This is a genomic window from Rhodococcus sp. LB1 (assembly GCF_001583455.1).
GTDB classification, from domain to species: Bacteria; Actinomycetota; Actinomycetes; order Mycobacteriales; family Mycobacteriaceae; genus Rhodococcus_F; species Rhodococcus_F opacus.
The window spans coordinates 1-115,343 of record NZ_LTCZ01000035.1 but is presented as its reverse complement, the minus strand read 5'-3'; the positions used below and the strand labels follow the sequence as shown (position 1 = coordinate 115,343).

At 65.5% G+C, this 115,343-nt stretch carries 106 protein-coding genes (1 of these 106 running past the window's edge); 54 read left to right on the top strand and 52 right to left on the bottom strand.

Annotated features, from left to right (window positions below):
- Positions 1-160, bottom strand: the 5' portion of a protein-coding gene (locus tag AZG88_RS07215; protein ID WP_061697331.1) for an SDR family oxidoreductase. Its footprint begins 734 nt before the window's first position; only the first 160 of its 894 coding nucleotides appear in the window; it begins with the start codon at positions 158-160; its stop codon lies beyond the left edge, outside the window.
- A 76-nt stretch (positions 161-236) separates the two neighbouring features.
- Here AZG88_RS07215 and AZG88_RS07210 point away from each other — a divergent pair, with 76 nt between their 5' ends.
- From AZG88_RS07210 to AZG88_RS07180, 7 genes are all read left to right on the top strand, one after another.
- Entirely contained in the window at positions 237-890 is a 654-nt protein-coding gene (locus AZG88_RS07210; RefSeq protein ID WP_061697330.1) for a TetR/AcrR family transcriptional regulator, read from the top strand.
- Positions 891-1,010: 120 nt separating this feature from the next.
- Positions 1,011-2,288: a hypothetical protein gene (locus AZG88_RS07205; RefSeq protein WP_061697329.1), complete on the top strand. Its 1,278-nt coding sequence runs from the start codon at positions 1,011-1,013 to the stop codon at positions 2,286-2,288.
- A 142-nt stretch (positions 2,289-2,430) separates the two neighbouring features.
- Positions 2,431-3,783 carry an MFS transporter gene (locus tag AZG88_RS07200; RefSeq protein WP_061697328.1) on the top strand — a complete coding sequence of 451 codons (1,353 nt, stop codon included), beginning with the start codon at positions 2,431-2,433 and terminating at the stop codon, positions 3,781-3,783.
- 18 nt (positions 3,784-3,801) lie between these two features.
- Complete coding sequence (locus AZG88_RS07195; protein ID WP_061697327.1) at positions 3,802-4,563, top strand: IclR family transcriptional regulator; 762 nt, start codon at positions 3,802-3,804, stop codon at positions 4,561-4,563.
- 172 nt (positions 4,564-4,735) lie between these two features.
- Entirely contained in the window at positions 4,736-6,469 is a 1,734-nt protein-coding gene (locus tag AZG88_RS07190) for an FAD-dependent oxidoreductase (RefSeq protein ID WP_061697326.1), read from the top strand.
- Between the two features lies 1 nt (position 6,470).
- Positions 6,471-6,779, top strand: coding sequence for a YciI family protein (locus tag AZG88_RS07185; RefSeq protein WP_061697325.1), 309 nt, complete (start codon positions 6,471-6,473; stop codon positions 6,777-6,779).
- A complete protein-coding gene (locus tag AZG88_RS07180) occupies positions 6,776-7,528 on the top strand; it encodes an SDR family NAD(P)-dependent oxidoreductase (RefSeq protein ID WP_061697324.1) in 753 nt (250 codons plus the stop codon). The genes AZG88_RS07185 and AZG88_RS07180 overlap by 4 nt, the downstream gene beginning before the upstream one ends.
- A gap of 67 nt (positions 7,529-7,595) precedes the next feature.
- On the opposite strand, the gene AZG88_RS07175 is transcribed toward AZG88_RS07180, so the two are convergent.
- Positions 7,596-8,054, bottom strand: coding sequence for a hypothetical protein (locus AZG88_RS07175; protein WP_025433389.1), 459 nt, complete (start codon positions 8,052-8,054; stop codon positions 7,596-7,598).
- A 291-nt stretch (positions 8,055-8,345) separates the two neighbouring features.
- Here AZG88_RS07175 and AZG88_RS07170 point away from each other — a divergent pair, with 291 nt between their 5' ends.
- Both AZG88_RS07170 and AZG88_RS07165 read left to right on the top strand, forming a co-directional pair.
- Positions 8,346-9,722 (top strand): MFS transporter, encoded by a 1,377-nt coding sequence (locus AZG88_RS07170; protein WP_061697323.1) that lies wholly within the window; start codon positions 8,346-8,348, stop codon positions 9,720-9,722.
- Between the two features lies 1 nt (position 9,723).
- On the top strand, positions 9,724-10,416 hold the full coding sequence (locus AZG88_RS07165; protein ID WP_179443217.1) for a GntR family transcriptional regulator: 693 nt from the start codon (positions 9,724-9,726) through the stop codon (positions 10,414-10,416).
- 93 nt (positions 10,417-10,509) lie between these two features.
- Here the strand turns inward: AZG88_RS07165 and AZG88_RS07160 are convergent, their stop codons facing one another.
- Both AZG88_RS07160 and AZG88_RS07155 read right to left on the bottom strand, forming a co-directional pair.
- Positions 10,510-11,439 (bottom strand): sugar phosphate isomerase/epimerase family protein, encoded by a 930-nt coding sequence (locus AZG88_RS07160; RefSeq protein WP_061697322.1) that lies wholly within the window; start codon positions 11,437-11,439, stop codon positions 10,510-10,512.
- Between the two features lie 42 nt (positions 11,440-11,481).
- Positions 11,482-12,855: an MFS transporter gene (locus AZG88_RS07155; protein WP_061697321.1), complete on the bottom strand. Its 1,374-nt coding sequence runs from the start codon at positions 12,853-12,855 to the stop codon at positions 11,482-11,484.
- A 754-nt stretch (positions 12,856-13,609) separates the two neighbouring features.
- Here AZG88_RS07155 and arr point away from each other — a divergent pair.
- A complete protein-coding gene (arr, locus tag AZG88_RS07150; RefSeq protein ID WP_061697320.1) occupies positions 13,610-14,044 on the top strand; it encodes an NAD(+)--rifampin ADP-ribosyltransferase in 435 nt (144 codons plus the stop codon).
- 194 nt (positions 14,045-14,238) lie between these two features.
- Positions 14,239-14,796: an Lsr2 family DNA-binding protein gene (locus tag AZG88_RS07145; RefSeq protein WP_061697351.1), complete on the top strand. Its 558-nt coding sequence runs from the start codon at positions 14,239-14,241 to the stop codon at positions 14,794-14,796.
- 501 nt (positions 14,797-15,297) lie between these two features.
- Here the strand turns inward: AZG88_RS07145 and AZG88_RS53395 are convergent.
- Both AZG88_RS53395 and AZG88_RS55485 read right to left on the bottom strand, forming a co-directional pair.
- Positions 15,298-15,594 (bottom strand): hypothetical protein, encoded by a 297-nt coding sequence (locus AZG88_RS53395; RefSeq protein WP_050983324.1) that lies wholly within the window; start codon positions 15,592-15,594, stop codon positions 15,298-15,300.
- Positions 15,595-15,788: 194 nt separating this feature from the next.
- Positions 15,789-15,902 carry a WhiB family transcriptional regulator gene (locus AZG88_RS55485; RefSeq protein WP_442971706.1) on the bottom strand — a complete coding sequence of 38 codons (114 nt, stop codon included), beginning with the start codon at positions 15,900-15,902 and terminating at the stop codon, positions 15,789-15,791.
- Here AZG88_RS55485 and AZG88_RS55480 point away from each other — a divergent pair.
- The 4 genes from AZG88_RS55480 (at position 15,879) to AZG88_RS07120 (ending at position 20,042) form a co-directional block, all read left to right on the top strand.
- Positions 15,879-16,277: a hypothetical protein gene (locus tag AZG88_RS55480; protein WP_442971707.1), complete on the top strand. Its 399-nt coding sequence runs from the start codon at positions 15,879-15,881 to the stop codon at positions 16,275-16,277. The two genes, AZG88_RS55485 and AZG88_RS55480, sit on opposite strands and share 24 nt — an antisense overlap.
- A 746-nt stretch (positions 16,278-17,023) precedes the next feature.
- Complete coding sequence (locus tag AZG88_RS07130; RefSeq protein ID WP_231913854.1) at positions 17,024-18,133, top strand: DUF3500 domain-containing protein; 1,110 nt, start codon at positions 17,024-17,026, stop codon at positions 18,131-18,133.
- Between the two features lie 68 nt (positions 18,134-18,201).
- Positions 18,202-19,539, top strand: coding sequence for a DUF3500 domain-containing protein (locus tag AZG88_RS07125; RefSeq protein WP_061697319.1), 1,338 nt, complete (start codon positions 18,202-18,204; stop codon positions 19,537-19,539).
- Positions 19,540-19,574: 35 nt separating this feature from the next.
- Positions 19,575-20,042, top strand: coding sequence for a sugar ABC transporter substrate-binding protein (locus tag AZG88_RS07120; RefSeq protein ID WP_025433382.1), 468 nt, complete (start codon positions 19,575-19,577; stop codon positions 20,040-20,042).
- 405 nt (positions 20,043-20,447) lie between these two features.
- On the opposite strand, the gene AZG88_RS07115 is transcribed toward AZG88_RS07120, so the two are convergent.
- From AZG88_RS07115 to AZG88_RS07100, 4 genes are all read right to left on the bottom strand, one after another.
- The gene (locus tag AZG88_RS07115) at positions 20,448-21,959 is read right to left on the bottom strand and encodes an aminobutyraldehyde dehydrogenase (protein WP_082833251.1); all 1,512 of its coding nucleotides are present in this window, start codon (positions 21,957-21,959) and stop codon (positions 20,448-20,450) included.
- Between the two features lie 118 nt (positions 21,960-22,077).
- A complete protein-coding gene (locus tag AZG88_RS07110; RefSeq protein ID WP_061697318.1) occupies positions 22,078-23,565 on the bottom strand; it encodes an alanine/glycine:cation symporter family protein in 1,488 nt (495 codons plus the stop codon).
- A gap of 3 nt (positions 23,566-23,568) precedes the next feature.
- On the bottom strand, positions 23,569-24,462 hold the full coding sequence (dapA, locus tag AZG88_RS07105; protein WP_061697317.1) for a 4-hydroxy-tetrahydrodipicolinate synthase: 894 nt from the start codon (positions 24,460-24,462) through the stop codon (positions 23,569-23,571).
- 48 nt (positions 24,463-24,510) lie between these two features.
- The gene (locus tag AZG88_RS07100; protein WP_061697316.1) at positions 24,511-25,905 is read right to left on the bottom strand and encodes a protoporphyrinogen/coproporphyrinogen oxidase; all 1,395 of its coding nucleotides are present in this window, start codon (positions 25,903-25,905) and stop codon (positions 24,511-24,513) included.
- 388 nt (positions 25,906-26,293) lie between these two features.
- Between AZG88_RS07100 and AZG88_RS07095 the strand changes: the two genes are divergently transcribed.
- On the top strand, positions 26,294-26,980 hold the full coding sequence (locus tag AZG88_RS07095; protein ID WP_025433379.1) for a GntR family transcriptional regulator: 687 nt from the start codon (positions 26,294-26,296) through the stop codon (positions 26,978-26,980).
- A gap of 3 nt (positions 26,981-26,983) precedes the next feature.
- On the opposite strand, the gene AZG88_RS07090 is transcribed toward AZG88_RS07095, so the two are convergent.
- Positions 26,984-28,345: an MFS transporter gene (locus tag AZG88_RS07090; protein WP_061697315.1), complete on the bottom strand. Its 1,362-nt coding sequence runs from the start codon at positions 28,343-28,345 to the stop codon at positions 26,984-26,986.
- A gap of 1,168 nt (positions 28,346-29,513) precedes the next feature.
- On the opposite strand from AZG88_RS07090, the gene yddG reads away from it, so the two are divergent.
- The 5 genes from yddG (at position 29,514) to AZG88_RS07070 (ending at position 34,829) form a co-directional block, all read left to right on the top strand.
- Positions 29,514-30,161 (top strand): aromatic amino acid DMT transporter YddG, encoded by a 648-nt coding sequence (gene yddG / locus AZG88_RS07085; protein ID WP_269455030.1) that lies wholly within the window; start codon positions 29,514-29,516, stop codon positions 30,159-30,161.
- Complete coding sequence (locus AZG88_RS54945; protein ID WP_269455029.1) at positions 30,152-30,622, top strand: hypothetical protein; 471 nt, start codon at positions 30,152-30,154, stop codon at positions 30,620-30,622. The genes yddG and AZG88_RS54945 overlap by 10 nt, the downstream gene beginning before the upstream one ends.
- 169 nt (positions 30,623-30,791) lie before the next feature.
- Positions 30,792-32,030 carry an acyl-CoA dehydrogenase family protein gene (locus AZG88_RS07080; RefSeq protein ID WP_082833250.1) on the top strand — a complete coding sequence of 413 codons (1,239 nt, stop codon included), beginning with the start codon at positions 30,792-30,794 and terminating at the stop codon, positions 32,028-32,030.
- Positions 32,027-33,442, top strand: a complete 1,416-nt coding sequence (locus AZG88_RS07075; protein WP_061697313.1) for an LLM class flavin-dependent oxidoreductase — start codon at positions 32,027-32,029, stop codon at positions 33,440-33,442. Before AZG88_RS07080 ends, AZG88_RS07075 begins: the two co-directional genes overlap by 4 nt.
- A 28-nt stretch (positions 33,443-33,470) precedes the next feature.
- Entirely contained in the window at positions 33,471-34,829 is a 1,359-nt protein-coding gene (locus tag AZG88_RS07070) for a styrene monooxygenase/indole monooxygenase family protein (protein ID WP_061697312.1), read from the top strand.
- Positions 34,830-34,896: 67 nt separating this feature from the next.
- Here AZG88_RS07070 and AZG88_RS07065 read toward each other — a convergent pair whose 3' ends face one another.
- Positions 34,897-35,499: a CGNR zinc finger domain-containing protein gene (locus tag AZG88_RS07065; RefSeq protein WP_025433378.1), complete on the bottom strand. Its 603-nt coding sequence runs from the start codon at positions 35,497-35,499 to the stop codon at positions 34,897-34,899.
- Between the two features lie 69 nt (positions 35,500-35,568).
- Here AZG88_RS07065 and AZG88_RS07060 point away from each other — a divergent pair, with 69 nt between their 5' ends.
- Positions 35,569-36,423 carry an alpha/beta fold hydrolase gene (locus AZG88_RS07060; RefSeq protein ID WP_061697349.1) on the top strand — a complete coding sequence of 285 codons (855 nt, stop codon included), beginning with the start codon at positions 35,569-35,571 and terminating at the stop codon, positions 36,421-36,423.
- 9 nt (positions 36,424-36,432) lie between these two features.
- On the opposite strand, the gene AZG88_RS07055 is transcribed toward AZG88_RS07060, so the two are convergent.
- Positions 36,433-37,362, bottom strand: coding sequence for a LysR family transcriptional regulator (locus tag AZG88_RS07055; RefSeq protein WP_226955571.1), 930 nt, complete (start codon positions 37,360-37,362; stop codon positions 36,433-36,435).
- A 123-nt stretch (positions 37,363-37,485) separates the two neighbouring features.
- Here AZG88_RS07055 and AZG88_RS07050 point away from each other — a divergent pair, with 123 nt between their 5' ends.
- From AZG88_RS07050 to AZG88_RS07025, 6 genes are all read left to right on the top strand, one after another.
- Positions 37,486-38,856 carry an MFS transporter gene (locus AZG88_RS07050; RefSeq protein WP_061697311.1) on the top strand — a complete coding sequence of 457 codons (1,371 nt, stop codon included), beginning with the start codon at positions 37,486-37,488 and terminating at the stop codon, positions 38,854-38,856.
- Positions 38,857-38,892: 36 nt separating this feature from the next.
- Positions 38,893-40,509, top strand: coding sequence for an amidohydrolase (locus AZG88_RS07045; RefSeq protein ID WP_061697310.1), 1,617 nt, complete (start codon positions 38,893-38,895; stop codon positions 40,507-40,509).
- 300 nt (positions 40,510-40,809) lie between these two features.
- Positions 40,810-41,112, top strand: a complete 303-nt coding sequence (locus tag AZG88_RS07040) for a hypothetical protein (RefSeq protein ID WP_005250623.1) — start codon at positions 40,810-40,812, stop codon at positions 41,110-41,112.
- A gap of 355 nt (positions 41,113-41,467) precedes the next feature.
- A complete protein-coding gene (locus AZG88_RS07035) occupies positions 41,468-42,994 on the top strand; it encodes a class I adenylate-forming enzyme family protein (RefSeq protein ID WP_005250624.1) in 1,527 nt (508 codons plus the stop codon).
- Between the two features lie 109 nt (positions 42,995-43,103).
- Positions 43,104-43,715, top strand: coding sequence for a TetR/AcrR family transcriptional regulator (locus AZG88_RS07030; RefSeq protein ID WP_005250626.1), 612 nt, complete (start codon positions 43,104-43,106; stop codon positions 43,713-43,715).
- 395 nt (positions 43,716-44,110) lie between these two features.
- Positions 44,111-44,953 carry a mycofactocin-coupled SDR family oxidoreductase gene (locus tag AZG88_RS07025; protein ID WP_005250628.1) on the top strand — a complete coding sequence of 281 codons (843 nt, stop codon included), beginning with the start codon at positions 44,111-44,113 and terminating at the stop codon, positions 44,951-44,953.
- Positions 44,954-45,285: 332 nt separating this feature from the next.
- On the opposite strand, the gene AZG88_RS07020 is transcribed toward AZG88_RS07025, so the two are convergent.
- From AZG88_RS07020 to AZG88_RS07000, 5 genes are all read right to left on the bottom strand, one after another.
- Positions 45,286-45,621, bottom strand: a complete 336-nt coding sequence (locus AZG88_RS07020) for a WhiB family transcriptional regulator (RefSeq protein ID WP_061697309.1) — start codon at positions 45,619-45,621, stop codon at positions 45,286-45,288.
- A gap of 124 nt (positions 45,622-45,745) precedes the next feature.
- Positions 45,746-46,504: an SDR family NAD(P)-dependent oxidoreductase gene (locus tag AZG88_RS07015; RefSeq protein ID WP_061697308.1), complete on the bottom strand. Its 759-nt coding sequence runs from the start codon at positions 46,502-46,504 to the stop codon at positions 45,746-45,748.
- Entirely contained in the window at positions 46,501-48,066 is a 1,566-nt protein-coding gene (locus AZG88_RS07010; RefSeq protein ID WP_005563089.1) for an acyl-CoA carboxylase subunit beta, read from the bottom strand. Before AZG88_RS07010 ends, AZG88_RS07015 begins: the two co-directional genes overlap by 4 nt.
- Before the next feature lie 53 nt (positions 48,067-48,119).
- Positions 48,120-48,869: an SDR family NAD(P)-dependent oxidoreductase gene (locus AZG88_RS07005; protein WP_061045932.1), complete on the bottom strand. Its 750-nt coding sequence runs from the start codon at positions 48,867-48,869 to the stop codon at positions 48,120-48,122.
- Position 48,870: 1 nt separating this feature from the next.
- Positions 48,871-50,661, bottom strand: coding sequence for an acetyl/propionyl/methylcrotonyl-CoA carboxylase subunit alpha (locus tag AZG88_RS07000; protein ID WP_061697307.1), 1,791 nt, complete (start codon positions 50,659-50,661; stop codon positions 48,871-48,873).
- A 188-nt stretch (positions 50,662-50,849) separates the two neighbouring features.
- Between AZG88_RS07000 and AZG88_RS06995 the strand changes: the two genes are divergently transcribed.
- Positions 50,850-51,713, top strand: a complete 864-nt coding sequence (locus AZG88_RS06995) for an acyl-CoA thioesterase (protein ID WP_005250641.1) — start codon at positions 50,850-50,852, stop codon at positions 51,711-51,713.
- Between the two features lie 15 nt (positions 51,714-51,728).
- Here the strand turns inward: AZG88_RS06995 and AZG88_RS06990 are convergent, their stop codons facing one another.
- From AZG88_RS06990 to AZG88_RS06980, 3 genes are all read right to left on the bottom strand, one after another.
- Positions 51,729-52,046, bottom strand: coding sequence for an EthD family reductase (locus AZG88_RS06990; protein WP_005250642.1), 318 nt, complete (start codon positions 52,044-52,046; stop codon positions 51,729-51,731).
- Positions 52,047-52,161: 115 nt separating this feature from the next.
- Positions 52,162-53,748: a solute symporter family protein gene (locus AZG88_RS06985; protein ID WP_025433374.1), complete on the bottom strand. Its 1,587-nt coding sequence runs from the start codon at positions 53,746-53,748 to the stop codon at positions 52,162-52,164.
- The gene (locus AZG88_RS06980) at positions 53,741-54,082 is read right to left on the bottom strand and encodes a DUF485 domain-containing protein (RefSeq protein ID WP_061697348.1); all 342 of its coding nucleotides are present in this window, start codon (positions 54,080-54,082) and stop codon (positions 53,741-53,743) included. Before AZG88_RS06980 ends, AZG88_RS06985 begins: the two co-directional genes overlap by 8 nt.
- 294 nt (positions 54,083-54,376) lie before the next feature.
- On the opposite strand from AZG88_RS06980, the gene AZG88_RS06975 reads away from it, so the two are divergent.
- The 5 genes from AZG88_RS06975 to AZG88_RS06955 all read left to right on the top strand — a co-directional run bounded on the left by AZG88_RS06975 (position 54,377) and on the right by AZG88_RS06955 (position 60,380).
- Positions 54,377-55,549 carry an acyl-CoA dehydrogenase family protein gene (locus AZG88_RS06975; RefSeq protein ID WP_061697306.1) on the top strand — a complete coding sequence of 391 codons (1,173 nt, stop codon included), beginning with the start codon at positions 54,377-54,379 and terminating at the stop codon, positions 55,547-55,549.
- 41 nt (positions 55,550-55,590) lie between these two features.
- Positions 55,591-55,992 carry a cupin domain-containing protein gene (locus tag AZG88_RS06970; RefSeq protein ID WP_005250650.1) on the top strand — a complete coding sequence of 134 codons (402 nt, stop codon included), beginning with the start codon at positions 55,591-55,593 and terminating at the stop codon, positions 55,990-55,992.
- Positions 55,993-56,023: 31 nt separating this feature from the next.
- Positions 56,024-57,127 (top strand): NADH:flavin oxidoreductase/NADH oxidase, encoded by a 1,104-nt coding sequence (locus AZG88_RS06965; protein ID WP_061697347.1) that lies wholly within the window; start codon positions 56,024-56,026, stop codon positions 57,125-57,127.
- Positions 57,128-57,312: 185 nt separating this feature from the next.
- The gene (locus AZG88_RS06960) at positions 57,313-58,776 is read left to right on the top strand and encodes an aldehyde dehydrogenase family protein (RefSeq protein ID WP_061697305.1); all 1,464 of its coding nucleotides are present in this window, start codon (positions 57,313-57,315) and stop codon (positions 58,774-58,776) included.
- A 320-nt stretch (positions 58,777-59,096) separates the two neighbouring features.
- Complete coding sequence (locus AZG88_RS06955) at positions 59,097-60,380, top strand: MFS transporter (RefSeq protein WP_061697304.1); 1,284 nt, start codon at positions 59,097-59,099, stop codon at positions 60,378-60,380.
- Between the two features lie 263 nt (positions 60,381-60,643).
- Here AZG88_RS06955 and AZG88_RS06950 read toward each other — a convergent pair whose 3' ends face one another.
- The 11 genes from AZG88_RS06950 to AZG88_RS06900 form a co-directional block, all read right to left on the bottom strand.
- Positions 60,644-61,426, bottom strand: a complete 783-nt coding sequence (locus tag AZG88_RS06950) for an SDR family NAD(P)-dependent oxidoreductase (protein ID WP_082833249.1) — start codon at positions 61,424-61,426, stop codon at positions 60,644-60,646.
- 660 nt (positions 61,427-62,086) lie between these two features.
- The gene (locus tag AZG88_RS06945; RefSeq protein WP_197487790.1) at positions 62,087-62,599 is read right to left on the bottom strand and encodes a nuclear transport factor 2 family protein; all 513 of its coding nucleotides are present in this window, start codon (positions 62,597-62,599) and stop codon (positions 62,087-62,089) included.
- 44 nt (positions 62,600-62,643) lie between these two features.
- Positions 62,644-63,504, bottom strand: a complete 861-nt coding sequence (locus tag AZG88_RS06940; protein WP_061697303.1) for an LLM class F420-dependent oxidoreductase — start codon at positions 63,502-63,504, stop codon at positions 62,644-62,646.
- 48 nt (positions 63,505-63,552) lie between these two features.
- Positions 63,553-63,906, bottom strand: coding sequence for an EthD family reductase (locus AZG88_RS06935; protein ID WP_005565844.1), 354 nt, complete (start codon positions 63,904-63,906; stop codon positions 63,553-63,555).
- A gap of 46 nt (positions 63,907-63,952) precedes the next feature.
- On the bottom strand, positions 63,953-64,804 hold the full coding sequence (locus AZG88_RS06930) for a mycofactocin-coupled SDR family oxidoreductase (protein WP_061697302.1): 852 nt from the start codon (positions 64,802-64,804) through the stop codon (positions 63,953-63,955).
- Positions 64,801-65,826: an ABC transporter permease gene (locus AZG88_RS06925; RefSeq protein ID WP_061697301.1), complete on the bottom strand. Its 1,026-nt coding sequence runs from the start codon at positions 65,824-65,826 to the stop codon at positions 64,801-64,803. The genes AZG88_RS06930 and AZG88_RS06925 overlap by 4 nt, the downstream gene beginning before the upstream one ends.
- A 3-nt stretch (positions 65,827-65,829) precedes the next feature.
- Positions 65,830-68,370 (bottom strand): ATP-binding cassette domain-containing protein, encoded by a 2,541-nt coding sequence (locus AZG88_RS06920; RefSeq protein ID WP_061697344.1) that lies wholly within the window; start codon positions 68,368-68,370, stop codon positions 65,830-65,832.
- A gap of 63 nt (positions 68,371-68,433) precedes the next feature.
- Positions 68,434-69,558 carry a substrate-binding domain-containing protein gene (locus AZG88_RS06915; RefSeq protein WP_061697300.1) on the bottom strand — a complete coding sequence of 375 codons (1,125 nt, stop codon included), beginning with the start codon at positions 69,556-69,558 and terminating at the stop codon, positions 68,434-68,436.
- A gap of 392 nt (positions 69,559-69,950) precedes the next feature.
- Complete coding sequence (locus AZG88_RS06910; protein ID WP_061697299.1) at positions 69,951-70,787, bottom strand: fumarylacetoacetate hydrolase family protein; 837 nt, start codon at positions 70,785-70,787, stop codon at positions 69,951-69,953.
- A complete protein-coding gene (locus AZG88_RS06905; protein WP_005565830.1) occupies positions 70,784-71,251 on the bottom strand; it encodes a MaoC family dehydratase in 468 nt (155 codons plus the stop codon). Before AZG88_RS06905 ends, AZG88_RS06910 begins: the two co-directional genes overlap by 4 nt.
- Positions 71,252-71,290: 39 nt before the next feature.
- The gene (locus AZG88_RS06900; protein WP_061697298.1) at positions 71,291-72,181 is read right to left on the bottom strand and encodes an HpcH/HpaI aldolase/citrate lyase family protein; all 891 of its coding nucleotides are present in this window, start codon (positions 72,179-72,181) and stop codon (positions 71,291-71,293) included.
- Positions 72,182-72,464: 283 nt separating this feature from the next.
- On the opposite strand from AZG88_RS06900, the gene AZG88_RS06895 reads away from it, so the two are divergent.
- Both AZG88_RS06895 and AZG88_RS06890 read left to right on the top strand, forming a co-directional pair.
- Positions 72,465-72,962, top strand: coding sequence for a MaoC/PaaZ C-terminal domain-containing protein (locus AZG88_RS06895; RefSeq protein WP_052033453.1), 498 nt, complete (start codon positions 72,465-72,467; stop codon positions 72,960-72,962).
- Between the two features lie 104 nt (positions 72,963-73,066).
- Entirely contained in the window at positions 73,067-73,513 is a 447-nt protein-coding gene (locus AZG88_RS06890) for a cupin domain-containing protein (protein ID WP_061697297.1), read from the top strand.
- A 16-nt stretch (positions 73,514-73,529) separates the two neighbouring features.
- Here AZG88_RS06890 and AZG88_RS54940 read toward each other — a convergent pair whose 3' ends face one another.
- The 6 genes from AZG88_RS54940 to AZG88_RS06860 form a co-directional block, all read right to left on the bottom strand.
- Positions 73,530-74,066: a helix-turn-helix domain-containing protein gene (locus AZG88_RS54940; RefSeq protein WP_269455028.1), complete on the bottom strand. Its 537-nt coding sequence runs from the start codon at positions 74,064-74,066 to the stop codon at positions 73,530-73,532.
- Positions 74,067-74,396: 330 nt separating this feature from the next.
- Complete coding sequence (locus tag AZG88_RS06880) at positions 74,397-75,470, bottom strand: alkene reductase (protein ID WP_061697296.1); 1,074 nt, start codon at positions 75,468-75,470, stop codon at positions 74,397-74,399.
- Between the two features lie 1,018 nt (positions 75,471-76,488).
- Positions 76,489-79,989, bottom strand: coding sequence for a serine/threonine-protein kinase (locus tag AZG88_RS06875; RefSeq protein ID WP_061697295.1), 3,501 nt, complete (start codon positions 79,987-79,989; stop codon positions 76,489-76,491).
- 591 nt (positions 79,990-80,580) lie between these two features.
- Complete coding sequence (locus AZG88_RS06870) at positions 80,581-81,597, bottom strand: LLM class flavin-dependent oxidoreductase (RefSeq protein ID WP_061697294.1); 1,017 nt, start codon at positions 81,595-81,597, stop codon at positions 80,581-80,583.
- A 106-nt stretch (positions 81,598-81,703) separates the two neighbouring features.
- Positions 81,704-82,627 carry a nuclear transport factor 2 family protein gene (locus AZG88_RS06865; protein ID WP_061697293.1) on the bottom strand — a complete coding sequence of 308 codons (924 nt, stop codon included), beginning with the start codon at positions 82,625-82,627 and terminating at the stop codon, positions 81,704-81,706.
- A 232-nt stretch (positions 82,628-82,859) separates the two neighbouring features.
- Positions 82,860-83,237 (bottom strand): MerR family transcriptional regulator, encoded by a 378-nt coding sequence (locus AZG88_RS06860; RefSeq protein WP_442971705.1) that lies wholly within the window; start codon positions 83,235-83,237, stop codon positions 82,860-82,862.
- Between the two features lie 50 nt (positions 83,238-83,287).
- Between AZG88_RS06860 and AZG88_RS06855 the strand changes: the two genes are divergently transcribed.
- The 3 genes from AZG88_RS06855 to AZG88_RS06845 all read left to right on the top strand — a co-directional run bounded on the left by AZG88_RS06855 (position 83,288) and on the right by AZG88_RS06845 (position 86,765).
- The gene (locus AZG88_RS06855; protein WP_231913852.1) at positions 83,288-84,544 is read left to right on the top strand and encodes an MFS transporter; all 1,257 of its coding nucleotides are present in this window, start codon (positions 83,288-83,290) and stop codon (positions 84,542-84,544) included.
- Between the two features lie 101 nt (positions 84,545-84,645).
- Positions 84,646-85,641, top strand: a complete 996-nt coding sequence (locus tag AZG88_RS06850) for an LLM class flavin-dependent oxidoreductase (RefSeq protein WP_061697291.1) — start codon at positions 84,646-84,648, stop codon at positions 85,639-85,641.
- The gene (locus AZG88_RS06845; RefSeq protein WP_037182464.1) at positions 85,638-86,765 is read left to right on the top strand and encodes an alkene reductase; all 1,128 of its coding nucleotides are present in this window, start codon (positions 85,638-85,640) and stop codon (positions 86,763-86,765) included. Before AZG88_RS06850 ends, AZG88_RS06845 begins: the two co-directional genes overlap by 4 nt.
- Before the next feature lie 309 nt (positions 86,766-87,074).
- On the opposite strand, the gene AZG88_RS06840 is transcribed toward AZG88_RS06845, so the two are convergent.
- Positions 87,075-88,001 (bottom strand): LysR family transcriptional regulator, encoded by a 927-nt coding sequence (locus tag AZG88_RS06840; protein ID WP_050983325.1) that lies wholly within the window; start codon positions 87,999-88,001, stop codon positions 87,075-87,077.
- Positions 88,002-88,167: 166 nt separating this feature from the next.
- Between AZG88_RS06840 and AZG88_RS06835 the strand changes: the two genes are divergently transcribed.
- From AZG88_RS06835 to AZG88_RS06775, 13 genes are all read left to right on the top strand, one after another.
- Entirely contained in the window at positions 88,168-88,959 is a 792-nt protein-coding gene (locus tag AZG88_RS06835; RefSeq protein WP_005250714.1) for an RraA family protein, read from the top strand.
- 35 nt (positions 88,960-88,994) lie between these two features.
- Positions 88,995-90,020: a tripartite tricarboxylate transporter substrate binding protein gene (locus tag AZG88_RS06830; RefSeq protein WP_061697290.1), complete on the top strand. Its 1,026-nt coding sequence runs from the start codon at positions 88,995-88,997 to the stop codon at positions 90,018-90,020.
- A complete protein-coding gene (locus tag AZG88_RS06825) occupies positions 90,001-90,552 on the top strand; it encodes a tripartite tricarboxylate transporter TctB family protein (protein ID WP_025433351.1) in 552 nt (183 codons plus the stop codon). Before AZG88_RS06830 ends, AZG88_RS06825 begins: the two co-directional genes overlap by 20 nt.
- 16 nt (positions 90,553-90,568) lie before the next feature.
- Positions 90,569-92,164 (top strand): tripartite tricarboxylate transporter permease, encoded by a 1,596-nt coding sequence (locus tag AZG88_RS06820; RefSeq protein WP_061045916.1) that lies wholly within the window; start codon positions 90,569-90,571, stop codon positions 92,162-92,164.
- Positions 92,165-92,280: 116 nt separating this feature from the next.
- Complete coding sequence (locus AZG88_RS06815) at positions 92,281-93,183, top strand: LysR family transcriptional regulator (protein WP_025433350.1); 903 nt, start codon at positions 92,281-92,283, stop codon at positions 93,181-93,183.
- Positions 93,184-93,305: 122 nt separating this feature from the next.
- Positions 93,306-94,154 carry an SMP-30/gluconolactonase/LRE family protein gene (locus AZG88_RS06810; protein ID WP_061697289.1) on the top strand — a complete coding sequence of 283 codons (849 nt, stop codon included), beginning with the start codon at positions 93,306-93,308 and terminating at the stop codon, positions 94,152-94,154.
- 5 nt (positions 94,155-94,159) lie between these two features.
- Positions 94,160-94,948 carry an HpcH/HpaI aldolase family protein gene (locus AZG88_RS06805; RefSeq protein WP_061697288.1) on the top strand — a complete coding sequence of 263 codons (789 nt, stop codon included), beginning with the start codon at positions 94,160-94,162 and terminating at the stop codon, positions 94,946-94,948.
- Positions 94,945-96,372: an MmgE/PrpD family protein gene (locus tag AZG88_RS06800; RefSeq protein WP_082833248.1), complete on the top strand. Its 1,428-nt coding sequence runs from the start codon at positions 94,945-94,947 to the stop codon at positions 96,370-96,372. Before AZG88_RS06805 ends, AZG88_RS06800 begins: the two co-directional genes overlap by 4 nt.
- Positions 96,373-96,385: 13 nt before the next feature.
- The gene (locus AZG88_RS06795; RefSeq protein WP_061697287.1) at positions 96,386-96,634 is read left to right on the top strand and encodes a tautomerase family protein; all 249 of its coding nucleotides are present in this window, start codon (positions 96,386-96,388) and stop codon (positions 96,632-96,634) included.
- Positions 96,631-97,608, top strand: a complete 978-nt coding sequence (locus AZG88_RS06790; protein ID WP_061697286.1) for an ABC transporter substrate-binding protein — start codon at positions 96,631-96,633, stop codon at positions 97,606-97,608. The genes AZG88_RS06795 and AZG88_RS06790 overlap by 4 nt, the downstream gene beginning before the upstream one ends.
- A 176-nt stretch (positions 97,609-97,784) precedes the next feature.
- On the top strand, positions 97,785-98,594 hold the full coding sequence (locus AZG88_RS06785) for an ABC transporter ATP-binding protein (protein WP_231913850.1): 810 nt from the start codon (positions 97,785-97,787) through the stop codon (positions 98,592-98,594).
- Positions 98,591-99,424, top strand: coding sequence for an ABC transporter permease (locus AZG88_RS06780; protein ID WP_005250729.1), 834 nt, complete (start codon positions 98,591-98,593; stop codon positions 99,422-99,424). Before AZG88_RS06785 ends, AZG88_RS06780 begins: the two co-directional genes overlap by 4 nt.
- A gap of 268 nt (positions 99,425-99,692) precedes the next feature.
- Positions 99,693-100,667 (top strand): ABC transporter substrate-binding protein, encoded by a 975-nt coding sequence (locus AZG88_RS06775; protein WP_061697284.1) that lies wholly within the window; start codon positions 99,693-99,695, stop codon positions 100,665-100,667.
- A gap of 29 nt (positions 100,668-100,696) precedes the next feature.
- On the opposite strand, the gene AZG88_RS06770 is transcribed toward AZG88_RS06775, so the two are convergent.
- From AZG88_RS06770 to AZG88_RS06760, 3 genes are all read right to left on the bottom strand, one after another.
- The gene (locus tag AZG88_RS06770) at positions 100,697-100,975 is read right to left on the bottom strand and encodes a YciI family protein (RefSeq protein WP_061045910.1); all 279 of its coding nucleotides are present in this window, start codon (positions 100,973-100,975) and stop codon (positions 100,697-100,699) included.
- A gap of 89 nt (positions 100,976-101,064) precedes the next feature.
- Complete coding sequence (locus tag AZG88_RS06765) at positions 101,065-102,240, bottom strand: Nramp family divalent metal transporter (RefSeq protein ID WP_061697283.1); 1,176 nt, start codon at positions 102,238-102,240, stop codon at positions 101,065-101,067.
- 352 nt (positions 102,241-102,592) lie between these two features.
- Complete coding sequence (locus AZG88_RS06760) at positions 102,593-103,531, bottom strand: dihydrodipicolinate synthase family protein (RefSeq protein ID WP_005250735.1); 939 nt, start codon at positions 103,529-103,531, stop codon at positions 102,593-102,595.
- Positions 103,532-103,705: 174 nt separating this feature from the next.
- On the opposite strand from AZG88_RS06760, the gene AZG88_RS06755 reads away from it, so the two are divergent.
- Positions 103,706-104,812, top strand: a complete 1,107-nt coding sequence (locus AZG88_RS06755) for a LacI family DNA-binding transcriptional regulator (RefSeq protein WP_061697282.1) — start codon at positions 103,706-103,708, stop codon at positions 104,810-104,812.
- Positions 104,813-105,132: 320 nt separating this feature from the next.
- On the opposite strand, the gene AZG88_RS06750 is transcribed toward AZG88_RS06755, so the two are convergent.
- The 10 genes from AZG88_RS06750 to AZG88_RS06705 form a co-directional block, all read right to left on the bottom strand.
- On the bottom strand, positions 105,133-105,897 hold the full coding sequence (locus tag AZG88_RS06750) for an IclR family transcriptional regulator (RefSeq protein ID WP_061697281.1): 765 nt from the start codon (positions 105,895-105,897) through the stop codon (positions 105,133-105,135).
- Positions 105,898-105,953: 56 nt separating this feature from the next.
- Positions 105,954-106,937, bottom strand: coding sequence for a cyclase family protein (locus tag AZG88_RS06745; protein WP_231913848.1), 984 nt, complete (start codon positions 106,935-106,937; stop codon positions 105,954-105,956).
- A gap of 8 nt (positions 106,938-106,945) precedes the next feature.
- A complete protein-coding gene (locus AZG88_RS06740; protein ID WP_005250742.1) occupies positions 106,946-107,221 on the bottom strand; it encodes a hypothetical protein in 276 nt (91 codons plus the stop codon).
- 19 nt (positions 107,222-107,240) lie between these two features.
- Complete coding sequence (locus AZG88_RS06735; protein ID WP_005250744.1) at positions 107,241-108,578, bottom strand: TRAP transporter large permease subunit; 1,338 nt, start codon at positions 108,576-108,578, stop codon at positions 107,241-107,243.
- Entirely contained in the window at positions 108,575-109,936 is a 1,362-nt protein-coding gene (locus tag AZG88_RS06730; protein ID WP_061045905.1) for an NAD(P)-binding domain-containing protein, read from the bottom strand. Before AZG88_RS06730 ends, AZG88_RS06735 begins: the two co-directional genes overlap by 4 nt.
- Before the next feature lie 403 nt (positions 109,937-110,339).
- Positions 110,340-111,176: an alpha/beta fold hydrolase gene (locus tag AZG88_RS06725; RefSeq protein WP_061045989.1), complete on the bottom strand. Its 837-nt coding sequence runs from the start codon at positions 111,174-111,176 to the stop codon at positions 110,340-110,342.
- A 315-nt stretch (positions 111,177-111,491) separates the two neighbouring features.
- The gene (locus AZG88_RS53385) at positions 111,492-111,686 is read right to left on the bottom strand and encodes a hypothetical protein (RefSeq protein WP_061697279.1); all 195 of its coding nucleotides are present in this window, start codon (positions 111,684-111,686) and stop codon (positions 111,492-111,494) included.
- An 80-nt stretch (positions 111,687-111,766) separates the two neighbouring features.
- Positions 111,767-112,978 (bottom strand): CoA transferase, encoded by a 1,212-nt coding sequence (locus AZG88_RS06715; RefSeq protein ID WP_005250752.1) that lies wholly within the window; start codon positions 112,976-112,978, stop codon positions 111,767-111,769.
- 25 nt (positions 112,979-113,003) lie between these two features.
- A complete protein-coding gene (locus tag AZG88_RS06710) occupies positions 113,004-114,011 on the bottom strand; it encodes a MaoC family dehydratase (RefSeq protein WP_005250755.1) in 1,008 nt (335 codons plus the stop codon).
- Positions 114,008-114,856, bottom strand: a complete 849-nt coding sequence (locus AZG88_RS06705; protein ID WP_005250757.1) for an HpcH/HpaI aldolase/citrate lyase family protein — start codon at positions 114,854-114,856, stop codon at positions 114,008-114,010. The genes AZG88_RS06710 and AZG88_RS06705 overlap by 4 nt, the downstream gene beginning before the upstream one ends.
- Positions 114,857-115,059: 203 nt before the next feature.
- Here AZG88_RS06705 and AZG88_RS06700 point away from each other — a divergent pair.
- Positions 115,060-115,343: acyl-CoA dehydrogenase family protein (locus AZG88_RS06700; RefSeq protein ID WP_197487789.1), on the top strand; the 284-nt coding region annotated here is incomplete at its 3' end.

Here is a 115,343-nt window from a genome sequence, read left to right as displayed (position 1 = left end):
CGTCGTCGCCGAGTTCGGCGGCGAGGGCATTCAATGGCTCGGCGTCCAGATCGATCAGAACCAGTTTCACGCCCTTGCGGGCGAGGGCGCGGGACGTTTCCGCGCCGATGCCACGCGCGGCTCCGGTGACGAGTGCGACTTTATTCCTGAGCGTGGGCATGGGATCTCCTGGCGTGTGATCTGGCACCGTTCGGTGTCAGTTTGTATCTGGAACTGTGCGGTGTCAATATGGGGGCGTGAGTTCGCCCAAGCTCGACGGAACGGGCCGCACCTACCGCGGTGCGGGTCCGCGTCAGCGTCAGGAAGAGCGCCGCGTGCGCCTCGTCGACGCGGCCGTCGAAGTGTTCGGGACCAGCGGATACCGGTCCGCGACAGTGGAGAAGATCTGTTCGACCGCCGGGCTCACCAAGCGCTACTTCTACGAGTCCTTCGACGACAGCGAGGCCCTGCTCCTGGCCGCGTACGCGAGCGTGACCGACCGCCTGCGGGACAGCGTCCTGCGCGGTGCGGGGGAGGGCGGCACCGATCTCGACGCACGGGTTCGCGGTGCGCTGACCGCGTTCTTCCGATCCGTCGCCGACGACCCGCGGATCCCGCGGATCGCATTCCAGGAGGTCCTCGGCGTCGGGCCGGAGGTCGACCACGCCTACCGCCGCGTCACCCTGTCGTTCGTGGACGCCGTTCTCGTCGTCATCGGCCCGGCCGTCGACCGGACCGCGTTTCCCGACTTCCACCTGCGCACCCTCGCGACCGGCCTGGTGGGAGCCGTCCTGATGATCGCCCAGCAATGGGTGCTGTCGGAGAACCCGCAGCCGATCGAGTCCGTCATCGGCAGCGCGCACACCATCCTTTCGGCCGTCCTGGGGCAGCTCGGTCCCCAGCCCATGTGAGTGGCGCGGCGTCCGGGCGCACGCTTTGCCACTCACATGCGCTGACCTGGGATTGCGTGCGCCGGCGGCAATCCGGGCAAACCCCTGACGCCAACACATATATGTTGTTAAATACCTGACATGCCCAGTGCTGTGCACTGCCGATCACCGTGGGTCCGCAACACGACCATCCGCGCGGTGCTCGTCGCGCTGTTCGGGGTGGCCGCCCTCGCGACGCCGGCATCGCTCCTCGCGCACGCCGCCGGCTACGAGGGCCTGCTCGACATCACGCCGGCGAACGCGGCAGCGGAGTCGATCGGCGGACTCGACCCCCGGCTGCCCACCGAGTCCGCTGTCCTCGGCGCCGCGCTGGCGGCCGCCCGCTCCGACGGTGTCGCTCCGAAGCGGTATTCCGCCCTTCTGCAACAGTATTGGCTCGCTCGTGGATCCGAGGCGTCCGGCATCGACCTGGCCGCGTGGGATCCGAACGCGGGGCTGATCGCCAACGCCGCGGTGGTCGACCGGGTCTACGAGAACTACGGCCGGTACCAACTCCAACGCGCCGAGCTCTACTGGTCCGGGATGGCCGGGCTGGCGGGAGGTTCGTTCGCCGCCGGCTTCTGGGACCTCGACCTCGGCCGGACTGTGCTCGGAGTCGATGCCGTCCACACGCTCGGCAACGCTGTCGCGTCCACGGTCCGTGGGTTGCCCGGCGAGGCGATGGCGCTCCTGCCCGCGGACCCGAGAACGCTCGCGACCGTCGGCCCGGCGATGACCGCCGAGGACGTGGACTGGTATCAGAAGCGCCTGCTGATGATGCAGAAGCACATCTACTTCGACATGGTGCCCATGCACGAGGCGTACCTGAACGAGGGCAGGGCCGCTGTGGAGGAGATGGCCGCCGCCGGACTGCTCGACGAGAACGCCGAGATCGCATGGAACGGCATCTTCTCCGGCACTCAGGCCGGGTACGCGGACGCGCTGTTCCGGATGGCGTCGCGCGAGCAGAATCAGATCATCGCCGATCAGTGGGACGTCACCGCGGCAGCCCGTGACGGCGTCGGCCGCGCGCTCACGTACGCCACCACACTCGCGGCGCAACCCTCGGTTCCCGGTTCGCGGGCACCGGGACAGGTTGTGCCGATGGCGGTCGACTGCGACGTGAACGGCTCGGCCTACCGTCTCCGCACGCCCCTGCCCGGTTTCAACTGGGCCGATCGCGAACCGCGCTGGCAGTACATCGTCAGTGACATCGCGTCGTCCTACCAGCGGCTGGCCGAGGTTCGTCCGGGCGAGTTGCGGGCCCTGCTGGCCATCCCGTTCCGCGACTTCGTCGAGAGCCAGCGGGTGCTGCGGCGGGTGCCCGACCTCGCCCGCGACATGAGCACCGGCTGGGAGTTGTCCCCGGCGCATCCGTAGCGGTAGTGGTTGCCGTTCCCGGACGAACGGGACGTCCGGGGCACGAGGCCGGGTTTCCAATGGATGGATGTGACGTTGCGCACGCGTAGGCGCGGTTGGCACGTTGTGTCACACCACGCCAGGCCCGATCGCAGGAGAGTCGATGAACGTATCCGCCGTCACGCACGACAGCCCGACGACCGCGACACCCACCGAGGTCGCGAAGACGCCGAAGAAGGCGGCGCTCGCGTCGTTCCTCGGCAGTGCGCTCGAGTACTACGACTTCTTCATCTACGGATCCGCCGCCGCCCTCGTCTTCGGGCACACGTTCTTCCCGGCCGGCAACGACGCGATCGGCACGGTCGCCGCGCTCGCGACGTTCGGCGTGGGCTACGTGGCCCGGCCCGTCGGCGGAATAGTGCTGGGACATTTCGGAGACAAGCTGGGCCGCAAGAAGATTCTGCTGCTGACCCTGCTCATCATGGGTCTGTCCAGTCTCGCGATCGGATTCCTGCCCACGTACGAGCAGATCGGCATCGCCGCCCCGATACTCCTCGTGCTGTGCCGCCTCGCGCAGGGGTTCTCCGCGGGCGGTGAGGCCGCCGGAGCCAGCACCCTCACGCTCGAGCACTCACCCGAGGGGCGGCGGGCGTTCTTCACCAGCTTCACGATGACCGGATATGCCGCCGGGATGGTCCTCGCGACCCTCGTCTTCATTCCCGTGGCCGCGCTGCCGAAAGATCAACTCGACAGCTGGGGTTGGCGAATTCCGTTCTGGTGCAGCGCGGTGATGCTCGTGGTGGCCTACTTCGTGCGCACCAAGCTCGACGAGACCCCGGTGTTCGAGGAGTCACGCGAGCACGCGGAAGTGCAGAAGCTGCCGGTCGTCACCGTCGTGACCACCCAGTGGCGGGACGTCTTGCGGATCGCGCTCTGCTCGCTGTTCGCGGTCGGGCAGACCGTGTTCACGGTCTTCGGGCTCGCCTACGCCACCGGACCCGACGTCGGCATCGACCGCACCACGATGCTGTGGGCGTCGTCCGTGTCGATCGCGGGCTCCATCGTCGCGATCCCGCTGCTCGCCAAGCTGTCGGACCGCGTCGGACGCCGCCCCGTCTGGATCACCGGCGCCCTCGGGTGCGCCGTGACGATCTTCGGGTACTTCTGGGCCATCTCCGTCGGCTCCATTCCACTGATCTTCCTCGCCGCGCTGCTCACGATGACGCTGTTCTACTCGATGGTGAACGGCCTGTGGCCGAGCTTCTTCACCGAGATGTTCGCGGCGCCCGTGCGCTACTCCGGTTTCGCGGTCGGTACGCAGATCGGCTTCCTCATCGCCGGTTTCGCCCCGGCGATCGGCTGGGCGCTGCTCGGTACCGGGGTGAACGCGTGGGTCCCCGTGGCGGTGTTCACTGCCCTCTGCATGCTGGTCTCGTCCGTCGCCGCCTTCACCGCCCGTGAGACGTACCGGGTGCCGCTGGCCGAACTCGGGCGTCCGTCGACCCCTCGGGAGTAGCCGGAGGACAATAGGGCGATGTCACGGACACCGACAGGAGAATCGGTCACTGCCCGAGTCGTGAGGGTCTTGTCCTCATTCGACGCGGACACACCGTCCCTGTCGGTGTCCGACATCGCGCGTCGGTCCGACCTCCCCGCCGCGACGGCGCACCGCATTGTCGGGGAACTCGTGAAGTACCGACTCCTCGAACGCAACGACACCCGCATCAGCATCGGCGTGCGGATGTGGGAACTGGGGTCCCGCGGCTCGCACACCCTGAGCCTGCGCGAAGCCGCGATGCCGTTCATGGAAGACGTGAACGCCGCGATCAAACAACACACCCAGCTGGGCATCCTCGACGGCAACGAGGTGCTGTTCGTCGAACGGCTCTCCACGCGCGGGTCCGTCGTCAACGTCACCAAGATCGCCGGGCGTCTGCCGGTGCATGCCTGCTCGTCCGGTCTGGTCCTGATGGCGAACGCCTCCCGCGACGTGCAGGACGAACTGCTGTCGCAGCCGCTCGAGCGCTACACCGACGCCACGGTCACCGATCCCGAGCAGATGCGACGTCTTCTCGCCGAGGTCCGGCACCAGCACTTCGCGGTAGCCGCAGGTCTGATCACACCCGGAGCGACGGGAGTCGCTGTGCCCGTGCGGGACACCGACGGCGGCAGGGTGATCGCCGCCCTGTCCGTCGTCATACCGCACGATCAGGCCAACTCGCAGTCGGTGGTCGCGGCGCTGACGACGGCGTCGCGCGGCATCACCCGGGCGATGACGCGCGGATCGCGGCACTGACAGAAACCCTTTCCATCCATTGGAGTCGCGCTGTGACTCGGGTCTCGGGTCGGTCAGAGTGGTTGTCACGAACACACCGTCACCGATCACGCATCGCGATCCGAAAGTCACTGCACACCAGAATGTTCGCCGATGCCTGATCGAGTGCCGACTCTCCAGGGAAGGTCCAAGCATGAGCTCGAAAACTGTCAAATGCGACCTGTTGGTCATCGGATCCGGGGCCGCAGGCATGGCCGCCGCACTCAAGGCGGCGAGCGAGGGGCACAGCGTCATCGTCGCCGAGAAGTCGCAGTGGCTCGGCGGCACCACCGCGATCTCAGGAGGCTGGGCGTGGGTGCCCGGCAACAAGCAGGGCGTCGCGCAGGGTGACACCCGTCAGGACATCGAAACCTACATCCGCGCACTTGCCAAGGACTGCTACAAGGCCGAGATGGTCGACACGTTCCTCGACGAGGTGCCCGAGGCCATCGACTGGCTCGAGCGCGACACCGACGTCGAATTCGTCTATCCGGAAATGGCTCCCGACTATCAGATGGACGCGCCGGGCGCGAAGCCGTCGGGACGCGCGATTTCGGGCAAGGTCGTCGACGCGCGCACCCTCGGCGAGAACCGGTTGCGGTTGCGCCCCTACCTCGACACCTACACCGTGTTCGGCTACATGCCGGAGGTCGGGCCCGACATCGCCCAGTTCCTCCACGCCAACCAGTCGTGGAAATCGTTCGCCTACGTGTCGAAGAAGCTTCTCAAGACCTGGGTCGAGACGGTCCTCTGCCGCCGATCGTTCGACCGGACCAACGGCAATTCGCTCATGGTGCGGATGGTGTCGTCCGCCGCGAAGCTCGGCATCCGGATGTGGACCGAGACGCCGGTGACGAAGATTGTGCAGTCGGAGAACGGGGTCGTCACCGGGGCGGTGCTCGGGGGAGTGCACGCGGGAACGGTCGAGGCGCGGCTCGGCGTTGTCATCGCAGCCGGCGGCTACTCCTCGGATCCGGCGCTGCGAGCCGAGTACTGGGGTCATGATCCGCACGGGGACAACCACTTCACTCCCACGGTCGGGCACGACGGCGACAATGTGCGCCTGGCCGCGCCGCTCGGCGGGCACGTCGACACCGACGTCCACGAGCCGGCCGCGTGGGCCCCGGTGACGGTGTTCACCGGTCTGCGCGGACAGCAGCGGATCTTCCCGCACCTGCGGGCGTTCGGGCTCCCCGGACTGATCGCGGTGAACCGCAAGGGTGAACGTTTCGCCAACGAGTCGAGTTCCTACCACGACTTCGGCATGGCGATGATTCAGGACAACGCCGGTCAGGACGAGACATTCGGTTACATCATCGCCGACTCGAAAGCCATGAACAAGTACGGCATCGGCTACGCCAAGCCGTGGCCGATCCCACAGGGCTATTTCAAGAAGACCGGATTTCTCCACAAGGCAGGCACGGTCGAGGAACTCGCCCTCGAGATCGGCGTCGACGCCGCCGGGCTGAAGAAGACCCTCGCCGAGTTCAACGCGGGAGCCGCCAAGGGCGAGGACCCGAAGTTCAATCGCGGATCCAACTGGTTCCACCACTTCAAGGGCGACATGGAGCACCAGCCCAACCCGAACCTCGAGCCGCTCGACAAGGGGCCGTACTACGCCGCGAAGATCGAGATGGGAGACCTCGGCGCCTATTCCGGCCTGGCCGTCGACCGGCACAGCCAGGTCCTCGACGACGACAACCAGCCGATCCCCGGCCTGTTCGCCGCCGGTTCCGCGGCCGTGAGCATCTTCGGCGGCGGCTACCCTGGCTACGGCGCCAACATCGGGCCCGCCCTCGTCTTCGGATACACCATCGGCCGGGACGCCGAGGTCCTCGCATCGCTGCGCAGCGAATCCGCCGCGGCGACCGTCCTGGAAGAGGTCTGACGTGCCGTTCTTCCTCGTCCGTTACGCATACACCGGCGACACGGCCGGCCGGGACGAGCACCGTCCCGAACACAAAAGCCACCTGCAGGCCGCCGCCGACCGCGGACTGATCCTCGGGTCCGGACCGTTCGCGGCAGGAGAAGACCCCGGCGCGGCCATGATCTACGAGGCCGCCGGCAAGCAGGACGTCGTCGACGTCGTCGAGGGCGACCCGTTCCGGACGCACGGGTTCGTCGCGTCGTACGACATCACCGAGTGGATTCCGATGATCGGCCCGTGGGCCGTCGCAGCAGTGGGAGGTAGGTCATGACGGGTCGAGTGGCAGGGAAGGTCGCCGTCGTCACGGGGGCGAACGGTGATCTGGGCGGCGCGACCGCGCGGATGCTCGCACGAGAGGGGGCGTTTGTTGCGGCCCTCGACCTCAAAGTGCCGGATGCGCCGTGGGATTCGGCGACGATCACGTCGTTCGCGGTCGACGTCACCGACGAGACCGGCGTCGCCGAGGCCGTCGCTGCAGTGGTGGATACCGTGGGTGTTCCCGACGTCCTGGTCAACTGCGCCGGCATCATCGGCAGGCCCGCGCCGTCGCACGAGGCGTCGGTCGCCGAGTTCGACCAGATCTTCGACGTCAACGTCAAGGGTGTCTGGTTGGCCACCAAGTACGTCGTGCCCCACATGATCGGTCGGAAGAAGGGCAGCATCGTGAACTTCTCGTCGATCCACGGGTTGACGGGAGGCTCCAACGTCCCGCTGTATCACGCGTCGAAAGGTGCTGTGCGACTGCTCAGCAAGGCGGACGCCGTCACCTACGGGCCGCACGGAATTCGCGTCAACTCGATCCACCCCGGGTCGATGCGGACGTCGATGAGTCAGCGGTCGGCCGAGGGCAGCGCGATCGGCCCGGAGGAGTACTACCGCCAGCTCGTCTCGGGCAACCCCCTCCCGCGGCAGGGGGAACCCGACGAGATCGCGTACGGGGTGCTCTACCTCGCCTCGGACGAGTCCGGCTTCACCACCGGCACCGAACTCGTCGTCGACGGTGGGTACACGGCGCACTGACCTTTCGTGTCGCCCAATGTCACACGCGTTCGGTCCGACTGCACCGGTGTGACATTGGGCGCGGACGTCAATCGAAGTGCCGCACCAGACGGCGATGCCGGTGCGCGAAGAACGCGCCCAGGACGCGGGCGAGCACCGGCGTCAGCGGCACCAGCGGCAGCCTCGGCTCGAACGTGATCCGGTCGTGGACGCCGGTGCTCCCGTCGTCGAATGGCCGCAGCGTGCGTTCGTGCTCCCACCGGCGCATGCTGAGCATTGTCGACTTCTCGTGGAACCGCCGACACGGTTCGAGTTCGGCGATGGTCAGATCGTCGTAGTCGAACGGGACGAGCCCGAACAGCCGCAGCCACGCTCGCCCGAGCGGTTCGCCGATCGGGACCGAGTCGATGGTGATCGATTCCCGACCCCGCGGGATGCTCATCGTCATCCACGGACGCATTTCATCGTTGATCCCCTCCGGGTCGACGACCCTCGCCCACACCTGCCCGATCGGTGCGCCGACGACCGAGCTGCGTTCGATGATCACCGTTCCATCTTCGTTCGACCTCGCATGGGTGTGCAATGGCTTCGCGTCTGCGCACCGAAGTCCCGTAGCGAGATCTGCTCTCGCGCGTACGTCACTGATGATCGCCCGAGTCTCCCCCGCGTTCGGCGACCTCGCGGATCTATGCCCTGTGATCGACGAGTCCAACCATTGCGCCAATGGGGCGTGGCACACCTCCAGTGTGATCTGTGATCTAATCTGGATGCCCTCGGAAATCGAAAGTTCACCGGGGTTCGACGACTGCGAAGGCCTACTTCGACAAGGACACACTCGATGACGACGACAAACGCTCTCGACGATGCCCCGCTGTCCGCATTCCACAAGCGGCTTGCGTTCTCCGCTTCGGGCGGTCCATTCCTCGACGGTTACGTGTTGTCGATCATCGGGGTCGCAATGGTGCATTTGTCCACCGAGTGGGGGTTGACCACCGCGGAGCAAGGCGTTGTCGGGATCTCGTCGATGTTGGGCATCTTCGTCGGGGGCATCCTAGGTGGCCGTATCTCCGACCTATTCGGTCGAAGAATCCCGTATACGGTGACCGTCGGCTCGATCGCTGCCCTTTCAGTACTCCAGGTCTTCGTGGACGAGTTCGTATTGCTGCTCGTACTTCGGGTTCTCATAGGTGTAGCCATCGGGGCCGACTATCCAATCGCAACGTCACTGTTGACCGAGTTCTCACCGAACAAGCATCGGGGGCCCATTCTCGGCTACTTCGTCGTCATGTGGTTCGTCGGTGCCGCCGCCGCGTACGTGTGCGGACAATTACTGACACAGCTCGGCGAAAACAGCTGGCGCTGGATGCTCGTGAGCGCCGCTGCTCCTGCCGTGCTCTTCTTGCTTGCACGAGCTGGGACACCGGAATCTCCTCGGTGGCTCACCAGCAACGGCCGGATCGACCGTGCGAACGACGCCTTGCGAAAAGCATTCGGGCCTGATGTCACTGTCGAGGACATTCCCGACGAGCGGGCAACAAACGTCGATCTTCGTGCCCTCCTACGGTCCGGCTACGGAGGCCGGTTGCTGTTCGTCACGGCATACTGGACCGCCTCGATCGTTCCTCTCTTCGCTGTCTATGCATTCGCTCCAGCCATCCTCGACGATCTTGGTTTCGGGAACGGCATGGAGCAGATAGGCTCCGCCGTCATCACTGTGACGTTCATGGTGGGATGCATCGTTGCTGCCTCCTTGGTCAACAAGATCGGACGTCGTCCACTCATGATCCACAGCTTCCTGTGGTCGGCGATCGCGCTGGTGATTCTCGGTCTGTTCCCGAACTCGTCGACAGTGACGGTCATGGCCCTGTTCCTTGCATACGCCATCTTCATCGGTGGGACTCAGATCATGCAGCAGGTCTATCCGAACGAGCTGTTTCCCACTGAAATTCGAAGCTCGGCCAACGGCCTCGCTACCTCGCTCAGCCGAATCGGAGCTGCGATCGGCACCTATTTGGTGCCAGTTTCGCTTACGTCGCTGGGAGTCGGTACGACCATGCTCCTCGGTGCCGCGATCACAGCTTTCGGTGCAGTGATCTCGGTCGTGTGGGCCCCCGAAACTCGGGGATTGTCGTTGTCCGAGAGTTCGGGACTGTCCGCCCCGGAACAGTCACACTCTGAACCCGTACCCGTCTGTGGCAGGGGTGAGCAGGGCTAATATGTGTTCCGTGGTCATATCCAAGCGCGCCGAGTCGACACTGCTGACCGATCAGGTCTACGCGACGATTCACGAGGCAATCATGAACGGCGAGTTGCCGACCGGCTCCCGTCTGCGCATACGCGATCTCGCCGACCAGGTCGGAACCAGCGTCATGCCGGTGCGCGAGGCAATCAGACGGCTGGAGGAAGCCGGACTGGCCGAACGCGTCCCGCACAGGGGCGCGGTCGTGAAGGGCCTGACACTCGCGGAGTTGGTGCATGTCTACGACGTACGCCTCCTCCTCGAGGTCGAGGCCGCGCGACTAGGCGCCGAGCGGATTTCCACCGCGGACTGCGACAGGATGCAGCACGAATACGACTCGATGCGGGCCGCGATCAGCGAAGGACGTGTCGTCGCCTACCTTGACCACGACGAGGCGTTGTTGTCGATTCTCTACACCGCTGCGGCGAATCCTGTGCTTCTGCAGACGATTCGAAACCTATGGAACCATTGCCGTGCCTACAAGATCGTGGGTGCGCAAGGAACCTTGAACTCCATTGTCGACGAGTCGTTGTGGCGGTATCAGCGGGACCTGATCGCTGCCGCCCGGAAGAATGACGGTAAGGCTGCTGCTGCGGTCAACGACTCCTCGCTGGTCGACGCGACGGACCGTATCAAAGCACTTCTGGCATCGGAAACCGTCGCCGAATAGCGGTGTACAGCAACAATTTTTCCTTGCGTTCATACGACCACGTGGGGTACGTGATGCGGCCGCACCACGTACCCCACGTCTCAGCCCGCGACTCTATTGCTTCACGCCGACGTTCAGGACGCTCCGCATGTAGTCGATGCTCTCCTTGGCAGCCTGCAATTCGAGTTCGCGTCCTTCTTCGATGGGCCGACCGTTCATCGGAAGCTCGATCTCGAAGATGATCGTGTCGAGAGCCTGGGGTGCATTCGCACGTAATTCTTGGATCAGCTTCACGCAATCGATGTCGCCCTGCCCGATCGCTGTGCCAATGGAATGAGTGCCATCGGCATCGACGACGATCTCGATGTCACAGAAATGACAGCAATAGGCATACGGCGCCATCTTCTTCACGCATTCTTCGATACCTTCCATCAGCACCAGCGAGTTCATGGTGTCGAGGCATGCGCCGATCAGAGGGTGGTGCAACTGCTCGACGACCCAAATGACCTCGTCGGCGAACAGATCGCAGTGATTCTCGAGCGCGATCTTCATTCCGCACTTCTCGATGAGTGGAATATTCTTCTGGAACTCACGTACGCGCTCCGCGAGCTGAACGACCACATCGGGATGCATGCAGGAACCGTAAATCGGTTTAGGACGCTCTATGTCCAAACTGAACTTCACCAGTTGCGCACCGATGGCATGCCCGATGTTCAATGCCGCTTCGACTGAAGCGTTCACACGTGGATCGCAGGGTGCGTTGATCGACACATTCAACTCGAGCTCGAGGTCGCGATTGCGTGCGGCCGCACTGACCTGGGCTAGGTGTTCGGCGCTGACGTCGTTGTCGAGATCGACCAATGTGATGTGCAGGACGTCCAATCCCCACTCCACCGCAAGGTCCATCATCTGATACAAGTCGATCTTCTTCTCGAATTCGTAATCCTGCTTGAACCCCCAACTCTCACCACAGCCGTTCAGGTGGAGCGTGTACGAGTGCATACCGAGCTTGAACTTCCGATCGTCGTTCTTGACGATGCCCATGGGAAATCTCCTTGTACGACCTGTTGAGGACCGGTTCGGCTTCTAGCTTCGCGACAGTGCGGTCTTCGAGGACGCGGCTGCTTTCGCATCGGCCTCAAAGGTCAGACCGGCGCTCTGAGCGAGAGTGAGCCCGCGGGTCTCAGGTGCCATGAAATGCGAGAGAGCTGCGCCGATGATGGTGATAGCTGCGGCGATCAGCATGGTGGGACCGATCCCCAGACCGGTGAGTGACAGTGGCACCAGGAACGTTCCGATTGCTGCTCCGATACGGCTGAGCGACGACGCCATACCGACAGCCGAACCACGAATCTCTGTGGGGAACAGCTCGTTCGGGTACACCCACTGCAGGATCTGACTGCCACCGATGACTACTGCATACACCGCGAACAGCGCCATGATGATCGTCGACGGTGCCTCGGGGAAGAATCCGAGGATCAGCAGCGCGAGTCCGGACCAGAGGAAGCTGTGAATGAGAAGTGGCCGCCTGCCCATCCGGTTCACTAGCAGCAGTGCAACGACGCAACCGACAAGGAACAAGATTGTGATGAACGCCGATCCGAAGTGCGCTGCGTCGCCCTCGAGCTTGAGTGCACCGAGAATGGCGGGGGCAAAGGCATAGACGGCAAACAGGGGGACGATCGAACATGTCCAGAACAAGGTGATGAAGGCCATCCGCTTGCCGTAACCCGATCGCAGCAGATCCTTGACGCTGACGTTCGATCCCTCTTCTTCGGGCAAGTCTGCGATGCTGACGTGTGGTCCGAAGACTTTTCGCAGGACCTCGTTCGCTTCGTCGATTCTTCCTTTGCTGATGAGCCAGCGGGGGGATTCCGGTGTGCCGACTCGGGCGACGACAATCAAAATCGCCGGTATCGCTGCACTGGCGAGCATCCAGCGCCATGCATCGTCGTTTCCGATTCGCGCCAGGATTTCACCAGCGACGTAAGCAGCTGCCGCGCCGACGAACCACATCGCAACGAATGCGCCGAGGAACGGGCCGCGATATTTACGTGGCGTGAACTCGGTGAGTAGCGAAGTCGCGATTGGATAATCCGCGCCCACAGCCATACCGATCAACAGTCGCAGGATGATCAACCAGACGACGTCCTGAACGAAGAACTGGGCCACCGAGAACACGATGATGGCGATCAGGTCGATCGTGAACAAAATCTCTCGACCGAACTTGTCTGTCAACCATCCGCCGGCATAGGCACCGAGCAAGATCCCGACCAGCGATGATGCGCCCACCAGGCCCTGTTCGATCGATGACAGACTCAGTTGATCGGCGAACTGCACCATCGCAACGCCGATGATGGACAGCACGTAACCATCAAGGAACGGCCCTCCCGAGGAGAACACCGCGAGCTTCTTGTGGAAGCTGGACAACGGTGCGTCGTCCAACGGATTGGTTGTCATATCGATCTCCTAGGTGACAGAGGTATAGACGTCGGTGGGATGCGAGGAATCCCGGGGCTCACGAAGTGGTGAATGTGGCCTCGGGAGGCGTCAGACCAAGTGGTACCGGCGATGCGGAGGGAGGCGAGACTTCGGGTGTCGAACGGGAGCTGCTCCCTCCGAAGCCGCTGCCGTGCGGGTGTGCTGAGTCTTGATGTGATGTGCGTCTCGTAGATCAGACTAGGATGTGATCACAGATCGCACAACCCCTGGTTGGAATATTTACATCAGAGATACATTCGATGGGCCGCGCAGAACCTGCACCTTGACTACCACCTCGGATTCGTGCCGACAGGCACCGCAGCGAGGATCCGTGCTGAAGTTCGATGCCGGGTTGAACATCGCAGGTCACCCTGTCCGAGATTCGAGAGTGCTGCGCCGACAATTACATTCATATCCCGATGGAGTAGCGACGCTGCCGTCTTCACTCCGGCGCCGTTCCATGCGATGTGAGCGCGTCATGTCCGGGATGCGTCGGATTTGAGGTCCTTTGGTGGCGACGGTGTACGCCACCCCGAGAGTTCTGGATCGAAGGCACCACAGAGCGATTCCGCGGATACAACTACTTCGGTGAGCACCCCGAACTCATGCTCGAGTTTGTACCTGTGCCGACGGCAGAAACTCCGATTACGTGTTCTCCCACGCTCACTATATGGCGGTGAGTGGGGCTTGCGGCAAGGCCCCTGACGTGCTGCACAATCGTCTGACAAGAACAATGGATGGGGTTGTTGTGACGAAACCTTTCGAAGTGCACGAGTCGGGTGCGCTCCTTCACGGCACCAAGGCGGACCTTTCAGTGGGTGATGTGCTGGTGCCCGGGTACCTGTCGAATTACGGGGTAGGGCGCCTCGCGAACCACGTTTATGTGACGCAGACATTGGATGCCGCAGTGTGGGGAGCTGAGTTGGCTACAGGCGAGGGCAGAGGTCGCATCTACGTAGTGGAGCCGGAAGGCGTATTGGAGGACGACCCCAACGTCACGGACAAGAAATTTCCCGGAAATCCGACCCGCTCCTACCGCACACGGGAGCCCGTGAGAATTGTCGGCGAGATCACGGATTGGGTGGGGCATTCGCCCGAACAGCTTCAAGCCATGCGGGACGGTCTGGCGGACCTCGAGCGCCGGGGACTTGCCGTTATCTACGACTAGATCCCGGACGCGCCGATCGAGTGGGCGGGCGTTTGGCGTTGGTCTCCTGTGAGCGCCAGGTGATGATGATTAAGCGTCCCTGTCTGGGGTAAACACGGCTTACGCACCGCCGCCGGGAACGGTTCCATGATGTATTTCGCCGCCCACCGACGCCGAGGTGCGGGGTGACAACTCGGCAACTGCGGGTGAGGGCGATGAAAACCAGAGGTCATGTGGTGGTGGCGGTCGGGGCCGGCTTTCTACTGAGGGGCTGGACCGCGAAGCTCGCGAGTTCCCCGGAGGTCGCCAAGCTGACCGAGTCTATTCGGGGAGAGCTGATGACCGCCGCGAAAGCCGCGGCGGTCACCGCGACCAGTTCGCGCATCGATTCGCTGAACAACCGGCTCCAGTCGAGCGCCGGACACCTCGTGGGTGGCGTGGCCGAGGAGGCCGGCACCAGGCGGAGGTCGGGCGAGAACCACGACCTCCACGTTGTCGAGGCGGAAAAGAGCGAGGAAGAACCTGCGGGTGACGAGTCCACAGAGGACGAAGGAGACGAGCAGCCCGAGGCGACGGGCGAGAACGACGAAGGCGAAGAGACCGAGCAGCCCGAGGAGGAGGAACGGCCGAGGCGCCGTCCCCGCACTCCACGACCCCGGGGCGGCGGCACGGCCAAGGAAGTCCGGGAATGGGCAGTCCAGCAGGGCTACGAGATCTCCTCGCGCGGCCGGATACCCGCGGACATCGAGCAGGCTTTCCGCGACGCCCACTGACGACCGAGCGGCGGCCGACGATCGGCGCACGGGCGTGGTGACGTCGGCAGAGCGAAGAACGCCCTGCCGGCAAGCTCTCCGAAGCCTCGAGACCGTGAAGCGTGCGTGTGCAGCGGGCTGTGACGGACGCCGGCATGTGTTCGAGTCCGAGATGAAGGACCGCCCGCTTCGGAATACCACTGGATCGCCCGCTGTTGAACTGGCTGACGGTGGCGCGCATACCCCGGGTACCACACCAGAAAAGTCGCTGCGAGCGACCACTTGCCGAGAGGCGATATGGCGTCACTGTCACTGTCACCCCTTGACCGGGTAAGACCTACATTGCGTAGCGTTCCCGCAAGGGATGAGGAGCCGCTGACGCCGGGGAAGGCGTCGGCGGCTTTCCTCTGACTTCTCCCGGTGCCGAAGCAACGCAGGACAGGTGCCGGAGCAACGCCCGGAAGCGGTGACCCGCGGCGTCTGTTCGCCGGGGGTCACCGCCCGCTCGCGGAACGAGGATTGTCAGCTGGGAACTTCTTCGTTCAGCGCCGTGTGGCGTGCCCTGGCGTCGGGAGCGATCGGCTGTGCACTAGGCCCGTTCGGGGTGCGCGTCGTGCTGTCATCCGACCACCATCTGCGTGACCGGTAGGCGAGCAAGGTCACGCCGAGAGCGCCGAGGCTCAGGATGATCTGCGATCGTGTGGAGTCGACGAAGAACATCGACACGAGTACCGCGATGATGCCGGCCGCGGCCACGACTGACAGGTAGGGGAACAGCCACATCGTGAAGCGGAGTTTCCCGGCGTGCTCCCGTCCCATTCCCGATCGGTCTGGTGCTCGGCAGATTCCTCGGACTGTTCCCCACCTTCTGACGCCGCCTCGCGGAGGAGTCATCGGACCGTCGACGATGACGACGTCTGCCGGTGGCGTCTTCCCGGCCCGGGGTGCCGGAGATCGTCAGGCGTCCCTCCGGCAGGATGGGTTTGTGCGCCCACCAGCGGCGGCGTCCGCCTTCACCGACCCGGGCCTGACGTCGTCACCGTACCGACCTCGGACTCCGTGGTACCACCCCAGATCCCGAACGGCTCGCGCACCGTCTGCGCGTGCGTACGGCATTGCTCGAGCACCGGACAGGTCTGGCAGATCCGGGTGGCGAAGCTTTCCCGGTACCGCCAGGCCTCCTGCGTTTCACCTTCGGGGGAGAGAACAGATCCGTTCCCATGCTTGAGGCCCTCGCGTTGCTTGACGCTCAGGTCGGACTTCTAGTCCACGCGAGTACGGACGGCTCTCAACAACTGACTGAAAATGATCTGCAGTACAAGCAGAATCGTCGCAAGTTTCTCCGCCTCATGGCCACGCTGAAGCTGAAAGACCCGATTCCATACGAGAACCTCGGCGTGTGGAACGGGCTGTGGAAGAGGCTGCCGACCTGGGCAACGCCGACGTCAGTTAATGATCTAGTCGCGGACTGGGCTGTACCCGCGGCCGTTGCCCAACAGTAGAACTGCTCTCGAGAGCATCAAGAACTCCGTCGCGCTCGTGGTACCGGAAACGGAAGCCGTTGCCACGTGGCGGGACGTCGACACTCGCGTGGCCGAGCTTGGTCGCGCACTCGCGCGAGCCGAGAGCACCGACGACCTTCAAGATGTGGGCCGCAGCAGGAGTCGAGAGATACTGCGAGAGATACTGATCGCGTGTCCCTCGTCGGATGAACAGCTCATTCGCCTCGTCATAACCCACGTGGAATGGGCGTGTGAGCTGCGAGCAGGCCTGAGCCTGACCGAGTTCAGCGCACTGACACTACCGACCGATTCAGGGGTGTGGTCGGTGCATTCGTCGATGGGCCGGGGTGCACGCTCTTGCCATCGTCGCGAGACTGATTCTTGCCACCGCGTAGTGACCAGTTCGACTGATCAGCAGAAGAGAACGGCATCACGACTACCCCGAGGTTGAATCCGCCGAGATCCTCTGCATCATCTAGGTTATGCCTTGACAATCACTTGCAGGAACCACCCAGCTTTCTCGCAGGGAGTGAGCAGTTTGCGCCTATAACATTCGTGCCATGCGACCCACAGTTCATTCGTGCCATGCGGCCCACAGTTCATTCATATACCGAGCAACCGTTGGCAACCGTGGCCGTACTGCTCTGGCGTCCTTGGTGTTGGTTGGGGGTCTCGTGCTCGGCGGATGCGCGAACGACACAGCGAAATCGAGTGACACGAGATCGAATACGACTGCATCGTCCGAAATGACGAACGCGTCTGACGCGATCGATTCCACGACAAGCGCGGATTCGACGACAACAGTCGAGACCATTGCTGCTACCGCTGATGCCGCCGAGGCATTCCTGCAGACACTGTCGGAGGAGCAACGCGAGCAGGTCACCTACTCCTACGATGACGAAACGAAATCGACGTCGTGGTCTAACTTCCCGGTGACCATCGTGGACCGCGCCGGGCTGAACCTCACCGACCTGAGCGAGGAGCAACACACTGCCGCGCTCACGGTCCTGGAAGGACTGCTGAGTGACGAAGCCTATGCGACGGTGACCGGCATCATGGGCGGTGACGAATTTCTACGAGAAAACGCGAGCGACACAGAACAAATCGCGCTCGGCCAGTACTACATTGCTTTCTTCGGAGACCCGTCGCACACGAGCGCGTGGGAGGTGCAATTCGGTGGGCACCACCTCGGTATCAACGCCACTCTGAGCGGTGCCGAGGACACCATCACCTTCGCGCCGACGCACTTGGGCGCCCAGCCCGCGGTGTACGCCGATGCCGGCGGAAACGAGGTGCAACCGTTCGACGGCATCTACACGGCCGCATTTGCCTTCTACGACAGCCTGACCGAGGAACAGCGAAGCCAGCTGTATCAGGGTGAGGCCGTCGAAGACCTCGTGTGTGCTCCCGGTAGCACCTGCGATTTCCCCACAGGAACAGGCATAGCCGGCTCCGATCTGAATGACGAGCAGAAACAGTGCCTACTGGCCTTGATTTCGAAGTGGGCCGGCATGTCGGACGCGGAGACGACGGCCGAGACTCTCGACAAGATCGAATCGTCGTTGGACGAGACATACGTGAACTGGTCCGGTGCGACGGCATACGACATGACGCAGGGAAGTGGCATCTACTTCCAGATCTCAGGTCCGGACGTGTATATCGAGTTCGCCAACCAGCAGTCATCGACCGGAACCGACGTCGCAGGCTATGTCACGGCGGGCTGGGGACACATCCACACGATCTACCGTGACCCGACGAACGACTACGCGGGCAGCGTCGAACAGCAGGCAGCTGCGCAGATGGGTGGAGGCACCGGCGGGCCTGCCGGGCGAGGTGGCATGGCGCCGCCGAGCTGAGCCGCTCAACGAGCGCAAAGGCAGCCTCGCCATCGTGAGGCTGGACAACACTGGAAAAGGAACTCTCTATGACCGGATCACGCAGCGACCGCGAAGGTTCGCATGTCCACGGACACCGTCACCACGAGCCCGGTTCGCCTGGATTCGTTTCGCGTCGCCGGTTCATGACTCAGGCGTTCGCATTGGCGGGGGGCGCCGCGTTCTCCACGATGCTCGCCGCGTGCGGATCGGACGCGTCGTCGGATCTATCGATGGCCAGTGCGTCTGCCGCGTCCCCGGGTGCGCCGGGCGGTGGGCCCGGAGGTGGCGGCGGCCAGGGCATCAAGGACTCATTCGTGGGCGTGACCACGGACGGCACCGTGATCACGGACCTCTACAGCATCCACCAGACTGGCGTGTCCACGGGGGAAGTCGTGGCCGCGGCCGAGGCATGGCTTGCCTCCCTCACGGACGCGCAGCGTACGTCAATCACCTTCCCCGTGGGGGTGTCCGACTACACCCAGGACCAGTGGCGCCTGTGGACCAACGTGGACGGGAGCCGGGACGCAGGCATAAGCCTGCAGGACATGACGGAGGACCAGCGCACCAAGGCGCTGTCGGTCCTGGCGGCGGGCATGAGTGCGCGCGGGCTCGAGAATGCCGACAAGGTACGGCATCTCAACCTGTACGGAGGGCAGCTGGCCAACATGACCGACAAGTTCAACGACGAACTGTACTGGCTCACCATTATGGGAACCCCGTCAGGCACGGAGCCGTGGGGCTGGCAGTTCGAAGGTCATCACCTGGTGATCAACTACTTCGTCCTCGGCGACCAGGTTGTCATGACCCCGACCTTCATGGGGTCCGAGCCCACCGTCGCCAACTTCGAGATCGGCAGCAAGTACGAAGGCACGGAGAGCTTCCAGGACGAGCTCGCGGCCGGATACGACCTCGTGCGCTCGCTGAGCCCGGACCAGCAGTCGGTGGCGATCACCACGAGCGCCACCAGCGACAGGGACCTGACGGCCGGTGCGTACTCGGACAACGCGGTCATGGCCTACGAGGGCATCAAGGCCAGCGAACTCGATTCCGCACAACTGGCGAAGCTGTGGACGATCGTCGAGCTGTTTGTCGGAAACGTCAACGAGGGTCACGCCGAGGTCAAGATGGTCGAGGCCAGGGCGCACGTCGACGAGACCCACTTCTCCTGGCACGGCAGCACCGCCGACGACGTACCGATGTACTACCGCGTCCACAGCCCAGTTCTCCTCATCGAGCTCGACTCCCAGGACCTCGGGCCCATCGGAAAAGCGATGGGGTGGCCTGCCGGGATGACTCAGCGTCACATCCACGCCATCATCCGTACCCCCAACGGCAATGACTACGGGAAGGACCTCCTCGCATTGCACCTGGCCTTCGACCACTGACGAGGAGTGGGCCACCGTCGTATGGTCGTAGCTCTTTGCCCATCGACGATGCGGACCGCGGCGGGGGCCGAATCCGACGCGGCGACGGCTTCACCGAGGGCATCGGGCAGTCGCCCGGTATCTCAGTGATCGGCCGGGACTCGGAGTGGACAGCCACCCAAGCCCTGTCACTGACGGTGGACAACCTCACCGCCAACCCCTCGATCAACGGATTGTTCAGTCACAACGACGAGATGGTCCGCGGCATCGTCTCCGGGCAGCCAGGCCACATTCCGCTCATCGGCATCGACGGCACACCGCTCGCGCTACAGCGCATCCGCGACGGGTCACAGGACGCAGCGATGGATCAGGACCCCTACATCATGGGAGCGCTGGCGTTGCGCACGCTCATCGAGATTCTCGACGGCAAGCAGGTGCCGAAGCAGCAGCTCGCAGAGCCGAAGCTCATCACACGGGCGAACGTCGACGACCCTAACCTCTGGGGCAACAAGTTCCAGCCGTGAACGGAGGAATCATCACCGGAAACGCACGCACCACCGCCCGCCGTCGGCATCGGCTTCGGAGGCCTGTTCTCCACACAAGCACTGCGCCGCAGAGACGTCGAAGTCACACCCTCACCTGCGGGGGAGAAGATCAGATCGGTTCCCATGCTCCGGCACGTGGCGTTCATCTGCCAATCCCACAGATCGGTCGAGGGCGCGTAGAGGTGTGTGGTCAGAGCGGTGGACTTCATGACTACTCCGATCTTGTCCAGATGGTGTGAGCGGCAGCGATATCGACGGCGGGGCCCCGCCCCCTCAGGTGGACGATGCCGGGTACGACTGTGGCGCCCGCCCCACTCGGAGAACAGGGCGGGCGCCACGTTTCGCACGACGGTCGAGGCCGGGCAGGACGAACCTCAGGATGAACTATCGACCGTGGTTGTGCATGACGTGCTTGGTGCGCGAGTAGTCGTCGAGTGCATAGATCGACAGGTCGCGTCCGTAGCCGGATCCCTTGAAGCCACCCCACGGAACTTCGTTGGCCAGCACGAGGTGGGAGTTGACCCACACCGTTCCGGCGTCGATCCGCGCGGCAACTTCGTGGCTGCGGCGGGCGTTCTCGGTCCAGATCGATGCCGAGAGGCCGAACGGAACGTCGTTCGCGCGGCGGATCGCCTCGTCCTCGTCGGTGAACGTCTCGACGGTGACCACCGGCCCGAAGATTTCTTCGCGAGCGCATTCGGCGCCGTCGGGTACTCCGACGAGCACGGTCGGTGCGACGAAGTACCCGGGCCCGTCCAGTGCAGCTCCACCGATTGCCGCTGTAATTCCCTGCTGCGCAGCACGTTCCAGATATGCGGTGACCCGCTCGAAGTGCGCCTTCGAGACCAGGGGCCCGATTTCCACGGTGTCGCCTGCTCCTGGCTCGCCGACCACGAACGTGCTCACCTGTTCGACCAGCTTCCGGGTGAACTCCTCGGCGACCGACTCGTGCACGAGAATCCGGCATGCTGCGCCACATTCCTGGCCCGAGTTCCAGTAGCTCGCCGCACGCAATGACACCGCGGCGTCGTCGAGATCGGCATCGGCGAAGATCACCACGGGTGCTTTGCCGCCCAGTTCGAGATGGACGCGCTTGAGCGTGTCTGCGGCCCCGCGCGCGACGGCTTTGCCGCTGCCGACGGATCCGGTCAGGGCGATCATGTCGATGTCGGGATGCTCGGCCAGCCGCGCTCCCACGGTCGGTCCGAGTCCGGACACCACATTGAACACGCCCGCCGGAAGCAGGTCGCCGACGAGTTCGGCGAATTTCAGTGTCGTCAGGGGGGTCTGTTCGGACGGCTTGATGACCACCGTGTTTCCGGCTGCGAGGATCGGGGCGATCTTCCACGCCGCCATCAGCAGTGGATAGTTCCACGGGGTAACGACGCCGACGACACCGAGCGGTTCACGCAGGATGACCGACAGGTGGTTCTCGGCGTAGTCTCCGGCGGCCATCGAAGTGGTCGCACGCAGCGCGCCCGCCATGAACCGGAAGGTGTCCACGGTACCGGCGACGTCGTCGTTCGAGACTTCGAAAGGTTTTCCGGTGTTGGCAGATTCGAGGCGCGCCAGCACCTCGGCGTTCTGCTCGATTCGGTCCGCGATGCGGTGAAGCAGTAGCGAGCGGTCCTTGGGAACAATTCTGGCCCAGTCGTTCTTGGCTGCGACCGCGGCTGCGACCGCTCGGTCGACATCGGCCGCGGTCCCCTGGGGTACCGCGGCGATGACCTGTTCGGTACTCGGGTCGACGACGTCAGTGCGGGGACCGGAGTTGTCGACGGCGTCGAACGCTCCTGCGATGTAGTGCTGCGTCGGCGGCAGGTAGTCCCGGACGTTCAAGGAACCTCCAGGTGCTCGGCTGACGGCGACATGTCCGGTGAGGGTCGTGTTGGGCATCTGGATGAACCTCCAAAATCGACTTGAGATGTTGCGAGCCGGCGCGAGAAGCACCGGCCCGCAACGGGGTTGCGCTGGGTGATCAGCTATCGCGTGACGGACGGGTGCGGCAAACGACTCAGCGAGAGACGCTGTGTCCGGTGACGGTGTTCGATTCCCAGAACTCGGCTCCTTCGATGCCGAGCGATGTGGGATCGAACGTGGGGTCGAGTCCACGCTTCTTCTGTTGTTCGTAATCGCGGTAGACCCGGTAGACGAGCGGAAAGAGCAGTACCAGGCACATCAGGTTGACCCAGGCGATGAGCCCGAGCCCGATATCGCCGATCGCCCAGACCAGTCCTGCGTTCACGACGGAGCCTACGAACACGATCGCGAGCGTGCCGACTTTGAGGACCAGCTTGGATACCGGCCCCTTCCGCCCGTTCAACAGGAACAACAGGTTCGAGTTGGCTACGTAGTAGTACACGATGAGGCAGGTGAAGCCGAACAGGAACACGGCTACTGCGATGAACGCTGCGCCCCACCCGGGCACCAACGTGTCGATGGCCTTCTGGACCCAGTTCGGACCGGCCTCCACGCCCGGAATGTTCTGGACGAGGTAGCCGCCCGAACCATCGGAGACGTTGTACTGCCCGGACACCACCATCATCAGCCCTGTTGCCATGCAGATCAGCAGCACGTCGATGTAGATGCTGAACGTCTGGACGAGACCCTGCTTGCCGGGATGAGACGTCCGCGCCGCCGCCGCGGCGAACGTCGCCTCACCGATTCCGTTCGCCGATGCGAAGACTGCCCGGCGCACGCCCCATGCAACTGCGGCGCCTGCGATGCCGCCCAGCACAGGGTCGATACCGAACGCCGAGTTCACGATGAGCGTGATCGCTTCCGGCACGTTCTCGATGTTCGCGGCGATCACCGCCAGCGCCAATGTGAGGTACCCGATTGCGAGAATCGGTACAAGAGTCTGTGTGACCTTGACGATTCGAGTGGTGCCTCCGAAGATCACCAGAGCGATCAGCACGGTGATGAGCACTGCCCGAATCCAGGTCGGTGTTCCGAATGCCAGCTCCGCGCTCGAGGCAATGGTGCTGACCTGGAATCCGGGGAACATGAAGCCGTAGCCGACCAGCCCGAGGAACGCGACGAGGCCTGCGACCTTGGGAAGCTTCAGTCCGTACTTGATGTAGTACGGCATGCCGCCGATGTCCTCGTTGGCCTTCTTCCGGTCCTCGTCCTCGACCTGACGTTTGAACACCTGCGCGAGGGTTGCCTCGGCATACCCGACGGTGCAACCGACCAGTCCCGTCACGGCCATCCACAGCAGGGCACCCGGTCCGCCACCGCCGACTGCTGTTGCGACACCGGCGATGCTCCCGACACCCACACGGCTGGCGAGCGCGAGTACAAGCGCCTGGAAGGAGGACAGTCCTCCCTCGCCTTCGCTGGATTCCTTCAGCTGTCGGATCATGTCCGGGATGCGTCGGAACTGAATGCCTCTGGTTGCGACGGTGTACGCCACTCCGAGGCCGAGGACCACGTAGGCCATCGGTCCCCAGATGGCGTCCGCCACGGTCGTGAGCATCTCGGCCCAGTCCAGGCTTGCCATGATTTACCCTGTCCGCCCTGCGAGGGTCTTCAGTGCCTGTCCGATCTTCTCGACCTGAGCTGCGGGAAGTTCTGCAGTGGGCCGGCGGGGCGCTCCTACCGGTTCTCCCCGCAGCGCGAGACCTGCCTTGACGGCGGAGATGAAGGGAACGGAGATCATCGCGTCGATCACCGGGTACAGGTTCTTCCATGTGGCGAGGGCGCCGTGCAGGTCGCCCTCGGCGATGAGCCGGTTCACTGCGACGATCTCGTCCGGAACGACATTGGCGGCACCGGCCATGACTCCGGCGGCGCCCTCGACGAGAGCACTGTAGATGTACGAGTCCCAGCCGATGAAGGTGCCGATCACGTCGCTGTGGTGGTGGATCAGCTGCAGTGCCTGTTCCCAGTTCGCGCTCGAGTCCTTGATGTACCGAATGTTGTCGACCTCTTCGGCCAGCGAGCGAACAGTGCCGGGGTCGAGGTTCACACCCGTGACCGCGGGGATGTTGTACAGCATGACCGGCAACTCCACGGCGGAAGCGACATCCTTGATGTACGCCACCGTCTCGTCGGTCGAGAGCGGCTCGTAGAACGGTGTGATCAGCATGAGCACGTCGGCGCCCGACTTTTCGGCGGCGCGGGAGAGCCGGATGGCCTCGGCGGTCGTCGTGGCACCGGTCTGGGCGATGACGGGGACCCGGCCGTCGGCGTGTTCGATGACCGTGTCGACGAGCCGGAGGCGTTCGTCCGACGACAGTGCCCCGACCTCACCGGTCGATCCTGCGGCGACGACTCCGTCGACGCCGGCCTTGATCGAGCGGTCCACCACAGTCTCGAGCTTGGAGATGTCGATGAGCTCGTCGGCGTCGAACGGGGTGGTCAAGGCGGTGAGGACACCGCTGAGTTGCGTGGACATCGAAATTAACTCCTAGATCGTTGACGAGTGTTCTGGTGTGGGACGGTGTCAGGCGCTGACGGGGTGCACGGTGAGCTCGCCGGGTTGACGGGTCTGCCGGTGGGTGGCGAGCACACTGGCCGCTTCTTGGGCGGCGGAGAACCCGGAGGTGATCGACGTTTCGGTGTAGAGGGTGCCGAGGTAGTCGCCGGCCAGGAAGACTCGGCCGGCACCGCGCGTCAATGTGGGCTGAAGCTTGGCGCGACCGGGGAAGCTGTAGGGCGACGCGTTCTTCCACCGTGCGGCCTTGGCTTCGACGACGGTGTCGGAGAACCCGGGCCCGAGGATCTGCTCGAGGTCGGCGAGGTGAGTGTTCACCACTTCGTCGTCGCTCTTGTCGAGCAGTGCGCTACCCAGTGCTGCAGGCGAGAACGTCATGAAGCTGCCGCCGGGCTGCCGGACGGACTCGGTGCCGCGGACGATACTTGCCTGGTTGAGCGCGATGGCGAACGAACGCTTGGGGGCGGCGATGGCGTAGATGTCGTCCCACGGTTGCGCCGTCGTTTCGTCGGTGAGAAACGCCGAGCTGACGTGGGGGCCGTACTTGATCTGCGAGAGCGCGTCGCGCAGCTCCTGCGGCAGGTCGACTCCGACCCGGTGGGACACGTCCGCGGTCGTGGCCAGAACGACCGTTCGCGCCTCGACTTCGTGGTCGCGTCCGTCCTGGCGGTAGCGAACGATCACCGAATCCTTCTTGTGCACGACCTCCTGAACCGCGGCACCCAGCTGAACGCGGTCGCCCAGCGAGGCGGCGAGGGCTTCGGTGAGTGTGGACGGCCCGCCGACGATGCCGCGGCTGAGGCCCTGCCCGAAGCCGAGCACCAGGCTGAAGTATCCGATGCCCGCGCCCGCCGAGATCTGGTCCATGTTTCCAGCGGACCGGGTGACGGTGGTCCTGAACAGCGCAGCCGCGTCCTCCGGCAAGTCCCCGACGAAGTCGAGGAAGGATTCGTCGTTCGCGAAGTCGTAGATCCGCTGCTGGCGCATCGCTCCGGACTCACCGGCGCGCTTGCGCACCACTCCGGTGTACTTTCCGACGCCTGCAACGACCTTCATACCGGCGCGCATGGTTGCCACGCGAGCCGAGAGCGACATCGGGATCCGGAACGGATATGTGGCGATGTGCCCCTTGCGGAGGAATTTCCCGTTCATCGCGAGGGCCTGCAGCGACCCTGGGATGTCGACCGACATCACTCCGGCCTCGTTGAGCAGGGCTTCTGTGGACGATCCGGGACCGGCGAACACGTGGCCGCCCCAGTTCAGCCAATACGACCCGCGACGTTCGGAACGGATACGTCCGCCGACGCGCTCCTCGGACTCCAGGACAAGTGTGTCCCAGTGACGCAACCGCCAGCCTGCTGACAGACCGGCGAGGCCGGCACCGACTACAACTACATCTCGCACTTCGATATCTCCTTCACTGGGGGCCATGTCTCTCGCCGGGGGTTGGTGGCGTGTTCGTGGCAAGTTGTGAATCGGGACGCGCGCACCTGCAGTGCAGTGGTTGCGTGCGATACACGCAGTCCGGACGCGTCGTTCTCCGGGATAAAACAGTGATGCCGGTCATACCCGCTCCATTGAGGATAAAGTGTGATCACAGATCACACAAGCCGATGATGTGATCGGCGGCGCATCGTGCGCGAAGGCCCGACAGGGCTACGTCGAGATCAGGGCGAAGGGCGAGGGCCATATGACTGCGATGGAACCGGTTACTCGTGAGGGCGAACGAGCTGCGATCCGTGCGATTCAGCGTCAGGGAGAGTCCTGCTCAGGCCCCGCTAGGATCGCCCAGGTGACCGTTCCGCAGAAAGTCGAGCCGACTCTCCTGACGGATCAGGTGTACTCGATGATCCATCAATCGATCATGAACGGCGATATGCCTGCCGGGACGAGACTGCGCATCCGCGACCTCGCGGCCCAGGTCGGGACGAGTGTCATGCCGGTTCGAGAAGCCATCCGCCGGCTCGAGGAGGCAGGTCTCGCGGAGCGGGTCCCGCACCGGGGTGCCGTCGTGAAGGGACTGAGCTTCGCAGAGTTGGTCCATGTCTACGACGTCCGACTGTTGTTGGAGGTCGAGGCTGCCCGGCTCGGTGCCACTCGAATCACCCGTGCCGACGCCGAGCACATGAAGACCGAATTAGAGGCGATGAGGGTCGCGATCGTCGAGGGCCGTGTCGTCGAATTGTTGGATCACGACGAGGAGCTCCTGTCGATTCTCTATCGTGCGAGCGATAACCCGGTGCTCGTCACCATGATTCGCAATCTGTGGCACCACTGCAGGGCATACAAGATCGTCGGTGCCCGGGGCACGCTGGACTCGGGGGACGTCGAGTCGTTGTTGGTCTTTCAGGAGCGTCTCGTCGAGGCTGCGCTTCGAGGCGACGACGTCGCAGCTGCGAGCGTCAATCACGATTCGCTCGTCAACGCGACGGGTCGAATCCGGGCTCTCCTCGAAGCGCAACACCGGGAGCAGGCGTAGATGTTACGACCGGGACGCTCGTGCGGGCGATACCGGTGAGCCGGCGATCCCGAGAGAGGCGCTCTCGGTCAACGAGAGTCCTCGGGTTTCCGGTGCCCAGAAGTGGGACAGGACCGCTCCGAGCAACGTGATCACCGCTGCGATGAGCATCGTCGCGCCGATGCCGAGGCCGCTGAGGGACAGTGGTACGAGGAAAGTTCCGACAGCTGCACCGATGCGGCTGAGAGATGAGGCCATGCCTACTGCGGTGCCACGGATCTCGGTGGGGAAGAGCTCGTTCGGGTACACCCACTGCAGGATCTGCGTCCCGCCGATCAGTACGGCGTAGGCAGCGAAGAAGACCATGATGATCGAGGTGGGGGCCTCGGGGAACACTCCCATCAGCAGCAGTGCCAGACCGGCCCACAGGAAGCTGTGAATGAGGAGGGGGCGGCGTCCCATGCGGTTGACGAGGAACAGGGCGATGATGCATCCGACCAGGAACAGGATCGTGATGACGGCGGAACCGATATGTGCCGCATCTTCTTCCAGCTCGAGGGCGCTGAGAATGGCCGGCGCAAACGCGTAGACGGCAAACAAGGGGACGATCGAGCAGGTCCAGAACAGGGTGATGAACGCCATCCGCTTTCCGTATCCGGACCGGACGAGTTCCTTGACGCTGACGCTGTTCTCGTCCTCCGCGGGGAGGTCGGCGACGGAGACGTCGGGTCCGAACACCTTACGCAGCACCTTGTTGGCTTCGTCGATCCTGCCCTTGCCTACCAACCAACGCGGTGACTCGGGAGTGCCGACGCGGGCTACGACGATCAGAACTGCAGGCACCGTGGCGCCGGCGAGCATCCAGCGCCAGGCGTTGTCGTTTCCTGTTTCGGCAAGAATCTGACCCACTACGTACGCCGCGGCAGCGCCGACGAACCACATGGCGACGAACGCGCCGAGGAACGGACCGCGGTACTTGCGAGGGGTGAACTCGGTCAGCAGCGACGTGGCGATCGGGTAGTCCGCGCCGACGGCAATGCCGATGAGAAGGCGAAGGACGATCAGCCAGATCACGTCCTGGACGAAGAACTGTGCGACGGAAAACGCGGCGATCGCGATCAAGTCGACCGTGAACAAGACTTCTCGCCCGAAACGATCGGTCAACCAACCGCCGGCGAACGCACCGAGGAGAATGCCGATCAGCGACGATGCGCCGACCAGTCCCTGCTCCACGGATGACAGGCCCCACTGATCCGCGATCTGGATCATCGCGACACCGATGATGGACAGGACGAATCCGTCCAGGAACGGCCCTCCCGACGAGAACACGGCGAGCTTCTTGTGAAACCTGGACAGTGGCGCGTCGTCCAGCGGATTGGTGACCATATCGAGCTCCTCGTTGACGTCTTCAGTCGGTCTTGGCTTGACGTGGGACCCCTGTACGACGTGGGTTCGGGGTGCCTGTCGCGGTCGATGTGAAAAGAGATGGGTCGAGCTTCGAGCGCGACGGTCCTGCACTGGCGCTCTGGTGAATCGCGGTGCACGGAATGGCAGCGGACTCTGCACCACGAGACGCGGTGAAGATCGAACTCCGTCCACGCCGGCGATCGTGGGTCAGACCATCACGCCGATGTGATGTGCGCCTCGTCACAGGGAATAGGATGAGATCACAGATCACACAACCCTCGATGTGATTTCATGCGACCTGGACGCGCGTGGCCGCGGGGTGACGCGGCGGCTCCGGTATCGCATCTCCCGACCCCTCTACCTTGCGCGATGCTGATAACCCTGTAGCCTTGCACTGATATATCAACATCGAGGAGTCCGAAATGAGCCAGACCTGCACGCTCACGCTCAGTTGTCCGGAGCGTTCGGGAATCGTGCATGCCGTCGGCTCGTCCTCTCCCGACGGCAGCGGTCTCCCCGTGCTGTAGACGCTTCTCGGGAAAGTTGCGACGCTCACCGTCGCAGGGGACCGTGAGCCGCGGGCAGTCGCCATGGTGTCGCGGATGGGCCATCGTATGAACAACCCCATCGCTGGATGGCGTGTGTAGACCTCGGGGCCGACTTCCTCGCCGTCGTCTCCAACTACGAGAACGGGGCGCGACTCTTCGACGGTGTCGCGAGTGCGACGCCGATCTGGCGGTTCTCATCCGCTTTACGCGTGTCTTGTCCGATGACGCCTGACACCGGCTACGCGGACGTCCCAACAGCATTCATGTCTCGTTCCTGCCCGGATTCTGAGTTCCTCCGGTGCTCGAGAGCCGAAATCTGTGCGAGTGCAATCGGTCTGAACGTTCCGCATCCCGACAGTGGTGTGTCTCACGCATCGTCGACCTTGTCACATATGTGATCACAGATTACATTCGTATTACCGCAATGTAAGCGGCGGTGTCATCGACCGCCGGTGTGCAACCACGAACCTTGGGTTGCGGTGACAGTTCATTTCCCGGCGACTAGCGCGAGCGCCCGAAACTCGTTGCATTCCGGTCGAATCGGTACGAGTGACGGTGTCACCGAGAGTTCACGAGCAGGGAAGAGGAGGAGTGTTGTTGTGAGAGCGACCAAGTCGAGCCGAAGTGCCACCGCGGCGGGGCTGTTGGCGATTGTGTTGTGGAGTTCGATGGTCGGAATGATTCGTCTGGTCACCGATAGCCTGGGGGCGATCGGCGGCGCTGCGATGATCTACTCGTGCTGCGCGATTCTGTTGTCGCTGACCGTCGGATGGCCCAAGTTCAAAGACTTCAGCCGGACGTATCTCGTCACCGGTGCCGTGATGTTTGCCGCGTACGAGGTGTGCTTTGCCCTCGCAATCGGACTGGCGGACACTCCGAGGCAGGCAATCGAAGTCGGAATCGTGAACTATCTGTGGCCGAGCCTGACGGTGGTGTTCGCGATCGTGTTCGCCGGACAGAAGGCTTCGCGCCTGATCCTGCCCGGCATCGTACTGTCGGTCGTCGGCATTGCAGTCGTTCTCGGCGGTGACGCCGGACTGGACGTCGCAGGCACCGTCGACAACGTGCGCTCGAATCCTCTGAGCTATGGGCTCGCGTTCGCCGGCGCAGTGATCTGGTCGGGCTACTGCACCGTCACCAAGATGTTCGCCAACGGGAACAACGGCATCACTCCGTTCTTCGTGCTGACGGCCGTGTCGTTCTGGTGTGCATGTACCTCCTTTCGGATCACGAGCCGATGCATCTGAGCTTCACCGCAATCGCGGCGACGTTGGTGGCGGCGTGCGCGATCGGCTTCGGCTACGCCCTGTGGAATGTCGGAATTCTTCGCGGAAACATGACACTGCTCGCCGCTGCCTCCTACTTCACGCCCGTACTGTCCGCCGCGTTCTCATCGTTGATGTTGGCCACGGCACTCGGTCTCACGTTCTGGGTCGGAACTGCTGTGGTGTGCCTCGGGGCAATCCTGTGCTGGCTGGCGACGCGCGAACCGAAGGCAACCGTCGAAGGTCCAATAGTGAGCGGGGCACTCGACGAGCAGAGCATCGACGAGCAGAGTATCGACGAGCAGCCTCTCGACGAGAAGGGCATCGAGGAGCCCACCGTCGTTCGTTCACTTCTCGGTACGCGAGTGGAATGCGTGGTAACCATCGCCAGTGATCACCGTTCGGCGCCTCGTGTGCCGATCGACGTCGGGTCGGGAAGCTAGCGTAGCTGCGCGGGAGCCGTGCCGCGGCGGGACGGCCTACGACCCCATCCTCGTCTACGTGTAGCGCCCCCAGGCGCGTTCGACTCTCTGCGATCGTAAGTAGTGCCCCCACGCGCTTGGTTCGCCCATGGTGGTGTCGACATCGTCGACGCACCGAGGAGCAGGGCACGTGAGCAGTTCAACGATCGAGGCCGAGGCAGTGACCGACCGCGAACTGGAAGGTCGGTTCCATCCGATCTTCGACCGAATCGCCGAGGGCGCGCTGGGCCGGGAACGGGATCGCCGGTTGCCTTTCGACGAGGTGGGTCTGCTTCGCGACGCGCGGTTCGGTGCCCTGCGCGTCCCCGTCGAGTTCGGTGGGTACGGCGCGTCCGTCCGACAGCTGTTCGGTCTGCTTGTCGATCTGGCCGCCGCGGAATCCAATCTGCCCCAGGCGCTTCGGGTGCACTGGAGCTTCGTCGAGGACCAGCGCCTCGCCGACCCGACCGTCAGCCGCGAGCGTTGGCTGCGCGCGGCAGCTGAGGGAACACTTGTCGGCAACGCGATCACCGAACCTGGGGTAGGAGCCGCCGACCGGTACCAGACGACGCTGCGCCGCCGCGACGACGGCACCTGGGTCCTGGACGGCGTGAAGTACTACAGCACGGGCAGTCTCTACGCCGATCACATCCTCGTCGCGGCCGATCGCGACGGCGAGCGGGTGTCGGTTCTGGTGGACGCCGACGCTCCGGGCGTGACCCAGACCGACGACTGGGACGGTTTCGGACAGCGGCTCACCGCAAGCGGTACGACCACGTTCTCAGGTGTCGTGGTGCCCGAGGATCGGATCCTCGGGCCCGGATACGGCGCGCCCGGCCGCACCTACGCGACGTCCTACCTGCAACTCGTGCAATTGGCCGTCCTCGCCGGGATCGCCCGCCGCGCGGAGACGGACACGGCGGAATGGGTTCGTGCCCGCACCCGCACGTTCACCCACGCGGCTGCCGACCTGCCCCGGCACGACCCGCTCGTGCAGCAGGTGATCGGCAAGCTGTCCGCCGCCGCGTACGGTGCCCGCGCGACCGTGCTCGCCGTCGCCGACGACCTCGACCGCCTGCTCGACGCCGGCGGTGAGGACCCTGAGCTCCTGGACCGCGCCGAGGCCGCCGCAGCCCGCGCACAGTCCGTGGTGATCGGCCTCGTCCTCGACGCGACCGCGCAGTTGTTCGAGGTGGGTGGCGCGTCGATCACCTCCTCGGAACTCGGTCTCGACCGGCACTGGCGCAACGCACGCACCATTTCGGCCCACAACCCTCTGATCTACAAGCAGCAGTCGGTGGGGGCGTACGTCCTGAACGGTGATCCGCTGCCGTACGCCTGGAGCGCCGGGCAGCGACAGAGCGTGCGCGACACGGACGCGCCGGCATGACCCGGCAGATCCGCTTCAACGCGTTCGACATGAACTGCGTCGCCCACCAGTCGCCGGGCCTGTGGCGGCACCCGGACGACCAGTCGCACCGCTACACCGACCTCGGCTACTGGACCGACCTCGCCCGACTCCTCGAACGCGGGCTGTTCGACGGCCTGTTCATCGCCGACGTGCTCGGCACCTACGACGTCTACGGCGGAACCGACGAGGCTGCGCTACGGCAGGGCGCCCAGATCCCGGTCGCGGACCCGTTGCTGCTCGTCTCGGCGATGGCAGCGGTCACCGAACACCTCGGTTTCGGCATCACCACGGGTACGGGATTCGAGCACCCGTATCCGTTCGCGCGGCGACTGTCCACCCTCGACCACCTCACCCGGGGGCGAACCGGGTGGAACGTTGTGACGGGCTACCTGCCGTCCGCGGCCCGGAACTTCGGTGACGCCGACCAACTCGACCACGACACCCGGTACGACCACGCCGACGAGTACCTCGAGGTGCTCTACAAGCTGTGGGAAGGCTCGTGGGAAGACGACGCCGTCGTCCGCGACACCGACCGCGGCGTGTACGTCGACCCGGAGAAGGTGCACCACATCGGCCACCGCGGAACACATTTCACGGTCCCGGGCATCCACCTGTCGGAACCGTCACCACAGCGGTCGCCGGTGATCTACCAGGCGGGGGCGTCGCCGCGCGGTGTCCGGTTCGCCGCCGAGAACGCCGAGGCGATCTTCGTGGGGCCACCGTCGAAGCGGGTGCTGAAGGACACCGTCGCACGGATCCGGCAGGCCCTCGTGGACGCCGGCCGCGACCCCTATTCGGCGCGTATCTACGCGCTGTCCACCGTCATCACCGGCAGCACCGACGAGGCCGCGGCCGCGAAGCAGGAGGAGTATCGGCGATACGCGGACCTCGAAGGCGCGCTGGTCTTCACGTCCGGCTGGATGGGGATCGATCTGTCGCGGTACGACCTCGACGACCCGATCGGAAACGTCGAGAGCAATGCCATCCAGTCGGCGGTCGCCGCCTTCCAGGAGGCCGCCGACGACGGCCGTGAGTGGACCGTGCGCGACATCGCGGAGTGGGCGAGCATCGGCGGTCTCGGGCCGCGGTTCGTCGGCTCCGGTGAGACCGTCGCGAACCAGTTGCAGGAGTGGGTGGCCGACACCGACGTCGACGGGTTCAACCTGGCGTATGCGATCACGCCGGGATCGTTCGAGGATGTCGTCACCCACGTCGTGCCGGCGCTGCAGGCGCGTGGTGCCTACCCGACGGGCTACACCGACGGAACCCTGCGCCACAAGCTGTTCGGGAAGGGTGACCGGCTTCCCAGCGACCACCGGGGCGCGCGGTACCGCCTCGGCGGCGACCTCTCGACGCGGACCGACCGCTACCGCGCGTACACGAACACCTGAACGACCACCACAACCACCGGGAGGACCCATGAGTACACCCCGCACCGCCGCCGTCGTCGGAGCCGGACTGGCCGGCACCACCGCCGCGCTCGGCCTCGTCGACGCCGGTTTCGCCGTCACCCTCTACAGTGACCGCGACCGCGACGCCTTGCGCAACGACGTCCCGGCCACCGGCACTGCCGTCTACTTCGGCAAGTCCCGCGAGGCCGACGCCCGCATCATCGAGGACCTCTACGCCGACGGTCCGCACTCGACCGGGATGAGCACCCGTCTGCACACGGGGGAGGGCGACACCCGCGCCGACGTCCTCGAATTCGACCCCGACTTCCGGTACGTCGCGCAGGGCGTCGACGTGCGACTGCGGGCCGACGACCGGCTCGGCCGGTTCCTCGATCGCGGCGGCCGCTTCGAGGTCCAAGCGGTGAACCCCGGCGACCTCGACGCGATCGCCGCCGACCACGACCTGACGCTCGTGGCGACCGGAAAGGGCGGGCTGTCCACGCTGTTCCCGGTGGACGCCGAACGGACCGTGTACAGCGAACCGCAGCGCCGACTGCTGCTGGTGACGTTGCAGGGCCTGGGGCACGGCCCGGACACCTTCGGCTACCGGTCCGCGGCGGGCGGCGCGCACAATCTCTTCAACCTGCACACCGATTTCGGTGAGGCCTGGCTCGGCCCGTACCTGCACAAGGACGCCGGCGCCACATGGAGTTTCCTCGGCTTCGCGAAACCGGGCAGCCCGTGGGAGGAGCGGTTCGCGGCGGTCACCGACGTGCACTCCGCGCGGCAGACGGTCGTCGACTTCTACCGCGACTACTTCCCGCACGACGCCCCCGAGATCGAGCGGTTGCAGGTGATCGAGTCCGACCCGCACTCGTGGCTGAGTGGGGCGGTCACCCCGACGGTGCGGCGCGCGGTCGGGACGACCAGGAGCGGCCACGTGGTCGCGGCGATCGGTGACACCGCGATCGCGTTCGATCCCCTCGCCGGACAGGGCGCCCAGAACACCGCCGTGCAGGTGGCCGCGCTCGTCGAGGCGGCACGCGGGCACGACGGCGAGTTCACCGCCGACTGGTTGTCCGAGCAGTTCGAGAAGCACTGGAACACACGGGGCCACGCGGCCGCCGAGGTCACCCGGCTGTTCCTCGGCGACCCGAAGTACGCGGTTCACGCCGAATTGCTGTTCCCGGCGGCGACCGTGAGCGAACCGGTTGCCGCGGCCCTGTTCGGGTTCCTCTCCGAACCCGACACGCTGATCGGTCTCGACACCCGGGAGGACGTTCTCGCGTTCATCGCCGCCGCGGCCGGAGAACCTGCCGACGACGTGCTGGCACGGTTCACGCCGAGCGCCGGGTTCACCGCGTCTCCCGCGGCGGCCCGAGCCTAGGCAACTCCTCGCTGTTCCCACACGATGACCCGGCGCCGGTGGTGGTGGTCGTATCGACATCGACTCCTCACCCGGCGCCTGTGGGGCCCGTTCCGGGGCGATCCTGCTGTTCGCGACGGCGTCGGGCGCGAAAGTTCGCCACGTTGACGCGGTTTCCGCATACCTGGGGCATGCAGAACCGGCGCCGGCCCGCCCGGCTGGTGTCGACGAAAATTCCGTTGCACGAGGGGGATTCGCACGACCGGAACCGGTTCGGTCCCAGCGAAGCCACGGTTCCGAGCAGGCCCGTTCCGATGACGACGGCCAGGTCGTCGGCGAGGGTCGACTCGGGTGCGGTCTCGAGGTGCCACGTCCATGCGCCGTCGTGGCGCCCGAGGAAGGGGACGGTGCGCGCGACGCGCAGGAGTTGGTTGGCCCCGTCGACGATCGCCTCTTCGTTCGGCGCGGCCACGATGTCGCGTACGCGTGTCCGCAACGCACGAACCTCGTCGAGATCGGCGCCGGTCGCCGGCCGGTCGCCGGGGACGATGCCGTGCTCGGTGAGGAAAGCGTGCAGCGACTCGCCGTCGGTGAGGGCGTCACCGGTCGCGACGAGCACCTCCGGGGCGGTGAGGACGAGCGCAGTCGCCACCGATGCCCCGAAGGTGTAATCGGTGAAAGTCAGTTGTATCACTTACATCCTCCGTCTAGCGTAATGGTTGCCAAGCCAGTTTAACCATTACGTCTCGGGAGAATGATCATGACTCGACAGCAGATCTCCAACACGGCCGACACCGACCGGTGGCGCCTGCCCGACCGGCTGACGGTGGACGGGGCCACCGTCGCGGCCGGAGTCTCCGGCGACGGCCCGCCCGTCGTTCTCGTGCACGGCACGCCCTCGTCGTCGTATCTGTGGCGCGCGGTGATTCCCCGCCTCGCCGAGCGGAACACGGTGTACGTCTGGGACCTTCCGGGCTACGGTGACTCGCCGCCGGTTCCCGGCGAGCCGGTGGCGATCCGCACGCACGCGCGCGTGCTCGCCCGGCTGGTCGAGCATTGGGGGCTCGACCAGCCTGTGCTGGTCGGCCACGACATCGGTGCGGCGACGGTGCTCCGGGCACACCTCGTCGAGGGAGTCCCGGTCCGTCGCATCGCCCTCCTCGACGCGGCGGTGCTCTCACCGTGGGTGACGCCGGTGGCGCAGCACATGCAACGCCACCTCGACGTGTACCGCACGATGCCGACGCACATCTTCCAGCGGATCACCGAGGCGCACCTCGACACCGCGACCCGTCGTCGGCTGCCGTCGTCCGTCGCGGAGGCGTACCTCGGTCCCTTCGCAGGTCCCAGCGGGCAGCAGCGTTACCTCGACCAGGTCCAATACTTCGACGAACGCGACACCCTCGAGGTCGTCGACAAACTCGGCAGCGTGAAGGTGCCGGTGCAGATCCTGTGGGGTGCGGACGACGAATGGCTGGACCGTTCGTTCGCCGACGATCTCGCGGGCCGCATCCCCGGGGCGCGAGCGACGCTCGTCCCCGGAGCCGGGCACTTCCTCACCGAGGACGAACCCGACCTCGTGGCGCAGGCTCTCGCCGACTTCCTCGCGCAGTGAGTGCCGGTGTCACGGTCGGTCGGGAGTGTGCAGTAGGTCGGCGATCGTGATTTCCGCCGTCGGCGTCAGGACGTTTCGGTGGTAGTCGGTGATCGAATCGACGAGTGCCGACACTGCGGGCGCGGCGAAGTGTTCGGGATCCCAGCCCGCATAGAGGGTGACGGCAAGGAAGCCCTCGGGGATCCGGATCGGCACTCGAACCAGGTCGAAGAGCGGTTGGTCGGTCAGTACGGCAACCCCCTGGCCCGATGCGGCGAGTGCTCTGGCCACAGATGTCACCGACACAATTCGGGGGTCGACGTAGGCGAGCCCTTGGCCTGCGGTGGCGGTATCGAATGCGAGTCGGGCGGCGTTGGTGCGGTGCATCAGGATGAGCGATTCTCGAGCGAGGTCGGCTAAGGGGACTTGGGTCCGTCCGGCCAGGGGATGTTCCGGTGATGCCAGCGCGCACACCGGGGCGCGGCCGATGACTCGGGTCTCCATCGACCCGGGTGGAGGGAACGTCGAGATGCCGATGTCGGCATCTCCGCGCTGGACCACGTCGTACACGGTGCGGGTATCCCGTTCGATGATGTCGTTCAGTCCTGACCTCAGGTATCGACCAGCGAGATACGGTGCGAGGACGTCGGCGATGGTGGTCGCCGGCGCCGCGATCGTCAGCGGGATGTCGCCGCCTCGGGCGAGGTGCCTGAGTACTGAGCTCGCTTGGTCGGCCCGCGCCACGAGGTCGCGCGCGAGCGGCAGGAAACGTTCGCCTGCGACACTCAGCCGTAAGGCGCCCGGTCCGCGGCGAAACAACTCGACACCCAGCTTCTGCTGCAAATTGTGAAGTTGCCGCGAGAGCGAGGGTTGCGCCACTCTCACCGCGCGGGCGGCCGCCGTAACCGACCCGTGGTCGACGACCGCGAGGAAGTATCGAAGTACACGAATCTCCACCATGCCTCCTAGGCATTGGCCTGCTGCGAAATGGATATTGGACGGTTATAGCAGCACTCTTCACACTTATCTCCACGCACGTGACTGTGAGCCGGCTCATGGCTCCGTTTCTTTCGAGGAGAAGGCATGAACGCTATATCCGGCCCGGATTCCGAGGCCGTCCCGAACCTTCGCGGGGCTCGGAGAGCAGGCTTCGGCGCCCTGATCGGCACCACGGTGGAGTGGTACGACTTCTTCATCTTCGGTACCGCGGCCGCACTCGCCTTCGGGCCTGTGTTCTTCCCGTCGGCATCGCCGACCGTGGGACTGCTCGCCTCGTTCGCGACGTTCTGGTCAGGTTTCCTGGCCCGTCCTCTCGGGGGTGTGGTCTTCGGCCATCTCGGCGATCGGATCGGCCGGAAGAAAACGCTGATCACCACCCTCGTCCTGATGGGTCTGTCCAGTACCGCCATCGGACTTTTGCCCGGATATGCGTCGATCGGCATCGCCGCCCCAGTTCTGCTCATCCTGCTCCGGATGGTTCAAGGACTCGCGTTGGGCGGCGAGTGGGGTGGTGCGGTGTTGATCGCCGCCGAGCACGCGCCGCCCGGCCGACGGATGCTGTTCGGCGCTTTCGCGCAACAGGGATCGCCCGTCGGCAACATCTTGGCGACCCTGGCCTTTCTGGGCGTCAGCACACTCCCGGCCGACGATTTCGCCTCCTGGGGCTGGCGGATCCCATTCCTCTTCTCGGCGGTACTGCTTCTGGTCGGGTTGATCATTCGAATCGGTGTGGAGGAATCACCGGAATTCCTTGCAGCGAAGGAGCATGGGGAAATTTCCGAGGCGCCGGCACTCGAAACCGTCCGAACCGCTCCCGTCCCGCTCCTTCTCGGAATCGGAGCCGCGGCGATCGGTGTCGGTGGGGCATATTTCATGGGCACATTCATGGTTGCGTGGACGACCACGGACCTGGGTGTCAGCCGATCGACGATCTTGTCGGCTTTGCTGCTGGCAACGGTCGTGCAGTTCTTCGTCCAACCCATCGGCGCACTCCTGGCGGATCGCTTCGGGGGGACGCGAGTCATGGTGACGGCGCTGGTCGCCACGGTGATCTTGACTCCGCTTGTTTATGCGCTGGTCAGCACAGGGGAGATTGGTCTGATCTACGTCGGCCTCGCCCTCGGTGCTCTGACGAGTCCGGCGTACTTTGCCGTGTTGGCCGGCTTTCTCGCGCAAGCGTTCGACGCCCGGATCCGCTATACCGGTATCTCTTTGGCTTACCAGTTGTCGGCAACGTTGATCGGCGGAATGGTGCCGTTCATCGCTCAGTGGCTCCTCGCCGGCAGCGGCATCGCCATGGTGGCGTCGTACCACGTGGCACTCACCTTGCTCACCTTGGCGTGTGTGGTCCTGCTCGCCCGGCGAACGCGAACTCGGCCCGCCCCTCACTCGGAGCGCACAGATGTCGGCCTCAACGTCGCGACCGACCGTCACGTCGTTGCCGAAGTCGACTGAACACCACCATCACCACCACGATCCAAGGAGCACATCATGAATACACCCGCACGACCGCGCATCGTTCGCGGACGTCGAATCCTCACCTCCGCTGCGGAATCCGCCAACGCGATCGCGATGATCGGTGACCGTATCGTTGCGCTCGGCGACTCCGACGATCTGCACCGACAGTTCCCCACCGCATGGGTCGACGACAGGGGAGACGCCGTGATCTCACCCGGATTTCACGACGCACACCTGCACCTCGCTATGGCCGCCGAGAACGAACTGAAGCTCGACGTGTCACCCGCGCACGCATCCACGCTCACGCAGCTACTCGACAAAGTCGGTGCCGCGGCCAAGGACGACCCTGCACAGGGCTGGGTCCGCGCGGTGGGCTACGACGACGCAAAGATGCCCGAAGGTCGCGTTCTGACCCGCTGGGACCTGGACACCGTCACCGGGAACGTTCCCACGATCGTCCTCCATGTCGCCTGTCATTGGGGAGTGGTCAACTCCGCAGCGCTCGCCGCGGGAGGTATCACCGACAATTCGGAGCCGCCCAGCGGAGGTGACTTCGGACGGGACGGAACTGGTCGGCTCAACGGCATTCTCTATGAGCGCGCTCTCACCGATTTCGCCTACGCCCAGGGCGATGTGGACGGGAGGACGGTCGTACCGGAGTTGGGGCTCGACGAGCGGATAGCAGCGCTAGGGACTGTGATTCGCCGTTGGCACGCAGCAGGGTTGACATCGGTCTGTGACGCATTTGCCGGGCCCGCGGATGTCCGCCTGTTCGAGGCAGCTCGCGAGCAGGGCCTGCTGACGATGCGTGTCGGATTCCTTCTCGCCGCCGAGCACTACGACTCAGTACACCGGCTCGGCCTCCGCTCGGGTTTCGGCGACGACTACCTGCGCTTCGTCGGCGTGAAGGCGCTCGTCGACGGCGCTGTCGGGGGACGAACCCTCCTGCTGGAAGAGCCGGACCACGACACCGGGCATCACGGCATCCAGGTGCTCACCCGTGAGGAACTCGCGGAGGTGGTCCAGAAGGTGCACGGTGACGGCAACCGAGTCTGCGTCCACGCCAACGGCGACCGCGCCATCCGGCTCGTCCTCGACGAATTCGAAACCGCGCAGAAGAAAATGCCGCGACCCGGACTGCGGCACCGCATCGAACACTGCAGTGTGGTGGACGAGGACATCTTGCGACGCATGAACGAGCTTTCCGCGATCGCGGTCCCCTTCGGCAACTACGTCCATCAACATGGAAGCCATCTGATCGACTGGTACGGCGAGGACCGGGTAGAGCGGATGTTTGCCCACCGGGCGTTCCTCGATGCCGGAGTGGCCGTGGCGGGGTCCTCCGACTTCCCCTGTGGAGCAGTCGAACCCCTCCTGGCGATGCAGAGCATGGTCACTCGAACCGGGTGGGACGGTGCCCTCGTCGGGTCGTCGCAACGAGTCTCGCCGACCGAAGCCCTCGCGATCTACACGGCAGGATCAGCCGTTGCCACCGGCGAGGAAGACCGCAAGGGCACACTCGCCGCAGGCCGGCTCGCCGACTTCGTGGTCCTCGACGAGGATCCGCTGGATGTACCGCACGACCAGATCTCGAAAATCGGTGTCCGATCAACGTTTGTCGGCGGCGTCGAGGTGTACGCGCGAGACTGAGACGACGGGCCGGCGGGGCGAGTGCACCATTGCGCTCACTCGCCCCACCGGTCCGCAGGCTCTCCTTGTCTCTGGTAACGATTGCGCCAGCATCAAATCCACCGAACTTCCGACATTCCCTGTCGGAACCAGCAGTCGGGGGGAACTACCACGTGAACATGGTCGGGATCGGTCACAGCAAACACGTCCCGTCGGCACGGTCGATCGACCGTGCCCCTGCGTGCGTCAACGATCATTCTGAATCCGGCCCAGGCACAGGTTCCCGCAGTAGACTGACAACCCCCGACGGGAGGACTCGATTTGCTGGTCTTCGGCGAGCCATACGAGGCGAGTAACGGCACCGTGATTGTCACCGTTTCGCGTAAAGGTTGGGGCTCTCGGCCTGAGCGTCCGGTCGGCATCTACTCCGTCAGCGCAGAAAATACCGCGTGGATCCCGGCCGTCGACACCAGCCGGCACGCGTTGATCGGGGTATGCACAGGGTTCGCGGCTGCGGTGATCAGCACCATCGCGGTGCTACGGCGACCGCCATGGCCGGAGATGACTGAGCGCGTAATGACCGCGATCGCGGAAGCGCGGATCGCGGAAAGCCGGCAGCGGTAGGGCTCCAAACCTGCCTGCCTCAGTGTTGGATCAATCTCCTTCGTGATGCCTCTCGCTGTACGGCAACGGCCGTCGGCTGATCGGTGGCGTGTGACCCACCTACTCGCGGTAGGTACGGCCGTCACTCGAGGGGTGCCCCGGGTGAGGTGTTCCGAGGCGGCCCTTCCGTCGGGGCGCTCGTGGTAGTGACGGCGCACGCCGGCGAGCGCAAGCCATTCGCTGTCTTGTCCTGAGCGGTCATTCGGCATTCGCTGGAAGTTGGCGGGAATTTCCAGAGCCGTGGGACTAGCGAACGTACGTACGCCTAACGTAGTGTTGAAGGCCACAGCAACACCTTGTACGGCTAAGGAGAACGATGTTTACTCTCGTCGACGCTATTCGTCGCAACGAGCGGTTGGTGCCTCAACGCGAAGCGATCTTCGACGGTACGCGCCGGCTCACCCATGGAGAACTCGCGGACCGGGCGTGGCGGATTGCCGCCGGCCTTCGGGCGCAGGGTGTCAAACCCGGTGACACCGTCGGCGTGCTGGCGGGCAACACCGCCTTCGGCATCGAAACCTTCCTGGGAATCGTCGCCGCCGGCGCCGCCTTTGTCCCATACAACTGGCGATGGGCAACCGAGGAGCTGGCCCACGGCATCAACGAGACCGGCGCCCGTGTCGTACTCGTCGGCGATGGCTTCGACGCCGCCATCGCGGAGGTCCTGGCCGGTGATGACCTCGAAGCGCCGGTCGCCGTGGTGCACGAGGGGGACGAATTCGATCACCTGCTGCGATCGGAACCGATCAAGGATGTGCCGGTTCAAGCATCGGATGCTGCCTGCATCCTGTTCACCGGCGGCACCACCGGCTTCTCCAAGGGGGTCGTGCTCTCGCACTCGGCGATCCTGACCAACGCAGTCAACGAAATCGCCGACTGCCGGATCGGTGGCCGCCCGAACGATCGCGGCCTGGTCGTCACCCCGCTCTTCCACTCCGCCGCACTGCTGTGCTGGTTCCTGCCCCATTACGTCACGGGGAACAGCTCGGTCCTCGTCCACAAATTCGTGGAAGAGGAGATCGCGGACCTCGTCGCCCGCGAGTCGATCACCAACATGTTCCTCGTGCCCAACATGATCCGGCGCATGCTCAAGTCGGGCACGTTCGACACCGATGGGTTCCGCAACAATTTCAAGGCTCTCCACACCGGTGCCGGGTTGTTGCGCATGCCGGACAAGCTGGCAGTGTCGTCCCTGATCCCGGACGTGGACCTCTTCTTCCGCTACGGCCTCACTGAAGCCGGGCCGATGGTCACCCGTTTGCTCCCGCAGGACATGCTCCGGCCGGAGATCGACGGCTCGATCGGCACCGAATACCTCCTCACCGAGGTCGAGTTGCGTGATCTCTACGACGGTGCCCCGACCGCGGTGGGGGAGATCGGAGAGATCTGCGTCCGCGGCCCCAATCTGATGACCGGATACTTCGGTCGACCGGAGGCCACCAAGGAGGTACTCGACAACGGGTGGCTGCGTACCGGTGACCTGGCGGTTCGCGACGAAAATGGCTACCTGTACTTCCGCGACCGGGCCAAGGACATGATCAAGACCGGTGGCGAGAACGTGTACAGCTCGGAGATCGAGCAGTTGCTCCACACGCACCCGGCTGTCATGGAAGCCGCCGTCCTCGGCGTGCCGAGTGAGGAGTGGGACGAGGAAGTGCGAGCGGTAATCGCCGTTCGGCCGGGTCAGACCGTCACGGAGACGGAGATCGCCACGTTCCTGCGCAAGCACTTGGCTGGATACAAGGTCCCGAAGATGATCGCGCTCGTGGGCCCGAACGCCCTGCCGATGAATCCCAGCGGCAAGATTGTCAAAACGAACATCCGGGCGACGATGGGCTGGTGACAACCGTGCCGACAATCAGCGAGAATAGCGATCGACTAACGTACGATTGTTCCTGAGACCGCTTGCCGGCCCCTTCGGGGACCGTCCAATTTACCTCGGAGGGGGCACAGTGACGCGAGCAACTCGGGTGACACGCGGCGGCGAGCGCACCAACGTCGCTATACGGGAGGCCGCGGCCAGCCTGTTCTACGAGCACGGCTACGAGGCCACGTCGCTGCGCACCGTTGCGAGCGAGGTCGGCATCCAGGTCGGCAGCCTCTACAACCACATCAGCGGCAAAGAAGAATTGCTGACCGACATCATGGTGTCGGTCATGGACGAACTCCTCGAAGCCGTGAACAAAGCGCTCGTCAGCGTCGATGGGAGTGCGCTGGACCGGTTCAAGGCGGCGGTCGACTGCCACATCCGCTATCACGCGGAGCATGCGCGGGAGACGTTCATCGGCAATACCGAGCTCCGGGCCCTGAGCGACGGAGACTTGGAGTTGGTCCTCGCCAAGCGTGCCGAGTACGAGCGCCTGCTGCAGAAACTCATCAAGGATGTGGCCAAGGAAACCGGCGCGGACATCCTCGATGCCAAATTGCAGACGTACTCGATACTGGCTCAGGGTGCGCACGTGTCGTCCTGGTACAAGCCTGGCGGCCCGAAGTCGCTCGACAAGGTCGTCAACACCTACATCAAGATGGCGCTGCGCCAGCTCGGCGTCGAGAACGCCGGCTGACCCGACCGTATCTCCGTTCAGCCCGCGCCCGGGGCACCGGCCCGGGGTGCGGGCTGACAAGTTTGGTGACACACACCCAACGAATGCCCCGGAGCGGTGCGTGGTTGCGGTCGTCCCCGATCGATGGCTACGGCCGCGTACGCACGTGGGATCGCTGCGCTGTTCGTCCCGTTGTCTCGGTAATGCTCTCGCGGAGAATGCTTCCCGGACTCTGTTGATCATTTTGTGGTGCTCGTCTGCCGCCATGGCGCATGCACGGGCCCTCGTCTTCACCCGGCACGCATGGTTGACATTTGCTGTCGCTCACATCACACTCTAATTAAACAAACGCACGTACGTTTGTTGGTTGCTCCGCCGACATCGGCAGGGTCGTACATCGAGAGATTGGAAACTCAATGAGCCGCTTGGAGGGCAAGGTCGCCCTGATTACCGGGGCCGCACGCGGCCAGGGCCGTTCACACGCACTGGGGCTGGCCAAAGAGGGCGCTGACATCATCGCCATCGACATCGCCGACCAGATCGGCAGTGTGCCGTACCCGATGGCGTCGCTCGACGACCTGAAGGAAACGGCGCGACTGGTCGAGGAGCTGGGCCGCCGCGTCGTCATCGCGCAGGCCGACGTGCGCAACCTGAAGCAGATGGAGGCTGCGGTCGCCGACGGCCTCGCTGAGTTCGGCCGTATCGACATCGTCTGCGCCAACGCAGGCATCATCTCGGCCAACAAGGTCCTGGACCTGACCGAAGAGCAGTGGAACGACATGATCGACACCAACCTGACCGGTGTCTTCCACACCGTCAAGGCCGCGGTGCCGAACATGGTCGAGCGGGGCGAAGGTGGCTCGGTCATCTTTACCGGATCGACGTCGAGCTTGAACGGTTACCCGAACGTCGGCCACTACGTCACCGCCAAGCACGGCATCGTCGGACTGATGCACACCCTCGCGAACGAGCTGGGCCCCAAGGGGATCCGTGTCAATGCGGTCCATCCGACGAACGTCAACACCAAGCTCTTGCAGAACGAGACCTTCTACGGACTCTTCCGTCCGGACCTCGCGCACCCGACGCTCGAGGACTCCCGCGACGCGTTCGCCACGATGCACTCGCTCCCGAACATCCCGTGGGTCGAACCCATCGACATCACCAACGCCGTGCTCTTCCTGGCCTCGGACGAATCGCGGTACATCACCGGAATCAACCTGCCCATCGACGCCGGCGCAAGTCAGAAGGTCGGCGGCTAGAAGCCGTCGGATTCCGTGGCCGGTCCAAGTCTGGCCGCGGGACCATCCCCACTGCCCCTTCACCCGAGACGTTTCCGTCGCGGGTGAAGGGGCAGTGGGTTTTGCGCTGCGTGTCTTCGCGCCTCTGCTCAGTGAGGGTGCCTCATACGGGCCCGATGGCCGGTGCAGGTGATTCGTCGGACTGTGTCGGGATCACGCACGTCCTCGACGTACACGACGGGTGACTGCGCGTCCTCCCTGCTGGCCGACCTCTGTTCGAGGGACGTTCCTGCGGACTCGCCGGATTCGATGACTCTCGGTGCGTCGTAGTGGGTGGCCGTGACTGTTCTACCTCATGACGTGCTCGGGTCCGGCGCGGTTCGAGGGTCCGGTGGCGCGACGTACTCCCCGGGCCGGGACGCGAGGCGGGTACGTCTGGTCTGGCGGGCGCGCTCGGTTTCGGACATGCCACCCCAGATGCCATAAGACTCGGTGGCGGTGAGGGCGTAAGCGCGGCAGTCGGCGAGCACGGGACAGTCTTGGCAGATCTGTTTGGCGGCGCGCTCACGCCGGGCACGGACGCTGCCGCGTTCACCGTCGGGGGAGAAGAACCTCTCGGTGTCGGTGCCGCGACAGGAGGCGCGGTGCTGCCAGTCCCGGTCGATGTGGTGGTCCGAATGATCAGGCACTGCGGGATAGGTCGCTTTCGGAGTCGAAGGTTGACTTGATCCGACGGGAGGCACCGGATCCCGGGCCCTCGTCGTGAGGGCCCGGGATCCGGGTGCTGAAAGCGAATGGCGAGGATGCGCGGCGTCAGAGCGCCATCCCACCATCCACCGGAAGAACGACGCCGGTCGTCCAGTCGTCCTCGAGTGCGAACCGTGCGATCCACCGGGCGGTGTCGACGGGATCGCCGACCCGGCGGAGTGGAATCGCCTCAGCCCGCTCGCGGAGTAGCGTCGACTCTTGCTCCGCGCTCATCCCGGCGGTCCGGTAGATCGCGGTCGGCGTCGGTCCGGGAGCGACGGAGTTGACCCGGACACCCTTGGGGCCCAATTCCAGGGCCCAGCACCGGGTCAGGTGCGCGACCGCCGCTTTCGACGCCGCGTAGTGCGCGTTACTGGCGGTCGGTTTGAGGGCAACCGAGCTGGCCACGTTCACGATGGACCCCCTGCTGCTCTCGAGCGCCGGGAGCAACGCCTGCGTGACCACCGTCGTCCCGAGCACGTTCACCTCGAACAGCGCACGCACCGACGCGGCACTGACATCGGCTAGCGGACCGACCAGAAACGCGCCTGCGCAGTTGATCACGAAATCAATGTGGCCCCAATGCTTCAACGCCGCCGACGCTGCGGATGCGACGACCGCCGCATCGGTGACATCGACGGTACGGGCAGCGACATCCTCACGCCCGGCAAGATCTGCCAGGGCCCCGTCGCTCCGATCCCACGCGTCGACGCGGGCGCCGTGGTCGACCAGCACTTCGAGGCAGGCCCGACCGATCCCGGTGCCCGCACCGGTGACGACACCGGTGAGACCTTCCCGCCGCGGTGCGAGCACCGGCGCGCTCATACCGGGGTGACGCCGTTTCGGCGGGCGGGTGCGGTGCGGTCCCGCTTGCGATAGAGCGCCAGACGCTGGGTGAGTTCGTTGCGCAGCTCGTTCGCGGGCACGACCGCTTCGACGGCGTTCTCGTTCGCGATCTTGAACACGTCGATGCCGGCGGCGTACTCGGCCTGCTTCTCGGCGATGAACGCGGCCCGCTCCTCCGGATCCTCGATGGCCTGGATGCGGTTGTAGTGGATGCCGTTCACGGCGGCGTCCGGCCCCATCAGGGCAGGCTTGGCCGTCGGCAGCGCGATCAATGCGTCCGGCTGCATCGGGGCACCGGACATCGCGAGGTAACCGCCGCCGTACGCCTTACGCAGCAGCACGGTGATGCGGGGGACGCGGGCCTCGGAGACGGCGAAGATCATCTTCGCGCCGTGCCGGATGATGCCCTGACGTTCGACTTCGGAGCCGATCATGTAGCCGGCGATGTCGACCAGGAACAGGATCGGGATGTTGTAGGCGTTGCAGATCCAGATGAATCGGGCGGCCTTGTCGGAAGAGTCGGGGAAGATCACCCCGCCCTTGACGGTGGGCTGGTTGGCGACGATGCCGACGCTTTGGCCGTTCAGGCGCGCGAATCCGGTGACCAGCTCCGGGGCGAACAAATCCTTGTACGGGAAGAAGCTGGCGTCATCGACAAGGGAGTCGATCAGCTCGTGGATGTCGAAGATCTCGGATTCGACCTCGGGGACGATCTCCTTGATGGTCCGGGCACCGGAAGGGTCGGCCGGAGCGGTGATCGGGGGCTCCTGCTGCCAGTTCGACGGCAGGAACGACAGCCATACCCGCACGGCGGCAATGGCTTCCGCGTCGTCCTCGACGAGGACGTCGGACAGGCCCGAGACGGTCGAGTGCATCTCCGCCCCACCCATCTCTTCGAGGGTGACGTCCTCGCCGGTCACCATCTGAGCCAGGCGGGGGGAGCCGAGGTAGGCGGTGGCGTGACCGCGGACCATGATCGTCAGATCGCACAGCGCGGGCACGTAGGCCGAGCCGGCGGGGGAAGGCCCGAAGAGGGCGCAGACCTGGGGGACGCGGCCGGAGATCTGGACCTGGTTGTAGAAGATATTGCCCCAGGCACGGCGGCCGACGAAGCTTTCGAACTGTTCGTCGATGCGGGCGCCCGCGGAGTCGAACAGGTACACGATCGGGGTGCCGGTGGAGTCGGCGAGTTCCTGGGCGCGGACGATCTTCTCGAAGGTGCGCTTGCCCCAGGTGCCGGCCTTGACGGTGTAGTCGTTGGCGATGACGACGACATCGCGGCCGTCGACCTTGCCGACCGCGGTGACGACGGCGTCGCCGGGCAGACCCTCGTCGTAGCGGGCGAGCAGGCCGTCCTCGAAGGACCAGCTGTTGTCGAACAGGAGTTCCAACCGGTCGCGCACGAGCATCTTGCCTGCATCGATCTGCTTCTGGCGTTGCTTCTCCGAGCCACCGAGCCGAGCCTTGGCCAGCCGCGTCTCGAGCTCTTCATGCGGGCCTACCGGGGCCGCTGTGGTCTTCTCGTCGAGAATGTCAGTCATGATCTTTCCAAACTGTTTCGGAGGTAGTGGATTACGAATCGTCGGTGGGGGCGCTACTTGTAGCTGAACAGCAGGGAGGCGCCGCCGTCGATCACGGTGGTGGTGCCGTTGACCCCGCGGGATGCGCGGCCGGCGATAAACCCGATCACCGCGGCGACGTCGTCGGGGTCGAGGATGCGTCCGGTCGGTGTCTTGGCCGCCATCCGCTCTGCCGCGGGGCGGTCGAGCATGGGGGTGACCATCGCGCCGGGGGCGACGGCGTTCACGGTGACCGCGGTGCCCCAGAAGTCGAACATCAGGGAGCTGGTCAGGTTGATCAGTGCGGCCTTGGAGGCGGCGTAGGCGGAGTACTCGTAGCCGCGGGTGCCGGCGAATGAGGCGCAGTTGATCACTCGTCCGTACTCGGCGGCCTTCAGATCGTCCGCGAAGGCCTGGGTGAGCAGGAACGGGGCGGTGACGTTGACGTCCATGACCTGCCGCCAGGAGTCGGCGGTGGTGTCGGCGAGATGGGTGCGGCGCAGGATGCCGGCGATGTTGACCAGATGGGATACCTGGCCGAGGTCGGCGTGCACCGCGTCGACCAACGAGCCGGCCGCCGATTCGGAGGTGATGTCCACGCCGTACGCGGCGCTGGCGACCCCGTTGTTGCCCAGCTCGGTGGCGGTGCGCTTGGCCGCGACTTCGTCGATGTCGACGCACGCCACCGCCAGGCCGAGTTCGCCGAGCACCGTGGCGGTGACGGCTCCGAGTCCGCCGCCGGCGCCGGTGACGACCGCGACCGGCGGCCCTGCGGGTGTGGTCATCTCACTCACCTGCCACCACGACGGTGGCCAGGGATGCTCCGGCCGCGACGACCTGCCCGACCTCGACGTGCAAGGACTCGACGACACCGTTGACGGCGGCACGGATCGGGTTTTGCATCTTCATCGCCTCCAGCACCATCAGCACCTGCCCCGCCTCGACTTGGGCGCCGACCTCGACGTCGATCTGCGCGACCGTGCCCTGCATCGGGCTCTTGGCCTCACCGCTCGCCGCGGCGCCGCCGCCCCGCTTCTTCCGTGGTCCGCCGGTCGCGGCGCGGCGCGCCTGCGGCTCGGCGACGGGCGCGGCAGCGGCCGGACCTGCGGGGGTGAAGAACGGGATGACGTAGCGGCGGTCACCGACCCACACCTCGTTGCGGGGCAGCATCTCCTCGGTGTCCTCGGCATCGGTGTCGGACAGGTCCTCGACCGGCGGCAGCAGCGAGGCGAAGTCGATGTCGCGCTCGAGCCAGTTGGTGTGCATGGCGACGTTGCGGAAGTCCTTGTGCGCAATGATCTGTCGTGCGGCGGGGACGGTGGTGGGCACGCCGTCGATGATCAGCTCGTCGAGGGCGAGGGTCAGCCGGTCCAGGGCGCGGTCCCGGGTCGGTGCCCACACGATGAGCTTGCCCACCAGGCTGTCGTAGTACGGCTGGACCTCGTCGCCGGATTCGTAGCCGCCGTCCCAGCGGACGCCGGCGCGCGTCGGTGCCTGCACGGTGGCGATCGGTCCGGGGCTGGGCATGAACAGGGCGCCGCGGGTGTCCTCGGCGTTGACGCGGACCTCGATCGCGTGCCCTCGCGGGACGGCGCCGGACTCGGTGATCGACAGCGGCTCGCCGGCGGCGACGGCGAGTTGCTCGGCGACCAGATCCAGGCCCAGGGTCATCTCGGTGACCGGGTGCTCGACCTGGATGCGGGTGTTCATCTCCAGGAAGTAGAAGGCCTCCCGGTCGGCCTCGACGAGGAACTCGACGGTGCCGGCGCCGACGTAGCCGACCTGCTTGGCCAGGCGGACCGACGCCTCGCCCATGGCGCGGCGCAGCTCATCCGACAGGCCGGGAGCGGGTGCTTCCTCGATCAGCTTCTGATGTCGGCGCTGCACCGAGCAGTCGCGGTCGCCGATCCACACCGCACTACCGTGGGTGTCGGCGAAGACCTGGACCTCGACGTGGCGAGCGCTGGACAGGTACCGCTCGAGGTAGACGTCGTCACGACCGAACGCGGCAGCGGATTCCTGCTTGGCCGAGGCGAACGCGGATTCGGCCTCCGAGGCCGAGGCGACCATGCGCATGCCGCGGCCGCCACCGCCGTAGGTGGCCTTGATCGCCACCGGGTAGCCGTGCTCGTCACCGAACGCGATCACGTCCGCCACGGAGGCGATGGTGCCCTGCGAGCCGGGGACCTGCGGGACGTCGGCCTTCGCGGCGAGATCGCGGGCGGCGATCTTCGAACCCATCACCTCGATCGCCGAGGAGGGGGGCCCGATGAAGATCAATCCGGCGTCTTCCACGGCCTTGGCGAACGCTGCGTTCTCGGCCAGGAAGCCGTAGCCGGGGTGCACGGCCTGCGCACCGGTGCTCTTGGCTGCCTCGATGATCTTGTCGATCGCCAGGTACGACTCCGACGCGGAGGCCGCGCCGAGCAGGACCGCCTCGTCGGCCAGTCGCACATGCAGTGCCTTCTCATCCGCCTCCGAGTACACGGCGACGCTGGCTACACCGGCCTCTGCACACGTGCGAATGATGCGGACCGCGATTTCGCCGCGGTTGGCGACGAGGACCTTGGACAACATGCCCGGACTCCTTGGGGTTTCGAAATACCTGTGCGATGGACGCCCCGGTGTGGGGTCGCCTTCGTAAGACCATGTCGCTTAGACAAACAATCGTACGTTCGCTTACGGTACCGTCAGATGTGGTAACGGTCAACGATGGTCCCCGCCGCATCCGTGAGGTGGGGTCGACGACAGAGAGGACACGGACGGTGATTGCGTCTGCCGAACAACTCGAGTTGCTGGTCGACGCTCTGCGAGTGACCCCCACCGGTGGGAACCGGTTCCGTGGACCGACCGCGGCCCGGAAACTGCCGCGGCTCTTCGGTGGGCAGGTTCTCGCCCAGGCGCTGATGGCCGCCGGTGCGACGGTGACCGTCGGTCGAACCCCACATTCCCTGCACGCGCTGTTCCTGCGCGGCGGAGACCCCGAGGCGCCGGTCGTCTACGAGGTGACGATCCTGCGCGACGGCCGCTCCTATAGCGCCCGCGCCGTCACAGCGACGCAGGGCGGTGCGGTACTGGCGACGCTGCAGTTGTCGTTCGCCACCGCGCAGACCGGACCTGAGCACGAGTGGTCGGCGTCGCCGCCCGGCACCACACCGGGTCAGCTGCCGCCGCTGGGCGAACGACTCGAACCGGACCTTGCCATGCTGCCGGCGTGGTGGTCGGATCCGCATCCGTTCGATTTCCGCTTCGTCGATCATCCTGAAGCGCTCGCATCGGCCGGAACCCGGGTCCCGGAACAGTTGTTCTGGGTACGCGCGGCCGCGCACGTCCCGGACGAGCCGTTGCTGCACACCGCGTTGCTGACGTACATCAGCGACCTGACACTGCTCGATCCTGCGCTGATGCCCCACGGGCGCTCCTGGTACGGCAACCGGGTGATTGCCGGTGCCAGCATCGACCACGCGATGTGGTTTCACCGCCGGTTCTCGATGAACGACTGGATGCTGTGTCGGCAGGTCAGCCCGATCGCCACCGGTGGCCGATGCCTGTGCACCTGCGACTTCACCACCGAGGCGGGTCTTCGCGTCGCCTCGGCGTCCCAGGAGGGCATCCTGCGCGAACCCTGATCTCGACGGCCCCGTTCAGACCGGCACGATCTCCGACTCGGAGGCGAGAAACCAGGTGATGTCCCCGATGAATTCTTCCTCGTGCTCGCGGACGGCGTCCGCCTCCGGCGAGGCGAACGCCTGGGCCACCGCGGCGACGGACGGGAACCACAGCTCCGCCATCCCGTCGTAGGCCCATTCCGTGCGATGCTCGATCGCCGGGTTCTGCACGTAGCGCTCGAGTTCCGGGAGCTTCCATACGTACTGGGGGTGCTCGACGTTCCAGTACCGGAGGAACTCGTCGCGAGAGAGCTCGGACTTCGACGTGATCAGCGCAACGATCTTGACGGACATACATTTCTCCTTCAGTCGGGGTCGGCGACGGTAGAAGTTCGGCGACCAATCGGGAATGCACGGCGGCGTTCGGCCGGAGATGACAGCTTCCGGTCGAACGCCGCCGTGAGGGGATTCAGTGCGCGAGGGTCTTCGTCTTGTCCAGACCTGCCCCGGTCAGGGCTCGCACTTGAAGTTCGTCGAAGGCGGCGTCATTTGCGGGCTCACGACTGAGGTAGCTGCCCACGATGCACCCGAGGAATCCGGCGGGCACCGACAGCAGGATCGGGAAGGCCAGCGGGAAGGGCGCTGTGGTCGTCAGTGAATCCGACAGCAGCGGAGCCAGACTCGGCCACACCAGCGGACCTGTCAGAATCAGCGCCAGCGCCGTCAGCAGACCCGACAGCGCCCCGACTACGGCGCCGAGGGTACGCATCCGCCGCCAGAGCAGCGTCATGATCAGGACGGGGAAGTTCGCGCTGGCCGCGGTGGAGGTCGCCAGCGTGGCCAGGAAGGTCACGTTCTGGGTGCCGCCGATGGCCAGGGTGACACCGACGGTGACGATCACCAACGCCACTGCCGCGATCCGGCCGACCGTCATTTCCTCGGTTTCGGGACGGTGGAACGTCTTGGCCCACAGGTCGTGGGCGATCGTGCTCGACGCGCTGAGCACCAGGCCGGCCGATACCGCCAGCAGCGTGGCGATCGAGACCGCGACCACCAGCGCCAGCAGCAGGTCGGACGCGAAGCCGTCGCCACCGCCGAGCCAGACGGTCAAGGCGGGTAGGGCGAGATTGCCGCCCTTGCCGGCGATTTCCTCCCCGCCGGCGCCGAGGGCGGCGCGTGCCGAGATGCCGAGGAACGCGATGAGGACGTTGAATCCACCGATCAGGCTGATCGCCCAGATCGCGGACTTGCGTGCCTCGATGGCGTCGGGAACGGTGAAGAACCGCATCAGCACATGGGGCAGGCCCACCGCGGACAACGTCACGGCCACTGCCATGGAGATGATGTTCCAGGGCCCCTTGAAGGAGTTGCCGGTGGCCAGGTAGTGATCGCCGAACTTACTCTGCGAGACCGCCTGCTCGATGATGTTGAGCGGGTTGGGATCGATCCGGATGAGAACCAGGATCACCAGCAGCGCGACGACGCTCATCAGGGCCACGGCCTTGATGATCTGCAGCCACGTCGTGGCGAGCATGCCGCCGAAGAGCACATAGGTCAGCATCAGGACCGCGGCGATCACCACGCCCCAGGAGAAGTCGATTCCGGCGAGGGCCTCCATCAGCACGCCGCCGGCAACCATCTGGGCGAGTAGGTAGAAGACACAGATGAAGAGCGTCGAGATCGCCGAGACGATGCGGACCGGACCGGACCGCAGTCGGGTGGCGAGCGCGTCGGCGAACGTGAAACGCCCCAGATTGCGCAGCTTTTCGGCGATCAGGAACATCACCATCAGGAAGATCCCGCACGCGAAGATCGCGTAGACGATGCCGTCCATGCCGTAGAGGTAGGCCAGCCCGGCGTAACCCAGCAGGGAGGCCGAGGACAGGAAGTCGCCGGCGATGGCGGTGCCGTTCTTGCGTCCGGTCATACCCCCGCCGGCCGTCCAGAACTCCGCCGACGTCTTCGTGCGGCGCGAGGCGAAGTAGGTCGCCACGAAGGTGGTCGCCAGCAGCAGGATCGTGACGACGACGGCGGTGGTGTTGAATCCGTCAGACATTGCCCGCGACCTCTCGCTCTCGGATGGCGGGCACGCTCAGCACGGCCGCGGCCAGGATGTCCCAGTGGCGTGCGCGGCGCACGTACCAGGCGCCGAGGCTCATCACCGTCGCGACGTAGGCCAGGGACAGGATCAGCCCGACGCTCAGACCCGGGACGGGACGTGTCGCGATGATCTCCGGGGCGAAGGCGGCGAAGCCGACGAGCGCGCAGAATGCCACCGCGAAAACGCTCCAGGCAACGGTGAAGAAACTTCGGCGGTCACGTCGCAGGCGGAGCATCGACGGATCCGACCAGAGCCGGCTCCAGTCGACAGCGGTCTCGGTGGGAGGCATGGTCACCCTTTCTCGTGCTGGTCGGTGCCGTCTTTCGCGGGTGAAACGCGAGTTCACGACGAGTGAGGGCGGGGCCGGTTGCGTTGTGGGACCGTGCGGCCTGCACGCCCTCTGTAATGGGCATCACACACGCTATACGAACGGGTGTTTGTTTGTCTAGGTGGAAGGAATGGTCATCTGACCCTTGGAAAAACGTGCGTTCGTTTGTATCGTGGGGTGGGTGACCGGGTCACAGCGCGACGGCCGCACCCTTGCGCCCCGAAGGCCGCGGTCACCCCGAGTCGGAGGAGTCTCATGATCGGAAGCGGCACCCTGCCGGACACCACGGAGCAAGCGGATCTGCGCGAGATGGTGCGCGAGATCATCGAACGATTTGCACCCCCGCAGCGGGTCAGGGAACTCGACGACGCCAACGCGTTCGACCTCGAGCTGTACCGGGCGCTCGGCGAAGCCGGGCTGATCGGACTCGACGCCCAGGCCGACGGCACGAGCGGCGCCGACCCGAGACTCCAGATCATCGTCCTCGAAGAGCTCGCCGCCGGCCCGACCTCGATGGCGGTGTGCCTGGTCGTGCAGTACATGGGCGTCGGACTGCTCACCGAGTACGGCAGCGACCAGCAGCGCAGCACCGTCCTTGCCCCGCTCCTCGACGGCAGCGAGCGGGTCGCCTTCGCACTGACCGAACCCGACGGCGGCACCGACGTCGCCCGCGTCATGCGCACCCGGGCGAAGAAGTCCGACGACGGCCGGTGGATTCTCAACGGCTCCAAAACCTGGATCTCGGGTCCGCAGCACGCGAGGAATCTCATCGTCCTGGCCCGGACCTCGACGCCCGAGTCCTCTCCGATCGACGGCATCACCATGTTCGTGGTCCCGACCGACACTCCCGGCATCACCGTGCGGGAACTCGATACCTTCGCCATCCACAGCCTGGACACCTGCGAGGTCACCTTCGACAACGTCGAAATCGATGCCTCCGCCGTCCTCGGGCACGTCGACCAGGGGTTCCGGCAGGTGCTGGGCACGCTCAACGGGGAACGACTCAACGCCGCCGCCGCCGCACTCGGGATCGCGCGGGGCGCGCTGGAAGCCGCCGTCGACTACGGCCGCCAGCGTCAGGTGTTCGGGCGTCCGGTCGGCAGCTTCCAGGCCGGCCAGCACCGGCTCGTCGACGGCGCCATCGCGATCGAATCGGCCCGTGCCTTGATGCTCCAGGCCGCCGAGGCCACCGCCACCGGGAAACGCGCCGACATTCTCAGCGCCATGGCCAAGGTCGCCGCCTCAGATGCGGCGGTCGCCGTCACCGACGCCGGCATGCGCCTGATGGGCGGATCCGGGTTCAGCAAGGAATACCCGATGGAGCGGTTGTTCCGCGACGCCCGCCTCTACACCTTCGCCCCATTGACCAACGAGATGCTCCGCAACCACATCGGTGAGAAGTACCTGGGATTGCCGCGGTCGTTCTGACTCGCGCACCCGCACACCACTACACAGAAAGAAACACCATCATGCCCGCGATCACCCCCTTCGCCGACGAACTCAACGCACTTCCGCCGCTGGCCTCGCGCTACGTCGACGTCGACGCCCTTCCTTGGCGCCCCTCCGGGTACGAGGGCATCGATATCAAGGTGCTACTCAAAGACGAGGAGAGCGGTCTGCTCACCGCCCTGTTCCGCTGGCAGCCCGGATCGGTCCTGCCGCTGCACGAGCACGTCCGGATCGAGCAGACCTGGGTGCTCGAAGGAAGCATCGTCGACGAGGAAGGCGAGACCACCGTCGGGAACTTCTCGTGGCGCCCGCAGGGCAACCAGCACCGCGCCTCTGCGCCGAACGGGGCCCTGGTGCTGTGTTTCTTCCTGACCCCCAACAAGTTCCTCGAGGGCCCGAACGCCGGCTCCACGCTGGAATGACGGCCACCAAACCAGACCCGAGGAGCTCGTGTTGTCTCAACCCACCATTCATCGCACGCGGCTGTTCTCGCCGCTGACCCTGCGCGGTGTGACTTTTCGCAACCGCCTCTGGGTGGCGCCGATGTGCCAGTTCTCCGCCGCCGACGGCGTACCCGACGACTGGCATCTGGTGCACCTCGGCTCGTTCGCCAAGGGGAAGGCCGGCCTGGTGCTCACCGAGGCGACCGGGGTCAGTCCGGAAGGGCGGATCAGCTCCAAGTGCACCGGGCTGTGGAACGACACGCAGCTCGACGCGTTTTCCCGCATCAACCGGTTCGTCACCGAGCACGGATCGATCCCCGGTATTCAACTCGCGCACGCCGGCCGCAAGGCCTCCGCGCACGTTCCCTGGGAGGGCGACGGGACCGTCCCGATCAGCGAGGGCGGCTGGGAGACGCTCGGTCCGTCGGCGACGGCCTGGGGAGATCAGGCCGTGCCGCGCGAGATGACCGTCGCCGACATTGCGAAGGTGGTCACCGACTTCGCCGACGCCGCCGCCCGTGCCCTGGCCGCGGGATTCCGGGTCGTCGAGATCCATGCCGCACACGGCTACCTGCTCCACCAGTTCCTGTCGCCGATCACCAACCGGCGCACCGACGACTACGGCGGGGACCCCGACCGCCGCGCCCGGCTGCTGCGGGAGATCATCGCCGCGGTCCGCGCGGTCTGGCCGGAGGAGTTGCCGCTGTTGCTCCGGATCTCCGCCACCGACTGGGCCGAGGACGGCTGGGACGTCGACGACAGCGTCGCGCTGATCCGTTCGCTCGAGGGCTCCGGGATCGACCTCGTCGACGTCTCCAGCGGCGGCCTGACCCCGGAGCAGAAGATCACCGTCGGACCGGGATACCAGGTGCCGTTCGCTCGCCGGATCCGCAACGAAACATCCCTGCCGGTCGCGGCCGTCGGGCTGATCACCGACTCCTCGCAGGCCGAGCAAGTCCTCGTCGACGGAGCCGCCGACGCTGTTTTCGTCGGACGGAACCTGCTGCGCGAGCCGATGTGGCCGCTCAAGGCGGCAAAGGAACTCGGCGTCGAAGACACGCTCGACTGGCCGACCCCGTACCAGTCGGCCCGCTACCGAGGCAACATCCCCTGACCCCGTGGTGGGCGCGATCGTTGACATGGACGGGTGCCCACCCGGTACCGTAAGAAAACAATCGTTCGTATGTGGTAAGCGTGCCGGGTGCAGAGACTTCCGCGCGCGCCGGGCGGCACCCACGGCCGCATCATCGCCGCCAGCGTTCGTGTGTTCGCCGAGCAGCTCTACCCGAAGGAGAAAAAATGTCCGAGACCAGCCCCAGCCGTCATCAACTGTTGATCGACGGTAAGTGGGTGGATCCGGTCGAAGGCGGCACTGTCGACGTCTTCAACCCGTCGACCGGAGAAAAGCTCACCGAGATCGCCGCAGGCGGCCCGCGCGACGTCGAACTGGCGGTGCAGGCTGCCCGCCGCGCATTCGACGACGGCACGTGGCGGCGGATGCCGGCCGAGGCCCGCGCCCGGATCCTGCACCGCTTCGCGGACCTCATCGAGGCCAACGCCGACGAGATCGCCCTCATCGACACCCAGGACTGCGGAAAGCCCTACGCGTTCATCCGCGACATCGACCTGCCGAACATGGCCGACCTGCTGCGCTACATGGCCGGGTGGACCACCAAGCTCGAGGGACGCACCATCCCGCTGTCGCGGCAGAACCCCGGAGACTTCTTCTCCTACACCCGGCGTCAGCCGGTCGGCGTCGTCGCCCAGATCATCCCCTGGAACGGCGCAGCACTCGCCGCGGTCTGGAAGCTCGCCCCGGCGCTGGCCGCCGGATGCACCGTGGTGCTCAAACCCGCCGAACTCGCCTCCCTGGCCCCGCTGCGCCTGGCGGAGTTGGCTGTCGAAGCCGGTGTGCCCGACGGAGTGGTCAACGTGATCACCGGAACGGGCGCGGACGCCGGAGCTCCGTTGGCCGGTCACCCGCAGGTCGACAAGGTTGCGTTCACCGGCTCGGTCGAGACCGGCAAGAGGATCGTCGTCGCGGCCGCATCGAACCTGAGCAAGCTGACCCTCGAACTCGGCGGCAAATCCCCCAATGTCATCTACGACGACGCCGATCTCGACATCGCCGTCGACGGAGTGCTCGGTGCCGTCCTCTACGCCCAGGGGGAGGCCTGCACGGCCGGGTCGCGGCTGTATGTGCAGCGCAACGTCTACGAGGAGGTCCAGACCCGCATCGCCGCCAAGGTGCCGCAGATCAAGATCGGGCCCAGTGCCGAGCGCGGCGTCCTGGTCGGCCCGATGATCTCCGACCAGCACCGCTCCAAGGTCAAGACCTTCGTCGAGGGCGCGCTCAGTGACGGAGCGGAGATCATCGCCGGTGGTGCCCAGACCCGCGAGCCCGGTTACTACCTCGAGCCGACCGTGCTCGGCGGGGTCGACGACGACATGACCATCGCCCGGGAGGAGATCTTCGGCCCGGTGGTTTCGCTGATGCCGTTCGACGACGAAGCCGAGGTGCTGCGCCGCGCGAACGACACCACCTACGGTCTGGCGGCCGGAGTGTGGACGAGTAACGTCGGTCGCGCCCACCGCTTCGCCGAGGCGGTCAACGCCGGCGCGGTATGGGTCAACTGCTACAACGTCTTCGACGCCGCTCTGCCCTTCGGTGGCTTCAAGCAGTCCGGCTGGGGCAAGGAGATGGGCGGCGAAGCCCTCGACGGCTACCTGCAGAGCAAGGCGGTCACCGTCTCGCTCGCCTGACACCTTTCGAAGCCCTCGCACGCCCGGCTGGTGCACGCGTGTTCTGTGGCCGAAGCCGGTTCGACCCCACTACTTGGACGCTGCGGGGTTGTTCGGCACCAACTCTCGTTGTGATCGTTGACACGACAACCGAGACTGAACGTAACATACGTACGTTCGTTTATTGGGTTGTGGCCCCATCTTGCGCCACCGCCTGCATTTGTTCCGACTGCAATTGGCGGTCGAATCCGCCGCGCGCCGTGTGCACTTAGGTTCACCGCACCCACCCGAAGACGCCTCCTGCCTTGTCGGCGGAGAATCCAGATACCAGGAGCCACGTCATGACAACATCGACGCTCACCGGCGCGCGAGTGACCTACACACGTGCACCCCTCTACAGTTGGTGGGTCCTGCTGGTCAGCCTGCTGTGCTTCATGTGCTGCTTCATCGGCCTGAACACCGTCGCCGTGTTCGGCACGGTCATCCAGGACGACTGGGGAATCAACGCCACCCAACTGTCGTTGCTCACCACCGCATCGATGCTCACGTTCTGCGTGGTTCCGGTCTTCGCCGGCAAGTGGGCCGCCCGTATCGGGGTGAAGAAGATCGTCGTCATCGGCCTGCTGTGCAACGCCGTTTCGGCGCTTTTGATCCCGGTGGTCGGTGAGTCCTATACCGGGATGCTCGTGCTGCGTCTGCTCCTGGGCTGCTGCGGCGGCGTGATGAATGCGTCCCTGGCCACCCATGCATCCTTGTGGTTCCCGAAGAACCGTCGCGGTTTCGCGACCGGTCTGCTGATGGGCTTCCTGGGTGTCGGCTTCTCGATCACCTCGTTCGCCGGACCGCTGCTGACCGACAGCGGCATGTCGTGGGAGGTCGCCTCGATGTGGCTGACCGTGGTCCCGAGCGTCGCCTGCGGTGCGTTGTTCGTGCTCACTGTCAAGGACTTCCATAAGGCCCACCCCGGTGTGCCCTCGATGGACGCCCTCGTTGCCGAACCTGTCGGACTCCGGCGCCCGCACTCGACCCGTTTCGATGCGCTCCCCAAACCGGGATCGCTCGCCGAGGCGCTGCGCAGCTCCCGTGTGTGGTGGTCCTCGCTGTACGGGGCAGGAACGGCGATCACCCTTTACGGGCTTTCCTACGCCCTGCCTTTGTTCCTCGAACAAGACCGCGGCATGACGCTGCTCGAAGCCTCGGCGATCATCGGCGTCACCTTCATGTTCAAACTCGTCGCGGCTCCCGTCGGTGGCCTGATGTCGGACCGGCTCTTCCGCGGCGAGCGATTCCAGACGAACATGATCGGTGCCGGTCTGGCCGGCGTCATGGTTGTCGCTCTGCCCGGGATTCCCGCGAGCACTCTGGGGATCTACCTGTGCATGATGTTCCTGGCAGCATCGCTCTACGGTGGCACCTACTGGGCATGGGCGGCGGAACTGTCTCAGCCGCAGGCGAATTACCAGACGAGTGGACTCATCGTCACCGTCAGCAATGTCGGCGCCGTCCTGGCCGCCCCGATGCTGGGGCTGATCATCGACGCCACCGGCAGCGCCACCTACGCCATGGTCACCATCGGAGTCCTCGGCCTGCTGAGCGTGGAGTGCGCCCGCCGCTCCCGGCTGTAAACCCACACTCAACCCCCTGATCGCCGACCCGCGAGACCGCATACCAGCCGTTGCGTCATCCTTGCGGGTCGGCTCCCAAACGCTCTCCGGTTCCGGACGGTTCACACGACGGCGGCGCGAGTCCGGAGCCGGAGAGCACTCCCGCGCACTCTGCGGGTCGTGCTCGACAACACCCGAGATGCCTCGCATGACGGGACGAGCACTGACAAAGGGGCTCGGACCGCGATCCGGCCCGAGCCCCCTTTGTCGTCGAAGTAGGGAAGTCAGCGGATGGTCCAGCCGCCGTCCGCGACATAGACCGCGCCGTGCACAAAGCTCGCCTCGTCGCTGACCAGGAACAGCGCGACGTTCGCCAACTCCTCGGGCTGCGCATGCCGGCCCGCCGGTGCACTACGCAGCGCCTCCACGACCGGCAGATCCTCGTTGTACAAGATGTCCTTGGACATCCCGGTTTCCACCGCACCGGGCGCGATCGCGTTCACCCGCACGTTCTGGTGCGCGTAGTCGAACGACATCTGCCGGGTGAACCCGACGACACCGTGCTTGGAACTGGTGTATGCAGTACCGCCCCCACCGGCGATGAATGCGGCGACCGAGGCGGTGTTGACGATCGACCCGCCGCCGGCGGCAATCATCGACGGCAACACCGCGCGGGTCACCAGGAACATGCCCTTGAGGTTGACGCCGATGATGCGGTCCCACAGCGCCTCGTCGGTGTCGAGGAGCGGGGCATAATCGTCGAGCACACCGGCGTTGTTCATCAGCACCGTCACCTCACCCGCCACATCCGCGGTCTCGGCGGCCGCCGCTGCCACCGCCGACGCGTCGGAGATGTCGACCGCCACCCCGTGGGCCCGTCCGCCTGCCTGGCGGATCTCGGTGACCACGGCATCGATCCCGACCGGATCGAGGTCCCATACGACGACCTCAGCGCCTTCGGACGCGAATCGTAGGGCGCTGGCCCGGCCGATCCCCGACGCGCCGCCGGTGATCACCGCCGTCCGATCGGCAAGACGAGTCCCGGTTCCACTGGCAGTTTCGATCACAATTTCCTCCCTGAACGTTGATGATGAATACACGGCCACTTATCGCACCGGCCGCCCATGCCGCCACGCACCGGATCGGTGCGAACTCGGCGCTCCTCAGTTGTTCGTCGACCGCGGATAATACTCGGCAATGTCCCGCGCATCCTCTCGAGCACAGTGACCGTCGGCCACGATCTGCCAGAGTGCGGCGACGAACTGATCTTCCGTCAGTCCGAAGTGCACCAGCAATTCGTCGGACGGAACGCCGCCGAGGGCAGCCAGGCCAGCGCCACACGAACCATCGCGTGCGCATCGGTCTCCGCCGGAGGACGCGACCTCCTACGTGCGCCGTCCCGCTTCTTGCGCCGCAGTCGCTTATAACGCTCGACATGAGCGTCTACATCAGTAGACGCTATCCTTCCGAATCGGCTGGGCTGCATGGTGATAACTTCCAAATGCGCTGCACTGCGTGATTCCTGGATCGCGGCCCACAGCAAAGCGTGAGGCCCACCCGTCGAACAATTGAAAGGAGCGGACCGGCGGATAAGGTGTTGTGCCACTTCCGTCGCGGATGGGATGCCCCGCTGTGCGGGGCGACGGAGGTGACCCCGTAGCCCCGCACGTTGACAACTCGGCCTCGCTCGGGATGGCCGGAGCGGCCGAATGGGTGCTGCCGCAGCCTCAGTCGCGGAAGGGCTGCTTGACCCAACCCTGGTCCCAATTGGACACCTGGTGTGTGCGTCCGCGCAGTTCCTGGAAGTACCAGGTGCCGTCGCGCTTGACGAACTGATCGGTGTAGTTGATGGTCAGGATGACCGGGTCCTTCTCGGTGGCGTCCTGACTGTTCTCGATGGTGCACAGGCACAGCAGGTAGAAGTATCCAACAGCGCTCTGGCCGTCGTCGGCGAGTTCCACACGTGGGGCGATCATGTAGTGCAGAGCCCAGGTGATCTTGTCCGACAACGCCCGGAAGTGCGCCTTGATCTCCTCGTGGCCGGTCATGGATCCACCCTCGCCGTCCACGACCCACCGGCCGTCTTCGACGAAGAGACTGGCGATGCCTTGCGGGTCGTAGCCGTTGTCGCAGAAGCCGGCGTAGCGATACTTGAGCTGTTCGATTGCGCGGACGTCCTCGAGTCGTGTCAGTCGCTCGGCGAGCTCGGTAACGCTCACATCCGCGGTGGTAGCGTTCATGATTACGGGTCCTCCTGTGAGGGTTGATTTCTGGGAAATTTTGGTCAGGAGATCTGTGCGAGAACCTTGGAGACTGTCTCGAGGTTGCGCATGCCCTCGCCCGGGTTGTCTGCCGGGTCGACCCACAGCACCGCCCGTTCGATCCCCAATTCTCGATAGCTCTCGAGCAGTGCGGGATCCGGTGGTGCCGAGGCCACCGCGATGCCGACCGACTCGGGGTCGCGGCCGGACTCCTCGACGACTCTGCGGAACTCGGGCACCGTCTTCGACAGACTCGGATCTTCTGCGGAGGGCACGACGTACCAAGCGTCGGCCCACTCGGCGGCATGCCGCATCGTGGTGGGACCGGCGCCACCGAGGTAGGTGCGCGGGCCGTTCGGCTGCGCGGGCTTCGGCCAGGCCCACGAGGGGGCGAGCGACGCACGGGGGCCGTCGAAGCTCGCCACCTCCTCGGTCCACAGTGCCTGCATGACTTTGAGTTTGTCCCGCACGGTGGAGTAGCGCTGCTTCCACACGACGCCGTGCGCTTCCGCTTCCTCGACGTTCCACCCCATTCCGACTCCGCAGATGACGCGTCCGCCGGATAGGTGGTCGAGGGTGGCGATCTGTTTGGCCTTCGCGATCGGATCGTGTTGGGCCAGCAGGCAGATACCGGTGCCGAGCATGATCGTCTGCGTGTGTGCAGCGATCATCGACATCGTGACGATCTGGTCGTAGGTGCGTAGGTAGAACTCGGGTAGTTCGGGTCCCCCGTAGGGGATCGGGTAGTCGGTTTTCCGGGATACCGGAAAATGCGTGTGCTCGGGCACGAACAGGGACTCGAATCCGTATCCTTCCGCGGCCTGCCCGAACTCCACGGGGTCCGGACCCTGATCGGTGAAGAAATAAACTACGCCCACATCCATGACGGGATCCTTAACTCATTGTCATTCTTCGAGGTGACGCCGAGGGGTTCAGGCGTCGTCGACCACGACGTGGTCCTCGAGGACCACTACGTAGTGCTTGCCGATGAAGTTCTCGACGTCCGCGAGGGCTGCCTGGCCGGCCTCGGACGCCCAACCGGCCTCCATCGCCTCGGCGCTCTCGTAATCGAGGACGGCGAGACCGTCGATGCCGAATCCGTTGTCGGGTTCGGTGGCACCTTCTTGCGGAACGACGTGCCGCTGCACGTAGCGGATCACACCGGGCACCTGCGCGGCGAGCGGGGCGTGCTTCTCACGCCAGTACTCGTCGAACTGGGCGAACGACATACCCGGCTTGCGTCCGATCAGTGCGATCGTGCGGACCGGTCCACCATTGACTGTCATTGATTTTCCTTCTCTGTCGGGGTCGGTTGAAGGGGAGTAGGGGTTGTCAGCCGGGGTACTTCGCGAGCATTCCGGCATCGACGGGCAGCGCGGTGCCGGTCACATACCGCGACTCGTCGCTGGCCAGCCACAGGACTGCCTCGGAGATGTCGGCGGAGTCCACCCATGGCACCGGCAGCAGGTTGATCCGCCCGAGAACGTCGATCCCGTCGTGGAGGGTCGGGTTCTCGAGGTCGGGCCGGAAGATCTTCGCCGCCGTCGGATTGTCGATCATGTCCGTGCGGACATTGGTCGGATGCACGGTATTCACCCGGATGCTGTGCGGAGCAACCTCGTTCGCGACCGAGCCGACCAGTCCGACCAGCGCGTGCTTGGCGGCGCTGTAGTGCGCCACGTGCGGCACTCCGCGAATGCCCGCGATGGAACTGATCGCGATGATCGACCCGCCTCGGCCGCCGGCGATGATGTGCGGCAGCGCCGCCTTCATCGTCTGCCAGACGCCGGTGAGGTTGATGTCGATCAGGGTGTTCCATTCGGCACGGGTGAGCTCCCAAGAGGGCTTGGCTGCTCCGAGTACGCCCGCGTTGGCGACGACGATGTCGAGTCGACCGAGTTCGGCGGCGGCCTCGGCGACCGCGGCGATCATCGACTCGTCACGGACGTCGGCTTCGATCATCACCACCCTGCGGCCCCGCTCCTCCACCAGGCGTGCGGTTTCCTTCAGGTCCGCGTGGTCAGGCATTGCGTAGCTCACCTGGTCGATCGGGCGTACCGAGTCGAGCAGGATGAGATCCGCGCCTTCGTCCGCGAGGGTGAGAGCGTGCGATCGACCTTGGCCGCGGGCGGCGCCGGTCACGAAGGCCACCTTCTCGTGCAGTCGCTGACCGATGTTCGTCATGCAGATTCCTTTCGGGGAGTCAGACGTTGGATGACGTGACGCAGGTCCAGTTGCTGTGCTCCCACCGCGACGGCGATGACCACTGCCTGGACGAGGAACTGTGTGGAAGAGGGCGCTCCGAGGGAGAGCACGAGCTGGGTCAGCTGGCTCAGAAACAGGGCCCCAACCGCCGTGCCGATGATGTTGCCGCGACCACCGGTCAGCGCGGTGCCGCCGACGACCACAGCTGCGATGGCAGGCAGGAGGTAGCTGGTGCCGGCATTGGTGTTCGGTGTGCTCACGTACCCGGCGAGCAGGACACCGGCGCCGCTGTAACACAGTGCCGCGGCGACGTATCCGCTGATCTTGATTCGGGAGGTGCGCACACCCGCGGCGCGGGCGGTCCGCTCGTTGGACCCGACGGCGACTACCCGGCGCCCCCAGGCGGTGCGCCCTGTCGCGAATACCGTCACGATCATCAGCAGCACCGCGAGCCATACCGTGTTGGAAACACCGACCGTTTTTTCCAGCGCGAAGTCGGACACACTTTGCGGGGCGCGGGTCGGGGTTCCTCCGGAGTACGCGAGGGCGGCGCCCATCAGGACGGCGTTGACTGCCAAAGTGGCCACCAGCGGGGTCACCGAGAATGCCGAGACGACGATGCCGTTGACCAGTCCGACGACGACGGCGATGGCGGCGACGACCAGCAGAGCGGCGAGGATACTGCCGTGATCCTGGGCGTACTGGCTGCTGACCAGCGCGGCGAGGGTCATCATGCCGGGCAGCGACAGGTCGATGCCCTTGAGCATGACCACGATGGTCTGCCCGATCGCCGCGATCGCCAGGATTCCGGCGAAGGGCAGTAGCGAGTCGATAGCGCTGCCCGAGATGCTGCCGGGGGCGATCAGCCAGCTGAACAGGAACAGTGCCACGGTGATCGCGATGACCGAGCTGGTGCCGTTCCAGGTCGGGGTCCAACGGCGACCGCCGGTGGACTCGTCCCCGGACTTCTGGGGGAGGTGTTGTTCTTGTGTTGCGCTCACGGGTCAGCTCCGCTCTGCGAGGGTTCGGGACTTCGAGTAGAAGGCGGCCGCGGCGATGGTCAGACCGCCGAGAAGCCACTGCTGCCAATACAGCGGCAGCCCGATGAACTGGACGACCGTGTTGATCTGGATCACCAGCACTGCGCCGAGGCAGGCTCCGATGAACGAACCGCGCCCGCCGAAGATGGAGGCGCCGCCGAGGACCGCGGCACCGATGCTGGCGAGGGTGTAGCTGTCACCGATACTGGCGTTGCCGGTTCCGGCCTGCGCCATGAGCAGCACGGCTGCCGGGACGATCAGCACCGAGCAGCTCACGTAGGCGGCGAGAGTGATCCACTTGGTGCGGACTCCGATACGGTCAGCCGTGGCGTGCTGGGATCCGGTGGCTCGCAGTCGGACACCGAACATGGTGCGGTACATGGCGACTTCGAGAAGCACCGCCACGACGATTGCCACAACCAGCATGATCGGCACGAATCCGAGCTTGGTCGATGCGTACGAGGTGAAGACCGGATCGATCTTGCCCGCGGGCAGCGGACGTAGGAGGTAGGCGATGCCCTGGATCGCGGTATAGGTCACCAGCGTTGCGATCAACGGGTTGATCTTGACGACCACCGCCAGTGTCCAGTTCACCAGGCCGACAGCCGCGGCGACGATCGCGAGGACGACCAGGCCGATGATCATGCCGATGGGTGTCTTGTACGCCGACAGCACGAAAGAGCCGACAACGACGAGCAGACCGGCCAGTGGGCCCACCGACAGGTCGATGCCCCCGATCATCATCACCACCTGCTGTGCCATCGCGAAGAACGCGAGGGTGGCCAGCAGCGGCAGGATCAGACCAAAGTTGCGTGAGGTGAGGTAGAACTCGCTCTGGCTGATCGCGACGATCGCCAGCAGCACGGTGGCGAGCGCGAGAATCGCGGCGGGCGTCAGGTCGCTGCGGGAGATCTTCCGGCCGAGCGTGACCTTCCGCAGTGCCGTACCGACCCGGCTACGACTGCCGGTTGCGCTGAGCGCGGCCTGGGCGATGCCGTGCTCGGTCAGTTCGTCGCCGACGAGCTCCTTCGCGGCCTTCCCCCGGGAGAAGACGATGACCCGGTCACAGAGCTGCTCGAGTTCCGCGGCCGACGAGGAGAGCACGATGATCGCCGCCCCGCGCGCCGCCGCCTCTCGGAGGATGGTGTAGATCTCCTCCCGCGCGCCGATGTCGACACCCTGGGTGGGCTCATCGGCGAGGATCACCGTGGACTCGGTCATCAGCACCCGGCTGAGCACGACCTTCTGCTGGTTTCCGCCCGAGAGGGTGGTGATGTCGACCTCGGGGGAGGGAGCCTTGACCCGCATCGACGCGAACGTCTCGGCAGTGGCCTTGCGCTCGCGCAGGCGTGAGAGGGCACCGAAGCGGGTGAACCGCCCCAGTGAGGCCAGCGAGGCGTTCTCCCGAAGGCTCAGTCCCGGCAGGATGCCCTCGTTGTGCCGGTCGTGGGGGAGATAGGCGATCCCACCGGCCAGTGCGGTGGTCGGGCTCGACGTCCTGACCGGGCGGCCGTCGATCTCGACGGTGCCGTGGTTACCGACCAGACCGCCGAGTGCGCGGAGCACCTCACGTTGGCCTTGTCCCTCGACACCGGCGAACCCGACGATTTCGCCGGCGCGAACCTGCAGGTGAAGGTCGTCGAAACCCTCGCCGGAGAAGTCGGTGACTTGTAGCAAGGTGTCACCGAGCAGGCTCGAGCGGGTGTCTGCCCGCGTGTGACCGCGCGTGAGTTTCCGACCGACGACGAGGTTGACCACGTCCTGCTCGGTGACGTCGGCGCCGGTGAACGTGCCGACCAGCGCGCCGTCGCGCAGCACCGACACGGTGTGGGCGATCTGCTTGACCTCGTTGAGGCGGTGCGAGATGTAGACGACGGCACCGCCGGCCGCGATCATCTCCGACACCAGCCGGAACAACTCCGCGACTGCGGGCGGTAGGAGGTGCTCGGTGGGCTCGTCGAGAACGATGACCTTCGGCTCCTCGGCCAGAGCCTTGGCGATTTCGACGACGAACCGAGCGTCCGGCTGCAACTCGCGCACCGGAGTGCGTGGATCGATCGACGCCACGTTGCTCCACCGCGCGAGGATGCCTTCTGCCCAGCTGACCTGGTCCCCGACGGATGGGCGTAGTTCCTCGGGCATGCTCAGGCGCATGTTCTCGGCGACCGTCAGGTCCGGAAGGAGCGCTGGCTCCTGGTACACGATGGCCAAACCCTGTTCGCGGCACCACGCCGGGGACGGGTCGGCGGCGGCGACGCCACCGATCTCCACCGTCCCCGAATCGGCGGTGATCGATCCGGCCGCAATGCCGACGAGTGTGGACTTGCCGGCGCCGTTCTGGCCGACCAGCGCATGAACTTCGCCGCGCCGGACCGTCAGCGAGACGTTCTTGATGGCGTGCACGCCCGGGTACTTCTTGTCCACCGCTTCGAGCCGGAGAACGACGTCCTGATCGGGCACTTCGTGGACGGGACTTTCCTGAACCTGTACGTCACTCACGTACATCACATCCTCGACAATGTCGTGCTGAGTCATAGTTGACCACTCCTTATCCCTGGCGCCCAGCCGCTACTGGAAGACGGCCGAGAGCTGCTCGGGCGAGAGCGCCGAGGATAGGTCGGCGTCCGGCGGCAGATCCTCGCGGCAGGTCGGGAGCTTGCCGCCCAGGGTGTCGACGAACGTGGGCAGTTCGAAGTTCTCCGGCTCGTTGTCGGGCCGGCCGTTGAGCGCGGCGAGCGCCTTGCGGGCTGCGATGCGTACGACGGTCGTGGTGCCGTCGAGGGTCAACAACTGGAAGCCGGGGTTGGCCTCGTGGTGCTGCAGCCACATGCACCCGAGTTCGTTGTCGGTAGCGGAGGTCGCCAGCGGCGGGATCGGCCGACCGGCGTTGATGAAGGCGCGCAGTCCCCCCTTCGATGCGACACCGTAATCCGATGCCAGGGCGTCGATCTCGGGGTACTTGGTCAATGCGCCGGCCATGGCGCGCTGTTCGTATGCCGCGTCCCAGCTCGAGGGCTGCGGCTCGTTGGTCAGCGGGGTGAAGGGATCACCGAGCTCCTTGGAGGTCTCGTTGATTCCGTCCCACAGGGCGACCGTCGAGGGGCTTCCGCCCGGTAGTCCGCCGCTGAAGAGCAGTGTGCTGCCCGGCTGGACCTGGCCGCCCAGCCACTTGGCCATCGTGTCGCCCTCGACGTCGAAGTCGTACTGGACGTAGCCGTCGTAGTCGACGCCGACCTCACCGCCGGGATCGGCGATGTAGGGGACGACGACCACACCGGCGTCATGGGCGTTCTTCAGGGCGCTGAGGGCCTGGCTGCCGAAGTCGTCGTACGTGACGATCGCATCGAAACCCTGTGCGGTGTACGAATTGATCGCGGTGATGTACTTCTGCAGATCGTTGTCGGCCTGGGTGTACTCGAGGGTCACGTTGGGGCAGGCGGAGAGCTCGTCGGTGAGTTCGGCCTGCGTGATCTTGCGCCACGAGTTGGCGCCGAATCCGGCGACGTGCGCGATCTTGAGCGGCTGGTCACCGCAGAGCTGCTCGACCGGCAGGGCCTGGCCGCCGTCGCTCGTCGAACCTCCTGAGCTGCCACCCGATTCTGCCGGAGCACTGGCCGTGCATGCCGCGACGCTGAGGACTGCGCTGAGGGCAACTCCGGCAAGGGCTGCGCGACGACAAGACAGAGCGTTCATGGATTTTCCTTCTTCTGCCAGACACAGACGAACGTTTGCTCGTTTGTTTGTATTGTGGCGTAGAGCACAGCATCCGTCAACGGGTGATCTACGGCATGCCGCTACCTGGACGATTGGGTATTTCGCGGCCGTCGCACGCCGACAGGGCAGTGCCGCACGTGACGCGCCCTCATCGTCGACGCGCCAACCCTGTTGCGTCGGTGGGTAACCGCTCGTGTGCTCGCTGCCGTGGGGTTCGGTGTCGCGCGCACACTGGGGGTGGGAACCGAGGTGCGCGATCTGGGGCCGCAGGCTCGACGGACGCTCGCGAAGCAACGGCCACTAGCCCTTCCGGTCCGTGACGGACTGGAAGGGCTGGGCCGTGCCGTATTCGATTGTGGAGCGTGGAGGGGTCAGCCGACCGGGACCGGGGCGGCAACGCACACGGTGTTGCGCAGCGTGCCCAGGCCGGTGATTTCCGTGGTGAGTGTCTGGCCGTCAGACAGATGCGTTCCGGTCGGGTGGCCGACCCCGCCGGGAGTTCCGGTCAAGATCACGTCCCCGGCCTGCAGGGTGACGATGTGGGAGATGTACTCGATCAACCGGGCCGGGGTGAACACCAGGTCGCCGGTCGAGTCCGACTGGACGGTGGCACCGTCGACGAGAGTGTTCAGGGTGGCACCGAGCGAAAACTCGTCCGGGGTCACCAGCGTCGGACCGAGCGGGCACGTTCCCTCGAACGTCTTGCCCTGCAGCCACTGTTGAGTCCGATACTGGTAGTCGCGCATGGTGACATCGTTGGCGACCGCGAAGCCGGCGATGTACTCGCCGGCGTCGGCGGCCCGCACCGATCTCGCCTTCTTGCCGATGACGACGGCGAGCTCCCCTTCCCAGTCGACCTGCTGATCGGCGTAGGCCGGGACGTGGATGTCGTCGTAGGCGCCGATGAGCGATTCGGGAAACTTCGCGAACAAGGTCGGGTAGCGGGGGAGTTCGCGTCCCATCTCCTCGATGTGATTCGCATAGTTCAGGCCCACGCACACGATCTTCGTCGGATGCGGAACCACGGGCGCGTACTCCACGGCGCCGAGGTCGACGACCTGCCCGGCTGCCTCGGTGGCGATGCGCTGCCAGTGCGGGTCGCGCAGCAGATCCGAGAGGCTGGGATAGGGCTCGATCAGCACCGCGCTTCCGCCGTCGATCCGTGCGGCGGCGGTCGATCCCTCCACACGCAGCGTGGCCAGTTTCATGAGACGGCGACCTCGGCGGGCTTCTTGAGCATCAGACCGGATCGCTGGACGCGGCAGACCAGTTTGTCGTTCTGGTTGAAACCGCGGTGCTCGAAGCGCACGATGCCGGTATCCGGGCGGGACTTCGACTCGCGGCGCGACAGAATCTCGGTTTCCACGCGCAGGGTGTCGCCGATCAGTACCGGCGCGGGGAAGGCGATCTCCTCGAACCCGAGGTTGCCCAGCGTCGTTCCGAGAGTCGTTTCCTGCACCGGAATACCGACGACGACGCCGAGGGTGAAGACGCTGTTGACGATGCGCTCGCCGTACATGCTGTCCTTGGCGAACTCGGCATCGAGGTGCAGCGGCTGCACGTTCATCGTGAGCGTCGTGAACAGCAGGTTGTCCGTTTCGGTCACTGTACGGGTCACCGCGTGCTTGATGGTGAGCTCCGGCTCGAGTTCTTCGAAATACAATCCACTCATTTTGGGGTCCTCGAGGGTTCGGTCGGTCGGGTGATGGGGTCAGCGCGACTGGATGGTTTCGGCGAGGGCAACCACGCCGCGAGCGGTCTTGACGTGGGCGATGTCGACGTGTTCGCCCTCGAACAGTGCCGCCGCTTGCCCGTTCGCCTGGGCCTGCTCGAAGGCCTCGATCATGCGGCGGAAGCGGTCGACGATTTTCGGGTCCGGCGCATAGACGTCGTTGACCGTCTCGATGTGCGAGGGGTGGATGAGCACCTGCCCGGTAAAGCCCAGCCGCCGGTTGCCTTCGGCGAACCGGCGCAGCCCGTCCAGGTCGGAGATCTCCTGCCACAACCCCACGATGGGGTGGGCCAACCCGGCGGCACGGCAGGCGAGCACGGCCTTGCTGCGGTAGTGCAGGGTTTCGAGGCCCTCGGCGGTCCACTCGAAGCCGACCTCACGCGAGACATCGGCATCGCGGGCCGCGGCCACCATCAGCGATGCGACCCGCGGATGCGCGGCGGCGATCGACTCGCAGTTCACCAGCGACTTCGCGGTTTCGAGGGTGGGGATCACCTCGACGCTTCCGCGCGTGAGCGAGGCCTCGATCTCGAAGTGTTCTAGCAGGGCCGCGAAATCGAGCACCTCCCGCGGGCCGTAGATCTTCGGAAGTAGCAGGCCGTCGAGCCCGGGTCGGACGACGGTCTGGAGGTCTCGGCCGAAATGGTCCGTGTCGAGCGGGTTCGGGCGCACCAGCACCGTCACATCCGGATGGTCACTGCGCAGGGCGTCGATCGTCTCGGCTGCCATTGCGCGGGCATCCGCCTTGCTCGGCTCGGGAACCGAGTCCTCGAGATCGAGGATCACGGCGTCGGCGCCGGCGCGCACAGCTTTCTGTGCCCAGCCCTCCCGATGAGCCGGCACGAACTGGAGAGAACGTAGGGGTCGCATTACTTCCTCACTCGATAGGGCACCGCCGGTGCGGCGACGACACAGGCTTCCCGCAAATTCCCGGGGGAGACTGGCGGTCGCCGCCCCGGCCACTCGGCCGTATCCGAACCCGCCGCGGACGCGGCGCGATATTTCGTGGTGTGCGGCATGTCGTCACATCCAGACTTCGTGGTGCAAGGCTTTGACCAAATGATTGACCAGCGGGTTGGTGGCCCGTACTGTTAAACGAACAATCGCTCGTACGTTAACACGGCCGGCGGCGCCGGCGCTATGAGGAGTTTCGATGACAATCAACGACGTCAGTACTGCCACACGAGTGATCGGGCAACCTGATCGCTGGTGGGAGGACCTCGACCTGGGGGACGTACTCCGGGGTCCCGGCATGACCGTCACCGATGCGCACCTGGTGCAGTGGGCCGGCCTGACCTGCGACATCGTCTCGCTGCACCTCGACGAGGAGTATGCCGCCGGCACCCAGTTCGGGCAGCGGATCGCGCACGGGCCGTTCACGCTCTCGCTCGCCCTGGGGCTGACGACTCAGACCGGCTACTTCAACAACGTCGTCGCCTGGCTCGGCCTCGACGAGGTGCGCGCCTTGCGTCCCGTGCTCATCGGCGACACCCTGCATCCCGAAGCCGAGCTCATTGCCGCCCGCCCGACGAAGAAGCCCGACCAGGGCATCTGGTCCTTCGCCTACAGCGCTCTCAATCAGCGAGGCGAAGCCGTGATGACATTTCGGAGCAGCTTCATGATCCGCCGGCGCCCCGAGCCGCTTCGCTGACGCGTGCAGCCGTCGGAGCGTGACCGTCGCGCACTCTTGTGCGATCGAGGGTGCGCTCTTACCCTTACCCACAAGCGAACGTTTGTTCATGAAAGGAATCGAACATGGCTGAGCACGACAAGCCGGTAGTCACTCGCAAGGGAGAGGAAGCGCAGAACACGAGCCAATCCGGTGGTGCCGTGCGTGTCTCCGGGGTCAGCGTCCAGCACACGCCGGCGACGAAGATCTGGTTCGGGAAGGTCTTCAACGAGCCCGGATATCGGTCACTGCCGCATCATCACGGTGAGGCCGAAACCGGCGGCTACGTTCTCACCGGCAAGGCGCGAATCTACTTCGGCGAGAACTTCAGCGAGTACATCGACATGTCCGAAGGGGACTTCGTCTTCGTCCCACCCTTCATGCCGCACGTCGAAGCCAACATGAGCACCACCGAGGAACTCATCTGGCTTACCACCCGCACGCCCGAGAACATCGTCGTCAACCTGCCCGAGGTCGACGACAGCACCCTCGCCGGATATGTCCGGGTCGGCACTCACGCCGAGGCGCACTGACTTTCCCGTCATCGCCTCATCTGCAGGCAATCTTTCGCTGCGGCTCAATACTTTCCACCCACGGAAGTCCTCCGGTCGAATCACGGCTGGGGGCTTCGGTGCGTCGGGAGGCGGAACGCATATCGGCCGTTCGGTGTGCCGAGACGGGGGCAACCTGGGGAGAAGTGTCAGCGCGCGCCGGTGCACCGGCTGTCATCTTCGCGACCGCCGCAGTGCGATTGTTCACCGACATCTTGCGCAGGATATTGCTGACGTGAAACCGGACCGTGTTCCTCGAAATGAACAGGTCACGACCGATTTCGGCGTTCGACGCACCATCGGCGATCATGCCCAATATCTCGTGCTCGCGACCGGTCAACGGCTCGTCGTGATCCGAAGGGCATGCGGTCTCCGCGCGGGCCGCGAGACCGGCGTGACCGCACGAATTGGCGTGGACGTCGGAGAGGAGAACCCTCTCCAGCGCCGATGCGGCGCGAAGACGTGCCGCCCGGTCGGTCACGTGCTGAGAGCGAAGCACGTCGAGGATGCGGCTCAGCTCGGCGAACATCGTCATCGATTCCGCAACCTCCGGGTCCAAGCGAGCCATGGACGCTCCGACGCGGATTTCGAGACGTGGTGACACTCGGTCTGAAATGGTTGCTCGACAGGGGGATTCTCGAGATCTGCCGTGAAGAGTCGTAGGCTAAAGCCAACAAACACTCGTAAGTTTAAGTGAGTGTCGGGCACCGAAGCAACTCCACTGAAAGAAGCGGTTCCGAAGACGGGTTCGAGCTCGACGCCGCCGAAGCAGTTGCGCCGATTTCACCACCTCAGGCGAGCTACTCGCCGAGACCCGGAATCCGGGCCGGGCCGGAGGAACTCCGGCCCGGCCCGCCCAAGAGTGTCAGCCGACGGCGCTGTCCGACCACTCCGGGTAGTCGATGTAACCCTTGTCGCCGCCCGAGTAGAAGGTATCGAGATCGGGCATGGTCAGTTCGAGGCCATCGCGCAGGCGACGCACCAAGTCCGGATTGGAGATGAAGTACCGACCGAATGCGATCAGGTCGCCGCCGCGCGCCAACCATCGATCGGCATTCGCCTTGTCGACGAAGTCTGCACTTCCGACAATTGCCGGGTTCACGATCAGCGGGCCGGTCCAGATTTCCCGGATCCGGTCGTTGACATCGTCCGATGCAGTCTCGAGGATGTGAAGGTACGCCAACCCCAGCGGATTCAGGGCGTTGAGAAGCGTTGTGTAGAGGCCCTCGGGATCGCTTTCGTTCATGTCGTGGAACTTCCCGCCGGGTGAGAACCTGATCCCCACCCGGTCGGCGCCGATGGCGGCGCTGACGGCGGTAGCGACCTCGACTGCGAAGCGTGCCCGGTTCTCGTGCGACCCGCCGTACTGGTCGGTGCGCTGATTGCTGTTGTCGGACAAGAACTGCTGGATCAGGTAGCCGTTGGCGCCGTGGATCTCGACGCCGTCGAAGCCGGCAGCGATCGCGCGCTCGGCCGCCGCGACAAACACGTTGATCTGCTCTCGAATCTGCTCGACGGTCATCTCGACGGGAGTGACGAACGCGAGCCGACCACCGGAGTTGAAGATGGTGCCCTGGGCGGCGATGGGCGACGCTCCGAGCGGCTGCATTCCGTTGATCTCCGGGTGCCCCACGCGGCCGCCGTGCATGAGCTGGGCGAAGATCCGGCCGCCGGCATCGTGAACAGACTGGGTGATCGGGCGCCAGGCTGCCTCCTGCTCATCGTTGTAGAGACCGGGAATGTTCGGCTCGGACTGTCCCTGCTTCGACGGCGAGATGCCCTCGCTCACAATGAGCCCCGCGCTGGCGCGTTGCGCGTAGTAGAGCGCGGCACTCTGGGACGGCAGTCCCGTCTCGGAGGCGCGAACCCGCGTCATGGGTGCCATGACGACTCGATTCGACAGCTCGAGTGGACCCAATTTGTATGTCTCGAACAACATGACCTGAGAACTCCTTAGGGTGTGAATGTTAGTCCGCCCGGTCACCGCCTGGCTTGCATCGGCACCAGTAGTGTCCTTTGCATGGCTAGGTATCGACCGCGTTGTCGGTGTTTGTCTGGTGCGCGTGAAATTCGGTGGTGCAGTCGTCGGTCGAGCCCCGGGAGCTCAGTCTCGTCGACGCAGTAGGACGAATCGACAGATTTCGGTAATGCTCAGGTGGGGTTGATATCTCGATTGAACTCTTCTGCTGACACCGCGTGGGATCGTGTCTGATCGAAGTCCCTCTCCCGTGCAACAAACGTACGGACGTTCGTAAGTATTAGCGGGAGAGTCCGATGTGTCAACCCTCACAGGGGGCGCACCGCCGGGTTCGTGTCACGGACCGTGGCGATGTGGCGCGGTCGGCGCCGACGGGTGCGCGTTCGGCGTCCGCAACCTCTTGCGCCCACGTGAACTATGATCTACGTTACGTTCAGCAAACGAGCGTTTGTAGGCTTTGACCCGTTCGTCGCGTCTACTTGTTCGTTCCTGACGCGCCGGTCGAGTCGTCGGCCGACCTTCTGGCTGCGCGACGTATCCGTAGCAAACACGCACGGCTCGCAGTAGGTCGAGCCAAGCGCTCCCATCGGACCCGATAGGTATCCCTAGGCGAGGAGGATCCGTGATCGTTTCAGAGTCAACAACTGCGGACACGCGAGTCGTGACGAGTCACTATGTTCCAGACCCTATCGACAAGCTGTGCGCCATAGAGGAGATTCGCCAGCTGAAGCCACGAGCCGGATACCGCCGCAACATCCAACATCACGATCTGCTCGAAGATCGATCCTTCGCGCACATCGCAGCGTCCGAGGCCACAGCTCGGCGGGACCGCCTACCCATCCCATCGGCAGTGCCCCCGTCGAGTTCCCAAACAGGAGTCAATATGTCACGGTGAGGTCTCGTGCCGTGATCAGCGATAACGCTTCCCTGCCGAAGCGTGCCTGAGTAGCTGCCAGTGCGCGTCGCTGGCCGGATATCCTCAGATCCTGTGCGGTGCTTCAGCAGTCACCACGTCCGCGAGGAAAGCGGCCGGTACCGGCGCCCAGTCCTTGCGCCACCGCCCCGCCGCCTGGTCCTCCCGCAGTGCCGTGATGAGCGAGACGATGTGTGGTCCACCATCGGGAAGGTGACGCGCGAGGCCCAGCTCGGCGCATTGTGCTGCAATCGAGGTGAGCATTTGCTTGGCTTCATCGATGCGGCCCGAGGCGGACAAACAGGCCACGAGCAGCCTCCTGGCCTGCATCAACAGCCGGTGCGCGCCGCGACCTCGGAGTAGGTTCACCCACTCCTGTGCCCACGTGCAGGCGAGCTCGACCTGGTCCGGTGAATGCTCGTCGAGCAGCAGTCTGATGGCTGTTGCCTCTTCGATCTGTGCCGTCAGTGCCTCGATGCCGTCGACCGGTCGTCGGCGAGAGGAATATTCTGCGTGCGGCGAGACCGGGATGTCGGAGCTCAGGGGAAGCCCCAGCCTGATCCGTTCGCTCTCGACGTTGGCGCGCAACCGCGGAAGAGACAGTGTCACAGCGATTCTCGCCCCCTCATCGAGTCGCTGCGCTGCCGTTATTCGGTCACCTTTCAGCGCCTTGATACGCGCCCCGAGGACATACCGAGGGATCTTGAATTCCACGAGACCGCCTTCGCCCCCGAGTTCGTAGCCTTCGTCGAGCAACTGTTCGGCTTGGTCGATCTCGCCAAGTTCGTACATCAACGCGCCGAGGAGAGAATCGGCCAGGCGCGCGGCCTCCGAGTGTTTGCCACCCATCTTCCTCGCCACACGCACTCCCGCCCGGAAGCTGCTTTCTGCTGCGGCGACATCGAGTTGTTCGTAGGCGGCAAGGCCGGCGAAACAGTGCCCGTGCATCACCAGGTACGGACCGTTGGTTCGCGCATGAAATGTGGAGGCCCATTCCTGCAGTCGGCGTGCCTCGTCGAAATCGAACTGGTATGTCGCGCGATAGGTTGCCATGTTCGCGGCACTCGACACAACCCACGGCCGCAACGTGTCCAGCCGCGGCAGGCATGCCTGGACCAACTCGTCCGCGCCGTCGATTCGGTCCGCGCGGAACCGTATAACGCCCCGCATCACGGCGGCCTCTACTCTCAGGTCGGCGTTCTCGTCGGTGGAGGGACCGCGGTCGAGCGTTGATTCGACGAGGTCGAGTGCTCGCTGTGCGGGTGCGGCGCGATGCAGCATGATATTGGCCCAGGCGACGGCGAGTTGCAACCACGGGCGCGACTCCGTGAGTGCAGGTGGGAGTTTCGCAACCATCCCGAGGAGGGTCGTCATGTGCGAGTACTCGATCAGGTGCATCCCATCGCGCTCGACGAGCTCGGCCGCCCGGACCTGATCCCCAGCCATGAGTGCATGATCGACGGCCTCGCCGAGCAGCTCGTGATCGGCGAACCAGGTTGATGCCGTGCGGTGAAGTTCGTCGATCCGCTCGGGTTGATCACGCTCGAGTCGGCGTTGCAGGAACTCGGCGAACACGTGGTTGTACCGGAACCACACTCCGTCCTCGTCCACCCGTCGCAGGAACAGATCCCGCTCCTCGACTACTTCGAGTAGCGCCTGCCCGCGCGACACGTGCGCCAGCGCGCCCGCGAGGCTGCCGCTGATCCGTTCGGTAACCGACGTCGCCAGCAGAAAATCGAGGATCTCTGGTTCCAACGTGTCGAGCACGTTTTCGGCGAGGAACTCGCCGATGGCGTGATGCCGACCCGACATGTGCCCGATCAGCTCGGTGGGGTCGTCGCGTCCGCGCAGTGACAGGTACGCCAATTGCAACGCTGCCACCCACCCGTCGGTCGAATCCCGCAGGTCCGCGACATCCTCTTGCTCCAGCTCCAGTCCGCCCAGGTCGACCAGGAAGGATCGTGCCTCATTGTCATCGAAACGTAATGCTGTGTAGTCGATTTCGACAAGCTCATCACGCACGCGCATTCTACTCATCGGAAGGCCGGCCCGGGTGCGGCTTGCCACGACGACCTGGAGGTGGTGGCAGCCGTTGTCGAGCAGGAATCCCATGGCTCCGCGTGTCCCGGCGTCTATGACCCGGTGCCAGTCGTCGATCACGATCGCCACCCGCTCACCGCGGGCGTGGATCTCGTTGATCAGTGAAGACAGGACGTACTGCTCGGCCTCGTCGCCGTGCTCGTCGAGCGCCTGCCCGAGGTCGCGCGCCAGGGTCGGGCGGACCCGCCGGATCGCCTCGACCAGATGCGAGAGAAACCACACCATGTTGTTGTCGTCGTGATCGACCGTCAGCCACGCGACCGCCACACCCTCCTCTGTCAGCACTTCACCCCATTGGGCGGCGAGGGTGCTCTTGCCGAATCCGGCCGGCGCGTGAATGACCGTCAACCGGCGCCGCTGTCCAGCGCGTAGGGAGTCGATCAGTTGTCTACGCTCGACCAGTTGCCGGGTCGGCGTCGGCGGGCGGAATCGGGTGGAGGGGGCGGGCGGCGTCCCTGTCGTCGCTGCATCGTTCCGGCCTGCCGTCGTCATCGGGCCGGACCTGCCCGACGCGGTCCTGGTCGAGGCGCCTCGGCGAGGTTCATCGTGGGTCTGCCTACCGAGGTCGGCGGGTAGGGCCATCTCGTCGGCGGGCAGGCCGTTCCGGAGCTGGGCTTCGCGCAGTTCCTCCCCGAACTCGGCCGCAGTCGACGCACGATCGTCTGGCTCCCGGGCCATCGCCCTCTCGATCGCGACAGATACGTCGGCGGGGATGTCCTCCCCACGCAGTTCCGGCACCGGGTGGGAGGTGATCCGCAGGAATTGGGCCATCACCTGCTCACCGCTGCGCCGCTCGAACGCGGCATGCCCGGTGATCGCGCAGAACAACGTCGCCCCGAGGCCGTACACGTCCGATGCCGGGGTGGGGGGCCGGCCCCCGAGCACCTCGGGGGCGGTGAACGCCGGTGAGCCGACCACCGCGCGCGTCGAGGTCTCGAAGCCACCCGCGATGCGTGCGATCCCGAAATCGGTCAACTGCGGTTCCCCGTAGTCCGTGAGCAGGATGTTCGCGGGCTTGACGTCCCGATGTACGGTGCCGATCCGGTGCGCGGTCTCGAGCGCGCCCGCGACCTTTACACCGAGTCGAACCGCCTCCTGCCACTCGATCGGGCCCGTGCGGTGGATCCGTGTCGCCAGCGAACCGTGCGGGTGGTAGTGCATCACAATGTACGGTTGCCCGCTGGTGGTGGCACCGACCTGCAGAATGTTGGCGATGTTCGGATGTCCGGACAGCCGGCCCATGGCCCGTTGCTCACGAATGAACCGCTCGAGGTTGTCCGGTTCCAGATCGGCGGTGAGAACCTTCACTGCGACGGTGCGGTCGAGGGATGGCTGCAGGCAGCGGTAGACGATGCCGAAGCCGCCCCGACCGACCTCCTGGGCATCGTCGAACCCCGCCGCGGCCAACTCCGTGGCGATATCCGGGGTCAGATCACGCTGTGTCGCCGTTGGATCGTATTCGGCCACGGCCGACCTCGATCCCGTGCCTCGGTGTCCGCAATCGCGGTGTCATGCACATCACCTCTCCAGCGTCAATGCGAGCATAACCCCGACCCGAACCCTCGAATCGTCGGTGAGTAGCCAGTTCGCTCGGCCCGCGCGGTCAACCGAGGTCGAGGTCGGTGTGCCGTCGAGTCGAGAGCGAGGAGCGCTCGCACTGTTCGTCCACCCGCAGTCGGCGAGTGGACCGTCCGACCGACACCGCTGCGGCACGGCAGCGCGACAAGCAGCCGGTTGTACCTTTCGTCCCTCGGCCGCAATTTGCCCCGCTCCGGAGTGCGGCAGGGATTCCGACCTGCGGACGACTGACCCATCGCACTCGTTACGGGATTCGGGAATTGTTGTGCCCAAATAACCTTCGACTGGCGGCTTTCGGCGGCACCGCGGGGATCGTGCAGATTTCCGTCGCTGCTCGCGGTCGACTACCGTATCAAGCTCGCTTGCAACGTGATTCGTCTGCCTTGCCTTCATCAAATGCGCCGAATGGGGTGCCAGATGTAGTCGGCGCCCTGGGACTGCGCATCGGTCAGCCCAGGCCGCAGCCCTCGCTCTGTCGGGCTACCGTGCCGGCGCCGGCGCCCAGAGGCCGGCTATGAGCTCATACGAGCGCATACGTGCTGCTTGGTCGTAGGTCTCCGACATGAAGACGAGCTCGCGGGCGCCCGTCCGAGCCACGAGCGCTTCGAGTCGAGGACGGACGGTCTCAGACGTACCGATGTAGGACTGGCTCAGCTGCTCCGCCACTGCTGCGGCTTCGGCCCGGGTCCACAGCTGATGTATGTCGTCCACCGGTGGATCCAGCGGCTGCATCCGGCCGCGCACCGTTGCGAGGAACCGCTGTTGGACGGAAGTGAACAGCCGGGCCGCCTCTCGGTCGTCATCGGCGAGGACTGCGTTCACGGAGACCATCGCATACGGCTCGGAAAGCGTCTGCGAAGGGCGAAATGTGGAGTGGTAGAGGTCCGCTGCCTCCTGCAACCGAGACGGGGCGAAGTGCGCGGCAAAGACGAACGGCAGCCCGAGACGCGCGGCCAAGGCCGCGCTGTAGACACCGGAACCCAGCAGGTGGATGGGTGTGACGGCGCCCTCTCCCGGGATGGCCCGCACCTGTGGTCGTGTGCCGTGGAGGTAGGAGAGGAGTTCGGCGAACTGCGCAGTGAACTCCTGGTCCGCCGGTCGCCCGCGACGGATTTCGGCCGCTGTCCACGGGTCCGTTCCCGGTGCGCGCCCCAGCCCGAGATCGAAACGGCCGGGGTGCAGGGCTGTCAGTGTGCCGACCTGCTCGGCCACGACGAGCGGCGCGTAGTTGGACAGATTGAGACTGCCGGTGCCGACCCGGATGGTCCGGGTTCCGGCGGCGACGGCGCCGGCCAGGATGATGTTGGCCGAGCTCGCCATCGGCGCCATGTTGTGGTGCTCGGCAAGCCAGTAGCGGTGAAAACCCAGGCGCTCGGCATAGGCGGCGAGTTCGACGGTGCGGTGCAATGCGTCACCGACAGTGTGGCCGTGACGAATCGGTGCGAGATCGAGAAGCGAGAGTGCCGGACGACCCGGAGGAGTGGAAAGGGTATCCATCGCGTGCCGTTTCTTGTCTAGGAGTGGGTGCGAGTGCGTGAGGGGTTCCTAGGACGGGGGAGACACCTGGGAGGCGGCACGGCGGCCGCGACCTCGGCGGGACGGTCTACCGTTCCGTCGCGGTGATCCAGCCGGGTATGTATTCGAAACGCGAGATCTTCCAGGTGTCGTCTTCGCGGCGGAGATCCAACTGATAGTGGGCTCCGTAGAGATCCTGCCCATTCGGTGTAGCCGGCCGCTGAGGGATGATGCGGCCGACCACAAGGTGAGCGGTGTTGCGAGCTTCGTCGACCGTGATCTGCAGCGGACGGCCGAAATGTTGCATCCACGGCCACAGGCGACGGAAGGACTTCATCTGTCCGATAACTTCATGGCGTCCTTGGAGGTCACCCATCGGGGGGAACGCCCCGAAGACATCCTCGGTGAAGCAGCCATGCAGGAGCGTGATGTCCCCTTGGTCAATGGCCCACGAATAGCGCGAGTAGAAGTCGGCGACCTGCCGCACGGCATCGTGGGGGTCGAGATCGGGGATGCTGCGGGCCCAGGGTGAGTCCAATTCGCTCACGATGCTGGGCGTCGCGTCGCCGATCTTCCATCCTTCGGGGGAGGGGATGCTCCATTTCGCGAACCGAGCCTCGTCCCCGTCGATCCATGGGATGGACAGCCGCAGGACCTCGAATTGCCAACCGGACTCAGTCCGGACGAGGTCGGCCACGAGTGTCGCGCCGAACGTCGAAGGCGCCGGTTCTGTTTGCGGTGTGAAACCGTACAGGTAGGAGGTAAGGACGGCCCGCTCGTCGTCGCCGCCGACGAAGTGGTTCGTGGTGACTATGTCTAGGGGCATGGCGGGATCGAAATCGGCGCTGAACAGAGCCGTGATGTCCCTGGCTCCGCGGGCCTCGCCATGCGCACTGGAGTGCAGGACGCTCGAGTCGGCGAAGACGGTAGTCAAGGCGTCCTGGTCGCTGCAGGCCCAACCTGCCACGAAGATGTCCAACGCCGCGAGTGCCCCCTCGGCCGTCGGGGTCATCGGCCTTTGTCCTGATACTGGGTCGAGGCGGCCTCGCTCCGATTTGATCAATCCATTGTTGCGGGTCATGTTGTCGACGCTAATCAATGACATTGATGTCAAGGTCAAGCGAATCCGGAGTGAAGCACGTCACCACCCACGCGCGGCGCAAACGCGCAGAACGGAATTCGACCGAACTCGGAAACCTGAGATCAACACCCTGTCAGCGGCGGGCGGCCATCCCTCTCGCCTCTCAGGCGGCCGGGCTGGCGACCGTAAGGTAGGCGCGGATGGCGTCCCGATTGCGCGTCAGAGTGTCGATGCGCCGCTCGATCTCGCCGAGCTCGCGGGCGAGATTGGCGGCCAACTCCGCGTCGACCATCGGGCGCAAGGCGGCGCCGGCGCCGAGGAAGCAGGGCACGATCTCGCGAATGACCCCGGTGCTCAGCCCCGCCTGGAGCAGATCGCGAATCTGCTGGACGCGCTGCACTGCGCTCTCGGGGTAGTCCCGGTAGCCGTTGGCCAGACGGTCGGGGTGCAGCAAGTCCTGCTGTTCGTAGTAGCGGAGGAGTCGAGTGGCGACTCCGGTGCGATGGGAAAGTTCACCGATCTTCATGGTGATGTGCTTCACTCCGTTTCGGCTTGACCTTGACATCAATGTACAAGTTTAGCGTCAATGGCGTGACCGACGTAATGAACGACCCCTCCAGAACAAAACGGGGCGGCCTCGGCGTCCTGTTCGTGGCCGCCTTCATGACCATCACCACCGAGACCCTGCCCATGGGTCTGCTGCCGCAGATGGGCCAAGGCCTGGGGGCATCAGAGTCGCAGGTCGGACTGTTGGTCGCGATCTACGCGCTCGTGGTCATGCTCGTGACCTTGCCGGTCACCGCGTGGACCGCCAACTGGCCACGCCGTCGACTCTTCCTGGTGATCATGGCGGCCTTCGCCGTGAGCAACCTGTTGATGGCCCTCGCCCCCACCTTTCCCGTGGCCATTATCGGCCGGCTCATCGCGGCGCTGGTGCACGGTGTGCTCTGGTCGATGATGGCTGCTTACGCCACCCAGATGGTCGCTCCCGGCCGCGCCGGCCGCGCCGTCGCCACGGTCTACGCCGGTAACAGCGCAGCCCTGTCCCTGGGCGTCCCCCTGGGTACGGCACTGGGTAACGCCCTGAGCTGGCGAGCGGCCTTCGTCGTCCTGGCTGGGGTGGCGGTCCTCGTGATGGCCGCGGCTCCCGCCCTGTTGCCTCAGGTTCCTGGCACGCGCTCCGCCGACTCGTCGGCCGCCAAGGCATTCAGGATCCCCGGAGTGCTGGCCATCGCCGTCACGACCACCGTGGTCATGCTGGGTCACTTCACGCTCTACACCTATGTCGCCCCCTTCATGCAGGATGCCGGCATCTCCGAGAGCGCGGTCAGCCCTGTCCTTTTCGCCTTCGGCGTCGCGGGCATCGCCGGGGTGTGGTGCGCCGGAATGCTGGTGGACCGGCGCCCGCGGGGCGCCCTGCTGAGCGCCGTGGGCATCGTGGTTCTGGCCCTGACCGGATTGGGGGCAGTCGGCTGGTTCACTCCTGCGACGATCACACTGATTGTGCTGTGGGGACTGGCCTACGCGGCACTACCGACCTTCCTGCAGTCCGCCGCACTCAAAGCAGCGCCCGCGGCGCCGGCCGCCGCCTCCGCGCTGTTCATAATCGGCTTCAACCTCGGCATCGGCGGCGGTTCCTTGGTCGGCGGTCAGGTCCTCGATCACATCGGCGTAGCCGCCGTACCCGGTGCGGCCGCTGCACTCACCGCGGTCGCCTTGCTCATCGCCCTATTCGCTCGCGCGTCCGCCTTCCCTCGCCGCCCGACGTCGGCCGTCATTGCCCGCCCCGGCAACGAGGACGAGCCCACCCCTGCTCACCACCTCGCCGAGCTCGGTCAGCACCACTGACCTGCACCACCGTCACCCGCACATATCCAGGCGTGATCACGCATCCGCGCCGATCAATCCATGCATTCCCCGCAGCACGCGAAAGGCAATCTCGCACAGTCATGAACCACCTCCGCGATATCCCGCTCTCCCTTCTCAACCTCGCCCCCATCCGGCACGGCGGCACCGCCACCGAGGCGCTGCACGAGACCATCGAACTTGCCCGCAAGGCAGAGGAGTTCGGCTACCACCGCTACTGGATCGCCGAGCACCACAACATGGCCGCCGTGGCCTCCGCGGCGACCTCCGTCCTGATCGGACAGGTGGCCGCTGCCACCGAGCGGATCAAGGTCGGCTCCGGCGGCATCATGCTCCCCAACCACGCCCCGTACGTCGTCGCCGAACAGTTCGGCACCCTCGCCGCCCTCTACCCAGGACGCATCGACCTCGGTCTGGGACGCGCACCGGGCACCGACCCGTGGACCGCCCAGGCACTGCGCCGCGGTGACGCCACCGCCGAGGACTTTCCGGCCCAGGTGTCCGAGGTTCGCCGCTACCTCGCGCCGGGCGGACCCACCCGCCGGGTCCGCGCCATCCCCGGCGAGGGCACCAACGTCCCGCTGTACATCCTCGGTTCTTCCACCTTCGGCGCGGCCCTGGCCGCGAAGGAAGGCCTGCCCTTCGTCTTCGCCTCGCACTTCGCTCCCAATCAGCTGTCCGCTGCCCTGGACATCTACCGTGCGAACTTCCGCCCCTCCGAGAACCTGGACAAGCCGCATGCCGTCGTCGGTGTGAACGTCATCGCCGCCGACACCGACCGAAGCGCTCAGCACATCTTCACGACCCTCCAGCGCAAGTTCCTCACCCTGATCCGCGGCGAACTGCAGAACCTGCCTCCCGTCGACGACATCGACCAGCTGTGGTCCCCGCAAGAAGCTTCGGCCGTCGGTGCCATGCTCCGCGCGTCCTGCGTCGGCTCGCCCGCCACGGTCCGCGACGGCCTCAACGAACTGGTCAAGCACACGCAGGCCGACGAACTCATCGTTCTCACCGAGACCTGGGAGTTCAAGGACCGCATCCGCAGCTACGAACTCCTCGCCGAGCTGAAGACCGCATGACATCCGGCTCCCTCTCGGCGCCCGGCACTGTGAACTCCCCGCTTTTCGACAGCGCAACAGTGGGCGCCCTTACCGTGCCCAATCGCATCGTGATGGCTCCGATGACTCGATCCCGCGCCGCCTCGGATGGCACGCCCAGCGCGTTGATGAGCACCTACTACGCACAGCGCGCCAGCGCCGGACTGATCATCGCCGAGGGCACCCACCCCACCGCGGCCGGCCGACTCGGACCCGGCGTGCCAGGCCTGCACAGTGACGCCCACCGGCGCGGCTGGTCTCGTGTAGCTGATGCGGTGCACGACGCTGGGGGCCGGATCTTCGTGCAGCTGATGCATGCGGGACGTCTCGCCCACCCCTCCTTCCTGCCTGATGGGGTGTATCCCGTGGCGCCCTCGGCCATCGCCGCCCGGGCGGAGGTGTACACCGCAGACGGCAGGAGACTGGCCGTCCGCCCGCAGCAGCTCACCGGAGCCCAGACCCTGACCATTGTCGAGGACTTCGCTCGCTCAGCCGAGCGGGCGATGGCAGCGGGACTGGATGGTGTCGAGATCCACGCCGCCAACGGCTATCTTCTGCACCAGTTCCTCGCCGAGAACACCAATCTGCGCACCGACAACTGGGGCGGATCCAACGAGGGCCGCATCCGGCTGACGGTCGACGTCGTACGAGCGGTCGCCGCGGCCATAGGCCCGCATCGAGTGGGGCTGCGGATCTCCCCCGGCAACCGATTCGGTGACGTCATCGATCACGACCCGCACACCACCTACACATCGCTGGTTCAGGAGCTGGCACAGGAGGAGCTGGCCTACCTGCACCTCGTCGAGGCAGGTAACGCCGACCTCGACGACCGAATCCGGGGCCTGTGGCCGAGTGCTCTCGTGGTGTCGCCGACACTCAGCCGGCCTGACGATGTCACGAAGGTCGGTGCCGCAGATGCCTGGCTCCGACGCGGGGCCGACCTGATTGCCTTCGGCCGCGGCTTCCTTGCCAACCCGGATTTCGTGGAGCGTATCCGCCGAGGCGCCCCGCTCAATGCCCCGGAACCGATCGGGATCTACGGCGGCGACCACCGCGGATACACGGACTACCCGACCCTGGAACAGGCACACACGGTTCGTACGTGACGCGGCAAGCCGCAGGTGTTTGCGTGGAACGCAGTGTTCTGCTGGAGCATCTGCAGTTCTCTCAGGCTTGGTACTTCGGTCCGCGGCAGGTAGGTGTAGCACTCCGCCGTGTGCTTCTTGGCCCACTCCAAGGGCCTTCGAGGTGTATCCCGACGCTGTGAAAACAACGCATTCTCTCTGGTGCATTCGAGATCCCTTGTGAACAAGGCCTATTCGAGATTGCGACCTGTGGGCGTGGTGTTTGATTAACGCGGCGCGACCCTGCTCTCAATGACGCCGCCCGGCTGCCGAGCAAGCCATAGGCCGGGCCTACGGTTCGGTTGACTGCCGCGAACTGGCTTCGAGGAGGTGTTCTGCTTCTGCTCGAGCGGCCCGGCGAACTGCAGTGAGTGCGGCCGTCGGTGAGTTCGGTGCGTAGACGAGTACCAGAGGGAGCCCTAGTCCCAGTTTCCTGTCGAGGGGGAGGAATGTGATGTCGTCTCGGGTGTGATCGACGAACAATAGTGGCAGTACGGCCACCCCGGCGCCGGCGCCGATCATTGCGAGTTGAGCCCACATGTCGTCGGCTTCGACGATTCTTCGAGGTGAGCACTGACTGTCGGTGACGAGGCGGAGTAGTTCGTCGTAGAAGGCTGGGTTCCGGTCGCGTGGGGCCATGATGAAGTCCTCGTCGTTGAGGTCTGCAATGGAGGCGAGGCCGCGAGTTGCCAGTGGGTGGGAGCTGGTGACGGCCGCGTAGAGCGGCTCGTTCATGAGGGTGTCGACCGCGAGACCCGGTGGGGTGGTGGGGCTGCGAAGTATTCCGGCTTCGAGCTGACCGTCGATGAGCTGGCGGAGTTGTGCGTGACTGTTCATGGGGTGCAGTGTCATCCGCACATCGGGGACCTCGGCGCGAACGGACGACAGGATTCGGGGCATGAGCAGCCGCATTGCTGGGTTCACCGCGCCGATTCTCAGCGCCGCGGTTCGTCCGGCGGCGGCGTCGCGGGTGACCTGTTCGAGTCGGACGAGATCTGCCAGTAGCTGCCGGGATCCTTCGACCAGGGTCTCACCGGCCGGCGTCAGCCGACTCCGCCGGGTTGTCCGTTCCACCAGCGGACCGCCGATGAGCCGTTCGAGCTTTCTCACGGTTTGGCTGAGGGTGGGCTGGGAGATATTCAGCCGATCCGCAGCGCGGCTGAAGCTCAGTTCGTCGGCCAGCACCGTGAGGTACTGCAGGTCGCGGATGTTCATCATGCCTCGATTGTGGCGGAGTCGGCCGACCAGACATATAGATTTTAATAATAAATCCATGCCTAAATCTGGCATTGTTTTATGAATCCTGTGCTCTTACGCTCACATCGTCTGGTTGAAGTGATCGAGCCAACTGGGCGAGCCAACCGCTGAAGGGACAGATATCTCAATGACTACGACGGAAACTCTCGCGAGCGAGTACGACGAATACCTTGCAGAAGGCCGTATCTGGGGCCTCGTCGATCGCGAGCGGATCAAGAAAATCAAGTTCGATCGCGTGCCGAAGGAGGTCGTCGACCGCTACCTCGCAATCGAGGACCTGACGACGTCGGTGTCGGACGTGCTCGACTCACTCGGCATCATCGGTGCGGTCCCCGCCTCGTTCCTCAAGCCACTGGCTCCCGGGCAGCAGATCGTGGGCCCCGCGGTGACCATCCGCAATCTCGTCGAGCGCAAGACGCCGACCCAGGGTTATGTGGACAAGGACTTCATTCGCATGTCCACGCGCGACATCTACTACCTGGCCGAGGCAGGCGACGTCCTGGTGACCGACACCGCCGGAGACCTTTCGGTGTCCAACATGGGCGCGCAGTCCTGCACCGTTGCGAAATCGCGCGGTCTCGCCGGCAGCATCGTGTACGGCGCAATCCGCGACGCCGGATCGATCCGCGACATGGGGTACCCGGTGTGGAGCAGCGGCGTGACCCCGATTACCGGAAAGTTCCGGATCGAGGCCATCGAGATGAATGGGCCGGTCACGTTATACGACGTTCGGGTGGAACCTGGCGACCTGATCGTCGCCGACGACTCCGGTGTATGCGTGGTGCCGTTCGAGCATGCGGAGTACGTAATCAGTGAGGTCGAGAGAATTGCGGAAGCCGAGCAGACGATGGCCAAGATGATCATCGAGGGTGCCCCCATCGATCAGTTGCGTCCCCTCTTCCGTAAGCGCTACAGCTGAGCTTACGGTTCAATCTGACGAACAACGGAGTTCGCATGCTCGGAATACACCAACGACCGCGCGCATCTCACGCGGTCCTGTCGTGGGCGACGCTCGCCACGGTCGCCGCCGTGTCGACGGCGTGTTCTGTCGGCCCGGGTGGGGCCTCCGGCTCGGGTCCGGTCGACGCGGGGAAGTATCCCTCGGACACGATCGAGGTAGTCGTTCCCTACGAGGCCGGTGGTGCGACGGACCAGATGGTCCGCTCGCTGTCACAGCCGGTGGCCGAAGGTCTCGGTGACGAACCACTGGTGGTGCTCAACCAACCCGGCGGTGCTGGAACGATCGGCACCACCCGAGTCGTTGCTGCGAGCCCTGACGGGTACACCCTCGGGTTCATTGCCGGCGGGCCGCTGACGGTGCAGCCGCACTACGGTCGCACCGTCTACTCATTTGACGATGTGACGCCGGTCGCCCGTGTCGCGGTGGCACCGATCGTGCTGGCTGTGCCGGCAGACTCGCCCTGGCAGACGGTGGGCGACATGATCGCGAGCGTGCGAGAAGATCCGGGCTCGTTCCGATACGCCTCGACCGGCGCCGGAAATCCAGCCAACCTGGCCATGGAGAAGCTGGATGCAGCAGCAGCCATCGAAACGACCCAGGTTCCGTTCGAAAGCAGCGCCGAGGCGGTGACCGCCCTGCTCGGCGGAAACGTCGAGGGGGCAGCCGGCTCTCCATCCGGTTTCGCCGCCTCGGTTCGCTCCGGCGACCTCCGGATTCTCGCCAACCTCGGCAGCGTGAAGGGTGCCGAGTACGCCTCCGTGCCCACCCTGAAAGAATCCGGATACGACGTCGCGACGGACATCACGTCAGGATTTATCGCTCCGAAAGATCTCCCCGAGCCCTACCTACGCGAGATATCCAACTCGATCCGGGATGCCCTCGAAGACCCGGAGATCCGAAAGCAGATCGAATTGACCGGCGCAGTCCCCAATTTCGGGAGCCCGGAGGAGTACCGCGCGGACATTGCCCGTGAGTACTCCGAGACAGGAGAGGTGCTCCATGAAGCTGGACTCATCTGATCGGATCGAAGAAGCCGAACGGCGCGAGCACAACGATGTCGTGGCTTCCCTCGATGAGCCGCGCGAGGTCGAGGTGTCGAAGGATCTGTTCGGTCTGAAGGCGTCCCTGCTCGTCCATGTCGGGGTGACCCTGCTGGGGGTGATCGCGATATGGCTTGCGATCGACCTCGGAGTGGGGACGCTCGGCAAGCCTGGGCCCGGGTTGTGGCCGCTGGCCGCAGGTGCATTGATGACGGCGGCCGGTGTGGCCACCATCGTCCAGACGGCACTGGGGGAGCGCGTCGAATCATTGCGAGGATCGGCTCGGCCCGCGTTCGGTGTCGCGCTGGCAATCGTGTTCGTGCTGCTGTTCAGCTTCGTCAGCGTCATCGTGGCGCTGATCGCGGTGTTCGCGCTCTGGACCCGACTGCTCGGCAAACTCCCCTGGCGTTCCGTGGTGATCTGGACAGTGCTCGGCACCGCAGCGCTCTATCTGCTTTTCGGAGTCCTCATCTCGACGCCGTTCCCGGCGCCGCTGACGGCGATTCCGTAATCGAAGGACAGTCACCATGGATGCGATCCTCCACGGGTTCGGCGTTGCGTTCGAGCCCATCAACCTTCTCGCGGTGCTCCTCGGCTGCATTCTCGGCATCGTCGTCGGGGTGCTTCCCGGGCTGGGCCCGATCACCACCATTTCCATCCTCATCCCCTTCACCTACGCGATGTCGCCGGCGACGGCGATCATCCTCCTCGCCGGCGTCTACGCCGGCGTAATGTACGGCGGCACCGTCACTTCGGTGTTGCTGCGGCTTCCGGGAGAGGCGGCGTCGGTGGTCACGGCAATCGACGGGTACGAAATGGCCCGCCGAGGCCGCGCCGGACCGGCTCTGGGGATTTCCGCGATCGGGTCCTTCGTCGGTGCGACGGTCGCCCTCGTCGGGCTCACCTTCTTCGCCCCGGCACTGGCCGACCTGGCGCTTCATCTCGGCCCACCGGAATACGCGACCCTCGCGATATTCGGGCTGATGCTCATCGCGTACCTGGGCGGGGGTTCATTCTCCAAGGCCATGGTCGCCGCCGGCGCGGGGCTGTTCCTCGCCACTGTTGGCCTGGATCCGATCTCCGGCGCCGTGCGGTTCAGTGGTGATTCCCTGCAACTGGTCGACGGCTTCGACGTCGTCGCGATTGTGCTCGGACTGTTCGGTATCGGTGAGGTGCTCTACAACCTGCGCCCAGGGTCCCAGGAGGACGGCGATACGGTCACCACCAAAATCGGCCGGGTCTTCCCCTCCCGGGCGGATCTGCGGCGCAGCCGCGGGGCGATCGGCCGGGGCTCCGTTCTCGGCACGCTCGTCGGGCTGGTCCCCGGCGGCGGTGGTCTCGTGTCCTCGCTGGTCAGCTACGGCGTCGAACGCCGGGTCGCCAAGCATCCCGAAGAGTTCGGAAAGGGAGCGATCGAGGGTGTCGCCGGGCCGGAGACTGCGAACAATGCCTCCTCGACGTCGGCGTTCGTGCCGCTGCTGAGTCTGGGAATCCCATTCAATGTCACGGTGTCCCTACTGTTCAGCGTCCTGCTCGTACACGGGATCACGCCCGGGCCGCAACTGGTCGACGAGCACCCGGACGTGTTCTGGGGCGTCATCGCCTCGATGTACATCGGCAACGTCGTCCTGCTGATCCTGAGCCTGCCGCTGATCGGTGTCTTCGTGCAGATCCTGCGGTTGAAGTTCAGCGTGCTTGCCCCGCTGATCGTCGCGGTCAGCCTCATCGGCCTCTACACGATCGACAACAACACCTGGAGCATGTGGGTGGCCATCACGTTCGGCGTCGTGGGATATCTGATGCGGCTGTGGGGGTTCCCGCTCGGGCCTATGGTCCTCGCATTCATCCTCGGGGAAATCCTCGAATCGGCGTTGCGTCAGTCGCTCATCCTCTCCGGAGGCAGCTTCGACATCTTCGTGACCAGACCGGGTTCGCTCACGATCCTTCTGCTGGTCGCCGCGATCATCTGCTACTCCGTGGTCAGCTTGTTCCGCGCGCGAGCCAGGCGCGAAGGGGATGGCGCCGTCTCATCCGAGTCGTCGGGGGCTCCGGAGAACGGGCCGTCCGCTTCCGACGGCAGCGCACCCTCCGCCGGGCAGCACCGTCTCGTCGAGAAGAAATAGCGGCCGCAGTCCTCCACCACCCGGTTCCCCAAGACCGTTCCGATCCCTCCAGGTACTGGGCACGAGCCAGAAGGGCTGCCCGGTACCTGGAGAGCGCAGAGAGGAAGGAACGGTCAATGGAGTTGCGGCAGTTGCGATATTTCATAGCGGTGGCCGAGGACGAGCAATTCAGCAAGGCGGCCGCACGGCTGGGTGTCGCCCAGTCCACGATCAGTGAACAGGTCCGCCTGCTCGAGAAGCATCTCGATGCCGAACTGTTCCTGCGATCGAGCCGCAGCGTGCGCCTCACCTCCGCAGGGGAAGCGCTGCTGGCGGGAGCCCGAACCACGATCGCCGAGTTGAGCCGACTCGAAGAGGTCGTCCGCAAGCACGCGATGGGACAATCGGGGGAGTTGCGAGTCGGAGCGGTCGGGCCGGCGTTGCACCGGGCCGTCCCCCTGATCCTGCGGCGACTGATTCGAGCGTCCCCCGATCTCGCCGTGAGCATTCACACCCTTTCGACCGAGGCGCAGGTACGCAAGCTCGTCGCCGGTGAGCTCGACGTCGGGTTCGTGCGCGGCCTCGTCAGGCGCCGCGGCTTGCGTGTCGAAACGCTGATGGAAGAGGCGCTGTGGGCCGTCTTGCCCTCGGATCATTGCCTCGCGCAGGCTGACACGCTGTCCCTTTCCGACCTCAACGGTGAACCCTTCGTGTTCTGGCCCCGGGGTCGTAACCCCAGTTTCTACGACCAGCTCATCTCGACGTGCCACCAGCACGACTGTGTGCCCAGCCAGATGATCGAGGGCTCCGACATGCAAACCCAGATGGCTTTCATCGGTGCGGGTCTGGGGGTGTCGGTTCAACCCGAGTCGTTCCGGGACAGATCCCGCGACGACGTCGTCTTCGTCCCCTTGTCTGGGGCGGTGCGCAAGGTCGCGCTGCAACTCGCGTGGAGCCCGACCTTCGAGACACCGGCGGTGCGCACCTTGCTGCACAACGCACGGCTGGGTCGTGCCGAACTCCGCCGCCGCGCCAGCTGACAAACTATCGGAATTTCCGATGCAGCTATCGCCCAATGCCGGTTGTACCGAAGGGAACTCGAAAATAGTGTGAGGTGCAGCACCAGTGAGACGTAGCTGGGCTTCACATCACAGGAGATCTCGTGGAATTTCATACCATTGCAACCGATGTCGGGTTCACCGAAGGGCCAGTTTTCACTCAGGCCGGTGACATCGTCTTCACCTCCATCGACCGAGGCCGCGTGTACCTCGTCCGGGACGGCGAGACCTCCACGTTGGGTTTGACCGGTGCCGGACCGAACGGCGCGACCGAGGGTGCCGACGGCAGCATCTATGTCGCGCAGAACGCCGGCCAGTTCCCTGCCCACCGGTGGCCGGGTGTGACGGGTGGCGTTCAGGCGATCAGCCCCGAAGGCCTGGTTCGGACCATCTCGACCGACCCGTGCTTCCCGAATGATCTCTGCTTCGGACCCGACGGATTCCTGTATGTCACCGACCCGAGCCGCGGCCCGCGACGGGACGACGGCCGGCTGTGGCGGATCGATGTCACCACAGGCGAATCCGAGCTCCTGACGTCGACTGCGTGGTACCCGAACGGAATCGGATTCGGCCGCGAGGACGACGCCATGTACGTCGCTCAGGGCGCCGAGGGCCGCATCCTGCGATTCCCGTTCGCTCCCGGAGGCAAGCTCGGTACCCCCGAGCTTTTCGTCCAACTCGCTCACGGCCGCCCGGACGGATTCGCCTGGGATGTCGACGGCAACATGGTGATCGGTGCCATCACCGGTACCGCGCCGGGCGACCTGCAGGTCTACGGTCCCGACGGCAAGCTTCTCGACATCATCGCACCGGGTGAAGGCACGAAGTACACCAACGTCGCGATCTCACCGGACAAGCAGCTCATCGTGACCGACTCTGACAAGGGCCAGGTTCTGAGCGCCGACTGGCCCAGCGCCGGTCTGCTGCTGCACCCGTTCCGCAACAAGGCCTGACTCTCATGCACACCCTGCAGCACCGACACGATCTCGACGGTCACGTCACCGCCGTCACCCTCGACTTCCCCACGCCCGGAACCGCGGAGTTTCTCGCGCACAACGGGTTCGCCGCGATCGCGATCGATTTCGAGCACAGCAACCCCGACTGGAACACCGTCGAAAACATCGTGCGGGCGTGCGAGCTCACCGAGGCCACCGTCATCGCCCGGGTTCCACACTCACCCGAACTGGTTGCGAACTGCCTCGACCTCGGAATAGCGCACTTCCAACTCGCCCACGTCGACACCGCGCAGCAAGTAGAGAAGATCCTCGACTGCGCCCGGTTCGCCCCCCGCGGGACCCGCGGCATCGGACGGTCCAGGGCAAACCGCTTCGGGCACTACCCGGGTGGCTACCAACAGTTCCGGCACGTGGCCGAGTCGGTGTCCCTGATCGTCCACATCGAATCCTTGGACGGGATCGCCTCGCTGCCCGATCTGATCGCGATCGACGAGGTCCGGATCGTTCTCGTCGGCGCCCAGGATCTCGCCGCCTCGATGGGCCACATCGGTCGCAGCGATCATCCGGAGGTCCAGTCGGCGATCGACCGGATCATCGACACCGTTCGTACCAGTGGGAAGGCCATCGGAATGTCAGCCAGTTCCCCGACCGACGCTGCCGCGGCAGCCGAGTTCGGCGCAACCTTCCTCTTGGCGTCACAGGCGCGGCTGATGTCGGGTGCGGCGTCGGTGCTGCACTCCGCGCTCGACCGCAGCCCGGCTGTTCAGCCGGTCGCCGGAGGCACCCGATGATCCCTCCCGTTACCCGTCAGATTGCCGAGTTCGTCGCGGCCGCACCGACGCATCCACTCGATGCCGAGGCCGCTCGGATGGCGGTTCGGGCCTTCGTCGACACCGTGGGCGTCGCGGTCGCCGGTGCACACGAGCCGGTGGTGTCCGCGGCGAAGAGTGTGATGGTTCCCGAGGGCGGATCGTCGAACCGCGCAGCCACCCTGTTGACCAGCGGGGAGCGTGTCTCCGCCGCGCACGCCGCACTGATCAACGGCACGGCGGGTCATGCACTGGACTTCGACGACCACCTGTCCGATGTCAACGGGCACCCGAGCGTGGTGCTGGTGCCGGCGATCCTCGCCAGTGGTGAGGAGAACCGGCTGTCCGGCAGTGCGATGCTCGAGGCCTACGTCGTAGGCCATCAGGTGATGTGCGCAGTGTCCGAAGCACTGCCGGTCCGGCCGCATTGGGCTCACGGATGGCACGCGACCGAAACTGTCGGCGTGCTCGGTGTCGCTGCCGCAGTGGCACGGCTCGAGGGCCTGACCATCCGCGAGATCCAGTCTGCGCTGGGAATCGCCGCCTCCATGGCGGCGGGAAGCCGGCAGAACTGCGGGTTCAGCGTCAAGCCGGTCCATGCGGGAATGGCGGCTATGAACGGTCTGCTCGCCGCCCGCTTCGTGGCGGCAGGTATCGACGCCGACCCGGATCAGCTCGAAGCCCCGATCGGGTTCTTCCACCTGTTCGGTGTCGACTCGGACCTGTCGAAGGTCGAGTCGGTGCTCGGAGAACGGTGGACAGTCACTACCCGTGGCCTCAACGTCAAGCGGTACCCGGCGTGCTATGCCGTCCACCCCGCGGGCGATGCCGCAGTCGATCTCGCCAAGGCGGGACTGAACACCCGAGATGTCGCGGCGATCAAGGTCACCGTGCAGCCCACCGGCTTGACCGGGCCAATCCATCATCGCCCGACCACGGGAAACCAGGCGAAGTTCAGCATGGAATACACGGTGGCGGCAGCACTGGTCGACGGCCGGCTCGGGCTCGATACCTTCACCGACACCCATGTGATCGACGAGAAGATCCAACACCTCGTCCCGCTGGTCGACACCTGTGAATCCACGACCCCTCCCGTCGGGCCCGGTGAGTACGAAAAATGGTACGCAACAGTACAAATCACTACCAAGAACGGCGAGACGGTGCACGCACGTGGAGACATGCCGCACGGCTACACCCACGACCCGCTCACCGACAGTGAGCTCGACGGCAAGTTCGCCGAATGCATGGCCGTCCCCGGAGTCGTCTGGGACGGCACCGAACTGCTCGCCCGGCTGCGCAACCTCGAGCACTGCACGAACGTCCGCGAGGTGCTGGCCGAATCCACACGCACACCCCACTTCCCGAGTTCGCCGACCGAACTCGAATCCGCAACCACCGCACTCTGAAGGGGACCCCGAAATGCCTAACATCACCGTCGAAATCTTCCGAGGCCGCACCCTTGACCAGCGTCGTCAGTTCGTCCAGGGAATCACCCAGGCTGCCGTCGACGCCTTCGGTATCGCCCCTGAGGGGGTCCGGATCACCTTCTTCGAGATCGAAGACCACGACCTGGCCCGCGGCGGACGCCTGTTCAGCGACCCCGCACCGGCCGCCGTCGACGCCGCCGACTCCCAGCCCGCGGATCCGTCAGCGGTGGGACAGCGATGAAACGACGCGCGCTGCTCGCGGGTACCTGTGCCGGACTGCTCGCCCTCGTCGTCGGCTGCGCGAACAGCACGGAGTTGTCCGCGGCGAACGGCCGCACGACCATCAAGCTGGCGTCGTCGATCACCGGTAGCTCGTTCCTCGCCGTCACCGCCGGTATCGAGCAGGGGATCTTCGACAAGAACGGCATCGACGTGGAGGTCATCAAGGTCAAGAGCACCGCCGAGGGAGCCGCGGCGGTGGCGAGTGGGCAGGCCAACGTCGCGGCCATGCTCACCGAAGGCGTGATCTCCTCCCGGGCATCGGGTTCGGACCTGAAGATCATCGCCAACCTCCTCACCGAGGATCAGCACATCCTGTACAGCAAGCCGGACATCGACTCCATCGAACAGTTCGCCGGCCGCAGCTTGGCCATCGTCGGACCGGGCAGCGGCACCGAGATCCTCGCCAAGGGACTCTTCGAACGATCAGGGGTGGATCCGGCAAGCGTGCAATACATTCCGTCCGGTGCGGCGTCGACCCAGATGGCTGCACTGGTCGCCGGGCAGGTCGACGGCGCCGGCCTCGTCCCGCCCTATGATCTGACCGCGGCAGAATCGGGGTCGAAGGAGATCGTGGAGTACCGCGACATCCTCCCGAAGCTCACCCCGCAGGTGTTCGCCGCCAGTGAGCGAGTCCTCACACCCAACCCGGACGAATTCCGCGCTTTCCTGTCGGCGTACAAGGAAAGCGCCCGGTGGGTCGTCGACCACCCCGACGAAGCCATCTCCATCCTGATGAATGACAGCCAGATCAGCTACGACGCTGCCAAGGACGCCTACGACTTCGCGAAGCCGGATTACTCGACCGACGGGCTCGTCGACAAGCAAGGCCTGCAGACCTGGCTCGACCTCACCGACAAATACGGGACGATCCACGACGAACTGCCCACCGTCGACGACCTCTACGACCCGACATACGCACAAACCGCGCCCTAGCCTGTTCCCCGGCCATGACACCTCCGCACACTCCCCGAGTATTCGCGAAGCCCTCAGATCTGCGGGACCTGATGGTCCGATCTGACCATCCTGCCGAGCCGATGCGCCGGCATGGAGACCAACTTGGAGAACCAATGACTGCACCGACGAAAATCCACGCAGCAGCATCAACGCGCGTGGCCACTACCGACCGCAGTGTTCCGCCGATCCTGGAAGTCGATTCCGTGGTCTTCGGCTACGGGGCCGAGACGATCATCGACAACGTCAGCTTCGACGGCCGCGCCGGCGACTTCATCTCGATCATCGGGCCCAGCGGTTGCGGTAAGAGCACCCTGCTGACCCTGCTCGACGGAATGGCGCAACCACTCGCAGGAAGCGTGCGGGTCAATGGGCAAAGGCCACTACCAGGCGAGCCCTCGCGCTCGATGGTGTTCCAGAACTTCGCGCTGATGCCATGGAAGACCGTGCTCGACAACGTCGAGCTCGGATTGCGGTACCGCCGCAAAGATCTGGCGAAGAAGGAGCGGTATGACATCGCGCACGAGTACCTGAAGAAGGTCGGCCTGGACCGATCGTCGAAGTTGTACCCTCGGCACCTTTCGGGAGGCATGCAGCAACGAGTCGGACTCGCCCGCGCCTTTGCCGTGCAACCGCAAATTCTGCTGATGGACGAACCTTTCGGCGCGCTCGATGCGCAGAACGCCGAGATCTTGAGGGAAGATGTTCGCGCCCTTGTCCAAGAGGAGCAGCGGACGGTCGTCTTCGTCACCCACAACCTCGACGAAGCGCTGCAGCTGTCCAACCGAATCCTGCTGATGACCGCCGGCCCCGGCCGGATCCGCGAAGCCGTCACCGTCGACCTCCCCGACGAAGACAGTGACGACTACCCGGCCCGTTATGAGGCCTACCGCAAGCAACTCTGGATGCACCTTCGGCAAGAGGTCAACGAGACCCGCGCACGTGAAGAAGAAGGACCTACCCGATGACCACGACAGCAGCCAACCGATCCGACCGGTCGCAGAAGGACCCGACACCCGCACGGCAGCCCAGCACCTGGCGCCGTTACGAACGCTACTGGTTGCCGATCGGCACAGTCGTCATCATTCTCGTGGTCTGGGAAATACTGGGCAGGATGGGCCTGTGGAACCCGCTGTTCTTCAGCTCACCGAGCGAGATCTGGGGTGGATTCACGTCTTTGACGGAAGGCCCGCTCTGGTCAGATCTGCGGGTGAGCGGTATCGAGTTTGCCATCGGCATGGCGATAGCCCTGGGTCTCGGCGTCCCGATCGGACTGCTCCTCGGCTCGAATCGCCGCCTCAACCACGCCTTCGACCCGATCATCAACGCCCTGTACTCGACCCCGATCCTCGTCCTCACCCCCCTGCTGGTGATCTGGTTCGGTCTCGGCATGGGATCGAAGATCGCCAACGTCGCGATCCTCGCAATCTTCCCGGTCATCATCAACATGATCGAAGGCGTGCGAACCGTCGATCCTGTGCTGCTGCGCGCGGCCCGCTCCTTCGGCGCCAGCGGACTGTCGATCTACAAAGATGTCACCTTTCCCTCCGTGATTCCTTTCTTCATCACCGGTGTTCGACTCGCGATCGGCAAGGGAATGATCGCTGTGGTCGTCGGCGAGTACATTGCAGCAACCGAAGGCATCGGCTACCGCATCCGCGCCGACGCGGAGGTCTTCAACACCTCTCGATACCTTGCCGCAGTCATGATCATGGTCGTCATCTCGGTCGTGATGATGGGGCTTCTCAAGGTCGTAGAAAAGAAACTCGCACCCTGGCGAGACACCACAATCGCGTGATCGACCTCGCGACCTACCGTCGCATTCCGCCACCGATGCGCTGATCGGCGGTTCATCCGGCACGTGTCCAGCGCTGCCCAACTGCCAACAGCGCGCACGTATGAGGAGTCCCAAGGCACATGAGCACAGCACTGGAGCAGATTCGGCAAGCTCACCACACCGTCAGATGCATGAGAGGTACCCGCCGGCGTCAACCGGACGTGCCCACGCGCTCGGCCCGGCGAGCGCACCTGCTGAGGCAACTACACGCGTCCTCGGCAGGACAGCGATGAAGCGACGCGCGCTGCTGGCGGGAGCGTGTGCCGGGTTGCTCGCCCTCGTCGCCAGCTGTGCCAACAGCACGGAGTTGTCCGCGGCGAACGGCCGTACCACGATCAAGCTGGCGTCGTCGATCACCGGTAGCTCGTTTCTCGCCGTGACCGCCGGTATCGAGCAGGGGATCTTCGACAAGAACGGCATCGACGTCGAGGTCATCAGGGTGAAGAGCACAGCAGAGGCAACCGCGGCGGTGGCGAGTGGGCAGGCCAACGTCGCGGCCATGCTCACCGAAGGCGTGATCTCCTCCCGGGCATCGGGTTCGGATCTGAAGATCATCGCCAATCTCCTCACCGAGCAGCAGTACTTGCTGTACAGCAAGCCGGGCATCGACTCCATCGGACAGTTTGCCGGCCGCAAGCTCGCGACCGGCGGACCTGGCAGCGGAGAAACCCTGGCCAAAGGCCTGTTCGCGGCGATGGGGGTAGATCCATCGACCGTGGCCTACATCGCTTCCGGACCCCTCGCCACCCAGGTGGCTGCCCTCTCGGCCGGGCAGGTCGACGGCGCCAGCCTCGTTCCCCCATACTCCCTCGCCGCAAGTACGGAGGGCGCACGGAAGATCATCGAGTTCCGTGACGTGTTCCCGAAGCTCACCCCACAGGTGTTCGCCGCCAGTGAGCGAGTCCTCACACCCAATCCGAACGAATTCCGCGCATTCCTGTCGGCGTACAAGGAAAGCGCCCGGTGGGTCGTCGATCATCCCGACGAAGCCGTCTCGATCCTGATGAACGACAGCCAGATCAGCTACGACGCCGCCAAGGACGCCTACGAGTTCGCGATGCCGGACTACTCGACCGACGGACTCGTCGACAAGCAAGGCCTGCAGACCTGGCTCGACCTCACCGACAAGTACGGGACGGTCCACGACGAACTGCCCACCGTCGACGAACTCTACGACCCCAGCTACGTGTCGAACACACCGTGATCGACCCCGAATCGTGCCCTGTCCCAGTTCTAGAGACGACCCATGACCGGCGTCCACTCGACGATGCGATGTTCCGGTACCAGGCCGTGGATGACGAAGGGATCGTGGGTAAAAAGCTGTGCGACCGTGTCGGTCGTATCGGACTCGACGAGGATGAAGGCACCGCTGTCATCGGCGTACGGACCGCAGGCGATGACTGTCCGGCGGTCGACCAGTTCGGAGAGCCATGCTCGATGTTCGGATCGGTACGTGTCACGGCCTGCGGCGGTTTGGGCTGAGTAGGTGTAGTCGACGACGAAGAGTGGCATGGGTTCTGATTCCTCGGGGTTGCCTCAGGGGGTGGATGCCGCAGTCGAGCGGCACACTGCGGTGCGCAGTGTGCCGCCCCATGTCGGCGTCAGCCGAGCAGTTCGTAGATCAGCAGGCCGGACAGGGACAGGATCGAGAGGAATCCCAGAGCGCCGATGATGTTCTTCCACCAGGTGTTGCGGAGGTTGCCCATCAGCTGGGAGTTGTTGCTCATCACGAAGAGCAGGAGTCCGAGGAACGGTGCGATCAGCACGGTCAGTGCCTGGGCGAAGATGATCAGCTGGACAGGGGATTTCGTGAACAGGATCGTGATCATGAGTCCGAAGCCGAGGATCACGGCGCTGGTGCGTTTGGCTGTCGGTGTGCTGGGGGACGGTCCTTTGCCGAGCGCGTCGGAGAGCATGGTGCCTCCGGCGGTGGCGTTGGCGACCATCGCGGAGAACGCGGCCCCGGACAGCCCGAGCGCGAAGATCGTCGATCCGATCGGGCCGGCGATGGGTTCGAAGATCTTCGCCAGGCCTGCGAGGGTGGTTGCTTCGGTGTTCTGGCGGCCGAGGACGGCGGCGGCGACGATGATCACGAGCGAGGTCATGATGCCGGGTGCGACGATGCCCGGGATGGTGTCGGCGATGGTGGTTTGCCGGTATTCGGCTGCGGTGCGCTTACGTTCGTGGGTGCCGTAGGAAGTGAAGAAAGCTGCGTTGAGGGAGAAGTTGGTGCCGACGAGGGCGACGACGAGCAGTTGTCCACCCGGCGGGATGCTCGGGACGAGTCCGTGCACGGCCTGGAACCAGTCGGGCTGGGCGATTACGGCGCTGAAGACGAAGGTGGCTGCGAGGAGGGCGACGATCACCAGCAGGACGCGTTCGACGGTTCGATAGACGTTGCGGAACAACAGGATCAGTCCGACGAAGACTGTGCAGACAGCGGACCACACTATCGGGGACCCGCCGAAGACCATCGACAGTCCCAGGCCGGATCCGACGGCGTTGCCCACGGAGAAACACAGGGTGATGATGAAGACTCCGACGCCGGCGGAGACGCCGACACGTCGGCCCAGGATGTCCTTGACCGAGCTGATCATGGACGCGGGGGTGCGGATGCCGAGGCGGACGCTCATGTCGGCGTAGACGAGCATGAAGATCGTCGAGACGGCGATCACCCAGATCAGGGAGTAGCTGTACTCGCTGCCGGCCTTGACGGCACTGGCGAGGTTGCCGGGCCCGAACTGCCACGCTCCGGCGATGAACGCAGGACCGGCCATGGCCAGGGTCCGAACCCAGTACCGGCGCTGGGGCCGGACGCGACCTCCGGGCGGCGGAGGGGTGTCTGCGACCACTGAACCGCCTCCGACGGGATCGGCTGATGTACTCATCGATGAGCCTACTTTCTGGTGTTCGAACCGCAGACGAGGAGTGTGGCGCAACTGACGAGGGTCATCCGACGCTGCCGGCTCGGAAGGGGCGAACGGAACCTGCGGCCGGGAGTGGGCCGGGTCTGCTGCGGGCGGTGCCGGCCGGCCCGGGGTGTCCGGGCCGGGCGGCAGAACCGGCACGCGACGCGGTGGCACCGCGTGCGGCGGATTCGGTGAATCCGAAGTGACGGGTCGAGCGGGGTCAGGCGTGGGCGACGACCGAGGTCAGCTCGGCCGACTGCAGCGCAGCGGCGATTTCGGCACCTGCGCCCTCGGCCAGCGGCAGCAGCGGTGAGCGCACGGTGGCGTGTTCGAGGATTCCGCGGGCGACGAGTCCTTCCTTGAGGGCGACGGTGCCTTCCATGTGCGAGCCGCGGTGGTAGACGTTCGCCGTCACCGGCAGGAGGCGGTCGTGGATCGCCCGGGCCGCGGGGTAGTCCTTGGCCTTGCCTGCCGCGATGAGTTCGACCAGCGGCTCGGGCGCGAGTCCGCCGTAGCCGACCAGCAGGCCGTCGACGTCGAAGATGGTGTGCAGCAGGTACTCGTCGTGGCAGCTCAGGATCTGCAGGTCGGGGTTCTCGCGGCGCAGGACCGGGATCTCGCGGTCCCAGCGGCGCATGTTCCGCACGCCGTTCTTGGTGGCGAACACGCCGGGCTGGGCGGCGATCTCGAGCTGGGTGTCCAGGTTGTACGTGGCCTTGGTGGCGTCGGGGTACTGGAACAGGATCAGTGGCAGCCCGGACCCTTCGTGAATCGCCTTGTACCGATCCTGCGGGGCGCCGTCCTGGTAACCGAACCGCAGCCATCCGTGGGAGGGGTACACCAGGCCGGCCGAGGCGCCCGCGTCGACCGCGCGGCGAGCCTCCTCCACGGAGACCGCGGTGCCTTCGCCGGTGATGCCGGCGATGATCGGCAGCCGGCCGTCGACGGAGTCCTTGAAAGCGGCGATGACGCGAACCTGCTCGTCCTGGGTGAGGAAGGTGCCCTCGCCGGCGTGTCCGAGCACGACCAGGCCCTTGACGCCGTCGACACTGCCGAGCCACGAGCCGAGGCGCTGGATGGCGTCGTAGTCGACGTCGCCGTCACGGGTGAAGGGTGTCACCGGCGCCGGGGTGAGGCCGCGGAGGTCGAGTGTGCTCATGATCGCTCTTTTCCATCGAAGGAGACTTTTGCAAACGTTCCCGGGAACGTTCCCGTGAACGATTTCATAGTGCGATACGATCGTGTCTGTGTCAAGGGTCACGTTCCGAATCGGATGTGATCAGGCCTTACCTCACGCGCGGAGGACCGGGCCGAGGCGGTAGAGAGGAAGACCATGGAAGCCAATGGGAGCGCGCCCCAGCGGGCGCGGGACGGTAAGCACGTCGTGACGCTGCGTGAAGTGGCGGACGCAGCGGGTGTGAGCACCTCGACCGTCAGCCGAGTGCTCGACGATCGCGTGCCGCCGTCCCGCTCCGCGACCGCCGAACGAGTGCGGGCGGTCGCCGATCAACTGGGCTACCGGCGCAACACCTTCGCCTCCGGCCTGCGCCGCGGGCAGACCGCGACGATCGGCGTCCTCGTCCCACGGTTGAGCGACACCGTCATGGCCTTGATGTACGAGGCGATCAGCCGAGCCGCGACCCGCCTCGGCTACTTCACGGTCGTCGCCACGACGGGGGACAACCCCGCCGACGAGTCCGACGCGGCGAGGACGCTGCTTGCACGGAACGTGGACGGCCTGATCGTCGCCTCGAGCCGGCGCGACGACCCCCTGCCGCGCGAGCTACGGGAGCGCGGCGTGCCCCACGCTCTCGTGCTCAGAACCGACGGAATCAGCCCCTCCTCGGTCGGCGACGACGAGGCGGGCGGTTATCTCGCCACCCGCCATCTGATCGACCTCGGGCACACCGACATCGCCGTCCTGTCGGGCCCGTTATTCGCGTCCACCGCCGTCGGTCGTCTGGCCGGGGCGCGAAAGGCGCTCCGGGAAGCGGGAATCGCGGAAGTGCCCGAGTGGATCGTCGAAACGACGTTCGGCATCGAGGACGGCGAGGAGGCCGGGAACCGGCTCTTCCGCTCCGCGTCCCGTCCGACCGCCGTCTTCGCCGCCAACGACAATCTCGCGCTCGGAGTCGTCGCCGCCGCGCACCGATGCTCGTTGACCGTCGGCGACGACGTCGCCCTGGTCGGCTACAACGACATCCCCCTGTCGCAACGTCTTCCGGTCCCGCTCACCTCGGTCCGCACACCGTTCGACCAGATCGCCGCCACCGCGCTCGACCTGATGCTCGCCACCACCCCCGTCGACGAACCGATCCGGCGCGCGATGCCCACCCTGATCCCGCGGCGCTCGTCCGGATCGCACCGGGCCACGATCGCGGCGGGCCCGGCGACCGCCACCGGAATCGTGTCACCGGGACGAACAATGACTGACGATTGACCGGCAGGCGACCCGCGCCACTCGGGCTCGGGCCGCCGACGGACAGTCCGGGATTCTCGGTCGGGCGGAACCTGAAGAAGATCGGACTGCGCCAGCAGGACACGGCCGAACTCGCAGCGGCGCACGCGGAGGCGGCGATCCGGCACGCGACCGCATACGTGCAGGACCGCAAGAATTTTCGGAAAGCCGGTCGCCGCGTTCAGAACACCAAGTTGTTCGGCACGGAAGTGGCGGCTCGAGTGATGATTTGGGGTTGTGAGCGTGAGTGTTTCGAATCCGCGCGCCGGGATCAAGCCATGGACGTCGTCGAAGTCGTCCTGCTAGCCGGCGACGGGTACCCGGGTGCCGACGGTGGTGGCTGCGCGTCGGACTTCGGGGATCAGTTGGGCGATTCGGGTGTCGGTGAGGGAGTCGGCGGGTCCGGTGACGCCGAGGACGGCGACCAGGGTGCCGTCGGAGGCTCGGACGGGGGCGGTGACGGAGGCGATGCCGTAGAGGCGTTCGCTGACCGACACGGCGAAGCCGTCGCTGCGGATCTTGTCGAGTTGGGCGAACAGTTCCGCTTTCGACAGGGTCGCACCGCTCGCCAAAGCCATGTCGCCGATACCGCTGACGATTTCCTCGACGTCCGCGGTGTCGAGATGAGCGAGGATCGTCTTCCCGGCGCCGCCCAGGTAGAGCGGCAGGCGCTCTCCGACGGGGAGGATGTAGTTGAGAGGGTTGTCGCTTTCCACCCGGGCGATGAGCACTCGGGAGGATTCGACCTTCACGTACATCGACGCGGTGAACCCCGTACTCGCGGCGAGCTGCTGCAACGTGGGCTGGGCAAGGACGCTGAGCGGATTGGTGACCATGAAAGCGTGCGCGACCGCGAGCGCAGCGGGGCCGGCGGTGTAGGTGTCACCGATGCGGGCGGCGTACCCGCGTTCGAGAAGCACGCCGAGGATCCGCTGCACGGTCGCAACGTGCAGCGAGGCGTGGCGGGCGACCTCGCTGAGTCGCAGGGGTTGCTTGGCCTCCTGGAGAACACCGAGCACGTCGAACGCGCGGTCCAGGGAACGCATGTTGTTGGTCGGCGCCGCCATGTTTCCTCCTCGATACACCTACTTTCGATGAAACTTATCATTGTGCGATAAACCTGTCAGCGGATGGCGGTCGCGTTACAGGGCGAACCGACCCCGCCGACGAAGTTCAGTGGCTTGACGGTGAGCAGGGCGTCCCAGGTGTGGGTGTGGCGGCTGTCCTCGGCGAGTGCGGTGAGGTTCCACAGTTCGCCGAGCGGGACGCCGAGTTTGCCGATCAGTTCCTGGTGCATCATGCCGGCGTCCTCGGGGGCGGACTCGGCGAACGGACTGTCGGGGAGGACGGGGAGAACTTCGACGGCGAAGGTGTCGGTGCCGAAGAGCGCGATCTTGTTGTTCCACAACCACTGTGCGAGGTAGCGGCTCTGTGCGAAGCCGGTGGCACGGCGGCCGGTCCGGACCTCGTTGCGTTGGTCGTCGGTGGCGGTGAGGTACCAGTGCGCCCAGCCGGTGTGAACGAGAATCAGGTCACCTTCGCGGATCTCACAGCCCTGGCGCTGCGCGGCGGCGTCCATATCGGCCGGGTCGAGCGCCGGACCCTGGGCGTGGTCGAGCGGATGCCCGCGTTCGGCGTGGAGCGCTGCGAGGTCGAGGAGCAGCCCACGGCCGACGATCGGGTCCTGCGACCAGGCCTGGATCCCGAGAGCGGGACTACCTTCGGTGATCCGGTCGTCGGGGACGCCGCCGTAGAAGCCGTGCCCGGACACCCGCCGGTGGCGCAATCCGTCGAGATGACTGCTGGCCTGCAGGTAGAAGCCGTCGAGTAGGTCGTCACGGGATTCGGCGTGCGCGGAGACGATGGTGTGCTTCGGCGCCGTGCGCGACCGGGCCATCGGTGGGTCGAACGCCCCGAGCGGATAGTCGAGGGCGAACACCGCACCCCGGGTGACCAGGGTGGCGGCGTCGCGGACCTGCGCGGGGCCGGCGAAGTTCGCCGTCCCGCGGTCCCGGTTGTCGAAGATGCCCCAGCTCGACCCGGCCGGTGCGTCGTCGGTGCGGGCGCACAGGTCGGCGTAGGTGGAGTCGGCACCGATCGTGTTCACGGGCCTGGTCATCCGACGTGTTCGGCGGTGCGGGCGGGAGAGTCCTCGTTTCCGAGGGCGTCCTCCTCTCCGCCGTGGTGGAAGTACGACAGGACGAAGGAGAGTAGTCCGGCGATGCCCGCGGCGCCGTAGGCGTAGGGGGCGAGCAGTTCCTCGACGTGGGTGACGACGACGCCGTCGCCGAGGATCAGTCCGACGGTCTGGCCGAGCACGATCGCCAATCCGCCGAGCAGGAATGCGACGACGCTGATGCGGAATAGGGTGGAGAAGCATTTCTGGAACATGATGTGTCCTGTCGCGGGATTAGACGGGGAGGAGTCCGAGGGCGATCAGTACCCCGATGCCGAGGATGGGAATGCAGTAGTACTTCAGGAGTGGCATGAAGATCTTCGACGGGTCGATCCGGGCGATCCCGGAGGCGACGTAGATGGGGGCGCCCGAGGGTGGGGAGGCGCCCTCGGTGGACGCGAAGACCAGGACGGCGGCCGCGGCGACGGGGGCGGCGATGCCGGTGCCGACCAGGGCGGCGACTGCGACGGGACCGACCGAGGCCATGGTGGCAGAGGCGGTCAGCGGGATCGCGATGATGACGATGATGATCCCGACGAGGATCGCCATCAGCCAGGACGGTGCGCTGAGGCTTTCGAGCATCGCGGTCAGCTGCTGAGGCAGTTTCAGCTTGGCGAGCACCGCCGATGCGGAGAACGCGGCGACGATGGTGATACCGATGACGCCGAATTGGGGGGCGGCGTCGCCGAGGACCTTCCACCAGCCCGTGCTGGTTTTGGGCAGGTGCCGGCGCCCGAGGAAGAGCACCAGCAGGATCATCAGGACGGGGATCCAGGTGATCAGGCTCAGCGCACTCGACATCACCAGGTCGGTGTAGTGCGCGATGGGTGCGGCGATCGGACCGCGGGTGAGTAGTAGCGGGATCAGGATCGGGACGAACAGCAACAGCGAGGTCCACCCGACCCGCAGGCTCCGCTTCACCGGGATTCGGTCTTCCGGGGCGATCGGCTGCAAGCCGTTCTTGCGGACCAGGTAGTAGCTCAGTACCAGTCGGTAGCCGAGGCACCAGAGGCCGGCGATGGCGAGCGGGACGATGATGTCGTCGGCGGCCATCATCCCGGTGACGGTGCTGGACCCGACCAGGATGAACATGGTCGCGCTGAACGGGAACGTCACGCCCATGCCCGCGCAGCCGGCGACGACGGTGGCGGAGAGTTCGCCGCTGACGCCGGAGCGTTTCATCCACGGCACGGTGACTGAGCCGACCGCGGCCGTGACCGAGGCGCCGACATGCGCGATGGCACCGAACATGCCGCCGGCGACGGTGGACGTGTAGATCGGACCGCCGCGCAGGCGGCCGAGGAACGAGTTGAGGATGTCGATGAGCCGGTCGAGGACCGGGGTCTTCGCGAGGATGAAGCTCATGAAGATGAACGCCAGCCCGGCGAACGTCACTTCCTCCTGCATCGAGTTGACGAAGCCCTCCCACATGTATTTCGGGGCGTCACGGCCGGCGAACGCACCGACGACGACGAACCCGACGATCATCGCCTCACCGATGTTGCGTTTGAGCACCGCATTCCAGAAGACGATGGACGCGATGAACGCCAGCAACGCCCAGATGGCAATCATGCCGCGACCTTACGGGCGGCGATGATCGCGGCGCGACGCTGCGCCTCGTCGGCTTCGACCGCCCGGCCACCCGCCAGGCTGGTGAACGCTTCGGCCGCCGGGATGATGATGACGCCGTCGTCGTCGGCGACGACGAGGTCGCCGGGGGCGCAGACGACACCGCCGACCGCGATCGGGACGTCGATCTTGCCGGGGCCGTCCTTGTAGGGGCCCGAGGGGTTCACCGCACGGGCCCACACGCCGAACCCGATTTCCTGCAGGACGTCGATGTCGCGGGCGGCGCCGTCGATGATCATGCCGACGCAGCCGCGGGAGCGGGCGCGTTCGGCGATCAGCTCACCCATCAGGGCACGGTTCTGGTCGCCTTGTCCGTTGATGACGATCACCTCACCCGGTTGTACCTTCGCCAGCGCCTCGTGCAGCGCCTTGTTGTCGCCGGCCCGGGTCCATACCGTGCGAGCACGACCGACGATGCGTGCACCCTTCCACATTGCGTGGATACCCGAATCGACCATGCCCATGCGTTGGCGGGCGTCGCCGATGTTGGCGACCGGAAGGCCGGCGTAGGCCTCGAGCAACTCGTCGGTGGCGCGACCATTCGCGTCGGCGAGAGTGCGGTGCGCCTCGGCCGTGGCGGACGCGAGAACCGGGCGGACACCGAGCGCGTCGAGGAGCTCGACCGAAGCGGCCGCCTCCACCGTGCGTCGAGCGGCGTGCTTGCGGGTGCCGTCCCGCAGCCGGTCGAGGGCTGAGAAGCTGCCGGACAGCTCACCGGCGATCTGCGCACGCACCCACTGCTCGGCGTCGGCGGCGACCCCGGCGTCGACCGATTCGACGATCAACGCGCCGAGGCCCTTCATGAACGTGCTGCGCAGCAGCTTGCGGTTCGAGGCGTCCCCGGGAGCGCCGGCGATGTCCTCGACCGCGGCGCCGAGCGCCTCGAAATACGCGGCCGCCGAAGCCGATCCGTCGCCACTGACCACCAGCGCGGTACGCGCCCCGTGGGCGGGGACGGACCCGACCACCGCGACATCGGCGAACGCGGCGCCGGCCGCGGTGACCACGTCGGCGACCTGCGCCTTGATCTCGGCCGGCGCGGCATTCATGTCCGCGTAGCAGGAACCGTCCGACAGATGCGGTGCGGCGTCGGTCGCCGCCCGCACCGCAACCTTCGCGCTGGTCAGGCTCAGCACCAGATCCGCGCCCCGCACGGTGTCGGCGACGTCGTCGAAGCGCAGTACTCCCGCGGGGGTGGCGGTGTCGGCCGGGTCGAACCCGGTCACCTCCCAGCCCTGTGCGAGGAATCCCGACGAGTAGAGACTTCCGGCTTCGCCCAAGCCGAGGATCGCAACCTTCATAATTTCCTCTCATACTGTGATAACCTCTATCACATGATGCAGTAATGGTGGTCACAGTGAGAGGCGCTTGTCAAGGCGCAGAACGTCCGGGGAGTTCGGTCGGACAGAGGTGCGGGCAGCAGATGCCACGCACCATTTCGGCATGTCGAAAAATCGGTTAGCGGAAGGTCGACGGGCTCGAAGCCAGGTCCAGTGCGCTCCGGCCACGCGCCGCGGAATGAACATCGTCAACGAACGGGTGCCGGCCACAGGGATCGAAAGTGGCGCCTGGTTCGTGAATTTGTTTGGTGCGGGCCAGGTTTTGTCTCGGCTCGACTCGCGCGCTCACCGGAGGTCTATCGGCGGTCGATCATCACGTTCGCCGACACCACCGGATCACGAAGACTGAAACGGGGTGAAGGTTCTACGCCGAGAAGAAGTCTATGAGTTCGCGTGCGATCTGTTCGGGCGCGTTCTCCGTGGGGATGTGCCCCGCATTCGGGATGCGGATAAGCGTGGTGTGCGGGATCTCCGAGGCGAACTGCTCGGCGTACTCCACTGTCTCGAAGGCGTCGTCCTCACCCCAGATCAGCAACTTGGGCGTCGTGGACTGCCGCAGCGCTGGAACGAGATCGAGGGTGTAGCGGTTGTCGGCCGCACCCGCGAGAGCCATCCAGGAACGGCGAACCCGCGCAGCCGACCACGGATCCAGATAGTCCGCTATCCGCCGCTCGGTGGCGGCGCCGGCCAGCGCCGCCGTCACCGCCTGTCGGCGGGCGGCGAGAACGTCGTCGACGGTGGATCCCGCGTGGACTCCCGGGCCCCGGAACCGCGCCACGTGGGGCGCCGGCCAGGAGTCGTAGGTGACCGAGTTGACCAACGCCAGCCGCGACACTTCCAGCCCATCGTGAATGAGGAGATGCTGGGCGACGGCGCCGCCGATGTCATGACCCGCCACGGCGATCGGCCCGGAGATCTTCAGTGCCGACGCGAATCGCACCACCCAATCCGCAAGGGCCGGGACGGTGGCCGTTTCCAGGGTGAGCTCGCCTCCCGAACGCCCCAGCCCGGGGAGATCGACCGCGATCGGCCGCAGCCCCGCCTCGGCGAGGCTGCCCAGCACCGGAAGCCAGACCCGGCTCCAATACGTTCCGTGCAGCAGCAACACCACCGGACCGTCCTGCTCGACGGTCAGGTAGCTGGCCGCTTCGCCGTCGACCTGGACTGCGGTCCTCACAACCGCTTCCGTCATTTCGCTCATGGAACCACTGTGACGGAGGCAGGCCTCCCCGCCCAGAGTCAGAAACGACATTCATGAGTACATTCCTGCCATGAGCTTCCGTCGGATGGAGGCGCTCTTTGATGAGCCGCTCACCGCCGGCCTCGCCGAATGTCGAACCCGACTCGTTCGGTCGAGGGCGTTACCCGAACCGCGTCGTCCACCACCGTGTGACGATGGTTGCGGCGGCGACTACCAGGTCGGAGTCGGTGACCCAGTGACCGGGCGAATGGTCTGGAGCAATGGAGGATTCGACCCTTTCGAGAACGGGGCGTTCGTGCGGGAGGGTTGTCGGATCTACCGGACGTAGTCGGCGCCGGTGATGTCGACGGTGGTTCCGGTGGCGTGCCGGGCGCGTCCGGATGCGAGGAACGCGATGGTCTCGGCGACATCGCCGGGCGGGGTCACCTCACCAGCCTTGACGAACGATTCGAGCGACCCGTTCACCGTCGATGCGACGACACCCGAGCGGATGAGTTCCCGCGCACGCACTCCCGTGATCAGCGGGTAACGCTCGGCCGACGAGCGACGCTGCGGAACAAAGTTTTCCGCAGCGTCGCCTCGTCACCGTGTTACTTCCCTCCGACGATGCCGCTGTCGAGGAGTTTGGCGATGTCGGAGTCGGAGCTGCCGAGGAGGTCCCGGAGCACGCTGCCGGTGTCGTCGCCGACTGCGGAGGCGGGTGCGACGGTGGCGTGGTGGCCGTCGAACGACGCGGGATGCCCGGAAGCGAGGTAGGTGCCGATGCGCGGCTGATCGAGGGGAGTGAACATCGGGTTCTTCTCGAGTTCCCCGGATTTCACGACTTCCTCGAAGGTGCGGTAGCGCTCGGCGAGTACGGACGTCTTCGAGAGTGCCTCGGCCACTTCGGTTGCGGTGTGTTCGCGGAACCAGCGGGCGAACAGGGCCGTGAGGACGTCGCGGTGGGTGAAGCGATCGGTTTCGCGCGCGAAGTCCACGTCGAGTGCGGTGGCGAGTGCCTCCACCGCGGCGGTGGTTCCGGTAACGGCGACAAGGTCACGGAAGTGACGCGGGGTGAGGGCGACGATCATGAACCGTTCGCCGTCGCTGGTGGTGAAATCCGTTCCGTACGTGCCGTAGACCGAGTTTCCGGTCGCCGGCCTGCCGGTGCCGTTGATCTGGACTTCGGTGAGGTAGCCGAGCGTACCGGCGGTGGCGAGCGCGACGTCCTCGAGCGGCAGGCGGATGTGGGTGCCTTCCCCGGTGGCGTCACGGTGCCGGACGGCGGCGGCAACGGCCAGCGCGGCGTACAGCCCACACACCACGTCCCACGCGGGCAGGACGTGGTTGACGACGCCGGCATGATCGGTGGGACCGGTGATGGACGGGAAACCGAGTCCCGCATTGACGGTGTAGTCGACGGCGGGGGAACCGTCGGTGCCACCGAGAACTTCGAGGGTGATGATGTCGGAGCGCAGGGCGCTGAGCGCGTCGTGGGCGAGCCAGTCACGGCCACCGGCGTTGGTGACGAGGATTCCGCCACCCGCACCGGGTGCCGTGACCAGTTGCTGCACGAGTTCCTGCCCCTCGGGGCTTCGCATGTCGACGGCCACGGACCGCTTACCGCGGTTGAGACCGGTCCAGTAGATGCTCTCACCGTCACTCGTGACCGGCCAGCGCTTGTAGCAGGCGGAGCCGCCGACGGGGTCGACCCGGATCACCTCGGCCCCCAGCTGAGACAGCGTCAGCCCGCACAGGGGGGACGCGATGAAGCTGGAGACCTCGACGATCCGAAGTCCGGCAAGGGGAGTGTGGGCAGTCACGAGAGAAGCTCCTTGATGGTGGAGGTCAGGCCATGAGGGCGGTGAAACGCCAGTCGAGGACGGGAACGTCGGAGGCTGCGGCGTTGTGCGCGAACACGAGTGAACGCAGATGCACGACGCCGCCACCGCCGGGCAACGCCTCGGCGCTCTCGATCTCGAGTTCGCTGGTGAGGGTGTCGCCCTCGTGGACGGGACCGGTGTGGTCGCAGGACTTCCAGCCCAGGACCGTGACGAGGTTGGGCAGCGCGCGCGTGGCCTGCCCGAGAGCGATGCCGATGGTGTGCCCGCCGTAGACGAGCCGTCCGTCCGCGCCGACCCGTTCGTCGTGATGGGTGGCCGCGATGTTGAGGGTGAGGCGCGCCAGTTCGGGGGCGCTCGAGACCACATCGCCGCTGCTCCGCAGGACCGCGCCGGCGAGGTCGGTCGAGAAGTGCTGTCCGGGAACCTTGTCGCGGTAGCGGGCGAGGTCCCAGCCCACGGGGGCGGCGAAGGCCTGCTCGGTCTGCGGACCGATCGCGGACAGGTCGTCGGACTTGCGGACGCGGTCGTCGTCGGGGTTCTCGCTCAACGGGAGCATCGCGCAGCGGTAGAAGTCGAGAACGGTGCGGCCGTCCTGGTCGGTGGACGTCATCCGGAGTGCCGCCAGCCCGGTGGGTTTGCGTCCCGGCTTCGCCGAATTCTCGCGCAGGCCCACCACTTCGGTGCGGGTGTACAGGGTGTCGCCGAGATGGGGGAAGTGGTGGAAGCGGAGGCCGCGGTAGAACAGGTTGGCCTTCACGTGGTGCGTGGCGAGCGTGGACTGTCCGATGGCGACGTCGCAGACGAGGCCGGGGTTCGCCACGGCGTCCCCGGATCCGGTGACGGCCCGGGACAGGTGCGCGTCGAGGGGCAGCCGCAGGCGGTCGCCGAGGATGGCTTGATGGGCGGCGGTGAGGCCGCTGGTCAGGGTGACGGCGGGGGCGGTGTCGAACACCTGCCCCACCTCGAGTTCGTCGAAGTACGGTCCACCGACGTACGTCTGGGTGATCGTCACTGCGCACCTACCTGGGCGAGGACCCGTCGTGCGGCCACCGCGACGGCCTCGTCGAGCATCTGCCCGTCGAGTTGCGCGGCCCCGCTGCCCGCGGCCTCTGCGGCGGCGAGTGCGTCGATCACGCGGCGTGCGTCCTCGACTGCGGTGTCGGTGGGGGTGAACGCCGAAGCGGCCGATTCGACTTGCGCGGGATGGATGACCCATTTCCCGTCGAACCCGAGTGCGCTGGTCCATGCTGCCGAGTGGCGGAAGGCGTCGTCGTCGGCGATTCCGAGGAACGGGCCGTCGATCGCCTGGATGCCGGCGGCGCGGGCGGCGACGAGGACGCCGTCCTGGATCGCCAGCCAGTGCTCGGGAAGGGCGGAGCGGGAACGGCCGAGGGCCGCCCCGAGATCGGCGTAGCCGATGATGACGGACTCGAGCCGGGCGACGGACCGGGTGATGTCGCCGATGTTCTGCACCCCGACCGGAGTTTCGACGAGAGCCTGCAATCCGATGTCGGTACCGGCGAGAGCCTGATCGGCGTGCGCGAGATCCTGCGCTGTCTCCGCCTTGGGAACCACGATGCTCGTGAGCGCGGCGCCGAGGGACGCACACAGGGCGAGGTCGTCCTCGGCCCACGGTGTGGTCAGCGCGTTGATGCGGACCGAGACGGCCCGGGAGCCGTCCGACTCGCGCACGAGACGGCGCACGAGGTCGCGGGCGTCGGCCTTCCTGGCCGAGGCGACGGCGTCCTCGAGGTCGAGGACCACCTCGTCGGCGGTCGACCGGAGCGCCTTGACGGCCTTGCGTTCGTCGGATCCGGGGGCCACCAGAACGGCGCGCCTGCGGGTGAGGTTCTGCACGATGCTTCATTCCTAGCGTCCGGGAGCCCGGGTCGGGCTGGTATGTACAGCCCGGGTCGGGCTGATATGTACGGCCAGCCCAAAGGGGCTGCGCTGCTGATGCTGGCAGCGGCGTAGTCGTCATGTCAAGACCGATCGTTGACTTTAGGCAGACATTATCGGATTATGGCCGTACAAATGTTGTGCGAGTGCGAGGTGGAGTGATGGGCAAGCTGAACGAGGAAGAGGCGTACCTGGTCGAGACGGTGCGCGCCTTCATCGACCGCGACGTGAAGCCGACGGTGCAGGCGGTGGAACACGCCAACGAGTACCCCGAGAAGTGGATCGAGCAGATGAAGCAGATCGGGATCTACGGTCTGGCGGTCCCGGAGGAGTACGGCGGATCACCGGTGTCGATGCCCTGTTACGCGCAGGTCACCCAGGAACTGGCCCGCGGGTGGATGAGCCTGGCGGGGGCGATGGGCGGGCACACCGTCGTCGCGAAGCT

Coding starts and splice junctions, on each gene's coding strand:
- AZG88_RS07070 (WP_061697312.1), top strand. CDS start 33,471: ATGAGTACACCCCGCACCGCCGCCGTCGTCGGAGCCGGACTGGCCGGC.
- AZG88_RS06820 (WP_061045916.1), top strand. CDS start 90,569: ATGGATGCGATCCTCCACGGGTTCGGCGTTGCGTTCGAGCCCATCAAC.
- AZG88_RS06730 (WP_061045905.1), bottom strand. CDS start 109,936: ATGAAGGTTGCGATCCTCGGCTTGGGCGAAGCCGGAAGTCTCTACTCG.
- AZG88_RS06960 (WP_061697305.1), top strand. CDS start 57,313: ATGTCCGAGACCAGCCCCAGCCGTCATCAACTGTTGATCGACGGTAAG.
- AZG88_RS07145 (WP_061697351.1), top strand. CDS start 14,239: ATGAAAACCAGAGGTCATGTGGTGGTGGCGGTCGGGGCCGGCTTTCTA.
- AZG88_RS06780 (WP_005250729.1), top strand. CDS start 98,591: ATGACCACGACAGCAGCCAACCGATCCGACCGGTCGCAGAAGGACCCG.
- AZG88_RS06940 (WP_061697303.1), bottom strand. CDS start 63,504: ATGGATGTGGGCGTAGTTTATTTCTTCACCGATCAGGGTCCGGACCCC.
- AZG88_RS06900 (WP_061697298.1), bottom strand. CDS start 72,181: ATGCGACCCCTACGTTCTCTCCAGTTCGTGCCGGCTCATCGGGAGGGC.
- AZG88_RS07115 (WP_082833251.1), bottom strand. CDS start 21,959: ATGCCCAACACGACCCTCACCGGACATGTCGCCGTCAGCCGAGCACCT.
- AZG88_RS06765 (WP_061697283.1), bottom strand. CDS start 102,240: ATGGCCGGTCCTGCGTTCATCGCCGGAGCGTGGCAGTTCGGGCCCGGC.
- AZG88_RS06890 (WP_061697297.1), top strand. CDS start 73,067: ATGGCTGAGCACGACAAGCCGGTAGTCACTCGCAAGGGAGAGGAAGCG.
- AZG88_RS53395 (WP_050983324.1), bottom strand. CDS start 15,594: ATGGGACGGGAGCACGCCGGGAAACTCCGCTTCACGATGTGGCTGTTC.
- AZG88_RS06835 (WP_005250714.1), top strand. CDS start 88,168: ATGACTACGACGGAAACTCTCGCGAGCGAGTACGACGAATACCTTGCA.
- AZG88_RS54940 (WP_269455028.1), bottom strand. CDS start 74,066: ATGACGATGTTCGCCGAGCTGAGCCGCATCCTCGACGTGCTTCGCTCT.
- AZG88_RS06870 (WP_061697294.1), bottom strand. CDS start 81,597: ATGGATACCCTTTCCACTCCTCCGGGTCGTCCGGCACTCTCGCTTCTC.
- AZG88_RS07155 (WP_061697321.1), bottom strand. CDS start 12,855: ATGACAACCAATCCGTTGGACGACGCACCGTTGTCCAGCTTCCACAAG.
- AZG88_RS07190 (WP_061697326.1), top strand. CDS start 4,736: ATGAGCTCGAAAACTGTCAAATGCGACCTGTTGGTCATCGGATCCGGG.
- AZG88_RS06735 (WP_005250744.1), bottom strand. CDS start 108,578: ATGATTGCCATCTGGGCGTTGCTGGCGTTCATCGCGTCCATCGTCTTC.
- AZG88_RS07165 (WP_179443217.1), top strand. CDS start 9,724: ATGTGTTCCGTGGTCATATCCAAGCGCGCCGAGTCGACACTGCTGACC.
- AZG88_RS06850 (WP_061697291.1), top strand. CDS start 84,646: ATGAACCACCTCCGCGATATCCCGCTCTCCCTTCTCAACCTCGCCCCC.
- AZG88_RS06775 (WP_061697284.1), top strand. CDS start 99,693: ATGAAGCGACGCGCGCTGCTGGCGGGAGCGTGTGCCGGGTTGCTCGCC.
- AZG88_RS06985 (WP_025433374.1), bottom strand. CDS start 53,748: ATGTCTGACGGATTCAACACCACCGCCGTCGTCGTCACGATCCTGCTG.
- AZG88_RS06970 (WP_005250650.1), top strand. CDS start 55,591: ATGCCCGCGATCACCCCCTTCGCCGACGAACTCAACGCACTTCCGCCG.
- AZG88_RS54945 (WP_269455029.1), top strand. CDS start 30,152: ATGCATCTGAGCTTCACCGCAATCGCGGCGACGTTGGTGGCGGCGTGC.
- AZG88_RS06825 (WP_025433351.1), top strand. CDS start 90,001: ATGAAGCTGGACTCATCTGATCGGATCGAAGAAGCCGAACGGCGCGAG.
- AZG88_RS06980 (WP_061697348.1), bottom strand. CDS start 54,082: ATGCCTCCCACCGAGACCGCTGTCGACTGGAGCCGGCTCTGGTCGGAT.
- AZG88_RS06975 (WP_061697306.1), top strand. CDS start 54,377: ATGATCGGAAGCGGCACCCTGCCGGACACCACGGAGCAAGCGGATCTG.
- AZG88_RS06790 (WP_061697286.1), top strand. CDS start 96,631: ATGAAACGACGCGCGCTGCTCGCGGGTACCTGTGCCGGACTGCTCGCC.
- AZG88_RS07170 (WP_061697323.1), top strand. CDS start 8,346: ATGACGACGACAAACGCTCTCGACGATGCCCCGCTGTCCGCATTCCAC.
- dapA (WP_061697317.1), bottom strand. CDS start 24,462: ATGTCCACGCAACTCAGCGGTGTCCTCACCGCCTTGACCACCCCGTTC.
- AZG88_RS06800 (WP_082833248.1), top strand. CDS start 94,945: ATGATCCCTCCCGTTACCCGTCAGATTGCCGAGTTCGTCGCGGCCGCA.
- AZG88_RS06895 (WP_052033453.1), top strand. CDS start 72,465: ATGACAATCAACGACGTCAGTACTGCCACACGAGTGATCGGGCAACCT.
- AZG88_RS07110 (WP_061697318.1), bottom strand. CDS start 23,565: ATGGCAAGCCTGGACTGGGCCGAGATGCTCACGACCGTGGCGGACGCC.
- arr (WP_061697320.1), top strand. CDS start 13,610: ATGGATGGGGTTGTTGTGACGAAACCTTTCGAAGTGCACGAGTCGGGT.
- AZG88_RS06845 (WP_037182464.1), top strand. CDS start 85,638: ATGACATCCGGCTCCCTCTCGGCGCCCGGCACTGTGAACTCCCCGCTT.
- AZG88_RS07000 (WP_061697307.1), bottom strand. CDS start 50,661: ATGTTGTCCAAGGTCCTCGTCGCCAACCGCGGCGAAATCGCGGTCCGC.
- AZG88_RS07125 (WP_061697319.1), top strand. CDS start 18,202: ATGACCGGATCACGCAGCGACCGCGAAGGTTCGCATGTCCACGGACAC.
- AZG88_RS06930 (WP_061697302.1), bottom strand. CDS start 64,804: ATGACGAACATCGGTCAGCGACTGCACGAGAAGGTGGCCTTCGTGACC.
- AZG88_RS06755 (WP_061697282.1), top strand. CDS start 103,706: ATGGAAGCCAATGGGAGCGCGCCCCAGCGGGCGCGGGACGGTAAGCAC.
- AZG88_RS07050 (WP_061697311.1), top strand. CDS start 37,486: ATGAACGCTATATCCGGCCCGGATTCCGAGGCCGTCCCGAACCTTCGC.
- AZG88_RS06955 (WP_061697304.1), top strand. CDS start 59,097: ATGACAACATCGACGCTCACCGGCGCGCGAGTGACCTACACACGTGCA.
- AZG88_RS06880 (WP_061697296.1), bottom strand. CDS start 75,470: ATGTTGTTCGAGACATACAAATTGGGTCCACTCGAGCTGTCGAATCGA.
- AZG88_RS06725 (WP_061045989.1), bottom strand. CDS start 111,176: ATGAGCGAAATGACGGAAGCGGTTGTGAGGACCGCAGTCCAGGTCGAC.
- AZG88_RS06865 (WP_061697293.1), bottom strand. CDS start 82,627: ATGACCCCGACGGCCGAGGGGGCACTCGCGGCGTTGGACATCTTCGTG.
- AZG88_RS06910 (WP_061697299.1), bottom strand. CDS start 70,787: ATGAAACTGGCCACGCTGCGTGTGGAGGGATCGACCGCCGCCGCACGG.
- AZG88_RS06935 (WP_005565844.1), bottom strand. CDS start 63,906: ATGACAGTCAATGGTGGACCGGTCCGCACGATCGCACTGATCGGACGC.
- AZG88_RS06915 (WP_061697300.1), bottom strand. CDS start 69,558: ATGAACGCTCTGTCTTGTCGTCGCGCAGCCCTTGCCGGAGTTGCCCTC.
- AZG88_RS06750 (WP_061697281.1), bottom strand. CDS start 105,897: ATGGCGGCGCCGACCAACAACATGCGTTCCCTGGACCGCGCGTTCGAC.
- AZG88_RS07130 (WP_231913854.1), top strand. CDS start 17,024: ATGACGAACGCGTCTGACGCGATCGATTCCACGACAAGCGCGGATTCG.
- AZG88_RS07060 (WP_061697349.1), top strand. CDS start 35,569: ATGACTCGACAGCAGATCTCCAACACGGCCGACACCGACCGGTGGCGC.
- AZG88_RS06990 (WP_005250642.1), bottom strand. CDS start 52,046: ATGTCCGTCAAGATCGTTGCGCTGATCACGTCGAAGTCCGAGCTCTCT.
- AZG88_RS06920 (WP_061697344.1), bottom strand. CDS start 68,370: ATGTACGTGAGTGACGTACAGGTTCAGGAAAGTCCCGTCCACGAAGTG.
- AZG88_RS07205 (WP_061697329.1), top strand. CDS start 1,011: ATGCCCAGTGCTGTGCACTGCCGATCACCGTGGGTCCGCAACACGACC.
- AZG88_RS06770 (WP_061045910.1), bottom strand. CDS start 100,975: ATGCCACTCTTCGTCGTCGACTACACCTACTCAGCCCAAACCGCCGCA.
- AZG88_RS06805 (WP_061697288.1), top strand. CDS start 94,160: ATGCACACCCTGCAGCACCGACACGATCTCGACGGTCACGTCACCGCC.
- AZG88_RS06945 (WP_197487790.1), bottom strand. CDS start 62,599: ATGAACGCTACCACCGCGGATGTGAGCGTTACCGAGCTCGCCGAGCGA.
- AZG88_RS07090 (WP_061697315.1), bottom strand. CDS start 28,345: ATGGTCACCAATCCGCTGGACGACGCGCCACTGTCCAGGTTTCACAAG.
- AZG88_RS07035 (WP_005250624.1), top strand. CDS start 41,468: ATGTTTACTCTCGTCGACGCTATTCGTCGCAACGAGCGGTTGGTGCCT.
- AZG88_RS07005 (WP_061045932.1), bottom strand. CDS start 48,869: ATGACCACACCCGCAGGGCCGCCGGTCGCGGTCGTCACCGGCGCCGGC.
- AZG88_RS07015 (WP_061697308.1), bottom strand. CDS start 46,504: ATGAGCGCGCCGGTGCTCGCACCGCGGCGGGAAGGTCTCACCGGTGTC.
- AZG88_RS06795 (WP_061697287.1), top strand. CDS start 96,386: ATGCCTAACATCACCGTCGAAATCTTCCGAGGCCGCACCCTTGACCAG.
- AZG88_RS07160 (WP_061697322.1), bottom strand. CDS start 11,439: ATGGGCATCGTCAAGAACGACGATCGGAAGTTCAAGCTCGGTATGCAC.
- AZG88_RS07075 (WP_061697313.1), top strand. CDS start 32,027: ATGACCCGGCAGATCCGCTTCAACGCGTTCGACATGAACTGCGTCGCC.
- AZG88_RS06840 (WP_050983325.1), bottom strand. CDS start 88,001: ATGATGAACATCCGCGACCTGCAGTACCTCACGGTGCTGGCCGACGAA.
- AZG88_RS07025 (WP_005250628.1), top strand. CDS start 44,111: ATGAGCCGCTTGGAGGGCAAGGTCGCCCTGATTACCGGGGCCGCACGC.
- AZG88_RS06740 (WP_005250742.1), bottom strand. CDS start 107,221: ATGTTCCAGAAATGCTTCTCCACCCTATTCCGCATCAGCGTCGTCGCA.
- AZG88_RS07180 (WP_061697324.1), top strand. CDS start 6,776: ATGACGGGTCGAGTGGCAGGGAAGGTCGCCGTCGTCACGGGGGCGAAC.
- AZG88_RS06830 (WP_061697290.1), top strand. CDS start 88,995: ATGCTCGGAATACACCAACGACCGCGCGCATCTCACGCGGTCCTGTCG.
- AZG88_RS07045 (WP_061697310.1), top strand. CDS start 38,893: ATGAATACACCCGCACGACCGCGCATCGTTCGCGGACGTCGAATCCTC.
- AZG88_RS07055 (WP_226955571.1), bottom strand. CDS start 37,362: ATGGTGGAGATTCGTGTACTTCGATACTTCCTCGCGGTCGTCGACCAC.
- AZG88_RS07200 (WP_061697328.1), top strand. CDS start 2,431: ATGAACGTATCCGCCGTCACGCACGACAGCCCGACGACCGCGACACCC.
- AZG88_RS06815 (WP_025433350.1), top strand. CDS start 92,281: ATGGAGTTGCGGCAGTTGCGATATTTCATAGCGGTGGCCGAGGACGAG.
- AZG88_RS06760 (WP_005250735.1), bottom strand. CDS start 103,531: ATGAGCACACTCGACCTCCGCGGCCTCACCCCGGCGCCGGTGACACCC.
- AZG88_RS06905 (WP_005565830.1), bottom strand. CDS start 71,251: ATGAGTGGATTGTATTTCGAAGAACTCGAGCCGGAGCTCACCATCAAG.
- AZG88_RS07010 (WP_005563089.1), bottom strand. CDS start 48,066: ATGACTGACATTCTCGACGAGAAGACCACAGCGGCCCCGGTAGGCCCG.
- AZG88_RS07195 (WP_061697327.1), top strand. CDS start 3,802: ATGTCACGGACACCGACAGGAGAATCGGTCACTGCCCGAGTCGTGAGG.